Genomic DNA, 112,153 nt, shown 5'->3' with positions numbered 1-112,153 from the left:
CCAGCGCGGCCAGTACCTTGCCCAGGCCGAGCGACAGCTTGTTGCTGTCGATGTCCAGCTTGACCCGCACCTGCGCGTTGTAGGCGCGCGCGCCGACGCCGCCGATGGCAATCGACGGGGGCTCGATGATGGCCGTCTGCGCCTGGACCAGGCCGAGAATGCTGAGGTTGTTGACCGCCACGCCGCGGCCCCCGTTGGCGATGCTGATGCTGGTGGTGATCAGGTCCAGCGCGTTGACCTCGGCCTGCAGCGCCGCCGAGGCGGGGCCGTCGGGGGCGACGATGCTGCCGAACAGGCCGCTGCCGGACGCGTTGCTGCCCAGCTGCAGGTTGAGCTGGTTGATATCGAGCTTGGCGGCCAGTGCGTCCTTGAGTGCGCGCATATCCACATGGGCCACACCGCTCTGGCTGAGCACGCTGGCGGTGGCATCCAGCAACTGCCCCAGCGAGACCTTGTGCGCGGCCAGCAGGGCGTTGAAATCGCCGACGCTGATGTTGGCGTCTACTGGAATGCCCAGCGCCCTGAGCAGGCCGCCCGGGGTGATCTTGGCCTGGGCCAGGCCGTCGTAACCGAGCAGGGTGGTCTGGTCGAGGTCCACCCCGACCAGTTTCAGCACACCGCCGAGCGGCGTGTTGCCGTTCACCCGCAGCAGCTGCGAGCCCACGCTGAAGACCGCCAAGGGCGGCGCGCGCGTGGCCACGGCCTGTGCGCGTACCTGTGGCAACCCGTGGGTCTGGCCGAAGAACGGCAGCACCGGGCGTTCGGCGATGACCTTGACCGCGTTGACCGGCGCCGGGGCGGTGCCGATGAAATGGTCGGCGCTGGCGTGGGTGGGGTTCCACACGCCACAGCTGACCTGCAGCGTGCCGGGGAAACGGTTGGCGGTCAGTGCGTTGCTGCGCGCGGCGGCGTTGTCGGCCCGGTTGGCCGTGCACAGATCCAGCCGCTGTGCACCGGCCAGCGCGGACAGGTCGGCGATCTTCTGCACATCGCGCTTGGCCCAGTACAGGTAGCCGATTTCCACCAGGCCGAGCATCGTGACCAGGCCCAGCATCACCAGCATCATCGTCACCGACATGCCGCCGCGTTGGCGGCACGCCGGTGGCAGGACAGGGCAAGGCGGTCGCGACCGGTTCATGGGATCACTCTCCGTTGCCGGCACCAGTGACTTGCTTGCGTACGCTGGTGTCGAGGAATTCGGGGATCGGGTGGGTGAAGCTTTCCAGGTAGCGCGCGTAGCTGAGCGAGGCCTGGTCGCCGAGGATGTGCAGACGTGGGCCGGCGCTGGCGCCACTGGCTTGCAGCTGCAGCAGGGCGCGGGTGGTGTCGCCGATCTGCGGGCGCGAGGGCAGCATCGGGGCCAACGGCGCGCTGGCGGGCAACGGCGGCAGCACCTGACGCGATGCCGGTGGCGGCGGCGCGGCGGGGCCGGGCATCGGCGCTGCAGGCCCGGCGGTGGGCGGGGCGTCGCCGAGCATCTGCCCGGTCAGGGGCCGCTGCTGGGCCATCGCCCCGGCGCAGGCGAGCAGGGCGGCGGCGAGCAGCGTGGTGCGCACCGCGCAGGGAAGGGGCGTCATGGCGTGCTCTCGTTGGCGTGGTGGGTGGCGCCGAAGCGTTCCAGCATCGACGGGGCCAGGCGCGCATCGGCGCGCGTCGCCCGGGGTGCGCCCGTGCTCGACGGTGCGCGGCTGGCCGGGGTTTCAGCGGCAAGCAGGGCCGCTGGCGGCAGCGGGGTGGCGCGCGCGACGGGCGGCTGCCGCAGCTGCTGCGCCAGCCGTTGTACTTCCTGGCGCGCGGTGTCGGGCAGCGCGGCGCTGCGCATGATCTGCTCGGCCATGGCCGGGTCGTTGCGCAACAGCGCCCAGACCGCCAGGTTGGCATTGGCCTTGACGCTGCCCGGCGCCAGTTCGGCCGCCTTGGCCAAGGGCTCGCGTGCCGGTTCAAGCGCGCCAGCGCGCAGCCGGGCGAAACCGAGATCGCCCAGGTAGTCGGTGTTCAGCGGTTGCAGCTGCACGGCGCGGGCCAGGCTGGCCTCGGCCTGCGTGGCATCGCCGGCCCGTGCGGCGATCAGTCCCAGACCGTGCCAGGCGGCCGCGCCCTGCGGGCCGCTGGCCAGGCTGGTGTAGAGCGCACGCGCGGCGTCGGTCTGCTGGGTTTCGCGCAGCGCGTCGGCCTGCAACAGGCGCAGCGCAGGGCTGTCACCGTAACGCAGGCGGTAGGCCTCCACATGCGCCAGCGAGGCGTAGTACGCGCCTTGGCGCTGCATCTGCCCGATCAGGTCCAGGTACATGCGCTTGTCGTCCTGGGGCGGCGTGTCCAGCGGCGCCAGGCTGAGCGGGTCGGGCTTGTAGGCGTTGCGCGCGGACCCGCAGGCGGTGCACACCGCCACGGTGATGAGCAGTACGGCGCAGTGGCGGAATTGGATCGGCATGGTGGTCACCCCAGACGGTTCACGGCATTGGCCAGGGCGATGATCGCCGGGCCCGACAACACCAGCATCAGCGCTGGCAACAACGTCAGCATCATCACGATGGTCATCTTCACCGAGAGCTTGCCCACCTTTTCCTTGAGCGCGGAACGGCGCTGTTCGCGCAGGCGCACGCTGAACTGCCGCAGCGGCTCCTGCACCGCGCCGCCGTGTTCGTGTACCTGCAGCATCAGCTGCACCAGGCTGCGCAGGTCTTCGTCGCCGAAGGACTCGGCCAGGCGGCGCAGCGACTGCTGGCGGCTGCGGCCGTGCATGTAGGCGATGTTGGCCTGCTGGATTTCACGTCCCAGCACCGGGATCGCGCTGCGCAGCTTGTCGCCCAGCGTCTGCAGGCTCTGGTCCATGCTGAAGCCCACGCCCTGCAGCAGGCGCAGCAGGTCGATGAGCAGCGGCAGTTCGGCCGAAACCCGCCGGCGCAACCGCGTGGCCCAGGCGCGCAGCGCGAACTTGGGCAGCAGCACGCCGGCGCCGAGCGCGGCCCCCATCACCACCACCCGGCTCAGCCCGTCGCCGTCGTAGAACATCGCGGCCAGCAGCAGGCCGGCCAGCGCGATCAGCAGGCGCAGGGCCAGGAACGTGGCGGTGCCGACCCGCGTGTGCCACCCGGCCTGGTCGAGCAGCAGGCGGTCTTCCGGGGCCAGCAGCGCCGCTTCGATGCGGCCGCCGTTGAAGCGCTCGCCCAGCGTGGCCAGCCAGGCCCAGCCGCGCGGCGCGGCGGCCACCGGTGGTGGCGTGCCCGATTCGGCCGGCGCGCGCGGCTCGCGGCTGCGCAGCGCGCCCTGCAGGGTGGCGGCGGTGCGCTGCTGCTGGCCGCTGAGCCAGAGCCCGGCAATGCCCAGCAGGCCCACGCCCAGGGCGAGTAGCAGCAAGGCCACGATGAGCAGGGTGCTGGCGCTCATAGCGAGCGCGCCAGGCGATACAGCAGGAAGCCGCCGATCAGTTCCATCACCAGCGCCGCGCCGAGGATGCGGTGGCCCAGCGGCACCTCCAGCACCGGTGCGAAGAAGTCCGGACTGGCAATGGCCATCAGCAGGGCCGACAGCGGCGGCAGCAGGCCGAGCACCCACGCCGACATGCGTGTTTCGGAGGTGGTGGCCATCAGTTCCTGGCGGGCCTGGTCGACATCGCGCATGAAGTCGCTCATGCGCTGCAGGATCTGGTCCGAGCGTCCGCCGATGCGGATGCTGACCCCCAGCACCACGGCCAGAACGTCCAGCACGTCAAGCCGGTAGGGTTGCGCGGCCTGGCTCAGGGCGCGGTCCAGGTCGAGCCCGCTGCGGGTGCCCGACAGCGTGTCATCGAGCAGCCCACGCAGCGGCATCGGCACCTGCTGGCTGGCGGTCTGGAAGGACATCTGCAGGCTGTTGCCGAGCGCGGTCAAGCGCACCAGGTTGTCCAGGAAGTCGGGAAGCTGGCGCAGCAGGCGGCGCTGCAGGCCCAGGATGCGCCGCGAGATCCACAGCCCCAGCAGCAATGCGCACAGCCCCAGGGTGATCGGCCACATCCACGCGGTGCCGATGCGCGCCGCCGCGGCCCAGCCCAGCAGCGTCGCTCCCAGCAGCCACAGGATCGGCAGACGCCAGCCGGTGCGCAGCGCGGCGCGTTGCAGCAGCGCATCCCACGGCAGGCCACCGGCGCGGCGGGTGCCGGTGGGCAGTGCGGCCGGTGCCGCGGGACGCGCCGGCATGCCGGCCAGTTGCGGCGTGGCCGGGGTGGCGGCCAGCCGTTGTTCGGTGTGCTGCAGCGAGGCGCGCAGGCGTTCGCGCCGGGCCGCGCCCATCCACAGCTCGATGGCCACGGCCACCAGCACCAGGATCGCACTGCACAGCAGCAGCACCGTGGTCATGCTCAGTAGCCTCCGTCCAGTGCCTCGCGCAGCTGCCGCCGGAACGGTTCGAGCTTGTGCGAATGCGGATGGAAGCCGAGCCCGATCCAGCGGTCGATCTCCTTGCCGTCGGCATCGATCTGGATTTCGTGGCGGAACATTTCCTGGGTGCTGATCAGGTTGTCGCTGACCCCGGTGATTTCCGTGATGGACACCAGCACGCGGCGGCCACTGCCAAGGCGCGAGATCTGCACGATGAAGTCGATCGCGCTGGCGATCTGCCGGCGCAGGCTGTCTTCGCTGCCCTGGAAACCGGCGAAGCCGGCCAGCATCTCGATCCGGTACAGGCAGTCACGCGGCGAGTTGGCGTGGATGGTGGCCATCGAGCCGTCGTGGCCAGTGTTCATGGCCTGCAGCATTTCCAGTACTTCGGCGCCGCGCACCTCGCCCACCACGATGCGGTCCGGACGCATGCGCAGGCTGTTGCGCACCAGGTCGCGGATGCTCACCGCGCCCTGGCCGTCGGCGCCGCCGATGCGGCTTTCCAGGCGCACCACGTGCGGGTGGTTGAGCGAGAGCTCGGCGGTGTCTTCCACGGTGATGACGCGTTCGTCGGCCGGAATGTAGCTGGCCAGCGCATTGAGCAGCGAGGTCTTGCCCGAACTGGTGCCGCCGGAAACCAGGATGTTGCAGCGGCCCAGTACCAGGGCATGCAGCAGCGCCTGCATGGGGCGGTCGAAGGTGCCCATGCGCAGCAGTTCGTCGGGGGTGAACGGGTCCTTGCGGAACTTGCGGATGGATACCATGGGACCATCCACCGCCAGCGGGGAGATGATCGCGTTGAGGCGCCCGCCGTTGGGCAGGCGCGCATCCACCATCGGGTTGGACTCGTCCAGCCGGCGCCCCAGCGGTGCCAGGATCCGGCGCAGGATCCGCAGCAGGTGGCTGTCGTCGCTGAAGCGCTGTGGCGCGCGCAGCAGGCGGCCACCCTGGGACACGTGGATGTCCTTGTAGCCGTTGATCAGGATGTCTTCGATGCTGGGATCGTGCAGCAGGTCGTCGAGCGGGCCGAACCCGGTCAGCTCCTTGACCAGCGCCGCGGCCACCACCTCCATTTCCGATTCGTTGACCGGAATGCGCCACTCCTGCACGAAGATGGCGGTCTGGGTGTGCACGTAGCGCGCCACCGTGTCCGGCGCCCAGGCATCGATGTCGATGCGTTCGTCTTCGATGCTGTTGAGCAGGTGCTCATGGGCGGCGACCAGTACCTTCTGGTACTCGTCGGACTGGGCAAACGGGGTGACCACGGCATCGGCCATGGTGCCGGCGTCGGCACGGGCATGCGGCGGCGCGAACGGCATCACTTTGTCTTCCATGGGAGACCACTCAGGCGGAGGACGAGTTTTTCCCGCCAGCCACGCGGCAGGACGCCGGCGAGTGCCGGGTCCAGTCGCGCCAGCAGCGGGGTGAGGGCACGCAGGTACGGGTCGCGCGGGGCATCCTGCAGCAACAGGTGGCCGTGGTTGGCACTGGCGCGCAGGCGATTGCAGTCGGGCAGGGTGGCCAGCAGCGGCAGGCTGAAGCGCTCGGCGATCTGCTGGGGCGCCAGGCCACCGCCTTCGTCGTGCCGGTTGATCACCAGCTGCAGGCGGCCGTCGCGCACGCCCAGTGCCTCCAGCTGTTTCAAGGCCAGGTCCAGCGACACCAGCGTGCCAATGGCCTGATCGGCCACCAGCCAGATTTCATCGGCGCTGTTGAGCAGCGAGCGCGGGATCTGCCGCACGGGCGCACCACCGACGTCGCACAACACGCTTTCGAACACGCCGCGCAGGCGCTGCACCAGCACGGCCGGGTCGGCGATGGGGCCGGCTTCGCTGCCCGCCGGCTGGCCGAGCAGGGCCAGGCCACCGGGGTGGCGGGTCATGGCGGTGCGGACGAAAGTGGCATCGATGCGGGTGGCGTTGCGCAGCGCATCGTTGTAGTGGAACTGGCTGTCCAGGTTGAGATACAGCGCGGCGTCGCCGGCCGGCAGGCCGAGGTCGAGCAGCAGCAGGCTGTTGTCGGGCGGGGCCGGGTCCGCGTTCGCGGTGGGCGGGGCCACCGGATGGCCCAGCTGCTGGGCCAGCACGCCCACGTGCGCGGCCAGGGTGCTGCTGCCCACACCGGCGCGGACGCCCAGCACCAGCACCAGGCGCGCCTTGCGGGCTGTCTCGGGCGCCACGCTGCGCACGCCGGGGGTGCTGCCGGCGCGGCGCAGCACTGCGTCGATGTCGGCGGTGGATGCGTCCAAGTCGAGGATGTCGCGAATGCCGGCGCGCAGCGCCGCCACGACGCCGTCGAGTTGATCGTTGGCGGTGGAGCCGACCGCTACCAGCGGCAGGTCGGGCAGGGTGCGTTGCAGGTGGCGGGTCAGGTCGGTCGTGGCGCTGGCCTGCTCGTGCCGGAAGTCGAGCAGCACCACGCAGGCACCGGTGCGGCGGTGCACGTCCAGCGATGTGATCGACTCGCGGCTGTCCTCCCAGTGCACGCGGGTGCCGGGCGGCAGCTTGGCGCCGAGCACGTCCAGCAGGCTGCGGTCAGGCGCGACCAGTACCAGGCTCACCGGCGGCGCCATCGGTTGCAGCAGGTGGAGGGTGGCGGTAGACATGCGGGCTGGGCTCCTGGCATCGGGTCAGCGCGAGAAGCCGGGCAGCTGGTCCGACGAGGCCGGGCTGAGCAGCCACGCGCCCCAGACCGGCAGGTTGGGCTTGACCTCGCGGTCGCCCGGCAGCGGCACCACCGTGTTGCGGGCCAGCGGCTGCACCAGCCGTGGGGTGACGATGATCACCAGCTCCTTTTCCTCGCGCTTGTAGTTCAGGCTCCGGAAGAACGCGCCGATGATCGGCAGGTCGCCCAGCAGCGGAATCTTGTCGACGCTGGAGCTGACCGTGTTGCTGACCAGCCCGCCGATGATGAAGGTTTCGCCGTCGCCCAGCTCCACCGTGGTATCGGCGCGACGGGTAGTGATCGACGGGATCTGCACGCCGTTGTAGGAGATGCCCGCGGCGTAGTTCAGATCGCTGGCTTCGGGGGCCACCTTGAGCGCGATGCGGTCGGGGCCGAGCACGGTCGGGGTAACCGTCAGGCCGATGCCGAACGGCTTGAAGGTGACCGTGGTGGTGCCCAGGCCCTGCGGCTCCAGGATCGGCAGTTCGCCGCCGGCCAGGAAGCTGGCGCTCTGCCCGGACAGGGCCACCAGGGTGGGCTCGGCCAGCACGCGGGCCATGCCGTTGTTCTGCAGCAGGTCGATGTTGGCGTCCCAGCCGTGGGTGAGCGATTTGAACACCAGGCCGAACGCGGACGACAACGGATTGGTGATCACCACATTGTCCGGGCTGGTGCCCGGGTCGGTGGCCGGCGGTACGCCCGGCAGCGTGCCACCCGGGCGGGTGATGCCGTAGAAGAAGCCGTTGCTGCCGCTGAAATTCTTGTTGGCAAAGCTCATGCCGATCTGGCGCAGCACCGACTTGTTGAACTCCACCACCTTCACGTCCACCTGCACCACACCGCCGCTGGCGATGGTGGACACATCCGCGAGTTGACCCTCTTTGCCCAGGGCCATGGTCGCCGCCTTGCGGCTCTGCTCATGGTCCAACAGGCCTGCCGCACTCCCTTGCAGCAGGCCCTGGCCATCCTGCAGCGTGAGCTGCAGGTCCCCCGACGGTGGCAGCGCCCCCTGGATTGCGCTGCGCACTTCGATCTGCATCCGCTGCGGCTCGCTCTGCTGGCGCCGCCACAGCAACAACGTGGTGGTCCCTGGCGCCTTGCCCACCAGCAGCGCCTGGCGCGGTCCCCGCAGCATCACCACATCGGCGACCCCCGGATCGGCGATGGCGACCCGGTCCAGGTCGGCCGGCAACGTCCACGGGCGCTGTTCGCGCGTCTGCAGCACCACATCGGCGTTGGCCATGCCCACCACCGGGCAGATGCCCAACACCAGCAACAGCAGCAGGCGGGTCGGCCAGTGGCGGGAACGGTGCAGGCGGGCAGGGCGTTGGGTCATGGAAAGTCTCGGCATGGCTCAACGCGAGCCGCTGTGGGAGGAAACATCGCCGCGGATGATTTCGACACCGCGGTCCAGACGCGGTGCCTGGCGCGGCGCACTGGCGCGTACCGGTGCGGGCGCCCGGGCCGGGCGTGTGCTGCGGCCGGCCAGTGCGTCGCTGTCGATGCCGGCGTAGGCGTCGTTTTCGGGAGACTGCAGCGCGAGCCGCTGTTCAGGGCTCAGCTCGCGCCGTGCATCCAGCACGCCGCCGGGCTGGGCGAACAATTCCTGGTCGGGTTGGCCCACATCGGCCGGGTTGCGCAGCGCCAGGAACAGGCGACCCTGCTGTGCGCCCAACAACAGGCGGTTGGCCTCGGCGACCGGCACCGCCAGAACCGCGCTGCGCACCGGTGCGCTGGTGCTGGTGCTGCTGGTGGACGATGCGCTGCCCTGGATGTCCTGCGCGCGGGCGTCGGTGCTGGCCTCGCTGGCGGTGTCGGTGGGCGCGGCCTGGCCCGGTGCGGTGTCTGCGGCGCCGTAGCTGAGCACCCGCATCCGCGACAACAACAGGCGTGCCTGCGCCTGGCCCTCGGTGCCCATGCCCTGCGGCGCGCGCAGGTTGAGGAACACGTCGACGTAATCGCCCGGCAGGATCCGGTTGCCCGCGGCCACCAGCTCATCCACCGGCACTGCAAGGGCGCGCTCGCCCGGATTGAGCCGCAGCGCGTAGCCGCGTGCCATCAGCGCACTGTTGAGTGCGGTACCTGCGGCAATGGCGTGCACGGGCACGGCGCCGGTGGCCTCGGCGATGCTGGCGTAGCCGCCCTGCGGTGCCTGCGGCGCGCTGCCGATGCGCAGGTCGGCGGCGCTGATGGGTCGGCCCGCGGGCAGCTCGCCCGCCGCTTCCACCACCGGCCACTGTTGCGGCTGGCCAGCCACCTGCGGCGCGGCCACCACGGTGGGGGCGGCACGCCGACTGACAAGGAAGGCCACCACCGCCAGCAGCAGGGCCAGCGCGATCAGTGCCACGGCGGCAATGCGGGTCAGCTTGAGCATGCAACAGCCTCCACGGCGTCGGTGCGGCGCATCACGGTGTACCCAGGTCGAGCTGGGCCACGGCGGTGCTGCGGATGGGTTCGGTGATCAGCCAGCCATACACCCGGCCGGTCCCGGGCAGGAATGGCTTGCTGCGGTAGTCATAGCTGACCGACACCTGCATGCACTGAGCGCTGGCCAAGCCCGCGCACGGCGCAGGCGCACTGACCACGATCGGCGGCGCACCAGCGTTGCTGCAGTTGGCCTGTTGCCCGGCGAAGTTCAACAGCCATTGCATCGAGCGTTGCGCCGCCTGGCAGGCGGCCACACGGCGTTCATTGGGGCTGGCATAGCGCAGCGAGGCGCGCGCGCCTTCGGCCGATGCCAGGGAAAGGGTCTGCTGGGCGGCCATGATCATCACCCCGGTGTAGGTCAACAGCAGCAGCGGGACCACGCCGAGGATCAGCATGAACGCAAATTCGAGCGTCACCACGCCACGTTGCGGTGAGCGTTGGCGATGCAACCGTGCGTACGCGGTCATGACGATGCTCCATAGGTGCCGTAGGCAATGAAGCCCACGGTGGCAAAGGCCAGGTACGCGGCATAGGGAATGCCGGCGCGCCCCTGGCGCGATGCGTGGATCTGGCGCACGAACGGCCGTGCCTGCCACTGCGCCTGTGCACGTGCATGCAGCCATTGCATGCGCAGCGGCAGCGTTGTGCGCAGGCCGGGCGCCAGCAGTACGCAGCCCGCGTGCGCGCCGGCCAGCAGGCTGCTCACCACCCAGATCGGCAGCAGGGCCGGCATCCCCAGCAGCAGGCCCAGCACCGCGAAGTACTTCACGTCCCCGGCACCCATCCAGCCCAGCGCATAGAACGGCAGCAGGGCTGCCAGTCCCACCACCGCGCCGGCCACATGCATGCCGGGAAACGGTGCCCCGCGCACCGCCCACATCCACAGCAACCCGCCCAGGCCAGCCACGCCCACGCACAGCAACCAGCGATTGGACACGCGCCGGGCGTACAGGTCGCTGATGGCGACCTGTGCACTCAACAACACAGCCAGTACGGGCAGCAGTGACATCCGAGGGCTCCTCCATGGCGCATCGAACACGGGGTGCGGGGCACACCGTTGGCGTCGCCGCAGGCGCGGGCCTGCGGTCGTCCATTGACCGGGTGAAGCGAAGGTCAGCCGGTGCCGGGGGTGGTCGGGGCGCTGCCGCCGGCGCTGTCCACCAGCGTCTTGAGCTTGGTGAACAGCGTAGTGAACATCTCGTTGAGGCCGGTGCGCGCGGCAACCACGAGGACGCCGGCGATCACGGCGGCGAGAATGCCGTACTCGAGCGCGGTGACACCATCTTCTTCAGCGAGAAACGTGCGGATTGAGGCTTTCATGACGGTCTACTCCCTGTTCCGTTCAATCGATTGGACTGCCTGCATGTGGATGGTGCGTCCCGGCTCCGCCGGGTCCATCCCGTAATCTGCGCGATCCCTGCGCAGGGGGCGGCTGCCGAAGCAGCCGCCGGCCTACCTGGATGCGTCCAGGGCGGCCGGGTTCGGATGGCGGGGAGCAGGCGGCAACGACAGGCGCGGCGTGATCGCCTGCGCGTGCGGGGAAGAGAACAGCCACGTAGCAATGAGCGTCTGCATAGAGATCCCCCTGTCGTACATTCCCGGTTTCCGCCACGGAGCTGCCGGGTGATGCCTGCCGCAATGATCGGCGCCAACAAAGTCCTTCAATACACATAAACGGCAGGCGTAGTTCGAACTTGAGTGCCTGCACTTTCACCCGTTATTCAAGCCGGGTGTTTGACAACCATTTAATGTTTATAAAGTGAAAGGGGTGTGTTTATAGGGTGAAGCGCAGGTGATGACGGTTTTTTGACGCATTCCGCGCTCAATTGCAGGCGTTTGCGGGCGTTGCGCGCGCATGCCGATGCAATTGCTGGCGACGGGTTTACCACGCGCCCAGTTCATGCATACTTGCCGAAAATGCGCATCGATAATACGGCGGTAATCCGATCCGGTCGCGCAGATAAACTGTTCATGTAGTCGTTGTGTCTGCGCAATTGCGCGGGCCGGAAAGTTCAGACGCCATGTGGCGTTGATTGGCGGCAACAGGAAGAAGCACGGGCAGCGGCGATGGCTGCCCGCATCCAGGCCAACGGGGGCATCACTGTCATGGTTGATGGTGCAGTGGACGGCAATGCAGGCGAGCACGGCGCGCTTCGGTCGCATGACCTGGCCACGCTGAGCGCGGTGCTGCGCGTCTGCGACCTGGAAACCGTGCTGCTGGATGGCAATGGCCCACGGGCGGCACTGCACTCGCGCGTGCACGACGAAGCGTTGTTCCTTGCCGCGCACTGTGGCTTCCACTTCCGCGGCCGCTTCATGCTGCCGCAGGACTGGTGCCTGCTTGGGTTCATCCACGCCACCGACGAGGCACAGAGCTGGTGCCACGGCATTCCACTCAGTGCCGGCATGGTGGTGACCGTGCTGCCGGAAGGCATCAGCGAGTTCACCTTGAGCGCGGGCACGCGGCTGAGCCTGCTGCTGGCGCCGATGCAGCGCGTGCAGCGCAAGCTGACCGCACTGAGCCTGCGCAGCACGCTGCCGTCCGGCCAGGCGTTGTCGCTGTTCAATCCCGACGTCTCGCGCGCCGGCTCCAGCCTGGTCGAACGCTACACGGGGCTGCACGCCACGCTTGCCGACCCTGGCGCGGCACTGGCCGCAGACGCGGTCGAATCGCTGCTGCACGACCACATACAGGCCTTGCTGGGGGCGGGCAATGAAGATCGCCCGTCCAACAGCCGGGCCCGGCGCGCGCACTATCTGATCGCGCAGCGTGCGGAAAACTTCATGCGACTCAATCTGCGTCGCTATATCTACATGCATGAAATCTGTGACGCGGCCGGGGTCAGCGAGCGCGCACTTCGCTATGCGTTTGAAGACCTGTTTGGCACCTCGCCGAACCGGTACCTGTCGATGCTGCGGCTGTGCGCGGCATGCCGTGGGCTGTCCATGGCCGATTCCAGCCGCAAGTCGGTCAAGGCGGTGGCGTTGAGCTGCGGCCTGTGGGATCTGTCCCGTTTTGCCGACAATTATCGTCGGGTATTCGGTGAGCTGCCGCGCGACACCCTGATGCGTGCGCCGGCGCAGATCGGCAGCCCGGCCTGACCACGGCGGCCATCGCCGCCGCCTGCAGCCCCCCCGCAATGCACGTTTCCGGCAATCTGCCGGAATTGCGCATGCCACTGCCGGTTTTCGTTCTTGTCTTGCCGGAACGCACGCAGGTGCTGCCGGAATGAAGTGCCCCAGCGACGACGTGGCGACTGTAATGACATCCAAGTGCCAACAGGCATGGATGCAGTCCACATCGTTCGTACACGGGGGAATACCTGATGAACCGTATCTTTCGACTCGTATGGAGCCACCGGCTGAATGCCCTGGTGGTCGTCTCGGAAGTGGCCACCTCGCGTGGCAGCCTGGTGGCCGGCCCGGTGGTGGTGCACCTGAAGGTGCCGCTGTCGATGCTGTCGATGGGCCTGGCGCTGGCCCTGTGCAGCGGAACGGCGTGGGCAGGTGAGAGCCAGACCCGCAGCGATCTGGATGCGCTGACCAACAAGTACGCGCCCCTGCCGGTCAAGGTGGACGCCGAGGCCGCGCTGGCCGCGATGGTGCGCACTGGCGACAGCACGCCGGCGTTGAGCGCGGCAGCCAACGTCAACCTCAACCTGGGACTCGGCAAGCCCGCCGCCGCCGCCTCGGCGCAGGCGGCCGTGGACGTGGGGGTCAAGGTCAAGGCGGCGCTGCCGCGGCAGCTGGCGGCGCCGGAGCGCGCAACGCCGGTGGCGGCGCATGCGGGCGTGCACGCCGACGTTGGCGCGGCCGTGGTCGTCGCCGCCCCGAAACTGGCCGCCACCGTCGTGGCCGATGCCACGGTGGCGCTGGGCAGCAATGAAACGGTCAGCGAGGGCATCGACGATGCCATCACCTCCACGTTGGCCGCCGGCGTTGCCGGCGGGGTCAAGGTGGATGCGCTGGCCCATGCCGTGGTGGCGGCGGACCGCAACCAGAAGCTGGTGGATGCCAATGCCGCGGTATCGCAGACCAGTTCCCTGGCGCTGTCACCGACCGCCGCGTCCGGCGGGTTGCTGGGCGGCGTGGGCGATCTGCTCGGCGGCGTCGGCAATACGCTGGGCAACGTGGTGGGCGGCGTGAGCAACACCGTGGGCAACGTGGTCGGCGGGGTCAGCGACACGCTCGGCAACGTGGTGGGCGGCGTGGGCAGCACGGTCGGCAATGTCGTGGGCGGTGTGGTGGGCGGGGTGTTCCCGGCGCCGACGTCGCTGCCGCCCGGCCATCCCAAGGCCCCTGCGGCGCCGGACCCCGATGCCGGGCTGATCATCGGCACCGGCGGCCTGGTCGGTTCGCTGTCGACCCTGGTCGGGCCGACCGCGCAGGGTCTGCTGGGTGGGGACGGTTATGTGCGCAACGGCAAGCTGGCCGTGAGCAGTGCCAACGTGATGCAGACCTATTCGGTCACCAATGTGCTGGGCATACCGCTGGTCAACCTGACCCCGGTGGGCACCCTGCTCAACGGGCTGGGCGGCGCCACCACGGGGGGGAGCTCGCACCTGACGCTGATCGGCGGGGTCACCTCGGACAGCTACATCTACAACATCAACAACGGCAACCCGAACGGGTTGCTGGGCCTGCTGCTGCCGGACCAGGCGCCGGGTTGGTCCAACACGTGCGTGGACCTGCTAGTGGCCAGTGTGGATTGCTGGGCCGTCAACGCCGCGCAGGACTACCAGGTGCTGGTCGGTGACGGTGCGTATGCCAACGGTTCGCGCGAAGTGGTGATCGGTGCCAACGCCCGCCACGAGCTGGCCAAGGTGGATGCCAACGTGGCGTTCCCCGGCGCAGGCCAGAACGACCCGAACGATCCGACCGGCGTGCCCACCGCCGACTATGCCGCGCGCATGGGCCATTCGGTGGTGGTCGGCGACAGTGCCATGGGCACGGCCAACGGCCAGGTGCTGCTCGGTGCCGAAGCCACCTCCAGCCAGGCCAACAGCGTGGCCCTGGGCTATCGCACGGTGGCCAACCGCGGTGCGCAGGCCAGCTACAGCGCTTACGGGTTGACCACGCCGCAGGTGTCGGCCGGTGAAGTATCGGTCGGCTTTGCCGGCGGCGAGCGGCAGATCACCAACGTCGCGGCCGGCAGCGCGGCCACCGATGCGGTCAACGTGCGCCAGCTGCAGGGCGCGATCAATCAGATCGACGCGCTGGATGTGTTCGCGGTGACCTACGACGATGACGGTGCCGGCGGCGCCGATTACCGCCGCATCACCCTGGGCGGCGGCACCGGCACCACCACGCTGGCCAATCTGGCCCCGGGCGCTATCGGCGCAGCAAGCACCGAAGCGGTCAACGGCGCGCAGCTGTTCGCCAGCAACCAGGCCATCGTCGACTACTTCGGCGGGCTGACCGCCTTCGATCCGGGCACCGGCGCCTGGACCGCGCCGAGCTTTGCCATCACCACCGTTTCCAACAGCGGCGCCATCGCCCCGGGCGTGTACGACAACGCCACCGATGCCTTCTCGGCCGTGGACGGTTCGCTGGTCAACCTCAACACGCAGATCACCGACATCCGCAACGGGGTGGGCAGCCGGTTCCTGAAGATCAACTCGACCGGGCTGGACGCCGTGGCCACCGGTGCCGACAGCATTGCAGTGGGCACCGGTGCCACGGCGATGGCGGCCAATGCCATTGCCGTGGGTGCTGGCGCCATGGCCGATCGCGATGGCACGGTGTCGGTCGGAGCGGTGGGCAGCGAGCGCCAGGTGGTGAACGTGGCCGCCGGTACGCAGGCTACCGACGCGGTCAACATGGGCCAGATGCTGGCCTCCGAAGCAGGCGCGCTGCGCTATGACGAAAATCCCGACGGCAGCGTCAACTACGCCAGTGCCACGCTCGGCAACGGCACCGGCACCACCAGCCTGCGCAACCTGCGGGCCGGTGCAGTCAGTGCCATCAGCACCGAGGCCATCAACGGCGCCCAGCTGTTCGACGCCAGCCAGGCGCTGGCCACGCACCTGGGTGGCGGTGCCGCGGTCGACGCCAACGGGGTGATCACTGCGCCGACCTACACCATCAACGCGGTGTCCAGCACCGGCCAGGTGACCCCGGGCGACTACAACGACGTGGGCAGTGCCTTCGATGCGGTCAGCCAGTCGCTGGCCAACGTGGCCGACCAGACCGACGCGGTGGACAAGCTGGCGGTGAAGTACGACGTGGACGGCGCGGGCAACGCCACCGACAGCATCACCCTGACCGGCAGCGGCGTCGGCGCGGCGGTGGCGCTGACCAACCTGGCCGACGGCAGTGTGCTGGCCGGCAGCAGCGACGCGGTGACCGGCAACCAGCTGTTCCAGACCAACAATGCCCTGGTCGGCTACTTCGGCGGCACCACCAGCTTCGACCCGACCACCAACATCTGGACCGCGCCGACCTTCAGCATTTCCTCGATCGCCACCGACGGCAGCGTGCTCAGCAATGACTACAGCAACGTCACCGTGGCCTTCGCCGCGGTGGACAATTCGCTGCTCAACCTCAACACCCGCATCGACCAGATCCAGCCGGGTGCGGGCAGCCCGTTCGTGCAGGTCAATTCGACCAAGGCCGCTGCCAGTGCCACCGGCGCCGACAGCATCGCGATCGGTCCGCTGGCCTCAGCCAGCGGCAGCGGCAGCACCGCGATCGGCGATGGGGCGACCGCCAGTGCCGACAACAGCGTGGCGCTGGGCAGTGGGTCGGTGGCCAGCGTCGGCGCGCAGAGCGGCTACACCGGTGCGTTCGGCGCGGCCGGCGGCAGCAGTTCGGCCGGCGAAGTGTCGGTGGGCAGCACCGGCAGCGAACGCAAGGTCACCCATGTGGCCGACGGCTCCGAACGCTACGACGCGGTCAACGTGGGCCAGCTGCAGAATGGCGTGAACTACGCCATTGACCAGTCCAAGGCCTACACCGACACCCAGATCAACAACATCAACAACGGCACGTCGGGCATGTTCCAGGTCAACAACAGCAACAACCTGGCGGCCCCCGCAGCGACCGGGGCCAATGCGGCCGCCGGGGGTGCCGGCTCCAGCGCCGCCGGTGCCAACAGCACCGCATTGGGCAACGGGGCCAGTGCACAGGGCAGCAACACGGTGGCCCTGGGCGCCGGGTCGGTGGCCACGCGCGACAACACGGTGTCGGTGGGCAGCGCCGGCGCGGAGCGCCAGATCACCAACGTCGGCGACGGCTCTGCCGCCACCGATGCGGTGAATGTGCGCCAGCTGCAGGCATCGCAGCAAGGCACCATCCGCTACGACAGCAACGTCAACGGCACCACCAACCTCAACAGCGTCACCCTGGGCAGCACCAGCACCGGGCCGACCACCGTGCGCAACGTCGCCGCCGGCACCGCCGGTACCGACGCGGTCAACGTGGACCAGCTGCGTGCCGGCATGAACCAGACCCTGGACTGGTCCAAGGCCTATACCGACGAGCGGTTCGATTCGTTCGACCGCAACCTGCGCCGTACCGACGACCGTGCCTCGGCCGGCGTGGCCGCGGCGATGGCGGTGGCCGGGCTGCCGCAGCCGTATGAGGCCGGGCGCAGCATGGCCGCGGTGGCCGCCGGCAGCTACAACGGAGAGTCCGGCGTGGCCGTGGGCATTTCCGGGGTGTCCGAGGGCGGGCGGTGGATCTACAAGGTGGCCGGGACCACCAACAGCCGTGGCGAAGGCGGGGTGTCGGTGGGTGCCGGCATCCAGTGGTAAGCACGCCGTAGTGAACCGTTCGCAGTGATTCGTTCCCGGTGCCGGCAGCCTGCCGCACCGGGGATTCCAGCGCGGCGTCGCGCACCAGGGGGAAACCATGTCCGCATCATCGATTGCACACGACCACACGCCGTTGCTGCGCTCACTGTCGCTGGGATTGGCGGTGTTGCTGTTCAGCGCCTGCGCCAGCGGCGGCAAGCACAAGGGCGACATGCCGGAAGGCGCCACGGTCACGCCGGAGGCGGGGGAGGTGAGCTTCCCCGATCCGAAGCGGGCCACGCTGAAGGAGGGCCTGTTCGTCGACCTGGACAGCCTGCGCCTGTTCGCGCGCGGCATGACCAAGCGCCAGCTGTACACCCTGCTCGGCACGCCGCACTTCGGTGAGGGCATGTGGGGCGTGCACGAGTGGAACTACCTGTTCAACTTCCGCAGCAATCCGGACGGCGACTACTTCACCTGCCAGTTCCAGGTGCATTTCGATGCGAAGGGCGTGGCCCAGGCCGGCTACTGGAAGCCGCAGGCCTGCGCCGCGCTGCTGCAGCCGCCGCCCCCGCCTCCGCCGCCCCCGCCGCCGGCACCGATGCCCAGCGAGCCGGTGCGTCTGTCGGCCGATGCGTTGTTCGCCTTTGACAGCGCCACCCTGACCGAGGCCGGTCGCCGCAGCGTGGATGCGCTGTTGCAGCAGGTGCGCAGCGCCAGCCAGGTGCAGACCATCCAGGTGCTGGGCTACACCGACCGGATCGGCAGCGATGGCTACAACCAGGTGTTGTCGCAACGGCGCGCACAGGCCGTCCGCGATGCGCTGGTGCAGGGCGGGGTGCCGGCCGCGGCGATCGTGGCCGAAGGGCGCGGCAAGGCCGACCCGCTGGTGAGCTGCACGCAGGGCAACCGCCAGGCGGTGATTGCCTGCCTGGCGCCGAACCGTCGCGTCGAAATCTCCGGTCTCGCGCAGACGCGCTGAGCCTTGGCGTGGCGCACGGCCACGCGTCCTCCCCCGTTGGTACCCCGCGTCGATGCATCTCTCCCGCATCGACCGGGGTGTTCTTTGACCTGGCTCGTCGCCCTCGCAGGATGTCTCCCCCGTCATCGCACCGGGGCGGCGGGCCAGGTCATCCTTTACCGGTCCCGCGGCGACGCCCGTTCCTGCAGCGTCGCCGCCTGCCGTTGCGCGGCGGGTGGGTCAGGGCATCAGCACCTTGTCCACCACGTGGATCACGCCGTTGCTCTGGCGCACGTCGGCAATGGTGACGCGGGCGGTGCCACCCTTGCTGTCGGTCAACGTAATGCCCTTGCCGACCTGGCGGGCAGTGAGCGTTTCACCCTGCACGGTGGTCAGTGCGGCCTTGCCGCCACCCTGCTTGATCCGGGCCATCAGCGCGGTGCTGTCGAGGTTGCCGGCCACCACGTGGTAGGTGAGCACCTTGGTCAGGTCGGCCTTCTTCTCCGGCTTCAGCAACCCGTCGACCGTGCCCTTGGGCAGTGCGGCGAAGGCGGCGTTGGTCGGCGCGAACACGGTGAACGGGCCCGGGCCCTTGAGCGTCTCGACCAGGCCGGCGGCCTTGACCGCGGCAACCAGGGTGGTGTGGTCCTTGGAGGCAACGGCGTTGTCGATGATGTCCTTGGTGGCGTACATCGGCGCACCGCCCACCATGGGGTTGGCGGCCATGGCGTGGTCGTGGCCTGCCATCGGCGCCTGCGCGAACGCCAGCGGCGCGGCGGCGGTGGACAGGCAGGCAAGCAGAAGCAGACCGGTCAGCGAGCTTTTCATGTGCAGGGTCCCATCAGGAGCGTCCAAGTGACGCAGCAGGATCTACGCGTGAAGCAGCGTGGCGGATGCAGCGGCGGCCGGCTTTCTACGTTTGTTATCGGCCGGTGAGGGCGATCAGGCCGGGCCGCGTTCGCTGGTGATGGTGGCGCCCTCGCGCATTACCAGGGTCACCGGGGTCTTTTCGACGACGTCCAGCAGGCGCTGCCACTGCGCATCGCTCAGCGCCCCACTGGCATGCAGGATGCGGTGCACCACCAGCTTGCCGGCGGCATCGCGCGAGGAGCTCAGCTCGGCGCGGAAGGTGCCCAGATCCCACCCCTTCTTCTCCGCATACATGCGCAGGGTGATCGCGGTGCAGGCCGACAGCGATGCCAGGTACAGGTCGAACGGGGCCAAGCCTGCGCCCTGGCCACCGAGTGTGGCCGGTTCGTCGGCGATCACCTCGTGCTCGCCGCTGCGGATGTGGTGGCGGTAATTGGGGCCTTCGGAAACGATCTGGACCTGTGCCATGGGGCGGCGCCGCGCTGTGGTGGGGATGCGCGCAGCATCGCACGCGGCCGCGCGCCGCGCTCAGGGCGTGCGACGCGGGTCGCCACCGCCGGCGGCAATCCAGCCGTCCACCGCCTGCGCCACCACGGTCATCGGCATCGCGCCGTTGCCCAGTACCAGGTCGTGGAAGGCGCGGATGTCGAAACGCGTGCCCAGCGCCTGGCGTGCGCGTTCGCGCAGGGCCAGCAACTGCAGCTGGCCCATCTTGTACGACGAAGCCTGGCCCGGCTGGACCAGGTAGCGGTTGATCTCCACGCGCACGTCGCTGGCCTTCATGCCGGTCTTTTCCTGCATGTAGGTGGCGGCCTGCTCGGGCGTCCAGCGCTTGCGGTGCAGGCCGGTATCCACCACCAGCCGCACCGAGCGGAACATCTCGGCCTGCAGCCGGCCCAGGTCGCCGGCCGGGTCGTCCTTGTACACGCCGGCCTCGGCCATCAGCTGCTCGGCGTACAGCGCCCAGCCTTCGCTGAAGGCGCTGGGATTGAGGCTGCGACGCAGCAACGGCAGGTCGGTCAGGGTCTGCCCGATCGAGATCTGGAAGTGGTGGCCCGGCGAGCCCTCATGGTAGGTGAGGGTGGGGATGCTCCAGCGCGTGTTGGACTCGATGTCGCCCAGGTTGATGAAGAACGTGCCCGGCCGCGAGCCGTCCATCGCCGGTGGGTAGTAGTAGCCGCCCGGTGAGGTTTTCTGCATGTGCGCCGGCACCGGCTGCACCACCAGCTTCTGCGGCGGCAGGTGGCCGAACCAGGTGGGCAGGATCGGGTCGAGGTCGCGCAGGCGCTGTTCGATGTCGCCCAGCAGTTCCTTGCGCCCGGCATCCGTGTCGGCATACAGGTAGCGCGGGTCCTGGCGCAGCTGCTGCACGCGCGCGGCCACGCTGCCGTCGCGCAGGCCCAGCTGGTCAAGCCGCGCGTCCATCAGCGTCTCCACCCGCGCCACCTCGTCCAGCCCGACCGCATGGATCGCATCGGCGTCCAGATCGGTGCTGGTGTACCAGCGCAACGCGGCGTCGTAGTAGGCCTTGCCCTGCGGCAGCGCCCACACGCCCTTGTTGCCCAGGTGGCGCGCCTGCAGGCCCTGCACATCGGCCAGCAGGCGCTGGTAGCCCGGGTTGACCGACTGCTGCACCGCGCGCGTGGCCTGCGCGACCAACGCGGCGCGGCGTGCGGCGGAAATCGCCGGCAGTTTCTCCAGCTTGCGCTGCAGCGACTGCACCCACAGGCTGTCCTTCGGCGCGGGTTCGAGCAGCGTGCGGAACTGGTCGGCGGCGCCCTGCAGCGCCACTTCGGGCGGCACCACGCCCTGCGCGGCCTGCATGTCCACGTTGGCGCGCACCTGGTCCAGCTTGGGTCCCATCGCCTGCAGGCGGGCGATGTAGTGCGCCGCGCTGGTCTCATCGCTGACCGCATGCTGGTTGTCCATGAACTGCGGCAGGTTCACCGGCAGGCTGAACAACTGGTCCACCGCATAGGTGCTGCCGCCCACCGGCAACCACGCCGCCGACCACGGCACCGCCATCAGGTCGATCTGGGTCTGGTAGAACCAGCGCGCCAGGCCGCTGCTCAACTGCTGCTGCGCATCCAGCGGGGCGCCCTGCCACTGCGTGATCGCCGCCAGGTTGTCGGCCAGGAACCGGCGGTTGACCTCACGCCGCGCCAGCGACACATCGGTGAGCTGGTCGGAACTGTCGGCCTGGCCGTCGCCGCTGATGCCGAGCATCGTGCGCAGCTCCGGGTCGGCGTTGATCGCGGCCATGGTCTGTGCGTCGAGCAGGGCATTGAAGGACACCGGCATGGGTGCGCCGGGTACCGTCGCCGGCGGCATCGGCGCCGCAGTGGCTGCCTGCCCGTGCGTGGGCGGCGCGCTGAGCGCCAACGCCGCGCCGATGGCGAGCGACAAGAAGGCGGGCAGGGCGGAAGCGGTCGGGAAAGGCATCACGGGACATCTCCGGTGGCGGGCTGCCCGCAGGCTACGCCAGGCCAGGAGGGGCTGCACGTGCAGGTGGTCACGCGCGCTCCCTGCGCAATCCAGCAGAAAATCGTGTCACCGCAGGTGGCCGGCGTCGGTACCGCTGGCTATATGCACATGTGCAGCAGTTCTGGCGCGCGATGTCGGTGTACACGCGGCGTGAATGAAATCAGTGGGTTGGCTGGCGCAGCCACGCGCGCTGCGGGCCAACCCTCAGGCAGCAGCTGGCCCACCGATTGACGCGCTGCAACGACGCGGCAGGATGGGCGCACGCCATCCGGGGATCGGATGCGCCCACCCCCACACCGCAGGAACCTGCATGAACTCTCGCGCCTCCGTGCCGCGACGCCGTCGCCTGTCCGCTGCCATCGCGCTGGGCCTGTCGGCCGGCGTAGCGGCCATTCCCGTCCAGGCCCAGTCCGCGCCTGCGCCCGGGGTGACCCAGCTTGACCAGGTCAGCGTGCTGGGCAACCGCACCCAGGCACGCACCGTGCTGGAATCCCCGGTGCCGATCGACGTGCTGGGCGCCGATGACATCCGCAGCAGCGGCTACACCGACATCAGCCAGATCCTGCAGGCGCTGTTGCCCTCGTTCAACTTCCCGCACCCGACTACCCCCGACGGCAACACGCATATCCGCTCGGCCACGCTGCGCGGGCTGTCGCCCGACCAGACCCTGGTGCTGGTCAACGGCAAGCGCCGGCATGCCAGTGCCTGGGTCAATACCGGCGGCACGGTCGGCAAGGGGGCGGTGTCCACCGACCTCAATGCGATCCCGGTGAGTGCGATCGCGCGGGTGGAAGTGCTGCGCGACGGCGCGTCGGCGCAGTACGGCTCCGATGCCATCGCCGGGGTGATCAACATCGTGCTGCGCGACGACGCCGGGTTCGAGGGGCGGGCCAGCCATGGCAGCACCCGCGACGGTGGTGGCGATACCACCAGCATCGCGCTGGACACCGGCTTCGCCTTTCCCGACGGCGGCGGCGTGCACCTGACCTGGGACTATCGTGACCGCAAGGCGGCCGACCGCGCGTTGGCCGACACCCGCCAGCAGTACTTCGGCATCGGCCGCAACGGCGCCCCGGTGGCGCCTTCCAGCACCTACGGGTCGGGCACCGGGTTGGCGCCGATCGGTGGCGCCGCGTCCGGTGCAGTGGCCGATCCGCGGGAAGCCACGATCGACCGCGACGCACTGTGGCGCTTCGCCGATTCGGCCGACACGGTGGAAAAAACCGTGTTCGGCAACCTGCGCAAGCCGCTGGACTGGGGCAATGGTCTGGAGGTCTATGCGTTCGGTGGCTACGGCGTCAGCGACGGCAGCTCCAATGCGTCGCTGCGCCGCGCCGCGCAGCCCGAGAACGTCCGTGCGATCTACCCCGACGGGTTCCTGCCGTGGGTGGACACGCGCAGCACCAACGCCTCGCTCGGCGCCGGCGTCAAGGGCGCGGCCGGCGACTGGCAGTGGGATCTGAGCAGCGTGTACGGCCGTAACAAGCTGGTCTACCGCACCCGCAACACCCTCAACGCCACGCTCGGCGCCGACAGCCCGACGGCGTTCTACAACGGCGCCCAGGCCGCGTCGCAGTGGACCACCAATGCCGATGCCAACACCACCTTCGAGCTGGGCTGGCATGCCCCGCTGCGGCTGGCAGTGGGCGCCGAGTTCCGCCGTGACACCTACGGCATCCGTGCCGGTGAACCGGGCTCCTACGTATGGGGGCCGTACCGGGTGCTGGACGGCCCGGCCGCAGGCAGCGTGCCGACCATCGGCTCGCAGGGCTTTGCCGGCATCCAGCCCGGCGATGCCGGCAACCACCATCGGCAAAATGTGGCCGCCTACGCCGAAGCAGAGACCGACCTGAGCGACCGGCTGCTGGTGTCGCTGGCCGGGCGCTGGGAGGACTACAGCGATTTCGGCAGCACCGCCAATGGCAAGCTGGCGCTGCGCTACCAGTTGGACGGCGGGCTGGCGCTGCGCGCTTCGGCCAGCACCGGCTTCCACGCCCCGGCCCTGGCCCAGCAGTACTTCAGCTCGACCAGCAGCCGCACGCTCAACAACACCATTACCGGCGTGCCCGAGTACGTGCTGGTACGCACGGCACCGGTGGATTCGGTGGAGGCGCGTGCGCTGGGCGCGCGTGCGCTGGATCCGGAGAAGGCCACCAACCTCACCGCCGGCCTGACCTGGGGCATCGCCGGGTTGAGTGCCTCGCTGGATGTGTACCGGATCGATATCGACGACCGCATCTTCCTGTCCAGCAACTTCGTCGATGCGGCCGGCTCCAACGCCATCCGCAACTACCTGGCTGCGCTGGGCTCGCCGGGCGTCACCAGCGTGCGCTACTTCAGCAACGCCGCCGACACCCGCACCACCGGCATCGATGCGTCGGCGCGCTACCGCTGGGACCTGGCCGAGCGGGGGAGCCTGGTGGCCACGGTGGGATACAACCGCAACAAGACCGAACTGACCCGGGTGGCCAGCACGCCGGCGCAGCTCACCGCGCTGGGGGTGCGCACGCCGCTGTTCGACATCACCGAGCGCACGCGCGTGGAGAAGGGCCAGCCGCGCGACAACCTGACCGTGGCGCTGGCCTGGGACGTGGGTCGCTGGGGTTTCAACCTGGGTACGCACCGCTACGGCGTGGTCGAAGGCGTGGCCGCCACCAACCAGAGCGCGGCCAACGTCGCCGCGTTCGCGCAGGGGTCAACGCGTTTCCGCACGCTGCCCACCGAGGCCGGCAGTGCCGGCAACCTGGATGTGATCCAACGGCTGGAGGCGCGCTGGGTGACCGACCTGGACATCGCGTTCCGCGCCAGCGACGCGCTGACCGTGGTGCTGGGCGCCAACAACCTGTTCAACACCTATCCCACCCGCAACATCGCCACCACGCCGCAGGTGTCCGGTGCCGATACCTTCGGCGTGTTCCCGTACAGTGAACTGTCGCCGTTCGGTTGGAGCGGCACCTACTACTACGCCCGTGTGGAGACCCGCTTCTGATGGCTACCGTTCCTGACGAGGCCGCCGTGGATGGCAGCCGACGCCGCTGGCTGGGGGCTGGCATCGCCGGTGCAGCCGGTGCGGTGATGCTACCGGTGCTGGCACACGCGGCGGGTATTTCACCGGCACCGGCATCCACACCCGCCAGCGACGCCGTGCTGCGCCTGGACCTCAACGAAAGCAGCTATGGCCCCGCGCCGCAGGTGGGCCCGGCGATCCAGCAGGCACTGGGCCAGGCGCCACGCTATGTGGGCGCGGACCAGCTGCTGGCGCTGCAGCGGCAGATTGCCGCCCTCGAAGGTGTAACCCCTGAGCAGGTGATCGTGGGCGAGGTGCTTGAAGCGCTTGGCCAGCACCTGGCGCTGAGCCAGGGCGCGGGCGGCTTCGTGTACTCGGTGCCAGGGTATGGAGCGCTGGTGGATGCGGCCAAACCGTTCGGCGGGCGTGCCCAGGAGGTGCCACTCAATGCCGCACTGGAGAACGACCTGCCGGCCCTGCTGGCGGCGGTGGGCGCCGACACGCGCGCGCTGTTCGTGGTCAACCCACACAACCCATCGGGCACGCTCAGCCCGGGGACGGACTTCGACGGCTTCGTCACCGCCGCGCAGGCGCGCACGCTGGTGATTGTCGACGAAGCCTACCTGGACTACCGCGAGGACGCGACCACCCTGAGCGCGGTGCGACTGCTGCGGCAGGGCCAGAACGTGGTGGTGTTCCGCACCCTGGGAAAGATCCATGCGCTGGCCGGGCTGCAGATCGGCTACGCACTGGCCCCCCGCGCGCTGGCCGACGCGCTGCGTCAGCGCGGTGTGGGCGGTGCGCACGCGCAGAACCAGTTGTCGGTGGCCGCCGCCCAGGCCGCGCTGGCCGATACCGTGCACGTGGCACAGGTGCGTGCCCGCGTGGCGGCCGAACGCGCGCGCTGGCAGCAGCTGCTGGCCGGCCTGAAGCGGCGCTCAAGCGCGGCGGCCGGCAATTTCGTGTTCTTCGACAGCGGGCATCCGCATGCAGCGGTGGCCGCCGGGTTGCTGCAGCACGGGGTGCGCGTCGCACGCGTGTTCGCCCCTTACGACAGCTGGGTGCGTATCAGTATCGGCACGCCCGCCGAGAACGCCCGCGCGCAGCAGGCGTTGCGCCAGGTGCTGGCCGCTCTGGACGCGGCGCGCACCTGAGCGAAGCGTCAGCCGGTGCGCGGCGCGAAGCCGTCCGCGCTCCAGGCCTCGCTGCCCACGCCGTGATGGATCACGAACAGCCCGTCCGGATCGTAGCGATGCTTGGTTGCCAGCAGGCGCGGGTAGTGCGGGCCCCAGAAGGCCTGCTGCCAGTCGGCCTGGAAGTAGTCGCACTCGGACACGTACGTAGGCGCCTTGGGCACCAGCACCGACAGGGCGTCGTAGGCACGCCGCACCCGTAGCGCGCCCCGGCGCGCGCCGGGTTCGTCCACGCTGCCGGCACAGCCGGGATAGACCGGGCCGCCGGCAGTGCCGATCAACGCCAGCGCGAAGGCGTCCAGCAGTGCCGGGTGGGTGGCGGTGTCGGCACTGGCCGCGATCGCGTCGGCGGGTGCGCCGAACAGGCCCTTGTTGCAATGCAGGCCAACGTCCATGTGCACCGCGGCGGCACACAGCGCCGTCGCGGCGGCCACCACCTGGTCTTCGCCGAGCAGCGCCGACGGCATCCACGCCGAGGCATACCCGTGCAGGAACCAGCCGACCTGGCCCTGGTCGCCCTTCCACAGCATGTGGTGGGCGGGCGCATCGGCACGGGTGTCCTCGGCGATGATCGCCGGCGCGTGCTGGCGGAAGAAGTCCGCGTCCCAGAAGTCGCGCGCCGGCATCGCCAGCGCCTGCAGCGGTTCGCGCACGGTGTACCCCGGGTTTGCGGTGATCCAGCCCAGCAGCGGCTGCCACGTGGCTGCCGCCGCCTCGCGGCTGAGGCCCTGGAACACCATCGAGATGGACAGGGTGCGGTCACCGGCGAAGGTGATCTGCTCGCCCCAGTGGGCGTTGCACAGGCGGTCCCGGTAGAAGCGCAGTACCTGCGCCGCCAGCGCACGCCACTGTTCTTCGGTGCTGGCCTGCACCTTGAAGGAGAGTCCGCCAAATGTATCGGGCAGGGCATGGGTCTTCAGGGTCATCCGGGTGACGATGCCGAAGCTGGCCGCACAGCCCCCCTTCAATGCCCAGAACAGGTCCGGGTCGTTGTCCGCATTGACCACCCGCACCCGGCCGTCAGCGGTCACCACCTCGGCCTCCAGCAGGCTGGCTGCCGCGCTGCCGAATGCCTTGGAGAAACTGCCGAAGCCACCGCCGGTGACCAGCCCGGTCACGCCCACCGACGTGCACCCACCGCCCTGCACGTAACGCCCGCCATGGGTGGTCACGGCGTTGTAGGCGTCGATCCACATCGCCCCGGCACCCACGCTCACCGCCGGCTGCGCCACCGTGCCGGCGCGCGCGCCTTGTGGCACGAAGGCGTCGTGCAGCTGGATCTGGTTCATCGCCCGGGTCCAGACCAGCAGCGAGTCGGGCGCACACGAGGTACCGTGGTAGCTGTGGCCGCCGCCCTTGACCACCAGCCGCAGCCGATGGGTGCGGGCAAAGTTCACCGCCGCGGCCACGTCGGCGCTGCTGGTGGCGGCCACCATCTGCGCGCTCGGCACCGAACGCCATGCGCCGAAGTACCCGCTGGTCTGGGTCAGGCCCGGTTGGTCCCCGATGTAGAAGGGATTGTGGATCTGCGCCAGCGCTTCGGCACGCGTGGCTGCATCGCCCGCGAACGGCGACTGCGGCACCGACAGCCGCCCCCCGACCGCCTGCGACAGCTGGGTCCAGTCGGCCCGGCCCGGCCACCCGGCAGTGCCCGGCCGTACCCGGGGGCCGGCCAGGGGCCCGGCGGCCGCCGCCTTCAGGACCAGCGGCAGCAGGGGCAGGGCCAGGCTGGCCTTGAGGCAGTCACGTCGTTTCATCGGAGTGTTCCCTGGCGCTGAGCCGGTAGCGATGGCAGCGAGTGTGTGCCCGCCACACCCCGCCGTCATGGGGTGCGGGACGAAGGGAGGGGGCAAGGGACCAACGGTGGCCGGCTCGGGACCGGTGGGCACGGTGCTGCTGGTGATGTTCTGGTGGTGGGAGCGACGCATTTCCTTGCGCGGGGGGGCGGCGTACCGCGCCGGCCCGGGGTAGCGGCCGGCGGATTGGCCGTTGGGCATCTGGCGTATGCTGACAGCCGCAGCGCGGGGATGCGCTGCGCCGCATCAATGCACGCCCGCCCCGCCGCACCCGCGCGAGGTGCTGGCGGCCGCTCGCCCATGGAGAGTCGATGGTCTTTGCCCTGAGTGCCCTGTTGTTGATCGAACTGGTGCTGCAGTTCACCTGGAACCGGCGCTACTTCAGCTGGGGCATCCGCATCTTCAACCGGCGGATCGCGGCGCCGGCCGACTGGCGCGAGCGGCTGTCGCTGGGCAGCCTGGAATACGATGTGCCGCGCGGAAAGTACCTGCACCTGGTGTTCCGCCCGCTGCCCGATGGCAGTTATGCGTTCCGCGAGAGCTTCGCCCAGCGCTTTTACTCGCTCATGCGCGGCCGGGTGGTGGTCGACCCCGGACGGCGTGAGGTGAGGGTGGAGGGCCGCTGCAGCTGGTGGGCGCTGTGCATCTCGCTGTTGATCTTTCCGCTGATGGTGGTGCGGCCGGCGGCGGCCGCGATGCTGTTGATGCTGCCCTTCTTCCTGGTCTGCTATCTGGTCCAGAAAAAGATGTTCGGCGCCGTGGCCACCGTGATCGAGCAACAGCTGCGCGGTATGCCATCGGCCGACGCGATCCTGCGTGAACGGTTGCAGGCCCGCCGGATGCCCCAGGCTTGACCTTCCCATGGTGGGAATCCTTAGGGTGGCGGGTACCTTCTTCAGCCAACGGATCCTGCCATGTCATCCACTGCCCCCAGAGCCGGCACGCCTGCCTCCGCCACGGGCGCTGAGCGCCTCAGCCTGCCGGTAGAAGGCATGACCTGCGCTTCGTGTGTCGGGCGCGTCGAGCGTGCCCTGCAGGCGGTGCCGGGCGTGCATAGCGCAGCGGTCAACCTGGCCACCGAGCGCGCCGACGTGGGCTTTGCCGGCCCGGCTGACGCACAGGCGGTGGTGCGTGCCATCCAGGGCGCCGGTTACAGCGTGCGCGAGGAGGTCACCGAACTGTCGATCGAGGGCATGACCTGCGCTTCCTGCGTGGGCCGGGTGGAGAAGGCGTTGGCGCAGGTGCCCGGGGTGCTGGAGGCCAGCGTCAACCTGGCCACCGAGCGCGCACGGGTGCGCCATCTTTCCGGGGTGGTGACCCTCGCCAGCCTCGATGCGGCCGTCGCGAAGGCCGGCTATACCGCGCGCCGCGCCGGTGCCGCGACCGCCAGCGCAGCAGACCAGGACACCGAGCGGCGCGAGCAGGAAGCGCGCGAGTTGCGGCGCGCCTTGTGGATCGCCGCAGCCCTCACGCTGCCGGTCTTCATCCTGGAGATGGGCTCGCACCTGGTGCCGGCCATGCACCAGTGGGTGATGCACGTACTGGGCACGCAGACCAGCTGGTACATCCAGTTCGCGCTGGCCACCCTGGTCCTGTTCGGGCCGGGCATCCGCTTCTTCCGCAAGGGGGTGCCGGCGCTGCTGCGCGGGGCGCCGGACATGAACTCACTGGTGTCGGTGGGCACGGCGGCGGCCTACGGCTATTCGGTGGTGGCCACGTTCCTTCCGGGGGTGTTGCCGCCCGGCACTGCCAACGTCTACTTCGAAGCCGCCGTGGTGATCGTCACCCTGATCCTGCTCGGCCGCACGCTGGAAGCGCGCGCCAAGGGCCGCACCTCGCAGGCGATCAAACGGCTGGTGGGCCTGCAGGCCAAGACCGCGCGGGTGGAGCGCAACGGCGCTACGGTGGAGGTCCCGCTGGACGAAGTGGTGACCGGTGATGTGGTGCTGGTGCGGCCGGGCGAGAAGGTGCCGGTGGATGGCGAGGTGGTCGACGGCGCGTCGTATGTCGACGAAAGCATGATTACCGGTGAACCGGTGCCGGTCTCCAAGGAGGCAGGCGCGGCTGTCGTCGGGGGTACCCTCAACACGACCGGTGCCTTCCGCTTCCGTGTCACCCAGGTGGGCGCCAACACGGTCCTGGCGCAGATCATCCGCCTGGTGGAAGAAGCGCAGGGCTCCAAGCTGCCGATCCAGGCGCTGGTGGACAAGGTGACCATGTGGTTCGTGCCGGCCGTGATGGCGGGCGCGGCGCTGACCTTCCTGGCGTGGCTGGTGTTCGGCCCGGCCCCGGCGCTGACCTTCGCGCTGGTCAACGCGGTGGCGGTGCTGATCATCGCCTGCCCGTGTGCGATGGGGTTGGCCACGCCCACCTCGATCATGGTGGGCACCGGTCGTGCCGCCGAGCTGGGCGTGCTGTTCCGCAAGGGCGAAGCGCTGCAGGCGCTGCGCGATGTCAGCGTGGTGGCGTTGGACAAGACCGGCACGCTGACCAAGGGGCGCCCCGAGCTGACCGACCTGGTGCCGGCCGACGGCTTCAGCCATGACGAAGTCCTGGCGCTGGTGGCCGCCGTGGAAAGCCGCTCTGAGCACCCCATCGCCGAGGCGATCGTCGTGGCCGCCACGCAGCGCGGCCTCGACGTGGCAGCGCTGGAGAACTTCGAGGCGACGCCCGGGTTCGGCGTGGCCGCCACGGTGGGCGGGCGTCGGGTGGCGGTGGGAGCCGACCGCTTCATGAACCGGCTTGGCCTGGACGTGGGTGCGTTCCAGACGGCGGCGCAGCGGCTGGGCGCCGAAGGCAAGAGTCCGCTGTATGCGTCCATTGACGGGCGCCTGGCGGCCATCATCGCGGTGGCCGATCCGATCCGGGAGACTACCGCCGAGGCGATCAACGCGTTGCATGCACTGGGCCTGCGGGTGGCCATGATCACCGGCGACAACGCCGCCACGGCCGCGGCGATCGCCCGCCAGCTGGGCATCGACGAGGTGGCGGCCGAAGTGTTGCCGGACGGCAAGGTGGCCGCGCTCAAGACCTTCCGCGCCAACGGTGCGCGGGTGGCCTTCGTCGGCGACGGCATCAACGATGCGCCGGCACTGGCCGAAGCGGATGTCGGTCTGGCGATCGGTACCGGCACTGACGTGGCGATCGAAGCGGCCGACGTGGTGCTGATGTCCGGCGACCTGCGCGGCGTGATCAACGCCATCGCGCTCAGCCACGCCACCATCGGCAACATCAAGCAGAACCTGTTCTGGGCGTTTGCCTACAACGCCGTGCTGATTCCGGTGGCGGCCGGCGTGCTGTACCCACTGAACGGCACCCTGATGTCGCCGATCTTCGCCGCCGCGGCGATGGCCTTGTCGAGCATCTTCGTGCTCGGCAACGCGCTGCGCCTCAAGCGCTTCCACGCGCCGATGGCCACCGACGCGCGTGGCGCAACGGCCTGAGCACGGGCACCCGTGCGAGGCGCCGCAACGCCTGCCCCGGTCCTGCCGGGGCAGGGCGGTCGGTGAGGATTCACATCCACGGCGGCATCGGCGCGATGATAGCCCCGTGGCTGGCCCCGTAGAGCCGGGCTCTGCCCGGCTGGCGCCCCGCTGGCGCCAGGCATGCATGGACCACACCGAACGCACCCCCGCAGGGCGGCAGGTTTCCCAGGAGTACACCATGTTGAACATTGGCCAGGCGGCCGCCTTCTCCGGCGTGTCGGCGAAGATGATCCGGTACTACGAACAGATCGGCCTGATTCCGCAGGCCGCACGCAGCACAGCGGGCTACCGTACCTACAGCACGCAGGACGCGCACAGCCTGCGCTTCATCCGGCGCGCGCGTGACCTGGGGTTCCCGGTCGAACAGATCGCCGAACTGCTGACGTTATGGAACGACCGCGACCGCGCCAGCGCGGACGTCAAGGCGGTGGCGCTGGCGCACGTGGCGGGCCTGCGCACGCGCATTGCCGAACTGGAGGCGATGGCGATGACCCTGGAACACCTCGCCGCGCACTGCCACGGCAACGATCGGCCGGACTGTCCGATCATTGCCGACCTCGCCGAGCAGGCCGACGCCGCTGCCACACCGGGCACCGTGGCGCCCCATCGCGCACCGCGTTTCGGCACCGATGGGCCGGTGGCATCGCGCCGTCGTGCGGCAAAGTGAACCCTGCCTTGCCACGTGCACGACACCGCTTGACCTTGCCATGCTGTCAGGCCGGAAAGTAAGCGGACACTTTTCCCACAAGGCGTCCTGCATGTTCCGTTTCAACATTCCCACCATGACCTGCGGCGGCTGTGCCCGCTCCGTGACCAAGGCACTGATGGACGCAGACCCCAACGCGCGCATCGAGACCGATCCGGCGGCGCGCGAGGTGCGGGTGGAGAGCACCCTGAGCGAAGCGGTGTTCGTGGCGGCGCTGGCCGAGGCAGGCTTCCCGGACGCGCGCTGAGGCGACCATGCGAGGCAGACGCGTAGGGCCGCGCTTGGGTAGCATGGGCGGTCCACTCCCACGCTGCATGCCAAGGACGCCACCTCCATGCGTACTACCGACGACAAGACCGAACGCCGTGCCCAGCTCACCGCCGCCATGCAGGCAGCGGGGTGCACCGCCCCGCGCGACTGGGTGAGCAGCGAGCTGTCCGAGAACATCGCGCAGTTCGCCCGGTTCCGCGTGCTGCACGACGTCCACGTACTGGCCGACGACGTGGAGCACGTGCTGTCCGACGCCCTCTACGATCAGCCGGATCTGCAGGACACCCTGCAGACGCTGCGCGCCGCGGTGGACCCGGCTGCGCTGCACGCGCTGCTGCGGGCCTATGCCAAGGCACTGGGCAACGCGTTCGTGATGGTGCTTGATGAGGGTGGCATGAGCGACGACGCGCGGATGCCGGGGTGGCAACTGATGGAAACCGGGCCCGACGGCCCGACAGGGCGGCTGGTGCAGGGGCTGCACGAGGACTACCTGGATTTCGAGGATTTCTACCAGGCTAAGGCCGACGCGGGCACCTGATCCGTACGCCTGCACGGCGCATCCGCGCCGCGCCGTCGCCGTGCATCACATGGCGTATCACCGTCGGCTGGCAGCATCGGTGGGGTCCGGACATCCGTCCATCTGGAGACCGCCGTGAACTCGACTGCCTTGCTGGCCCGCCCATGGGCCCTCCATCCTTTCCATGCAGCGGTGCTGGGCGGCGTACTGCCGTTGTTCCTGGGCGCGCTGCTGGCCGACTACGCCTACTGGAGCAGCTACGAGATCCAATGGAGCAACTTCGCGGCCTGGCTGCTGGTGGGCGCCATGGTGATCACTACCCTGGCGCTGCTGTGCGCCCTGGTGGGCCTGGCGCGCGGCAGCCGCGCGCGCGCCTACACCGCGTTGCTGGTGCTTACCTGGGCGGTGGGCTTCTTCAATTCGCTGCATCACGCCCGTGATGCCTGGGCCATCATGCCGGGGGCGCTGGTGCTGTCGGCGATTGTCACGGTGCTGGCCCTGCTGGCCACCTGGGTCGGATTCGCCCGCCTGCGCGTGGGAGGTGCACGATGAAGCGCCCACAGACCGCCATGCTCACCGTATCGGTGCTGGCCATCGCGCTCTCGGCGTGCAGCAACAAGGCACCCGAGCTTGAACAGTACGGCGCCACCCCCGAACTGCCCGCGCCCAACCGTACCTTGATGCCGGACATGACCATCGCCAAGCCGGCCAGTTGGGGCGATCGCACGCCCACCGTGCCGACGGGCTACCGCATTTCGGCGATTGCCACCGGCCTGGCCATTCCGCGGCAGACGCTGGTGCTGCCCAACGGCGACATCCTGGTGGCGGAAGGACGCGGCGGCAGCGCCCCGAACCTGAAACCCAAGGACGTCATTGCCGGCCGCATCAAGTCCAAGGGCAACACCGCCGTGAAAAGCGGCAACCGCCTCACCTTGTTGCGTGACGCCGATGGCGACGGCGTGTACGAACTCAAGACCGTGTTTGCCGACCATCTCAATGCGCCGTATGGCCTGGCGTTGATCGGCGATGCGCTGTATGTGGCCAACCAGGACGCGCTGGTGCGCTTTGCCTACCAGCCGGGCCAGACCAAGGCCAGTGGCGCGCCCAGCAAGGTCACCGACCTGCCGGCGGCGATCAACCATCACTGGACCAAGTCGCTGGCCGCCAGTGCCGACGGGCGCTACCTGTACGTGGGCATCGGCTCCAACAGCAACATCACCGAGCGCGGCATGGCGGTGGAAATCGACCGCGCGCAGGTATGGCAGGTGGATGCACAGACCGGCGCGCACAAGGTGTATGCCACGGGCCTGCGCAATCCCACCGCGCTGACCGTGCAGCCGGGCACGGGGGTGCTGTGGGCGGTGGTCAACGAGCGCGATGAGATCGGCCCCAACCTGGTGCCGGACTACCTCACCTCGGTACGCGAAGGCGCGTTCTACGGGTGGCCTTACAGCTACTGGGGCAAGAACGTGGACGTGCGGGTGATGCCGCAGAACCCGCAGAAGGTGGCCACGGCCATCGCCCCGGATTACGCACTGGGGTCGCATGTGGCCGCGCTGGGCGTGACCTTCTCGTCAGCGGCGATGGGTCCCGCGTTCGCCGACGGGGTGTTCGTGGGTGAGCATGGCAGCTGGAACCGCAACCCGCCGGTGGGCTACAAGGTGGTGTTCGTGCCGTTCCGTGACGGGCGCCCGGCGGGCGAGCCGATCGATTTCGCCAGTGGTTTCCGCGGCGATGACGGCCGGACCCGTGGCCGTCCGGTCGGAGTCACGCTGGATCCGCGCGGGGCGGTGATCGTGGCCGATGACCTGGCCAATACGATCTGGCGCATCACACCGGTGGCGGCGCCCGCGGGCGGCTGAGGCGCGCGCCACGCGCCGGTCGGGTCGCGCTGGCATGAGCAACCCGACCGGCAGGTGCCGGTCGGGTTGACTGCGGGTTACTCGGTCCGGTCGTAGGAGAACTGGATACCGGCGGTGCCACCGGTCTCGATGAAGAGCTTCATGAAGGCCGGCACCGTGTCACTGCGATTCCAGTCGCGCTGCAGTTCGCAGAACAACTGGGTGACGCTGATCAGCTGGGCACCGGCCTGTTCGACGCGACGCAGCGCGGCGTCATGGGCGGCCAGCGAGGTGCCGCCCACCGCATCCACCACCACGTACACCTCATAGCCTTCCTTCAGCGCGTCCAGGGCCGGGAAGGTGAGGCAGGCTTCGGTCCAGAGCGCGGTCATGATCAGCTTCCTGCGGCCGGTGGCTTCAACCGCCTTGCGGAACTCCGTGTCTTCCCACGAATTGATGGTGGTGCGGTCGTAGGTCGGAATACCGTCCAGCACCTTGCGCAGCTGCGGAATGGGCGGCTTGTTCAGGCCGGTCTTGACGTTGACCGTGGAATGCACGATCGGCAGGCCGTAGGCCACGGCCGCCTGTGCGGTGCCCACGATGTTGTTGACCAGCAGCTGGCGATCCATCGAGGCGATGGAGTTCACCTGCACGGGTTGGTAGTCGATGATCACGAAGGCCGCATTCTGCGGGGTCAACAGGTGGTCGGCGATGGGATCGCGGACAGGTTCGCTTGCCATGGGGTGTCTCCTTTGGGGTCGGGGGTGGGGTGCCACGGGGCAGGGCGGTCTTCCGGGCACGTACGGCCGCGGCAACTCGCCCGCCCGTTGGCTCAGGCGCGCAGAGAATCCAGGGCTTCGCCGTTCTTCTGGACGTCCTGCGCCTTGGCGTGGCTTTCGATCAGCAGCTGGTAGTTGGGGAAGATCTGCGTATAGACCTCGGCCCACTGCGGGGCGTCGTCGCGGTGCCACGTTTTCTGCAGCTCGGAGGCCACCGCGGCGGTGTCCATCGGCACGACGCCGGCCTGCACCACGCGCGCCAGGGTGATCTCTTCGGCCATCTTGGAATAGGTGCCCGAGGCATCCACCACCGCAAACACCTGGTAGCCGTCGGCCACGGCGGCGATGCTCGGGAAGGCCATGCAGACACTGGTGATGGTGCCGGCGATGATCAGCTGCCGGCGACCGGTGGCCTTGACCGCCGCGACGAATTCGGGGTTGTCCCAGGCGTTGATTTCGCCGCGCCGCGCCACGTAGGTGGCGTGCGGTGCGTTCTGGTGGATCTCCGGGATCAGCGGGCCGTTGGGACCTTGCGGCACCGAGGCGGTGGTGATCACCGGCAGGCCGCACAGCGTGGCCATGCGCGCCAGCGCGACGGCATGCGCGCGCACACGGGAAAAGGGCATGTCGCCGATGGTCTGGAACAGCCCGCTCTGGTGATCGATCAACAGCATGGCCGCGTCTGCGGGGTTGATGATCGGCTTGCTGCCGCTGAAGTTGGCGGGAACGCTCATGGTCACTTCCGTGGGTTGGGGGAGAGAGCAGTGCGACGGGCCGCGCGTTGGCGGCGGCCGTCGAATCGGGTCACGCGGGGATCTGGCCGAACCGGCCGGTGTTGAAATCGGCCATGGCCTGCGCGATCTCGGCCGCGCTGTTCATGACGAAGGGGCCATGCCCGACGAGCGGCTCATCGATCGGCTCGCCGCCCAGCAGGAGCAGCGTGGCATCGCCGATGGCATCGACCTGGATGGACTGGCCGTGGCGTTCGAACATCGCGAACTGCGCCGGCCCGATCGCATCGCCTGCGTTGAGCCGCACCTCGCCCTTGAGCACCACCACCACCGTGGTCCAGCCCTCGATGGCCGGCAGGGTGAGGTGCGCGCCCGCGTTGAGGCGCAGGTCCCAGACGTCCATGGGGGTGTGGGTGCGGGCGGGGCCCTGGCAGCCCTCGAAGGTGCCGGCGATCACCCGCAGCTGCCCGGCCCCGTCGGCCAGCGGCACGACCGGGATCGTGCTGGCGTCCAGGCTCTGGTAGCCGGGGGCACGCTGCTTGTCCCGCGCAGGCAGGTTGACCCACAACTGCACCATGTCCAGGGTGCCGCCCCGCTGGCTGAAGGCCGGGGAATGGAACTCTTCGTGCAGTATTCCCGACGCCGCCGTCATCCACTGCACGTCGCCCGGGCCGATGGTGCCGCCGGCGCCGGTGGAGTCGCGGTGGGACACCTCCCCCTCATACACCAGGGTGACGGTCTCGAATCCCCGGTGCGGGTGCTGGCCGATGCCGCGCACGTGCGCCGAGGGGGTGAAGGTGTGGGGCCCGGCGCGGTCCAGCAGCAGGAAGGGACTCAACTGCTGGCCGTGGGTGGTGTAGGAAAACAGCGAGCGGGCAGGGAAGCCGTCGCCCACCCAATGCGGCCTGGGGGCGCTGTACACGCCAAGTATGTTCTTCACGTTCACCCTCGCTCCGGGGTCGCAGCGACTCCGATGGCGCACACCGTAGCCCCGGCGGTTTTGCCCCGGTAGACGGCAAAAATTGCCACCAGCGTCCTATCAGGTGAACGATGATCGGCATGCACCCGACAGGATCCGGGTGCAAGCTGGGTACATCACCGACAGCGGGCCGCTGTGGGTGCTTCCGCAATCCCGAGACCCGACGCCCATGCAGGACTTCAACGACCTTTTCTACTTTGCGATGGTGGTCGAGCACGGCGGGTTCGACCAGGCCGGCAGGGCGCTGAATGTGCCCAAGTCCAAGCTCAGCCGGCGTATTGCGCTGCTGGAGGCGCAACTGGGGGTGCGCCTGATCCAGCGTTCAAGCCGCCAGTTTTCCGTGACCGAGCTGGGCAGGCTGTTCCTGGATCACTGCAAGGCCATGATCGCGCAGGCCGATGCGGCGCGTGCGCTGGTCGACCTCACCCGTTCAGAGCCCTGCGGGCTGCTGCGCATCACCTGCAGCAACGACCTCCTGCAGGGCGGGGTGAGCCGCATGGTGGCGGACTACATCGCCATCAACACCAAGGTCAGCGTGTATCTGAAGGTGTACAACCGACCCATCGATATCATCGCCGAGGGGTTTGATATCGCCATCCGCGAAAGCAGCGGGCAGTTGAACGACTCCGAACTGATCCAGCGCGTGTTGGCCCGGCGCGAATGCGTACTGGTGGCCCACCCGGACCTGCTCAAGGACCGTGCGCACCCGGTCGGCCCGGCGGACGTGGCGGCCTTTGCCACCCTGGAACTGGGCAGCCCGCGCACAACCCACGAATGGTCGTTCGAGCATGCCGACGGCGCGGTGGCCACGATCCGCCACCAGCCGCGCATGGTCACCGACGATGTCGCGTGCATCTACCATGCCGCGCTGGGCGCGGCCGGCGTGGCCATCCTGCCGCGTACGATGGTGGCCGACGACCTGCAGGCGGGGCGGCTGGTGGAACTGCTGCCGGGATGGGCCGCGCCCGGCCATGTGGTGCACGCGCTGCTGCCCTCGCGCCGCCATCTGCTGCCCTCGGTGCGATCGCTCGTGGACCACCTGGTGGCGTGCTTCGAGGCGCCTGCACTACCGGCGGTATCGCCCCATGACACCGAACGCAGCGGCCAGACCGCCGTTGGTCACGATGCCGCCCGGCACATGGCCGGGAAAGCACACGCTCCCTAAGCTGGCGGCACTGGACCCTGGGTCACGATCAAAGGATGTGAGGATGGCGAGTCCCCAATCGCGCTGGATACTGCCCGGCGCCGTCATCGTCGGGATGACCGCGGCCCTGATACACCTGGGCTGGGAGTACAGCCATGGTGGCATCCAGCGCCATCACCTGCTCAATGATGCAAGCCTGCCGGCCATCTCCAACGCGTGGGGACTGCTGGTGCTGCCATTGCTTGGCGTCCTGGCGGGCTGGGAAGTGAGCCGGCGCACCCGTGCGCACGCACGCGCGTGGTGGCCTGCTGTCGCCGGCTTCCTCGGCGCGCTCGCCGCGGGCGTCGCACTCTCGGTTGCGTTTGTGACCCAGGGCGAACCTGCTGCAACGCAGGTAATGCTGGGGGTGTTGATGGCCAGTGTGCTGTTTCCCACCTACCGCGCGGAGTACCTGTTCGGATTCGTCATCGGCATGACCGCCGTGTTCGGTGCGATCCTGCCTGCGCTGGTGGCGTGCGTGCCGATGCTGATCTCGGTAGTGAGTCGGCAGGTGGTGTGGCGTCTTGCGCAGTACGCGCTGCGTCGCTCGACTGGCGCGGTTGCCGTGCGCCGCGGATGATGTAGCGCATGTTCCGCGTCATCCCCGCGCGGGAGCGCCAAAGCGCCCCGAGCGCATGACCGGCGGAAGGCAGCAAGGCCGGCGCGTCATTGCGCGCCGGCCTTGCTGCGGTCAGACCTCAGGCGTTGCCCGACGCACCCAGGTGCTTCACCAGCACGGCCGCGGTCTCCGCCGACGAGCCCGGGTTCTGCCCGGTGATCAACAGGCCATCGCTGACCACGTACGCGCCCCAGTCGGGCCCCTTGGAGTAGTGGCCGCCGGCCGCCTGGAGCATGTCTTCGACCAGGAACGGCACCACCTCGGTCAGGCCGACGCCGGCTTCCTCACTGTTGGTGAAGCCGGTAACCTTCTTGCCCGCCACAAGCGGCGAACCGTCCGCGGCCTTGACGTCGCGCAGCACGCCCGGGGCATGGCAGACCAGCGCGACCGGCTTGTTGGCGGCAATGAACGATTCGATCAAGGCGATGGAGTGGCTGTCGTTGGCCAGGTCCCACAGCGGGCCGTGGCCGCCGGGATAGAACACGGCGTCGAAGTCCTGCTGGCGGACGCTGTCCAGGCGCACGGTGCTGGCCAGTTGCGCGGTCGCGGCCGGATCGGCCTCGAAGCGACGGGTGAGGTCGGTCTGGAAGTCGGGCTCGTTGCTCTTGGGGTCCAGCGGCGGCTGGCCGCCCTTGGGCGAGGCCAGCACGATCTGCGCGCCGGCATCGGTGAAGGCGTAGTAGGGCGCGGCAAGCTCTTCCAGCCAGAAGCCGGTCTTGCGGCCGGTGTCGCCAAGCTGGTCGTGGGAGGTGAGGACGATGAGGATCTTCATGGGGTAGCTCCGGATGGGGGGGTGAGGTGAGTAGACCAGTCGTCTACGGTGTGGGCGAATGAAAAGGCACGTCGCCAGGACGTGCCTGCGGTGTCCTGGCCCGTCAGGCCGAGGGGTGAAGCGCTTGCTGGGTGGCGCGCAGCGCCGTATCGAAGGGCTGCAGGGTACGCACGATCTTGACCATGATGCTGGCGCCCAACCACAACTGGTACAGGCTCTGGGCCACCGTAGTGGGATCGCCGTGGATGCGGAGTGAGCCGTCGGCGACGCCGGCCTCGATCGCCCGCGCCAGGCGCTCGACGATGCCGGCCGTGCCGCGTTGCAACGCCGCGCGCATGCTGGCCGACAGGTCCGCCACTTCGGCGCCGAGCTTCACCGCCAGGCACTTGCCTTGGCAATCCTCGAACGACTGGGCGTCCCGCCAGGCGCGGAAATACGCCTCCAGCTGCTGCGCCTTGCTCAGGCCGGGCTGGCGGAAGGTGGCGTCCATCTCGGCCAGGTAGTCCGCGAAGTAGTCTTCCAGCAGGGCCTCGCCGAACGCTTCCTTGGAGCCGAAGTAGTGATAGAACGACCCCTTGGGCACGCCGGCGGCAGTGAGCACCTCATTCAGGCCGACCGCCGAAAAGCCCTTGCCGCCCATGATCCGCTGGCCGGTGGCCAGGATCCTGTCGCGGACGTCGTGGGGTTCAGGGGCGGTCGCTGTGCTCATGGGGCGCACTCTACGCCCGATTAGACCGGTCGTCTAGTTCTCTATTGCCGGTGGCGGCGCGGGCAGGGTGCGCAACACGGCCTTGTCCAGTTTCGCGGCGACACCGACGCTGCGGCCGGCCAGGTTGGCGACGTGGTACTGCACCGCCACGCCCAGTACCTGGGTGGCTTCGGACAGGGTCAGCCCATAGCCCTGGCGCAGCCACTGCAGCATTCCGGAGGTGGCCACGCGCAGCGCGTCGTCGCTGGAGCCGGCCTGCCCAAGGGTCATGATCTGGGTGGGCGACTCGACCCGGGGCGTGGCGATCGACTGCCGCTTCACCAGCGCCACCCGCACCTCGACATCGAGCGAGGTTTCCAGGGCCCACTGGGTGGTTTCACCATCGCCCTGCAGGGCGTGGCCATCGCCGAGATACAGGAGTGCGCCGGGTTGCTGCACCGGCAGGTAGACGGTGTTGCCTTCCACGACCGCGTTGAAATCCATGTTGCCGCCGAAGTCGGCGGTGTCGCCGGTGGAGAATGGCGGGTAGCCGAAGCCCGGTGCCACCGCCAGCCCGCCCAGCATCGGCTTCACCGGCACCTCGAACTGTTTGAGGGCGCCGCTGGCGTCCTTCGGCCGCGCCATGCCGCGCACCCGGTCCAGTTCCCAGCGCACCGGCTTGCCCAGCCCGGTGGCTTCGGCAGCGACCCGCGGGGTCTTCAGCCGGCCGACCACACCGTCCAGGCTGTCGGCATAGTCGCGGTTGAGCTTGAGCGAGGTGAGGGTGATGGCCAGGGTGTCGCCGGGCTCGGCGCCGACCACGAAGAACGGCCCCACCTGCGGGTTGCCGAACAGCGCACGGGTGACGCCGTGCTCGTCCACCCCGCCGGAATCGAGGGTCTTGGTCCGCACCGAATCGCCGGGATGGATGACCAGCACCGGGGTACGGTCGGCGCTGAAGGTGTTGGAGTAATCCACCGGCGTGAACACATGCCGTTGCGCGGCCGTGCCGGTGCGCGCGGGCACCCGCCAGGCGCTGAAGGCATGCTGCGCACGCACGGCGCGGTTGTTGGTGTCCGGCTGGTCACTCTGGCCCTGCATGCGTGCCTCGTCGATGCGGCCGTTGAAGTGGTAGACCTGGCCATCGTTGCCGGTGGCGGTGAAGCGCACGTCGCGGTCGCGCAGCGTGCCGCTGACGCGGTCGCCATCCAGGGTGCCGGTGAGCTGGGTTCCCTGCACGTCCAGCTGCAGCGTCTGGTAATTCGTGTTGCCCCACAGATCGGTCGCCACGATCCATTGTTCTGCCGCACGTGCATTGAGCGGGAGCGCGACGAGCAACAACGAAGACACTTTCAAGGCAATGGTCACGGTATGCGGCGTCACGAAGGGCCCGGCGGGCGGATGCCGCAGCCTAGCCGTCGCCGCCACGCGCCTACAGTGTCGAAGGTAATCCGGGTGCGGCACGCCGCGTTGCGCGTGCGTGCCGTGCCTGCTCAGGGAATCAGCCGCTGTGCGCGCAGCTGCGCGAACAGGGCGAAGAACGCATCGTCGCTGGGCTGGTAGTCCAGGAAGCCCAACCGGCGGCTCTTGGACATGTCGGTGATCACTTCCAGCGGGCGCCCAAGGTCGGCGTCGGTGTGCCAAGGCGAAATCAACCGGTGGATGTCGGGCTCGACCAAGCCATGCGTGGCTGCCAGTGATGACCACACCGACGCGTCATCGGCCATCTGCTGCTCCAGCGGCCGCACCTCGCCAGTCAACGGGGCAGGCTCAAGATCGAACCACGCCGCGATCCGCTCCCACATCCAGCGCCAGCGGAACACATCGCCGTTGACCACGTTGAAAGCCTGGTTGAAGGCCGCCGTGGTCTGCGTGGCCCAGAGCAGGTGCCTTGCCAGCAGCCCGGCGTCGGTCATGTCGGTCAGCCCGTTCCACTGCGCCGGCGACCCCGGGAAGTAGAACGGACGCCCCAGGTGTCGGCACAGCGTGGCGTAGACCGCCAGCGTGGTGCCCATGTTCATGGCATTGCCCACTGCCGCACCGATCACCGTATGTGGGCGGTGCACGCTCCAGCTGAAGCCATCGCGCGCGGCGGCGGCGAACACCTCGTCTTCCTGCGCGTAGTAGAAATTGTCCACGTCCAGGCGCGGCTGCTCCTCGCGGAACGGGGTCTGTGGCAGCGCGCCCTGCGCGTACGCCTCGAACGGCCCCAGGTAGTGCTTCAGGCCCGTCACCAGCGCCACGTGCCGGACCGAGCCGGCCGGGCGCAGCGCATCGAGCAGGTGCCGCACCATCGCTGCGTTGACCCGGATGTTCTCCGCCTCATTGGCCTGCCGCGACCAGGTGGTGATGAACACGTGGGTCGGCGTCAGGCCCGCCAGTGCGTCGCGCGTGGCCTGCGCGTCGCGCAGATCGGCCGCCACCGCGCCGACCCCGGCGGGCAGGGCGCCGGGCGAGCGCGCCAGGCCGTGTACTGCCCAGCCCGCCGCCTGCAGTTCCCGGATCAGTGCGCTGCCGACGATGCCGGTTGCGCCCACCACGAGTGCCGTGTTGTTCATGCTGCCGCCTTTCCATCCACTATCAGGCGCACACAGTAGGATAGGTGCGCACGCCTCGAAAGAAGGCACCAAAGGGTAACCAGGCAATGAAAACCGGCAGCGAGGAAGATCAATGGCGTGAAGACTGCGCCCCGCGGCGGGTGCTGGAGCTGTTCAGCACCAAGTGGACCTCGATGGTGCTGCACACCCTGGCGGTGCGCCACGACGGCACCGCGCGCAGCAATGCGCTGCACCGCAGCCTGCCGGACATCTCCAAAAAAATGTTCAGCCAGACCCTGCGCCAGATGGAGGCCGCCGGGCTTGTGCTGCGTACCGAATACCCCACCGTGCCGCCGTCGGTGGACTACGCGCTGACCCCGCTGGGCGTGCAGCTGGTGGAGCCGATCGAGCTGATCTACGACTGGGCGCGGCGCAACGCCGGGGCGCTGGATGCGCTGCAGCCCCGCGCCACATCACGCCGCCGGTAGTGCCACACCGTGCGTGGCAGCGCGAGGCAACCTGCCAGTTGCGCCCTGATCGCGGTATATTTCGCGCCCTCCCCACCGCCCGCCCTGAGCGTTCGTCATGAGCACGACCCGGAAACACTATAAGCACCCCGCCGAATCGGACATCGGCCACGGGACGATTTACCTCGAGGTACAGGGCGACGTGATCGTCCGCCAGGTCGAGAGCTACCGGAGCGTGCTGGTCTGGGCCGACAAGGGCGGACAGGCCGATGAGCGCTTCCCGCTCTCCGATCAACCCCTGTCCTGGCTGGACCTGGATTCGGATGACAGCATCACGGCCAGCGAATTTGAAACCGTCTGGAAGCGCGCCAAGGCCGTTTCTGGCTGAGGTCCGCGCCCACTGCGCGTAGACCTCAAATGGTCCATTCCGTGCTGCCGCTGCTGGCCACGTGCATCAACTGGTCCAGCTGCCGCAGCGCCCGGTGCAGTTCCTGCCGGCTCGACGCCGCGCCCAGTGAGATCCGCACGGCGTCATTGATCGCCACGCCCTGCGGGGTGAACGCCGATGACGGGGCGATACCCAGCCCCTGCAGCCGCGCCGCATGGGTCAGGCTGGCGTCGGTCCACTGTGCGGGCAGGCGGCACCACGCATGGACGCCGGCACAGTGCTGCAGGAACCGCGGCGACAACGTGGACTGCGCCAGATAGCGACGCTCGGCGGCTTCTTCCTGCACCAGCTTCAGCAGGGTGGCCGCCGACCCGTCCAGGATCAGCTGGGTCACCAGCGCGTTCATCAGCGGCGGCGCCATCAGGTTGACCGCGCGCAGCGCATCGAGCACGCGCTGCCGTGCCACGCCATCGGGCAGGTGCACGAAGCCGGTGTGCAGGCCCGGGCTGAGGCACTTGGACAAGGTGGAGATGTAGCAGGTGTGCTGCGGCGCCAGCAGGGCGAGCGGGGCGGGGGCATCAGCAACCAGCAGCCAGTACGGGTCGTCCTCGATCAGGCGCAGGTCCAGGCTGCGCAACACCTCGGCCAGCGCCATCCGGCGTGCTTCGGGCATGGTGCGCGCGGTCGGGTTCTGCGCGGTGGGATTGAGGTAGACCACGCGTGCACCGCTGGCTCGCGCGTGGCGGCGCAACGCGCTGGGCAGCATGCCGTGCTCGTCGCACTCCACCACCCGCAACGTGCGCTGCAGCACCCGCGCCGCGTGCAGCAGGCCGGGATACACCAGCGGTTCGCACAGGATGACGTCGCCGGCATCGGTGAGCGCCAGCAGCAGCGCCGACAGCGCGGCCTGCGCGCCTTCGGTGACTACCAGCCGGTCGCTGTCCAGCCTGCCCAGGATCGGCTTGAGCCATTGCTGGGCGGCCAGGTGGTCGGCGCGGCTACCACCACCGACGTGGTAGGTCATCAGGTTGCTGGCGTCGCTGCGGCTGAGCACGGTGGCCAGGCCACGCTGCAGCATGTCGGCCACCTGTCCGCCGCCGGGGCTGGGCGGCAGGTTCATGCTCAGGTCCACCAGCTGCGCCAGCTCCACCTGGGGCGGGGCGACGAACGTTCCCTGGGGCCCGCGTGCATCGATCAGGCCGCGCTTGCGCGCCTCGGTGAAGGCACGGGTGACGGTGGTGAGGTCCACGCCCAGCTCGCTGGCCAACACGCGCTGTGCCGGCAGGCGCTGGCCGGGCCGCAGCACGCCGGACCAGACCGCGCGTTCAAGGGCCTGCACGATGCGCAGATAGACCGGCCCGTGGCCGTCGGCGATGAGAGTGTTCCACTGCATCGGCGCATCTTACGCCCGGGTGCGCGCTGCCCTGCGACAGTGTGTCGCATCATGTATGGATCATGTCGTTGCCTAACGTACGCGGCTGCGGCGGGCACCCCCCATGCATATCGGTCATGCAGGGGGGTGTTCGCCACTTTTCATGATCCGGGCCGCCCGGCCCGGCACTGCGTTGGAAGGGCCGACCCGCATGAACCCCGCTACACACCCCGCTCGCCGCGCCGCCATGGCCGGTGCAGCCCGCGCCGGACGCTGGTTCGGACTGGCAGCGTTGCTGCCATTGCTCACCGGGTGCAAGAACCTGGAACTGTTCAATCCCATGGGCAGCATCGCCGAACAGGAGATGCAGCTGATCCTGGTATGCACCGGCCTGATGCTGCTGGTGGTGATCCCGGTGATCATCCTCACCCTGTACTTTGCCTGGCGCTACCGCGCCTCCAACACCAAGGCCACCTACGCGCCGGACTGGTCGCATTCCACCGCCATCGAGGTGGTGATCTGGACCATTCCGTGCCTGATCATCGTGGTGCTGGCCGTGTTGATCTGGAAGAGCACGCACGCGCTGGATCCCTACAAGCCGATCGCATCGGACAAGGCCCCCCTGCGCGTGGAAGTGGTGTCGTTGAACTGGAAGTGGTTGTTCATCTACCCCGACCACAACGTGGCCACGATCAACGAACTGGTGATGCCGGTGGATACGCCGGTGGCCTTCAAGCTCACCTCCGAGTCGATGATGAACGCCTTCTTCGTGCCGCAGCTGGGCAGCATGGTCTACACCATGCCGGCCATGCAGACGCGCCTGCACCTGATCGGGCATACCCCGGGCACCTACGCCGGGATGTCGTCGGCCTACAGCGGTTCGGGCTTCTCGGACATGAAGTTCCCGGCCCGCGTGGTCACCGATGCCGACTTCCAGGTCTGGCTGGACCAGGCGCGCAGCAGCAACGACCACCTCGGCGCCGCGCGCCTGGCCGCGCTGGAAGTGCCTACCCATGGCGCGCCGTTGCAGCGCTTCAGTGGCGTGGATACCGGCCTGTTCGACAGCATCGTTGCCCGTTACCACGGCATGGCCGATGACGAGATCTGCCTGCCGGGCGAAGAGCCCGGGGCAACACCCCAGACGTTGAGCCTGGCCGCGCCTGCCAGCCGTACCGCGGAGAACTGATTGTGCTTGGAAAGTTGAACCTCGAAGCAATTCCCTACCACGACCCGATCATCATGTCGGCGCTGGCAGGCTCGCTGCTGCTCGGCGCGGCGATCGTCGCGGCGATCACCTACTACAAGAAATGGGGCTACATCTGGACCGAGTGGATCACCTCGGTGGACCACAAGAAGATCGGCGTTATGTACATCCTGCTGGCCCTGGTCATGCTGGTGCGCGGCTTTGCCGATGCCCTGATGATGCGCGCCCAGCAGGCGATCGCGGCCAATGACGCGGCCGGCTACCTGCCGCCGGAACACTACGACCAGATCTTCACCGCGCATGGCGTGATCATGATCTTCTTCGTGGCAACCCCGCTCATCGTGGGCCTGATGAACCTGGTGGTGCCGCTGCAGATCGGGGCGCGCGACGTCGCCTTCCCGTTCGTCAACTCGCTCAGCTTCTGGCTGTCGGCGGTGGGCGCGGTGCTGGTGATGCTGTCGATGTTCGTGGGCGACTTCGCCGCCACCGGCTGGGTGGCCTATCCGCCGTTGTCGGGGATCGAGTACAGCCCCACGGTTGGCGTGGACTACTACATCTGGTCGCTGCAGGTCTCCGGCATCGGCACCACGCTGACCGGCCTGAACTTCATCGTCACCATCCTCAAGATGCGTGCGCCGGGCATGGACCTGATGAAGATGCCGGTGTTCACCTGGACCGCGCTGATCACCAACATCCTGATCGTGGCGATCTTCCCGGTGCTGACCGCGACCCTGGCGCTGCTGACCATGGACCGCTACTTCGGCATGCACTTCTTCACCAATGACGCCGGCGGCAACGCCATGATGTACGTCAACCTGATCTGGATCTGGGGCCACCCGGAAGTCTACGTGCTGATCCTGCCGTGCTTCGGCGCGTTCTCCGAGATCATCGCCACGTTCTCGGGCAAGCCGTTGTTCGGCTACCGCTCGATGGTGTATGCGACCTGTTCGATCGGCGTGCTGTCGTTCTTCGTCTGGCTGCACCACTTCTTCACCATGGGCTCGGGCGCCAACGTGAATGCCTTCTTCGGCATCATGACCTCGATCATCTCCATTCCCACCGGCGTGAAGCTGTTCAACTGGCTGTTCACCATGTACCGCGGCCGCATCCGCTACCACTCCTCGACGATGTGGACGATCGGCTTCATGGTGACTTTCGCGCTGGGTGGCATGACCGGCGTGATGCTGGCCATCCCGGGCGCGGACTTCGTGCTGCACAACAGCCTGTTCCTGATCGCGCACTTCCATAACGTGATCATCGGCGGCGTGGTGTTCGGCTGCCTGGCCGGCATCACCTTCTGGTTCCCGAAGGCGTTCGGCTTCACCCTCAACGAACGCTGGGGCAAGATTTCGTTCTGGTGCTGGCTGGTGGGCTTCTATCTGGCCTTCATGCCGCTGTACGTGCTCGGCTTCAAGGGCATGACCCGGCGCATGAACCACTACGCGGTGGAAGGCTGGCAGCCGTGGTTGATCGTGGCGGCCATCGGCGCGCTGGTCATTGCCGCCGGCATCGCGGCCATGTTCATCCAGTTCTACGTGAGCGTGCGCGACCGCAAGGCCAACCTGGACCTGACCGGCGACCCGTGGAATGCACGCAGCCTGGAGTGGGCCACGTCCTCGCCGCCGCCGTTCTACAACTTCGCCAAGGTGCCGGTCATCACCTCGCTGGAGCAGCATTGGGACGACAAGCAGGCCGGCAGTGCCTGGCAGCGGCTGGACCACTACGAGGACATCCACATGCCGCGCAACACCGGCGCCGGTGTGGTGATCTCGCTGTTCAGCCTGGTGCTGTGCTTCGCGCTGGTCTGGCACATGTGGGTGCTGGCGGCGATTGGCCTGGTCGGTGTGATCGCCACCTTCGTGCTGCGCTCCTACGACCGTGACGTGGACTATTACGTGCCCGCCGCCGAGGTGAAGCGCATTGAAGAGGCGCACTTCGCGCAGATGCAAGGAGCCAAAGCATGAGTGGCGATACCCTGACCGCTGCCACGCAGCACGGGCAGCTCGCGGGCGGTCATCACGACCACGCCCATGAGCACCACGACGACGGCAGCAAGACCGTCGTCGGGTTCTGGATGTACCTGATGGGCGACTGCCTGATCTTCGCGGTGCTGTTTGCCACCTTCGGGGTGCTGCTCAACGGCACCGCCGACGGTCCGTCGGGCAAGGAACTGTTCAAGCTGGGCTTCGTGCTGTCTGAAACGGTGGTGCTGCTGTTGAGCAGCTTTACCTTCGGCCTGGCGATGCTGGGTCTGCAGGCCAACAAGCGCAACCAGGTGGTGGGCTGGCTGGCCACCACCGGGCTGCTCGGCGCGGTGTTCATCGGCATGGAGCTGTATGAGTTCGCCGAGCTGATCCATGAAGGCGCCACCCCCGACGTGAGCGCCTACCTCTCGGCGTACTTCACCCTGGTGGCCACCCATGGCCTGCACGTCACCTTCGGCCTGCTGTGGCTGGCGATCATGATCCACCAGGTGCTGAAGTTCGGCCTGGATGGCATCGTCCGCCGCCGCCTGGCCTGCCTGAGCCTGTTCTGGCACTTCCTGGACCTGATCTGGATCTGTGTCTTCACCTTCGTCTACCTGCGGGAGTTCGTATGAGCCCGAGCGCTTCTGAAACCGATCACGGTGGCAGCCACGCCACCCTCAAGGGCTACATCATCGGCCTGCTGCTGTGCCTGGTGCTCACCGGCGCCTCGTTCGGCGTGGTGATGGGCGGGTGGGTGCCACAGCCGTTGCGACTGACCGCCATCGTGGTGCTGTGCGTGGTGCAGTTGGTGGCGCAGCTGGTGCTGTTCCTGCACATCGGCGCGGGCCGCAGCCAGCGCGAGAACACCGGCATCTTCCTCTGCACGGCGTTCCTGATCGCCATTGTCGTCGCCGGTTCGTTGTGGGTCATGCACAACGCCACCCAGAACATGATGCCGATGCAGGTATGAGCAGGGTCATGATCCAACGCGCGTGCCGCCTCGGCCTGGCCGCCGTGATGGGGCTGGCGGCGTCGCTGCCGGCAACCGCCGCCGGGCGCGACAGCGCGTCGGTGGTGGCCAGTGAAGCCTGGGTGCGATTGCCGCCGCCCGCCGCGGCCGTGGCAGCCGGCTACGTGGAGCTGGACAATGGCGGCGCCGCCAACCGCCTGGTGGCGGCCAGCGCGGCCGGCTTCGGCCAGGTGCAGATCCATGCGATGCGCATGGACGGCGAGGTCATGCGTATGCAGGCACTGCCCGACGGCCTGCCGCTGCCGGCAGGGAAGATCACTTCGCTGCGGCCCGGCGGCTACCACCTGATGCTGATGATGCCCAAGCGCCCGCTGCAGGAGGGCCAGCACGTGCGGGTGCGCCTGCAGTTCGCCCATGGCGACGCGCTGCCCGTGGAGTTCGTGGTGCGCGATGGCATGGGTGGGCCCGCCAGCCAACACGGAGCCAACCGGTGATGCGCGGCGCGCTGGCGGCGTTGCTGGGCGGCCTGCTGCTGGCCGGCTGCGGCAGCGCGGACGCGCCGATCATGGGCCAGGCCGCCTTGGATGCGGTGGCATTGCAGGCCAGCGATGGGCGCACCCTTTCAATCCGGGACCTGCGTGGCAAGCCGACGTTGCTGTTCTTCGGCTTCACCCACTGCCCGGAAGTGTGTCCGTTGAGCCTGCTCAAGGCGGTGCAGCTCAAGCGCCGTCTCGGGCCGCTGGGGGAGTCGCTGCAAGTGGTATTCGTGACCATCGATCCACGGCGCGATACGCCCGCCCACCTGCGCGAGTACCTGGCCGCCTTCGATCCGACGTTCATCGGGTTGAGCGGCGATGACGCCGGCACCCGTGCCATCGCCGAAAGCCTGCGGGTCAGCTACCGGCAGGTGGGCGAGGGCGATGCGGCGACCTTTGAACACACCGCGTCGTGGTTCCTGCTGGGCGCCGATGGCACGCTGCAGGACGTGCTGGGCTATGCGCTCACCGATGCGGAGATGGACGCCCGGCTGCGCGCGAAACTGACGGTGCCCGGCGCGTGAGCCGCCGGGAGTGAGCACTGCCGGAGCCACAACGCCACGCACCGATGCCGTGCTGCTGCTGGCATCGGCCGGCTGCGCACTGACGGTGCTGGACACCAATGTGGTCGGGGTGGTGCTGCCCACCATCGCGCGCGACCTGTCAGCGTCGTTCGCGGACATCGAGTGGGTGGTCAGCGCCTACGTGCTGTGCTTTGCCTCGCTGCTGCTGCCGGCCGGCACCCTGGCCGACCGTATCGGTCGGCGGCGCCTGTATCTGATCGGCCTGGTGCTGTTCGCGCTCACCTCGGTGGCCTGCGGGCTGGCAGCACAGGCGGGTGCGCTGTACCTGGCGCGTGCCGGGCAGGGTGCGGCGGCGGCGTTCATGCTGGCCCCGGCGCTGTCGCTGATCGGCCATGCCCACCAGGACCCTGCGCGACGTGCACGGGCCTGGGCGATATGGGGCGCGATCATGGGCCTGACCATGGTGCTGGCCCCGTTGATCGGCGGGGCGATTGCCACCTGGTTGGGCTGGCGGTGGGCCTTCCACATCAATCTGCCGTTGTGCCTGCTGCTGGCGGCGATGAGCGGGCGTTTCGTGCCCGAATCGCGCGACCCCGTGCGCCGTCGCATCGATGTGGCTGGCGTGGTGCTGTTTGCCGGCAGCATGCTGTCGTGGACGTGGGCACTGATCCGCGGCCCGGTGGAAGGCTGGACCAGCATCGCCGTGCTGCCGTGGCTGGTGTCCGGCGTGGTGCTGGGAGCGGCCTTCATCCGCGTTGAACAGTGCCGCGCCCAGCCGATGCTGGACCTGCGCCTGTTCCGGATACGGGCGCTGGTGGGCGCGGTGATCGCGATGTTCGCCTACGCCGCCGCGGTGCAGGTGATGGCGTCGCTGCTGCCGTTGCTGCTGCAGAACGTGCGCGGCGACAGCGTGCTGCTGGCGGGCCTGCACATGCTGCCGTTCGCGCTGGCGATGCTGCTGCTGCCGTTCCTTGGCCGGCGTCTGGGCGCGCACTGGGATTCGGGAAAGATCCTCGCGCTGGGGTTGGGCGTGGCCGTGCTCGGCAACCTGGGCATCGCGCTGTCGTTGTGGCAGCACAGCGGGCCGGGGCTGTTGGTGGCGATGGCGGTGCTGGGCAGTGGCGGCGGCCTGCTCAACGGTGAAACGCAGAAGGCGATCATGAGCGTGATTCCCCCGGACCGCGCCGGCATGGCCTCGGGCATCAGCACCACCGCGCGCTTCTCCGGCATCCTGATCGGGTTTGCGACGTTGGGGGCGGTGCTGTCCAGCCATGTGCGGGCCGCCGCCGAAGCCCGCCTGTCCGCAGCCGGCCACCCGGTCTCGCCGGCGTTGCTGGAACGGGTGGTGGTGGGCGAGTTGTCGACCTCGGCGGATGCGCTGGGTGTGCTGGCACGCGCGGCCTATGCGCAGGGCGCCGGCTACGCGTTCGTCGCCGCCGCACTGATGGCCCTGTTGGCGATGCTGGCGACGCGGTGGTTGATGCGCCTGCCGCCGCGCTGAGTGTCGCCTGCAGGACGGCAACCACTGCCCCTGCGATCAGGGTGCCACCGCGCGGAGCGCCCAGCAGGCGGCGACGAATTCAACGCGGTCGCCCTGCACGAACGGGGCAAAGGCCTGCTCCACCACCTGCAGCACCCGGGTACGCAGCGCCGCGTCGATCTGCGGATCGCGCAGCATCCCACCCACCGGCCCCAGCAACGACACGTACCGCCGCAGGTCGGCGGTGCGGATGCTGCAGGCCTGGTCCACCGCCGTCACCTCGATATCGCGCCAGCCACTGTCGGCCAGGATGTCGAGCACATGCTGACGATCGGCGAAGGCGAACTGCCCCGGGCCATCGGCCGTGCGCGGGGGCAGCGCCAGCAAGGGCGCGGCGGCGCGTTCGGCGGTGGTCATGAACGGGTTCTCGGCGGCACTGCGCCAGGCCAGCGCGTGCAACGTGCCGCCGCTGCGCGTGGCCTGACGCAGGTTGGCGAACGCCTGCACCGGGTCGTCGAAGAACATCACCCCGAAGCGCGAGACGATGCGATCCAGGCGGGCCGGCGCAAAGCGGTGCCGCTGCGCATCGCCCACCGCGAAGTCGATCTGCAGACCCGCCGCGGCGGCGCGTTCCACCGCACGGGCGATCATCGGCGCGGAGATGTCCACGCCACTGCAGTGGCCGCCTTCGCCGAGCCGGGCGGCGATGGCCAGGCACACCGCACCGGTGCCGCAGCCCACGTCCAGTACATGTGCGGGCTGGCCTGCCGGAACAGCCCCGGCAAGCTGTTCGGCCAGCGGCGCGAACATGCCGTCCAGCAGCGCTTGTGCCTCCACCCATACCTCGCCGGAGGGGCCGTTCCAGAGGGCGTGTTGAGGGGTATCGGTCATGACGGTCTCGATCTGGGCTTGCCAGCAGGGAAGGGAGCCCGCACTCTGGCACTTCAAGTGCACTTGAGGTCAAGCGATGCGTGAGCTGGATATCGCCGAGGTGGCCCGCCGCTCAGGCCTGGCCGCATCGGCACTGCGCTACTACGAAGCGAAGGGCCTGATCCGGCCGATGGGTCGGCATGGCCTGCGCCGCGTGTATGCCGATGCGGTGCTGGAGCAGTTGGCGTTGATCACGCTGGGGCGCGCAGCGGGACTGTCGCTGCAGGAGATCGGGACGATGCTGGGGGTCGAAGATGGCACCGGCATCGATCGCACGCGGCTGGCGGCCAAGGCCGATGCGCTGGACCTGCGCATCGCGCGCATGACCGTGATGCGTGACGGTTTGAGGCACGCGGCGGCGTGCCGTGCCCCCCGTCATCTGGAGTGCCCGCGCTTTCGCGCACTGATGCGGCTCAACCGGCCACCGTGTCCACCAGCAGCTTCACGTTGAGCACCAGGATGATCGCGGCGATCACCCACGCCAGCGCGATCAGCCAGCGCGGCGCCACCAGCGCGCCCATCTTTGCCCTGTCCGACACGAACCGCACCAGCGGAATCACCGCGAAGGGCAACTGCATCGACAGCAGCACCTGGCTGAGCACCAGCAGCCGCGCGGTGCCCCGTTCGCCATAGATCGCGGTGACGATCACCACCGGCACGATCGCGATGCCGCGGGTGATCAGGCGGCGTGCCCACGGGGCGATGCGCAGGCGCAGGAAACCCTCCATCACGATCTGCCCGGCCAGCGTGGCGGTCACCGTGGAATTGATGCCGGAGGCGAGTAGGGCGACCGCGAACAGGGTCGAGGCCAGCCCCACGCCGAGCATGGGCGCCAACAGTTCGTAGGCCTGCTCGATCTCCTTCACATCGGTGCGGCCGTGCGCGTGGAAGACCGCTGCGGCCAGGATCAGAATCGAAGCATTGATGAACAACGCCAGCATCAAGGCGATGGTGCTGTCGGTCACTGCCCAGCGCAGCGCGCTGCGACGGCCGGGGTCGGTGCGCGGGTAGGCGCGGGTCTGCACGATGGACGAATGCAGGTACAGGTTGTGCGGCATCACCGTGGCGCCGATGATCCCGATGGCCAGGTACAGGGCGTGCGGGTTGGTGACCACCTCGGCGCGGGGAATGAAGCCGCCGAGCACGGCCTGCAGCGGCGGCGCGGCGAAGGCGATCTGGATCGCGAAGCAGGCAAAGATCACCAGCAGCAGCGCGATCACGAACGCTTCCAGCGCACGGAACCCGCGGTTCATCAGCCACAGCACCAGCACCACGTCGATGGCGGTGATGATCGCCCCGGCCAGCAGCGGAATGCCGAACAGCAGCTTGAGTGCGATGGCCGTGCCGATCACCTCGGCCAGGTCGCAGGCGATGATCGCGATTTCGCAGAGCAGCCACAGGCCCAGGGTGACCGGGCGCGAGTAGTGGTCGCGGCAGGCCTGGGCCAGGTCGCGCCCGGTGGCGATGCCGAGCCGGGCCGACAGCCCCTGCAGCACGATGGCCATCAGGTTGGACAGCAGGATCACCGACAGCAGCAGGTAGCCGAACTGGGCGCCGCCGGCGATGTCGGTGGCCCAGTTGCCCGGGTCCATGTAGCCCACCGACACCATGTAACCCGGGCCCAGGAACGCCAACAGCCGGAACCACCAGTGCCCGCCGTGGGGGACGGCGACGCTGGCGTTCATGTCGCCAAGGCTGGGGCTGTGGCCGTCTGAAGACGGCCAGGCAGACGCGGTGTCGGGGCGGCGTTGGATGTCCACGGCCGCAATATAGCAGAGGCTATGTTAGTAAGGCTTTGCAATTTCCGGCCATGCCATGGCGGCCGCCGGCCACCCCTCAACGCGGGGGTGGGGGCAGGATGCGCATGCCGTGGGTGTGCGGCAGGCAGGCCTTCATCGCATCGATGAAGGCCCGCAGCCGGCTCGGAATCTGCCGGGCAGACGGGTACACCAAGTGCACGGGCAGCGCCGGTGCTTCCCGCTCGGGCAGCAGGCGCAGCAAGCGGCCCGTGCGCAGCTCATCGCTCACCAACCACGCCGACACCACCGCCGCGCCCAATCCGGCCAGCGCCGCCTGGCGTACCACGAACAGGTTGTCGGTGAGCAGCCGCGGCTGGATGTCGACCTGCAGCGCCGGACCCCCATCGGCCGCCAACAGGGTGACGCGCTCGCGGTAATACGTGGTCAGCGCGATCCATGGCAGCGTGCCCGGCAATGCCGGGTCGCGCACATCGGCCGCGCCGACCAGGGCCGGCGCGGCCACCGCGATACGCGGCACTTCGGCCAGCGGCACCGCGACCAGATGCGGGGCGTTCACCGCCCCCACCCGGATCGCGCAGTCGATGCCCTCGGCGATGAAGTCGGGATGGCGGTCTTCCAGCATCCACTCCAGGGTGACCTGCGGATAGCGCGCCAGGAACTGCAGCATCGGCTCCAGCAGCTGGGCCTGCCCGAAGGCGTGCGGCACCACCACGCGCAGGCGCCCGCGCGGCACGTCCACTTCGCCGCGCAGGTCGGCCTGGATCGCCTCCCAGTCGGCTACCAGCGACTGCGCATGCACGAAGCAGCGTTCGCCGTCGTCGGTGAGCGTCATGCGGTGGGTGGACCGTTTGAGCAGCTGCAGGCCGAACAGCCGCTCCAGCGCCTGCAGACGGCGGCTCACGGTGGGCTGGGTGGTGCCCAGCTGCACGGCAGCCGCCGACAGGCTGCCACTTTCAACGATGCGCACGAAGGTGCGCAGCAGGTCGATCCGGTCGGCACCGGCGGCGCTGGTTGGGATGGTCATGCGACATGCGTATAGGCGATATGTGTGCCAGCCTACTACACGGGCGGATCTTCAAGGCCGATGCTGGCGCCATCGTCTTCCTTGCTTGGAACTGCTCATGTCCAGTACGCATAGCCCTGCCGTGGCACCGGCCACGCACGCCGTTGCGCCCCGCCTGATCCTGGCCATGGCGGCCGGGGCCGGCTTCTCGGTCGCCTCGATCTACTACAGCCAGCCGATGCTCGGGGTGATCGGCCCAGACCTCGGCGCCGCGCCTGCCGCCACCGGCATGGTGCCCACGCTGACCCAACTCGGCTACGCGCTGGGGATCCTGCTGCTGGCCCCGCTGGGCGACCGCTTCGACCGGCGCCGGCTGATCCTGGCCAAGGCCGTGCTGCTGGCGTTGATGCTGGCCGGGGCCGCGCTCGCCGGCAGCCTGCCGACCCTGCTGCTGGCCAGCCTGCTGATCGGCGTGACCGCGACCATGGCCCAGGACGTGGTGCCCGCTGCGGCGAGCCTGGCACCGGCGGCCGAGCGCGGCAGCGTGGTCGGCAAGGTAATGACCGGGTTGCTGCTGGGCATCCTGCTCTCACGTGTGGCCAGCGGACTGGTCGCGCAATGGCTGGGGTGGCGCAGCATGTTCGCCCTGGCGGCGGTCTCGGTGGTGCTCATCGCCCTGGCACTGGCGCGCGCGTTGCCGCGGTTCGCGCCCACCACCACGTTGGGCTACCCGGCACTGCTGGGCTCGCTGGTGGCCTTGTGGCGCGGGCAACCGGCACTGCGCCGGGCGGTGTTCGCGCAGGGGTTGCTGGCGGTGGGGTTCAGCGCGTTCTGGTCGACGTTGGCGCTGATGCTGCACAGCCGCTACCAGGTGGGCAGCGCTGTGGCCGGCGCATTCGGCATCGCCGGCGCCGCCGGTGCGCTGGCCGCGCCGCTGGCCGGGCGCTGGGCCGACCGGCTCGGCAGCCATGCGGTGGCACGTATTGCGATCCTGGTGGCGCTGGCGGGCTTTGCGATGCTGTTGCTGGAGGCGTGGCTGCCACGTGCGGCGATCCTGCCGCTGTTGGCGGTCAGCGCGGTGGTGTTCGATCTCGGCTTCCAGTCGGCGTTGGTGTCGCACCAGACGCTGGTCTACGGCCTGGTGCCGGAGGCGCGCAGCCGGCTCAACGCGCTGCTGTTCACCGGGGTGTTCCTGGGCATGGCCAGCGGCGGTGCGCTCGGCAGCCTGGCACTCGCGCATTGGGGCTGGACCGGCGTGGCGTTGCTGGCCACCGCTGCGGCGGCGCTGAGCCTGGTAGTGCGCCGCCGCTGAGCGATGCGGCGGTCAGCCGTCGCCATCGGCCTGGGCATCGTCCAGGCTGATGATGCCGCGCTTGAGTGCCTGGGTCACCGCGTGGGTACGGTCGCGTGCGCCCAGCTTCTCCATGATGTTCTTCATGTGCGCCTTCACCGTCTGCTCGGAGATCCGCATCTGCTCGCCGATCGCCTTGTTCGAGCGCCCGGCGGCCACGTGGCCCAGTACTTCGGTTTCGCGCGGGGACAGGCTGTCTTCGACCACGTGCGCGGCGATGCTGGCCGCCAGCGTGGCGGGAATGCCGGCACGGCGACCGCCATGCACGGTGCGGATGGTGTCGATCAGCTCGTGGCGCAGCATGTCCTTGAGCAGGTAACCGCTGGCGCCCGCCTGCAGGGCGCGCACTGCCCGCACGTCGCCACGGTAGGTGGTGAGCACGATGATGCGTGCGCGCGGGTCGTGGCGGCGGATCCGGGTGATGGCCTCCACGCCGTCCACACGTGGCAGCTGCAGGTCCATCAGCACCACGTCCGGGCGCAGGGCCAGGTACTGGGCAACCGCTTCTTCGCCATCGGCCGCTTCGCCCACCAGCCGCATGTCGGCCTGCATGCCAAGCAGTGCCGCCAGGCCATCGCGCAGCAGGGGGTGGTCATCAACAACGAGCACGCCGATGGGGGCGGGCGACAGGGTCATGCGGACTCTCCGGTGAAACGGGGCCAACGCCAGCGGCGCGGCGAACGGCGGTAGATGCGGTGGCGCGGCAGGAACAGTTCCACTTCGGTACCCAGCCCCGGGCGTGACCACAGGCGCAGGCGCGCGCCCAGGCGTTCGGCACGTTCGCGCATGCCCACCAGTCCCCAATGGCCTTCGGCCATCGATTCGGGCAGGCCGCGTCCATCGTCGCGTACATGCAGGCGCAACCCACGCAAGCCGTAGCCCAGTTCGATCTCGATGGCGCCGGCGTGCGCATGCTGCAGGGCATTCAACAGCGCCTCGCGGCCGATCAGATACACCTCTTCGGCCGCTGCGCGGCGCAACGGTAGCGGCGTGCCTTCCACGTTGAGGCGCAGCGCCGGGCTGCTGGCATCGCTGGCGCGCTCGCCGTACACCTGCACCAGCGCCGCACCGAGGTCCTGGTAGCCGTCACTGTCGTCGCGCAGCGCGCTGACCCGGTCGCGGCCTTCGGCCAGTGCGGTTTCTGCCTGCTGCATGGCCGCTTCCAATGCGGCCCTGACCGGCGGCGGGGTGTGGCTGGCCTGGCTGACCGCATGCAGGCGCAGGATCAAGCCCTGGGTGCCCTGCAGCAACGTGTCGTGCAGTTCACGCGCGATGCGCTCGCGTTCGGCGTGACGCTCCTGCAGCCGCGCACGTACCAGCTGGGTCAGGCGGCGGCTGCGCAGGCGCATGGACAGCAGGATCAGGGCCAGCAGCAGCACCACGCAGGCGGCGTCGAACCACAGTGTCTGGTACCACATCGGCGCGATGCGGAAACTGCGGGTCGCCGCTACCGGGCTCCACACCATGTCCTGGTTGGCGGCCACCACCTCGAACCGATAGCGACCCGGCGGCAGGTTGGTATAGAACGCACGGGTCAGTGTGCCGGCATCCTGCCAATGCTCGTCCAGCCCGATCAGCCGGTAGCGGTAGCGGGTGCGTTCGGGGCGGCTCAACGCCAGTGCCAGGTAGTCGATCTGCAGCTGGGCGGTGCCCGCGGGCAGTACCATGTCGTCGCGCAGTGGCTGCTGCGTCTGCCCATGGGAGACGTCGCCGATACGCGGCTGCAGCGCGGGCCCGGCGCGCTGTGCCATGCCGGTGTCGATCCACGCCAGGCCCTGGTTGGTGGACAACCAGAGCAGGCCATCGGCCGCCAGCATCGCGCTGGGCATCGGGGTGGTCTGCACGGCGATGCCGGGCATGCCGTCGCCACGGTCGAACAGCCGCGGTTCCACCGGCCTGCCGTGCAGCACCGACTGCTCCAGGGTCGATGCGTCGATCCGCAGCAGGCCGCGGCTGCCGTTGAACCAGTAGTAGGCGGTGCGGTCGCGAACGATGCCGGTGATGCCTTCCAGCAGGCCGGGGGTGTCGGTCTGTGCCGCATGGAAGCGATCGTCGTCGCCGAGCAGCGCCAGCCCGTTCTCGCCGGCCACCCAGATCCGCGTGCCGATCATGGCGGTGGCGGTGATCGGCCCCACCTGCAGGCCGTCGGCACGGGTGTAATGCCGCCACGCGTGCTGGCGGCGTACGCGCAGCTCGCCGTCGGGATAGCCCATCAACACGGCGCCGGCCGGGCCGGCCGCCAGGGTGGTGCAGGCGTGCCCGGGCAGCGCCGGGTCGCTGTCCCAACGGCCGCGAAGATAGTGCATCACGCGCTGGTCGCCGAAGCAGAACCAGGCTTCGTCGCGACCCAGTGGCAGCACTGCGCGCAGTTCGCGTGGCGCGGGCAGCCCGGGCGGGTGCAGTTCGTGCGACTGGCCATCGCGCATCAGCAGCAGCGCCTCCCAATCGACCACCCACAGGGGCTGGTCGCTGGCGAGCGCGGCGCGGTGCAGGTCGGCCGACGGCGCCTGCAGCAGCGTGCGGCGTAATGCCATCGGGCGCAGGTCGGCGCCGTAGGCGAACACCTGTCCGTCGGGTGCGTGGTACAGCGTGCGCAGCGGATCGGCCGGGCCCGGCAGTGTCAGGCTGCGGACCTGATGGGCGCGGAACCGGTTGAGGCCCAGGTTGGTGCCGACCCACAAGGTGCCTTCACGATCGGCCAGCACCGGCACCGCCGTGGTCGACGCCAGCCCCTGGGCAGCATCGAAGCGCTCGACCGGGGCGGCGGCCGACGCGCTGACATCCAGGCGGAAGATGCCGCCGCTGTCCACCAGGCTGCCCCACAGGCTGCCATCGGCGGCGAACCGGATGCGTTTGGCCAGCAACGCGGGCCGACGCAGTGCCTCGCGTTCCGCGGCGGGCAGCAGTCCGCGGGCATCGGCCACCGGCATGAGCCCGCGCTGGCGATCGGCCAGCCACACCTGGCCGTTGTCGCGCAGGGCCAGCGATGAGAACGGCGCAACCGGCAGCGCCAGCGGCTCGAAGCGCGCGCCGTTCGCCGGCAGTCGCCACAACCGCTGCGCAGCAATCACCCACAACGTCCCGGCCCGATCGCGCAACAGCCACTGGGCCGGTACATCGCCGATGCCCATTGCGGCGGTGGGTACCTGCCAGCGTTCACCGTCGAACCAGCGCAGCCCACCATCGGCGGCGGCCCACAACCGGCCGCTGCCATCGCGCTCGATCCGCGGCACCAGCCCGGGCGGCAGGCCCTGTGCCTGGGCGTAGTGGGTGAGACCGTGGCGGTCGAGCCGGCTGATCCCCGCGTTGTAGTAGGCAATCCAGAGCGTGCCGTCTGGATCCAGCGCCAGCGTGGTCATGTTCGAGGACGGGAACGTGCTGCCGTTGGGCGGCGCAGGGCGTTCGAACTGGCGCCCATCGAACCGGTACAGCCCGGTGCCGGTGGCCAGCAGCAGGCTGCCGTCGGCGGGCTGGACGATATCCCACACATCCCCGGGCGCGCCCTGGCCCACCACCCAGGCGGTGTGTTCGTACGCCGACAGCGGTGCCGCCAGCGCCGGCCATGCGGCCAGCAGCAGGCACAGCAGTAGCCAGCCGGCGGCCACGCGGCGGTGCGCGCGGGCAGGGGCGGGGACGGAAACGGCATCGGGCATGCCACATTCTCTCAGGGATGGGGGCAGCAGCTGCTTACTCTTTCGGGGCAGGCGCCGCGCCCGACAGTGCGGTACCCCTGCCGGGCCCGTTCTGGACCGCCCGCATGCAACGACTGTTCGTGATGTTCCCCGACCGTGCGCCCGGCGTCGGTCTGGTGCTGCTGCGGCTCGGCCTGTGCGCGGCCGTGCTTACGCTGCCAATGGCGCCGACAGGCTGGCTGCAGCTGGCGCCGCTGGTGGCGGCGTGCCTGCTGCTGGTGGGCGTGTGGACCCCGCTGGCAGCGGTTACGCTGCTGCTGATGATGGGCCTACACGCGGCATCGCACTGGGCCTGGCTGCCGCTGCCGGTCGCGTTGCTGCTGCTGGGCCCCGGCGCCTATTCGCTGGATGCACGTCGTTTCGGTCGACGCGTGCTGCGGCAGTCGCCCGGCGGCGGCAACGGGCGTGATCACCCGAAAGAGTAATCGCCGCTCCCTCCGATGGAGGGTAGGGCCATACGCATGTCGCGGCGACCATGGCACACCCCGTCGTGGAGCCCGCTGATGGCCGCTTCGTCCCCCCCGACGCCGCCCACGCCTGTCGCCTTGCCGCCCACCCAGGTGGCGGCGCTGCGGCGTGCCTTGGCCTACATCGATGCCAACCTGCAGCAACCGGTGCTGGTCGAACAGATGGCCGCCGCGGCCTGCGTCAGCCGTTTCCACCTGGCACGCCTGTTTCGTGCCGGTACCGGGATGAGCCCGACCGCGTACCTGCGCCAGCGCCGCATCGAACATGCCCAGCAGCTGCTGCACGCCGGCGGGCTGAAGGTCAGCCAGATCGCCAGCAGCCTGTGCTTCTTCGACCAGAGCCATTTCGTGCGCAGCTTTCGCGCCGTGACCGGCTGTACGCCCCGTCATTTCGCCCGGCGCAGCCTGCGCCCGGGTGCCTGAATCCCCTCGATCCCAAGGAATGCCCATGAACAAGGCCACCGCCGTCGCCGGCACCTCGCTGCTGTCGCCCACCGATCACGCCCTGGTGCTGATCGACTTCCAGTCGCAGATGGCATTTGCCACCCACACCATCGACATCTCCGCGCTGCGCAACAATGCCGCGCTGATCGCCAAGGGCGCGGCCGGCTTCAACGTGCCGGTGGTGCTCACCACGGTTGCCGAGAAGTCGTTCTCCGGTCCGATGTTCCCGGAGCTGCCCGCGATCTTCCCGGGCCAGACGGTGTTCGACCGTACCTCGATGAACACCTGGGAAGACCAGCCGGTGATCGACGAGATCAACCGCATCGGCAAGCGCCGTCTGGTGCTCGCCGGCCTGTGGACCAGCGTGTGCATCGTCGGCCCGGCGTTGTCGGCGATCGACCAGGGCTTCGAGGTCTACGTGGTGACCGATGCGTGCGGCGACGTCAGCGTGGAAGCACACGAGCGCGCCGTGACCCGCATGGTGCAGGCCGGTGCGGTGCCGATCACGGCGGTGCAGTACCTGCTGGAACTGCAGCGCGACTGGGCACGCAGCGCAACCTACGACCTCACCACCGGCATCGCCCGTGACCATGCCGGCGGCTATGGCATCGGCATCCAGTACGCCAAGACGATGTTCGGCGCGCAGGAAGGCGGCCACTGAGCATGGCCGGCGCCACCGGGCTGGACCTGGCGCTGTTGCTGCTGCGCATGGCGGCGGGCGGGTTCCTGCTGCCGCATGCGCTGGGCAAGCTGTTCGGCTGGTTCGGTGGCCCCGGCCTGGCCGGGTTCGCCGACGAGCTGCGCGGCTTCGGCCTGCCGGCGCCGCGGCCGATGCCGCTGCTGCTGGCGGCCGTGCAGGTGCTGTGCGGGCTGGCGGTGCTGCTGGGGTGGCAGGCCCGGCCCGGCGCGGTGATCGCGGCGGTGTTCCTGCTGTCCACTGCGCTGTTGGCGCTGCCCCATGGCTGGTTCTGGATGCGCGGCGGTGCCGAGTACTCCCTGTTCTGGACGCTGACGCTGCTGGCCATCGCCCTGGCCGGTCCTGGCGCGTTTGCACTGCAGCCGTCGCTGGCAGGGGCAGCGTGGCCATGACCGCCGATCCGCACCATCCCGGTCGCCGCGACCTGCTTCTGGGCGTCGGCGCAGGCCTGGCGCTCGCTGCAGGCGCCCGCACCTTTGCCTCATCCCCGGAGAAACGCATGTCTACGCTGCTCATCCGCAATGCCCGCATCACCACCCTTGACCCACGCTGCCCGCAGGCCGACGCGCTCGCGGTGGTGGACGGGCGCATCGCCGCCGTCGGCACCGAAGCGCAGGTGCGTGCCGGACTGGACGTGGGCACCGTCATCGATGCCGGCGGCCGTCGCGTGGTGCCTGGCTTGAATGACAGCCATACCCATCTGATCCGCGGTGGCCTCAACTACAACCTGGAACTGCGCTGGGACGGGCTGCGCTCGCTCAGCGATGCGATGGCGATGCTGAAGGCGCAGGTGGACAACACGCCGGCCCCGCAATGGGTGCGTGTGGTGGGCGGGTTCACCGCCGAGCAGTTCGTGGAAAAGCGGCTGCCCACCCTGGCCGAGCTCAACGCCATCGCCCCGGACACGCCGGTCTTCCTGCTGCACCTGTACGACCGGGCGCTGCTCAACGGCGCCGCGCTGCGGGCCTGTGGCTATGACCGCAACACGCCGGACCCGCCGGGCGGCCAGATCGCGCGCGACAGCCTGGGCAATCCCACCGGCCTGCTGCTGGCCAAGCCCAACGCGCTGATCCTGTACGCCACGCTGGCCAAGGGGCCGCGCCTGCCGATGGAGTACCAGGCCAATTCCACGCGGCATTTCATGCACGAATTGAACCGGTTGGGCATCACCTCGGTGATCGACGCCGGGGGTGGCTTCCAGAACTATCCGGAGGACTACCAGGTCATCGAGCAGCTGCACCGCGACGGCGAGCTCACCGTGCGCATCGCCTACAACCTGTTCACCCAGAACAAGGGCAAGGAGAAGCAGGACTTCCAGCACTGGAGCGAGATCGTCGCCCCGCGCCAGGGCGATGACCTGCTGCGTCACAACGGTGCCGGCGAGATGCTGGTGTTCTCCGCAGCCGACTTCGAGCTGTTCAACGAGCCGCGCCCGGAACTGCCGCCCGGCATGGAGCCGGAGCTGGAAGAGGTGGTGCGGCTGCTGGTTGAGAAGCGGTGGCCGTTCCGCATCCATGCCACCTACGACGAAAGCATCGATCGCATCCTGGATGTGTACGAGCAGGTCAACCGCGAGATTCCGTTCGACGGCCTGCACTGGTTCATCGACCACGCCGAGACCATCACCCCGCGCAACATCGACCGCATCCGCGCGCTCGGCGGCGGACTGGCCATCCAGCACCGCATGGCCTACCAGGGTGAGGCGTTCGTGCAGCGCTATGGCAGCGAAGCGGCACGCCACACCCCGCCGGTGCGGCGCATGCTGCAGGCCGGCGTGCCGGTGGGCGCAGGCACCGACGCCACCCGCGTGGCGAGCTACAACCCGTGGGTGGCGCTGTCGTGGCTGGTCACCGGGCGCACCGTGGGCGGGTTGGCGCTGTATGGCGAGGAAAACCTGCTGGAGCGCGAGGAAGCGCTGCGGCTGTGGACGCAGGGCAGCGCGTGGTTCTCGGGCGACGAAGCCCACAAGGGCACGCTGGGAGTAGGGCAGTTGGCCGACTTCTGCGTGCTGTCCTCGGACTTCTTCGCGGTGGACGATGCCGCCATTGCCGACATCACCAGCCTGCTGACCGTGGTGGGCGGGCGGGTGGTGTACGGCGACGGCGACTTTGCGCCGCTGGCCCCGGTACTGCCGCCGGCCATGCCCGATTGGTCGCCGGTCAACCGCTTTGGCGGCTACCACGTAGGCGGCGCGGCCACCGGGCTCACCGCGCACGCGCATGCCCACGGCGCAGGCGGCTGCCGCACCCATGGCGCGCACGGCCATGCCGCCGCACACGCCGTACCCACCGACGCGCCAAATGCGTTCTGGGGTGCACTGGGATGTTCGTGCTTCGCCTTCTGACCCTGGGCCTGGCCGCTGCGTCGCCGGCGCTGGCCTGCGAGGCGGACGGCCGCGGCCAGTGCATGGCGCTGGACGGCGGTGGCGCGCTGCAGATGGATGCCTCGCTGCGTCTGCGCAGCATGTATTACGACCCGACCCGCTTCGGCGTGCAGGGCGGGCAGGAGGACGGTTACGGGCTGCTGCGGGTGCTGGCGTCGATCCGCGCCCAACGCGACGGCTGGCAGGCCGTGGCGCAACTGGGCGTGCATGCCGAGCAGGGACGCCGCGGGGGTGCCGGTGGCACCGATCGGGGTGCGCTGGATGTGCAGCAGGGCTACGTGCACTGGCAGGGCGAACACGTTGGCTGGCAGCTGGGCCGCCAGGAGGCCGGCTACGGAAGCTCGCGGCTGCTGTCGGTGCGCGACGGGCCGAACATCCGGCTGGCGTTCGACGGCGTGCGCGGCCGCTGGCGCGCGCCGCGCTGGCAGCTGGACCTGATGGCGCTGCGCCCGGTCGACAACCGGCCCGGTGCATTCGATGACCGCAGCGACCACGGCCAGTACCTGCTGGGCGGGTATGCAACGCTGCAGGGACGCAGCGCGGGCAACGGTCTGGACCTGTACCTGCTGGGCTATGGTCGCGACGATGCCCGCTTTGCCGGTGCCCAGGGCGACGAGCGGCGCACGACGCTTGGGGCACGCTGGTTCGCCCGGCAGCCACGCTGGGATGCCAACGTCGAACTGGTGGGGCAACGCGGCACCCTGTCCGGGGCGCAGGGTGACCTGGCCATCCGCGCGTGGACGCTTGCCAGCGATACCGGCGTGCGCTGGTCCCAACGGACCTGGCAACCGCGCCTGGGCGTGAAAGTGGACATCGCCAGTGGCGACCGCACGCCCGGTGACGGCCGCCTGCAGACGTTCAATGCGCTGTATCCCAAGGCGGCGTACTTCAGCGAGGCCAGCCTGCTGGCACCGGCCAACCTGATGGACGTGCAGCCGACCCTGACCCTGACCCCGCATCCGGCGATCACCACCGAATTCGGCTGGCAGCTGGCGTGGAAGCATCGCCGCGCCGATGCGATCTACACCACCCCCGCGCCGCTGGCCGCGCTGCCGGGCACTGCCGGCACGCCGCGCCGGATCGGGCAGCAGTTCAAGTGGGAAACCACGTGGCGGGCAAGCCCGCAGTGGCAATGGCAGGCGCAGTTGGCCTGGTTCGAGGCCGGTCCCGGCCTGCGCGCGGCCGGTGGCCGCGACACTTTGTTTGCATCGATGGTAGGAGCGTGGCAATGGTAAGCAACAACGAGGGCGCCGCACCCGGCGCATGGTCGCCGCTGAAGATCGGCCTGTTCCGCGCGATGTGGCTGGCCATCCTGGGCAGCAACGTGGGCACCTGGATCAATGACGTGGCTGCCGCCTGGGTGATGGCCGAGCGCACCGGGTCGCCGTTGATGGTGGCGCTGGTGCAGTCGGCGACCACGGTGCCGGTGGTGCTGCTGGCGCTGGTGGCCGGCACCCTGGCCGACATCGTCGACCGACGCCGTTACCTGCTGTTCACCCAGGGCTGGATGCTGCTGGTGGCGGCCACGCTGGCCACGTTGACGGGGCTGTCGATGCTGACCCCCGGGTTGCTGGTGGCGCTGACCTTCGCGATGGGCTGCGGCGCGGCGATGGCGATGCCGGCGCAGGCGGCGATCGTGTCCGAGCTGGTGCCACGGCCGATGCTGGCTTCGGCGGTGGCGTTGAATTCGATCGGGATCAACATTGCGCGCTCGCTGGGCCCGGCCATTGGCGGGTTGATCGTGGCGCAGTTGGGGCCAAGCTGGGCGTTTGGTCTGAACGCGCTGAGCTTTGCCGCAATGCTGATCGTATTGACCCGCTGGACGCCGGACGCAGCGGCCTCCACGCTGCCGCCGGAAGGCTTCGGTGCGGGACTGCGCGCGGGCCTGCGTTATGCACTGCGCGCCGGCCGCCTGCAGGCGGTGCTGGTGAAGTCGGCCGGGTTCTTCTTCTTCGCCAGTGCGGTGACCGCGCTGCTGCCGCTGGTGGTGCGTGGGGAGATGCACGGCGGCGCGGGCCTCTACGGGATCCTGCTGGGCTGTATCGGCATCGGTGCGGTGACCGGCGCGCTGGTGCTGCCGACGCTGCGTGCGCGCATGGACCGCGACCTGTTGGTACTGCTGGCCACGCTGGCCTGCGCGCTGAGCCTGTTCGGGCTGGCCTGGCTGCGGCACATGGCGCTGTTGCCGGTGGCGATGCTGATCAATGGCTTTGCCTGGATCACGGTACTGTCCTCGCTGCAGATCGCCGCGCAGACCGCGGTGCCGCCGTGGGTGCGGGCACGTGCGCTTTCGCTGTACATCATGGTGTTCTCGCTGGGCATGGCGGCCGGCGGCCTGAGCTGGGGCAGCATTGCCCAGCGCACGTCGATCCCGCTGGCGTTGACGATCGCCTCGGTTGGCGCGGTAATCGCCGGGCTGCTGGTGTGGCGGGTGCGCATCGCGGGCAGCGAGGAGTTGGACCTGCGTCCGGCCGGCTATTGGCCAGCGCCCGAGCTGGCGGTGCCGGTGTCGCATGATCGCGGTCCGGTGCTGGTCACGGTGGAGTACCGCATCGCCGATGCCGACCGCGCGGCGTTCCACGTGTTGATGGGGGAGCTGGGTCGCACCCGGCGCCGCGACGGCGCGGTGCTGTGGGGCGTGGCTGAGGACGTGGCTACGCCGGGCATTCACCTGGAGTATTTCGTGACCAGCTCCTGGGTGGAACATCTGCGCCAGCATGAGCGCGTGACCGCTGAAGACCGCGATCACCAGCAGAAGGTGCGGGCGCTGCACCGCGGCGAGCACGCGCCGATCGTCAGGCATTTTGTGGGGGGTCATGGCGCGCTGCCGCCGTTGAAGCACTCCCACGAACTGGGCTGACGGGCGGATACAAAAATAGGTTCTTCCCACCTCTGAGGGGAGAGCCTTGTTGCAAGGGCCGTCACAGAGTGCGCACGACGGTACGCGGGTGCTCTGGTGTGCGGGCGCCGCGGCTGGCGTCTCCGATCGGGCCGGTCGCGAGCGTGAGGGCCCCGTAGCACCCGGTAGGCCCCTGGTGCAAATGTCCCCCGGCCGCGTGGCGGCCTCCTCCTTTATTTTGCCCAGGAGCCTACCGGCCGCTACGGGGCTCAGCTTGCGGTAAGCAGGGGAAGCCAGGCTTTTCTGGCGCTGTCGGCGGGTCGGGCGCTGGGCCCCCATGCCCTTGGAGGCGAAATAAAGGAGGAGGTGGCGGCCGCAGGCCGACGCCGGGGGACATTCGCCGGAAAGGGCATGGGGGCCCAGCGCCCGACCCGCCGACGGCTGCGCGTGGGTTGCGTCATGGCACGGTTCTGCTTGCCCCGCCTATGGGAGAAGAAAAAAGGCGCCGGGCAGAACCCGGCGCCCCGCGTGGCGATCGCGGCGTTGGGTCAGGCCTTGGCGAAGGCCAGCAGGTCCTGGTTGAACTGATCGGCGTGGGTCACGGTCAGGCCATGCGGCGCGCCCGGGTACACCTTCAACGTGGCATTGGCCACGATCTTCGCCGACAGCCGGCCCGACGCATCGATCGGCACGATCTGGTCGTCATCGCCATGCACCACCAACGTCGGCACGTCGATCTTCTTCAGATCCTGCGTGTAGTCCACCTCGGAGAACTCGCGGATACAGTCGTACTGCCCCTTGTGACCGCCCTGCATGCCCTGCAGCCAGAATGCGTCGCGCATGCCCTGGCTGACCTTGTGGCCGTCACGGTTGGCGCCGAAGAACGGCGTGGTCAGGTCCTGGTAGAACTGCGAGCGGTCGGCCGCCACCCCGGCGCGGATGCCGTCGAACACACTCATCGGCAGCCCGCCCGGGTTGGTGGCGCTCACCACCATCTGCGGCGGCACCGCACCCACCAGCACGGCCTTGGCCACGCGCTTGCTGCCGTGGCGGCCGATGTAATGGGCGATCTCGCCGCCGCCGGTGGAGTGGCCCACCAGAATGACCTCTTTCAGGTCCAGCGCCTCGATCAGCGAGGCCAGGTCGTCGGCGTAGGTGTCCATGGTGTTGCCGTCCCAGGTCTGGGTGGAGCGGCCATGACTGCGGCGGTCATGCGCGATCACGCGGTAACCGTGCTGGCCCATGAACAGCATCTGCGGGTCCCAGGCGTCGCTGCTGAGCGGCCAGCCATGGGCGAACACGACCGGCTGGCCCTGGCCCCAGTCCTTGTAGAAGATGCGGGTGCCGTCTTTGACGGTGTGATAGCTGCTCATCTGGGTATCTCCGGTGGGGTGGGGGTAGGGGTGGGAAACAGCAGGCCCCGCGGCAAACGCCTGGCCTGGCAACGCAGGCAGCATCAACGCTGCCGACACGGCCATGCCGGTGGCCAGGAACTGCCGCCGGGTGGGATCGCCAGGGCGATCGGGAAGAAATGACGACATCGGATCGGTCCAGTGGGGGCCGCGGCGAAACGCCGGGCGGCGCCAGTAAAGCGCTGTCGCACCCCCTCGCGATTGCACCGGTGTGCCCGATCATCGGGGCCATGCCACCGCCTTAACCGGTAACCGCGTATCGTCAGCGCTCTTTGAGTTGGAGTGGATGCATGCGTTGGATCGTGTTGTTGGCCGCATTGGCCATGCCGGTGGTGTCGTGGTTCTCGCAATCCGGCGCATTCGGCCCGACCAATGGCGCGATTTCCGACCGCTATCCGACCCTGTTGGTCGCTGCGGGCTACGCGTTCGCGATCTGGGGCGTGATCTTCCTGTGGGACGTGGTCTTCGGGCTGTGGCAGCTGCGCCGGCGCCGCCCGGACCTGCCCGGCGTGCGTGGCTGGTCGGCGGCGGGCTTCGCGCTGACGGCCGCGTGGATGCCGGTGTTTTCCAACCAGTGGTTCCTGCCCGCGCTGGCGATCATCTGGGCTGCGCTGGTGTGCCTGTTGATGGCCGCCGTGCGCGCTGCCCCCACCGATGCCACCGGCGGCCAGCGCGCCTGGGCGGCGTATCCGCTGGCGCTGCATGCCGGCTGGCTGACGATGGCCGCCTTCCTCAACACCGCCCAGGTGATCGTGGCCTACCAGTGGCTGCCCACCGCCGACATGTTCGGCTGGAGCGTGGTGCTGCTGGCCCTTGCCACGGTGCTGGCCTGGGCGATGAACCAGCGCCTGCGCGGGCATTTCGCGTACCCGGCGGCCGTGGTCTGGGCGCTGGTGGGTGTGTACGTGAAGCAGTCGGGCTGGCGCCTGCCCGGTGCCGATACCGTGTCGGTGCTGGCGCTGGCGGTTGCCGCGCTGCTGGTGCTGCAGACGTTGCTGCTGCGCACGCGGGCGTGGCGCCATCCGACCGTGCCGGTCGTGGCCGCGCACCGCCACCGACGTTGAGGTCACGCGTCTCCGGGCACCGTGTGTGCCCGTGCAAGGCCGGGCGCTGCCCGGCAATCCCCCATTGAACTGGCAACAGGAGACTTCCATGCGCGCTGCATTGCATGACACCTTTGGCGATCCCACCATCGTGCTGCACGGGGGTGACGTACCCACCCCGCAGCCGGGCGCGGGCGAGGTGCGTATCCGCACCGTGCTGGCCCCCATCCACAACCATGACCTGTGGACCGTACGCGGCAAGTACGGCTACAAGCCCACGCTGCCGGCGGTTGGTGGCAGTGAAGCAACCGGCGTGATCGACGCGCTGGGCGAGGGCGTTGAAGGCCTGGCGGTGGGTCAGCGGGTGAGCGCCGCGTCGGTGCATGGCACCTGGGCCGAGCACTTCATCGCACCGGCGAAGATGGTCATTCCGATGCCGGATGCGATCGACGATGAAACCGCGGCGCAGCTGATCGCGATGCCGCTGAGCGCGCTGATGCTGCTGGAGTTCCTGCAGGTCCACGAGGGTCAGTGGATCCTGCAGAACGCCGCCAATGGCGCGGTCGGCAAGGCGCTGGCGATGCTGTCCAAGGCGCGCGGCGTGCACTGCGTGAACCTGGTGCGGCGCGATGCCGGCGTGGCGGAAATGGAGGCGCTGGGCATCGACAACACGATTTCCACCGCCCAGTCGGATTGGATGGCGCAGGTGCAGACGCGGCTGGCCGGCGGCTCGATCGCTGCGGCGGTCGACTCGGTGGGCGGGCGTGCCAGCAGCGAGCTGATGACGTTGCTGGGGGATGGCGGCACGCTGGTGTCGTTCGGCTCGATGACCGGCGAACCGATGCAGCTCAACTCGGGCGACGTGATCTTCAAGCAGGCCACGGTGAAGGGGTTCTGGGGCAGCAAGGTGAGCCAGGCGATGGCCCCGGACGACAAGCGCCGGCTGGTGGGTGAGCTGCTGCAGCTGGCTGCACGCGGTGGGCTGAGCCTGCCGGTGGATGGTGTGTTCGGACTGGACGAGGTGGCGGCTGCTGCCGCTGCGAGTCTGGAACCGGGCCGCAACGGCAAGGTGCTGCTGCGCCCGTGAGGGCCGGCTGGGTAGAGCCGACCGTTGGTCGGCTGTTCCGGGTCGGGCACCGCGACAGCCGACCAACGGTCGGCTCTACCGGGCTGCGCGTAACGCTTCTATTACTACGCGCATCGCGCTGGAGGATTGGCGGCGGCTGGGGTAGTAGGCGTAATAACCGTCGAACACGTCGCACCAGTCGTCCATGACGCGGCGCAGGCGACCCGCCTGGACGTGTTCCAGCACCATGTCTTCGGGCAGGTAGGCCAGGCCGGCGCCGGCCAGGGTCGCGCGCAACATGGCGCTGCTGCCGTTGAACGTCCATTGCCCGTCCACGCGCACGTTGGCCTCTTGGCCGTCTTTCTGCAGGTCCCACACCATCAGTCCGCCGTGGGTAGGCAGGCGCAGCCCGATGCAGTTGTGCGCGGCCAGATCCGCCGGTGCTTGGGGCGCGACGTGATGGACGAAATAGGCCGGGCTGGCCACGATCGCCATGCGCTGCGGGCCGCTGATCGGCACGGCGATCATGTCGTTGGCCACGCGTCCGCCCAGGCGGATGCCGATGTCGTATCGCTGCGCCACGATGTCGGCCAGGCCGTAGTCGACGGTGAGCTCCACGCGCAGGTCGGGGTAGGCCGGCAGTATCGCGCTCAGGCGGGGCCAGACAATGCTGTTGGCCGCGTGTTCGGCGGTGGTGATGCGGATGGTGCCGGCAGGATGGTCGCGGTAGTCGCTGATCGCCACCAGCTCGGCCTCGATCTCCTGCATGCGCGGGGCCACGGTGTCGTACAGGCGTTCACCGGCCTCGGTCATCGACACGCTGCGGGTGGTGCGGGTGAGCAGGCGCACCCCGAGGCGCTCCTCCAGGCCCCGCACGGTGTGGCTCAGCGCGGACTGCGAGACGCCGAGCTGCGCGGCGGCGCGGGTGAAGCTGCGCTCGCGGGCCACGGCGACGAAGACCTGCAGGTCGTTGAAATTCTCGCGGGCCATCGGCGGCGTCCGGCACGCATGTGATTCATGCCTGGCCATGATGAGTCCGGGCCACTGGTGAGCACAAGGCGCCAAGCGTTGATGATTGATGAGTGATGTTCATCGCTGCATGCGCGCTGCGGCAGGCAGTGGCCAGGTTGGCAGGGACTACAGTGGGACGGTCCGTTTTCCACGTCGAGGAGTTCCGCATGAACCTGTTGAGCAGCACGCTGCTGTCGATGGTGGCCGCCACCGCACCGGCCGACCCGGCCCCGATCCAGATTGCCCGGGCCGGCAGCACCCCATCGGCGGCCGGCCCGGCCGACTATTTCACCGGGACGGTGCGCATCGATGCGCCGTTCCAGCGCGCCGCACCGGCCCGCGTGGGCGGCGCCACCGTGACCTTCGAGCCCGGCGCGCGCACGGCCTGGCACACCCATCCGCTCGGCCAGACCCTGATCGTGACCGCCGGGGTGGGTAGCGTCCAGGAGTGGGGCAAGCCGGTGCAGGAGATCCGCCCCGGCGACATTGTCTGGATCGCGCCGGGGGTGAAGCACTGGCACGGCGCCAAGGCGACGGTGGCCATGACCCATATCGCCATCGCCGAAGCGGTCGATGGCTCGCCTGTGACCTGGCTGGAGCAGGTCACCGTGGCCCAGTACAACGGCAGGTGACATCGCGCGCCACGGGCGTTAATGTAACTGCACCAGTTACATGAAAAAAGGTGCGCCCCGATGGATGCCTACGCCGACCCCGATGCCGTGGCCCGCTACGCAGAACGCCCACCCCGGCTGGTGCCGGGGTTCGCCGATCTGCAGCGGATGTGCACGCAGATGCTGGCCGAATCCGCGCCGACCGATGCACGCGTGCTGGTGTTGGGCGCCGGCGGCGGCCTGGAGCTGCGCACCTTCGCGCAGGCGCAGCCGCACTGGCGTTTCGACGGTGTGGATCCGTCGGACGCGATGTTGGAGCTGGCAACCCGCACTCTGGGCGCACACGCCCACCGTGCCCAGCTGCATCACGGGTACATCGACATAGCGCCTGACGGGCCGTTCGATGCCGCCGCCTGCCTGCTCACCCTGCATTTCGTGCCGCTGCACGAACGCGTGCCGACCCTGGCGGCGCTGCATCGGCGGTTGCGCGCGGGCGCGCCGCTGGTGGTGGCGCACATGAGCTTCGACCAGCACGACGGCGCGCGTGCGCGCTGGCTGCAACGCTACGCCGACTTTGCGATGTCCTCCGGGATCACGCCGGAGCAGGCCGAGCACGGTCGCGCCGCCGTCGCCGAGCACGTGCATATCCTGTCGCCGGCGCAGGACGAGGCGCTGCTGCGCGAGGCCGGTTTCAGCCGCGTCGAGAGCTTCTACCAGGGCCTGGGATTCCGCGGCTGGCTCGCGCTGGCGTAAGCGCCACGGCATGGTCACGCCGCGGTGGCTACGCTGGGTGCTGGTACGTATCAGGAGAACAGCATGGCCCAGGTTTTCATCATCGGCGCCGCCGGCAAGGTCGGCCGCCACCTGGTCGAACAACTGGCCACGCGCGGCCACCGCGCGGTGGCGCTGCATCGTCGCCCGGAGCAGGCGGACGCGTTGGCCGCACTGGGCGGCACACCGATGCAGGGCGATCTGACCCACACCGATGCGCAGGCGCTGGCGGCACAGATGGCCGGCAGCGAGGTGGTGGTGTTCAGTGCAGGGGCGGGCGGGGCAGGCATCGAACTGACCAACGCCATCGACGGTGCCGGGCTGGAGCTGGCCGTGCAGGCCGCCCGGCACGCCGGCATCAAACGCTTCCTGCTGGTCTCGGCATTTCCCGAGGCCGGGCGAAGCAAGGCGATGGGCGATGGCTTCGAGAACTACATGGCGGTCAAGAAGCGCGCCGATGTGTACCTGGCCGCCAGCGACCTGGATTGGGTGATCCTGCGCCCCGGTACGCTCACCGATGCGGCCGGCCGTGGATGCGTGCAGGTCGGGCTGGCCATTGCCTACGGCGAGGTGCCGCGTGCGGATGTTGCCGCGACGCTGGTGGCGTTGGTCGAACGCCCGCAGCTCAAGCACCGCATCATCGAACTCACCGAAGGTGACCAACCCATCGACGTGGCGCTGCAGCAGCTGCTCGCCTGATGTGGCACAGGCGGCCCGGGCGGCAATGGTAAAATCGGCGTCCCGATCCACTGCACAGACGAGTACGCCATGACCGACGCCCGCTTCCATCCCATCGGCACCCCTGGCCAGCCCTGGGGCGCGGCGGAAAAGGCGCAGTGGCGTGTCCTGCAGCAGCCGCAGCGTCGCTATGCCAACGACGTGGTGCCGGCGGTGGACGCCTTGCGCGCGGACTTCGACGTGGAGCAGTACGGCACGCTGGACTACGCCCCGGACGCGTACCCGTTGTTTGCCGTACGCAGCCGCAACTGGAACCCGGCGCTTCCCAGCGTGCTGGTGACCGGCGGCGTGCACGGCTACGAAACCAGTGGCGTGCAGGGCGCGCTGCAGTTCCTGGCCACGCGTGCCAAGGACTATGCCGGTCGCGCGAACGTGCTGGTGGCGCCGTGTGTGAGCCCCTGGGGCTACGAGCGCGTGCAGCGCTGGAACGCCGATGCGATCGACCCGAACCGCTCGTTCGTGGCCAACAGCCCGGCGCAGGAATCGGCGGCGCTGATGGCGCTGGTGGAACCGCTGCGCGCCGGCATGGTGATGCACATTGACCTGCATGAAACCACCGACAGCGACGAAACCGAGTTCCGTCCCGCGCTTGCCGCGCGCGATGGCAAGCCGTTCGAACCGGGCCTGATTCCCGATGGCTTCTACCTGGTGGACGACAGCGAGAATCCGCAGCCCGCGTTCCAGACGGCGGTGAACGCAGCGGTGGAGCAGGTGACCCACATCGCCCCGGCCGATGACAAAGGCGAGATCATCGGCTCGCCGGTGGTGGCCCCGGGCGTGATCGAGTACCCGCTGAAGAAGCTGGGCTTGTGCGCCAGCATCACCGGCGCGACCTACACCACCACCACCGAGGTCTACCCGGACAGCCCGCGCGCCACCCCGCAGCAATGCAACGATGCGCAGGTAGCCGCGATCTGCGCCGCCATCGACTACGCACTCGCCCACAGGTAGTGCCGGCCGCTGGCCGGCTCCAGGCGATCCCAACCAGCGCCCCGTAGCGCCGGGCTCTGCCCGGCAAGCGTGGAGCCCGGCGCAAAGTGCAGCGGGGCAGAGCCCCGCTCTACGCGGGATGCGTTGAAGAATGGCCACGTAGCGCCGGGCTCTGCCCGGCTGCCTTTCAGCGCAAAGCGCGGCGGGGCAGAGCCCCGCTCTACGGGGTGCGGTGCAGGAATTCGTCGAGCAGCCACAGCGCGGCCGGGCCCAGTATCTCGCCCTTGCGCCACACCGCGTCGCACGCCACCAGCTTCGGCCAGCCGGGCAGGGCCAGTTCCACCAGCTGCCCGCGCCCGTATCGCGCTACCAGGGTGCGCGGCAGTTCGGCCCAACCGAAGCCGTCTTCGGCCATCTCCAGCACCATCAGGTAATCCGACGCCGACCAGCTGCGCCCACGCGCCGGGCCGCTGCGCTGATCGTCACCGCTCAGGCAGATCCGGCGATGGCCCGCCAGGTGGGATTCGTCCGCGGCATCTATCTGCGCCAGCGGATGCTGCCGCGCCACGAACACCGCCATTTCCGCGCGCAGCGGCAGCGCACGGACAGTCAGGTCGGACGGGTAGTGCGCCTGCTGCGGCACAAGTCCCAGATGCGCGCGACCCCGCTGCACGACATCGAGCACATCGCTGCCTTCGGCATCCAGCCATTCCAGTTCAATGTCCGGAAAGCGCTGTTCGAAACGCTGCAGAAGGTGGTGGTCGGGGTTGAGCTGGTAGATGTCGGAAAACACCACGGTCAGCCGCGGCTCCACCGCGTCGCCCAGGCGGATGCTCAGCTGTTCCAGGCGTTCGGCGGCGGCAAGAATCTCCTGCACGTGGCCGAGCACCTTGCGCCCGTCGTCGGTGAGCACCGGGTAACGGCCGCGGCGATCGAACAGGGTGAGGCCCAGATCGGCCTCCAGCGTGGCAACCGCCGTGCTGATGGTCGATTGGGTCTTCTTCAGTCGGCGAGCCGCGGCGGAGAAGGAGCCGAGCGCGGCCGCTTCAACGAAGGCGTGCAAGGATTCCGGGCCGTAGCGCATGGATGTATCGCCTTTGTCGATGGATTCCATCTTTGGTGTGATGGAAACGTCGATGATAATGAAGGCATCGGCGGAGTGCGAGTGTCGCGAGTGCCCGTACCGACCAACGGTCGGTACCTACGCCCGCCGGATCACCCTCAAGGAGTTTCCCATGCACACACACGTGCATTCCCAACCCCGTGCCCGTGGCGGCCTGATCGCCTGGGCCTGCCTGACTGTGGCGATCGTCGCCGAAGTGGTCGGCACCTCGTTCATGGCCGATGCCGCCCGTCATGGCGGCTATCTGGGCTATGTCGTGATGGCCGTGGCCCTGGCCATTTCGTACTACTTCCTGGCGCTGTCGGTGCGCGCCATCGCGGTCGGGGTCGCCTACGCGGTGTGGGAAGGCCTCGGCCTGACCCTGCTCACGCTGGTCGGCATTTTCGTGTTCAAGGACAGCCTGTCCGTGCAGCAGATGATCGGCCTGGTGATGGCGGCGGTCGGCATCGTCTGCGTCACGCTCGGCGAGGAGCACACGGCATGAATCTCACCGCCTTCCTGTTTGTGGTCTGCTCGGCCCTGATCGACATCGCGGCCAACATGATGGTCGCCAAATCCGATGGGTTCCGTAAGCCGGCCTGGGGGGTTGCCGCGATCGTGCTGGTCTGGCTCGCCTTCGCGCTTCTCGGCCAAGCGGTCAAGACCCTGGATCTGGCCACCGCCTATGCGATGTGGGGCGCGATCGGAGTGATCGGCACTGCCGTCTGCGGGCGGGTGCTGTTCGGCAACCGCCTGCGTCCGATCGGCTGGATCGGCATCGCGCTGGTCACCGGTGCGGTGGTGGTGCTGTCCAGCCACTGACCCCGGTCAGCGGAACAGGTGATTCAATACCGCCCCGGAGGCCGCATCGGCGAAGCCGTCGAAGCGGCCTTCGTCCCTGAGCAGCTGCGAGGCGCGCATCATCCCACCCCAGGCGGTACGCGCCATCGCGCCGCCCACGCTGACCCGGCGCACGCCCATGGCGGCGATGTCCTGCAGGGTGAACGGCACGGCGCTGCCCACCAGCAGGTTCACCGGTTTGGGGGCCACGGCGGCAACCACCGCCTCGATCTGCGCGCGGGTGCTGATGCCCGGCGCGTACAGGCAGTCGGCGCCGGCCGCGGCGTAGGCGCGCAGCCGGGCAATGGCATCATCCAGGTCCGGGCGGCCGACAAAGAAGTTCTCGGCCCGGCCAATCAGCAGCACGTCCTCGCCACTGCGGTCGATGGCGGCCCGTGCGGCGCGCACCCGCGCCACTGCCTCGTCGAGCGGTCGCAGTGGCGCGTCGGCGTCGCCACGGGCGTCTTCAATGGACAGGCCGGCCACGCCGGTGGCGATGGCCTGTTCCACGGCGTGCTCGACTGCGGTGGGATCCGCGCCGAAGCCATCGCCGAAATCGGCATTCACCGGCAGCGGCGTGGCAGCGGCCAGGTCACGCAGGTGGGCCAGCGTCTCATCCAGTGAGAGCTGGCCGTCCGGCTTGCCCTGGCTCCATGCCACGCCGGAACTGGTGCTGGCCAGCGCGGCAAACCCCAGCCCATGCAGGTAGCGCGCACTGCCCACGTCCCACGGGTTGGGCAACACGAAACAGCCGTCCGCATGCAGGGCGCGGAAGGCGGCGCGGCGTGGGCGGGGATCGAAGGGCAGGGTGGTCATGGCGCGGACCCGGTAGGCAGTACCACGATGGTACCGCCCACGTTGCGCCGGTCGTGCTGCAGGCGCGACTCAGGCCCGCACCCAGCGTGCCGCCACGCCAATGCCGGCCAGTGCAACGGCCACCAGGCAGAAGGCGAACACCAGGCTGCTGGCCTGTGCCACGAACCCGATGAACGCCGGGCCGGCCAGCACGCCGGCGTAGCCCAGCGTGGTGATCGCCGGAATCGCCAGGCTCTCCGGCATCGCCTTCTGGTTGCCGGCCATCGAGAACAACGCCGGCACTATGTTGGCGCAACCCAGGCCGATCAGTGCGTAGCCCAGCAGCGCCAGCGGCAGCAGCGTGGCGAAGGTGACCAGTGCGAAACCGCCGGCCGCCACCAGGCTGCCAAGCAGGATCGCCCGGTGCCGCCCCAGCGCGGCCACCACACCGTCACCGACCAGACGGGTCACCGTCATGGCGATGGCAAAGGTCATGAAGCCCAGGCCAGCATGCGACGGAGGTACGTGCTGGACCTCGTGCAGGAACACCGCGCTCCAGTCCAGCATGGCGCCCTCGGCCAGGAAGGCCACGAAACACAGCACGCCGATGCCCAGCACCACCCCATGTGGCACCGCAAATACCGGCGCGCCGGTGGGCGCCTTGTCGCGCCGCCAGTACGGCAGCGACAGGGCCAGCAGCGCAGCCATCACCGCTGCCGCCAGCAGGCACACCAGCCACGGCGGCAGGTGCAGTGCCAACAGGGCGGTCACCGCCGCCGCGCCGACCGCGCCACCGATGCTGTAGAAGGCGTGGAAGCCGGACATCATCGGCCGCCCGCTGTCACGCTCGACCATGACTGCCTGGATGTTCATCGTGCAGTCGCATGCGCCCACCCCGGCGCCGAACACGAACAGGGCCAGGCCCAGCGTCCAGGGCGAGGGGGCGATGGCCAGCAGGGGCAGGCTGGCGATCACCAGCAGCAGCGTGCCGATCATCACCGCGCGGCACCCGTGGCGGGCGGCGAAGATACCGGCCAGCGGCATCGCCAGCAGGGAACCGGCACCCAGGCACAGCAGCACCAGGCCCAGCGAGCCCTCATCCAGCCCGGTGCGGGTCTTGGCGAAGGGCACCAGCGGCGCCCAGGCGGCGGTGGCGAAGCCGGGCAGGAAGAAGGCGGCGCGGGTGGCGTGTTGTTCGACGCGGGTACCGGCCAGGGATGCGTGGGTCAGCGTGGACATATCGGGCTCACTCCGCATCGGCGTGGTGAATGTCGACGCCGCGGCGCGCGAACGCCTCGGCCTGCGCCGGCGGGGCATCGGCCTCCAGCACCAGCACGTCGATCCGTTCGACCGTGCCGATCCGGTGCGATGCCTGCGCGCCCAGCTTTTCGTTGCTGGCCACCACCACGCAGCGGCTGCTGGCGGCGAGCATCGCCCGCTTCAGCGCGGCCTCCTCGCCATCCACGGCCCACAGCCCGGCCTCGGCATCCACCGCGCAGGTGCCGATGAAGCACACGTCCACGCGCAACGCGGCGATGGCTTCCAGCGCCTGCGCGCCGACGGCCGCGCCGATCCGCGGATCCAGGCGGCCACCGATCAGCGTGACCTCGAACCCGCTGCGCGCCATCAGCAGCAGCGCGATGTCCGGAGCATTGGTGATCACCCGCAGGCCCTGGGTGTCGGGCAGGCAGGCGGCGATGGCACTGTTGGTGGAGCCGGCATCCAGCAGCACCTGCTCACCCGGGCGCACATGCAGGGCCGCTGCGCGTGCGAGCGCCTGCTTCTGTTCGCGCTGCAGGGCATGGCGGTCGGCCAGTGGCGGAAATTCCGGGGCCGCCGGCAGCGCGCCGCCATACACCTTGCGGCACAGGCCCTGGCTGGCCAGATCGCGCAGGTCGCGGCGGATCGAGTCTTCGGAGACGCCCATCTGCAGCGCAAGTTGGGCGGAGAACACGCGCCCCTGTTCGCGCAGCAGGTGCAGGATGGTCTGTTGGCGTTCGCCGGGAAGGGCTTCTGGATGCATGGCGGGATGCTCTGGCGTTCGGGAAAAAACCGGAGCAACCATGCATGAACACGCAGAGGATCACCCCAATAAGAGGGGTGAATATACACTACCGTGCACATAGGGTGCAGAAGCATGCACATCTGGCGGCGTGATTGTGCACGGTGTTGGCGGTGGCTTCAGTCCGCCCGCAGCAGCTCCGGCTGGATCACCCCGGCCACCCAGTCCATGAACGCGGTGACCCGATGGGGCAGGTGGCGGCGTTGCGCGTACAACAGCGTCACCGGCATCGGTTCGGCGGCCAGCTGGGGCAGCACTTCCACCAGGGTGCCGGCGGCCAGTGCCTGGCGCACCCCCAGCCGCGGCACCTGGATCATGCCCAGCCCGGCCAGGGCGGCCGCGTTGTACCCCTCGCCACTGTTGACGGTGATCGCGCCGCGCATCGGCAGGCTGCGATATCCGCCCTCGTCATCGGGGTACTCAAAGCCGGGCGAACGCTGGCCCAGCGTGCCCACGTAGTGGATCAAGGCATGCGCGTGCAGGTCGGACAGCGTACGCGGCGTGCCGCGCGTTGCCAGGTAGACCGGGCTGGCGCAGTTGACGATCTGCATGGCGCCCAGCGGGCGTGCCACCAGCGTGTTGTCGTCCAGACTGCCCACCCGCAGCACGCAGTCGAAGCCTTCGCGCACCAGATCCACGCGGCGATCGGTGCCGCTCAGCTCCATCTCCAGCCCCGGGTGCCGCGCAAGAAAGCCGGGCAGGTGCGGGATCACCAGTTGCCGGGCCAGGCCGCTGGACATGTCCACCCGCAGCCGGCCCTTGAGCTGGCTGGTGTCGCGGCGAAACATGCCCTGCAGCTCTTCCATGTCGTCCAGCAGGTCGCGGGCGCGCTGCTGGAACTGCAGGCCGTCGGCGCTCAGCCGCACCCGGCGGGTGGTCCGGTGCAGCAGCTGCACGCCCACCTCCGCCTCCAACCGCTGCACGGCCAGCGACACGCTGGCCTTGGGCAGGCCCAGGCTGTCGGCAGCGCCGGTGAACGAGCCCAGTTCGGCGACGCGCAGGAAGCTGCGTAGTTGGTCCAGACGATCCATGGATTGTTCGTCATTGGTGAACAGTCAAATCAGGATCGCGCGGTTTATGCGCTCACGCAAGATCAATAGTCTGTGCCCACACCCTACCGCTGGAGAAACGACATGAGCAGCTCCCCCCGTATCGTCCTGGTCACTGGCGGCAGCCGCGGGCTGGGCCGCAACGCCGCGCTCGCGCTGGCCGCCGATGGCGCCGATATCGTGATCACCTACCGCAGCCAGGCCGACGCCGCCCGGCAGGTGGTCGCCCAGATCGAAGCGCTCGGCCGCCGTGCCACGGCCTTGCCGCTGGATGTCGCCGACAGCGGCAGCTTCGCCGCGTTCGCCGACCAGCTGCGCGACACCCTGCAGGGGTGGGGCGCCACGCAGTTGCAGGGCCTGCTCAACAACGCCGGCGAAGGCTTGTACGCGAGCATCGCCGAGACCACGCACGAACAGTTCGACCACGCCGTGGCGGTACATCTGAAGGGGCCGTACTTCCTCACCCAGGCGCTGCTGCCGCTGATCGCCGATGGCGGGCGCATCCTCAACGTGTCCAGCGGGCTGGCGCGCTTCTCGCTGCCGGGCAGTTCGGCCTACGCGATGATGAAGGGCGGCATCGAAGTGTTCACCCGGTACCTGGCCAAGGAACTGGGCGTGCGCGGGATCAGCGCCAACACGCTGGCACCGGGCGCGATCGCCACCGATTTCGGCGGCGGCCGCGTGCGCGACGACGAACATGTCAACGGGATGGTGGCCTCGATCACTGCGCTGGGACGTGCCGGCCAGCCCGACGACATCGGACCGGTGGCGGCGGCACTGTTGTCGCCGTCCACGGCGTGGATCAATGCGCAGCGGGTGGAGGCGTCGGGCGGTATGTTCGTCTGAGTGACAGGGCGTGCGCGAACGTGCGCACGCCTTTTGCAGGGTCAACGGCTGCAAACGGGTCGCATTCGCAGTTCGCGGCTATCATGGCGCTCCTGATGCCTGCGTGCCGAGCCTGATTTGAACGCCACTCCACCGATGACCCCCATGGGTCGTGTCTTCGCCACCGTTGCCTTCATCGAAGCGCTCACCTGGGCCGGCCTGCTGGTCGGCATGTACTTCAAGTACCACGCGGCCGATCCCACCCCGATCGGCGTGCGCGTGTTCGGACCGGTGCACGGGTTCGCCTTCATGGCCTACGTGGTCGTGACGGTGCTGGCCGCGGTGCGGCTGCGCTGGCCGTGGTGGGCGGCAGGGCTGGCGCTGCTGGCTGCGGTTCCGCCGCTGGTGACGTTGCCGTTGGAGTGGTGGTTCAAGCGGCGGGGGCTGCTGGGCCGTCGGGTGGGGTGATTGCGGGGGCTGGCTCCGTTTTTGGGTCATGCGCGCAATGTGCGTGCCACGGCTATCGGCGGTCGTTTGGGAACCGACCCTACCGGAGAGATGCTTGAACCCGGTGGCTGGTAGGGTCGAACCTTGGTCGACTGCCCGTGGTGCTTCACCATTCGGTGGCGACATGACGTTCGAACGCAGACCGGTTTTTGTTGTGCGGTTCGGTTGCGTGATTGCAGGCGCGGCTTCGTTCCGGGGTCATGCGTGCAACGCGCGTGGTACGGTTATCGGCGGTCGTTTGGGAACCGACCCTACCGGAGAGATGCTTGAACCCGGTGGCTGGTAGGGTCGAACCTTGGTCGACTGCACGTAACGGCTCACCGTTCGGTGGCGACATGGCCATCGAACGTAGACTGGTTTTTGTAATGCGGTTCGGTTGCGTGATTGCAGGCGCTGGCTCCTTTCCTGGGTCATGCGTGCAATGTACGCGGCAGCGTTATCGGCGGTCGTTTGGGAACCGACCCTACCAAGGGGTTACGTTGCCATGGCGGCCGCGAGGGCGTCGCCTATCTGCTTCGGCGATTGGTAACCGGGCAGCCGCGCCACTTCGTGTCCGTCACGGACCAGCAGCAGGGTGGGTGTCTGGCGCAGGCCCAAACTGCGGAAGAACACTTCGCCGATGGTCTCCAGGTGGACCTTGAGCAGCACGATGCCGGCGGCGCGCGGTGAATCGGCGATGCTGGTCAGCGACATGTCCAGCATGCGGCAGCCAGGGCAGTTGTCCTTGTGGAAATCCACCAGCACGGTGGGATGGTCGCGAAGGGCGGTGTGGTAGGCGTCAGGCGTGGCGGCGTGCAGGATCTGCATGGGTAGCGGTCTCGATGCGGGCCAACACGGTGTCGGTCCACTGGTGGATGGCGTGGGTATCGGCCTGCCCGTGCGGCATCTGCTCGATTTCCAGCACCGGGTGCGGCGAACCGAAGAAGCGGGCCAGGCGATGCGCGGCGCCGCAGTAGTACTCCGGGCCCCATTGCGTTTCGCCGGTGCCGAACACGGCCACGCCAAGGCCGGGCGGCAGCCCGGCGGTGTCGCGCAGCGTGGCCACGAAGGCTTTCATCTCCGCCGGGGTGCGGCCGGCGTTGTCGGTCCAGCAGCCCAGCAGCAGCGCATCGCGTGGCTGTGCCAGCACGGCAGCGGTATCGCCGTCCACGTCCAGCAGCTGCAGCGGGTGGCCCAGGGCCTGGCAGCGTGCCGCGACCAGCCGCGCCACCTCGTGCGTGTTGCCGCTCAGCGATGCATAGGCAAGCAGGATGCGCATGGGCGGTTCACAGGTCGTCGAAGCCGTTGTCCGAATTGGTCTTCTTGTAACTGGCGTTGCGCATCTCGAAGAAGTCGGTCTTGGTCTCGGTGAAATTGTCGGCGTAGGCCTTGATCCACGGCATCACGTTGACGTTGGTGTCGCTGTACAGCTTCTCGATACCGAGCATGCCGGCCATCTTGTTGGCGCGGTACTTCACGTAACGGATCATCTCGTCCACGTCGATGCCATCGATACCGTCCAGCACCTCGCCGGTCCAGCGCGTTTCCAGCGCGATGGCATGCTCGAATGCATCGTGCACGTAAGCGGTGAGCTGGTCGCCCTGAAGCTGCTGGTTCTCGCCGATGATGGCGCGGATCAGTTCGCTGATGAACTTGGTGTGGGCCAGTTCGTCGCGGTTGATGAAGCTGATGATCTTGCCGGTGCCGGTCATGCGGTTCTGGCGGACCAGGTTGTAGAAAAACGCGAAGCCGGAATAGAAGTTGATGCCTTCCAGGATCGAGGACTGGATCAGCGACCGGATCAGGGTCTCGGCGGTCTTCTCGCGCATGAAGTCGTCGTAGGACTGCATGATCGGCTGGTTGCGCGCCAGAATGGTGGGATGCGTGCGGGCGATTTCGAACACGCGGTTCTGGTCGGCCAGCCCGGCGATGGAGGCCAGTACGTAGCTGTAGCTCTCGTTGTGGATCACCTCCTGCTGGCCGATGATCGCGGCGTTGGCGTGCGCGGCCGGGTCGGTGATGTACTCGGCCACGTTGTAGATGAAGCGGGTCTGCGGGGAATCGAGCGTGGCCAGCAGGCCGATGATCGAATCGTAGGCGTTCTTTTCGCGCGCATTGAGCTCGCCGTAGCCGCGCGCGTCGCCCTTCATGTCCACTTCGTCGGGGATCCAGAAGTTGGTCGACAGCTCCTTGTAGGCCCGGTAGAAGGACGGGTAGGGGATGTCATTCCAGTTCAGGATGCCGCTGGTGCGGCCGTTGATGATGCCGGTGGAGCGGTTGGGGTGGCGCGGTTCGAGGATCTTGATGCGTTCCAGCGGTGTTGCCATGGGGGTGTCCTGGTTGTCGGTTACGTGCGTTTGCCTGGTTGCCGGCCAGCGGCCGGCACTACCGCTGACGACCTGCGGTCGTCAACCACCGCACCATTCGCATTCGTCGATGTCGATGTCGTTGGAGCGCACGTAGTAGGTGGTTTTCAGGCCTTCGCGCCACGCGCTCATGTGCAGGGCGAGCAGGGTGCTGGCGCGGATGGTGCTGGGCACGTACAGGTTGAAGCTGATCGACTGGTCCACGTGGCGCTGGCGGCGCGCGTTCTGGCGGATGCTGGCGAACTGGTCCAGCCGGTAGGCGCCTTTTTCGTAGTACGGGTAGGTGTCCAGCGACAGCCCGGGCGCGGCTACGGGGCGGCGGAAGTCCTTCTTTTCCTCGTAGTAGAACGCCCCGTACACCGGGTCGATGGAGGCGCTGGAGCCGGCGATCTGCGCGGTGCTCATGTTCGGCGCTACCGCCAGCAGCCAGCCGTTGCGCAGCCCGTGCACGCTGACCTGCGCGGCCAGTTCCTGCCAGGCCGGGCTGTTGTAGTGGCGCGCGCGGAAGTACTCGCCGGTCTGCCAGTCGCTGCCCACGAAGGTGCTGTAGCGGCCCTTTTCCTCGGCCAGGCGCATGCTGGCCTGGATGGCCAGGTAGTTGATGCGCTCGTACAGGCTGTCGGCATAGTCTTCGGCCTGGGTGTCGTTCCAGTCGATCTGTTTCAGCGCCAGCAGGTGGTGCCAGCCGAAGGTGCCCAGCCCGATCGCGCGGTACTTGCGGTTGGTGATGGTGGCCTGCGGCACCGGGAGCTGGTTGAGGTCGATCACGTTGTCGAGCATGCGCACCTGGATCGGCACCAGCCGCTCCAGCACATCGCTGGACAGCAGGTCCGGCGCCGCGGTGACTGCACGCCCCAGGTTGATCGAGGACAGGTTGCACACCACGAAATCGCCGGCCTGGCGGGTGGTGACGATCTGGTCGCCACTGATCATCTCCTGCATCAGCCGGGTCGGGCTCATGTTCTGCAGGATCTCGGTGCACAGGTTGCTGGAATACACCCTGCCGGCGTGCTTGTTCGGGTTCATCCGGTTCACTTCGTCCCGGTAGAACATGAAGGGATTGCCGGTCTCCAGCTGGCTGACCATGATCCGCTTGAACAGGTCGATGGCCTTGATCGTGCGGCGGCTGATGCGTTCGTCGGCCACCACCTCGGCGTAGCGGTCGCGGAAGCTGCCCTGGCCGCGTTGTTCGTCGTGGAAATCCTGCAGGTACCAGCCCTTGATCCGCTTCACCTCGTGCGGGTCGAACAGGTACCAGTCACCGCGCCGCTCCACCGCCTCCATGAACAGGTCGGGCAGGCACACCGAGGTGAACACATCGTGCGCGCGCAGGCGCTGGTCGCCATTGTTCAGGCGCAGGTCCAGGAAGCTTTCGATGTCGCGGTGCCACACATCCAGGTACACCGCGATGGCGCCCTTGCGCTGGCCAAGCTGGTCCACGCTGACGGCAGTGTTGTTGAGCTGCTTGATCCACGGCACCACGCCGCCGGACGAATTGGCCACGCCGCGGATCGCCGACCCGGCCGAGCGCACGTAGCCCAGGTACGCGCCCACACCGCCCCCGTGCTTGGACACGCGGGCCACGTCGGTGTTGGAGTCGTAGATGCCCTGCAGGCTGTCGTCCACGGTGTCGATGAAGCACGACGACAGCTGCCCGCCGGTCTTGCCGGCATTGGCCAGGGTGGGCGTGGCCACGGTCATGTACAGGTTGGACAGGGCCCAGTAGGCCTCGCGCACCAGGCGCATGCGCCGCGCGCGGGTGCGGTCGCCACTGAGGTGTTCGTTCTGCATCAGGTACAGCGCGATGGTGAGCCAGCGCTCCTGCGGCAGTTCGTACACCGCCCGCGACTGGTCGGTGGCCAGATAGCGGGTGGCCAGCAGGTACAGGCCGTTGTAGGCGAACAGGAGGTCGCGCTCGGGGTCGATCATCGCCCCGGCCTCCTCCAGTTCTTCCTTGGAATACGCCTTCAGGATGTCGATCGAGTAGACGTTGCGATCGGCCAGGCTTTCCTGCAGCCCCACGTACGAGCCGTATTTGACGCTGGCGTCGTAGAAGCGGTTCTTGCTGGCGCGCTTGTACAGACGGCGCAGGTACAGCCGCGCGGCGAAGTGCTCCCAGTCCGGCGCCACCAGGTCGATACGCGATTCGGCTTCGCGGATCAGCAGGTCCACCAGTTCGTCGGCGCTCAGCCGTTCGCGCCGATGCACCAGCGCCAGCACGGCGCGTTGGTAATCGGCCAGGTCCAGCTGCGGAAACTCGGCGTGCACGGCCTGGATCGAGCGCAGCAGGCGGGCCTGCTCGAACGGCATGCGCCGGTTGCCGCCTTCCTTGCTGATCCACAGGCCATCGCCACTGCTGGCAACGGTGGATTCCAGTGCGGCGGCGTGGGTAAGGGTGCTGTCTTCGGTGATCATTGTCAGTCCATGCGGTACGCAGGAGTCGCGTCGCGATGCGGGCATCGCGACGAACGGGCGGGCGTCATGGAGGCAGGGGGATCATCCCCGGAAGGGTCCGGGTAATACGCTCGCTTCCAGGCGCTGTTCGGGCGGTCATGCCGGGCGGCCGGGGTGGCCTGCAGGGGCATGACGGGGAACCGGGCCTGGCGGAAGCGGGGAGCCGATGAACACAACATAGTGTGGGTCTGCCTCATCGTCAACATCATATGTTGGGTTGAGGCGGTCACCAGCGTGACCAAACGCCGCAGCCGATCGCTCCCCGGTAGAGCCGACCGTTGGTCGGCTGCGTCGGTGTGCGGCGTGTTGCCGCCGTGTGTTTATCTACGATCAGGCGAAGGGCAGCCGACCAACGGTCGGCTCTACCAGTAACCCAGCACCTTCCACCACGCACCGCCAACCACGGCGAACACCACCAGCTCGAACACGCACATCACGAATCCGACGCGCCACCACGTCCCCAGGCTGACGTAGCCGCTGCCGAAGATGATCGGCGAGGTGCCGGTGGCGTAATGGGTGAGCGTCATCATGATGGCCGAGCCGGCGGTCATCATCAGCATGAAGGGCACCACGTACTCGGCCGGAATCAGCAGGGCGCCCACGCCGAGGAAGGCCAGCAGCATCGCGCTGATGTGCGCGGTGGTACTGGCGAACAGGTAGTGCGAGAACACGAACGCCAGCACCAACACTGCCGCGATGGCTTCCCAGCCCATGCCGCTGGCGACGATGGCGCCCTTCATGCCCTCGGAGAACCAGCCGATGACGCCGAGCTTGTTGAGCTGTTCGGCCATCATCACCAGTGCGCCAAACCACACCAGCGTGTCCCACGCACTCTTTTCCGACAGCACGTCGTCCCAGTCGATGGTGCCGGTGATGATCAGTACGAACAGGCCCAGGAAGGCGACCACGGTGGGATCCAGCGTCCACGTCGGCCCGAACAGCATGGCCGGCACGTTCGCCCACAGCACCAGCAGCAGGCCGAAGGTGCCCATCATCACCTTCTCCTTCGGCGCCAGCGGGCCCATCCGTGCCAGTTCGGCGCGCGCGTAGTCCACCGCGTTCGGCGTGGCCTTCAGTTGCGGTGGCGACAACAGGTAGATCACCAGCGGCATCAGCAGCAGGCAGACCAGCCCCGGCACCAGCATGCACAGCGCCCAGGTGGTCCAGGTCAGGTGGAACTGCTGGCCGGTCGCCTTGGCCACGTAGTCCACCACCAGCGGGTTGGGCGCGGTGGCGGTGAGGAACATCGCCGAGGTGATCGGGTTGGCGTGGTAGTTCACCAAGGCCAGGTAGGTGCCCACCTTGGCTTCGGTGCCCTTGGCCGGGTCCGAATCGAACGCGTTGGCGATCGAGCGCATCACCGGGTGAACGATGCCGCCGCCGCGGGCGGTGTTGCTGGGCGTGAACGGCGCCAGCACCAATTCGCACACCGCCAGGCCATAGCCAACGCCCAGCGTGCGCTTGCCGAGCAGGGCGATGAACATCAGCCCGATGCGGCTGCCCAACCCGGTCTTCTTCAGCCCGCGCGAGATCAGGATCGCCACCACGATCAGCCAGATCAGCGGGCTGGCAAAACTGCTGAGGGCGTCGGTGATGGCGCCCTTGGACGAGGTCGAGGTGACCTGCGACAGCGACACGATGACGATCGCCATCATCGCCATCACCCCGATCGGCATCACCTTGAGGATGATCGCCACGATGGTGGTCAGGAAGATGGCCACCAGCCCCCAGGCCTTGGGCGTGAGCCCGGCCGGGCAGGGCAGCAGCAACAGGGTGACCAGCACCGCCGTGGCGATCAGGGCCGGCACCAGCCGGAACGGCACCGCCCCGTTGAAGTAGCGGAACAGGTCCTGCAGTCGCTTGAGCATCGCGGAGTCCTTGCGGCGGGTGCGGGATTACTTGAAGGGCAGCGAGCGCAGCTGCTGCAGGCGCTGCAGCGCCAGTTCGGCATGTACCTTGGCGTTGTCGGGGTCGGTCAGCTCGGTGGCCATCGGCGATGCGGCCGCCTCACGCGCGGCACGGGCGCGGGCATCGTCCAGGTTCTCGCTGCGCAGGCCCAGGTCGGCCAGCACGATCACCTTGCCCGGCTGCACTTCCACATGCCCGCCCGATACATACACATGCAGCGGCGGCTCCGCCCCGACCGGAAATACCGACACCATGCCCTCGCGCAAGGTCGCCAGCAGCGGCGCATGCTGCGCCAACACGCCGAAACGCCCTTCGCTGCCCGGCAGGCTGATCTCGCGCACGTCGCCGCTCCAGATCTCGCCGGTCAGGCTGATGATCTGCACCGGCAGGCCGTGCGCGATGTCGGCGACGATGCCGGGAAGGGCTGGTGCGGGAGGAAGTGACGCCATTGCAAAGGCCGCGGTGGGAGTGGACCCAGCTTAGTCGGGTCGGTGTGTGCACGGGTTGATCGACATCAATGACCCGCGTGCAGGGGTCCGTGCGCCATGTCCATCGCGCGCGGATGAATGCCACGCCACCGCGACCGGGAATCTGCGAATGCGACCTGTTATCATTTGACGGGATAGCCACGGCGATCCTCGCATCGTCGAAGCCGATCGATCCGACGCGCCGCCTTGCAGCGTTGCGCGCCCTATTCCCTGATTGGCAGTGGTGTTCCATGCATGAGCGTTCGGTAGTACCCGGCTTGCCGGCCTTGGTGTTCGCAGCCTTGACCGGCACCATGGCGATGATGGCCTTCGTGGCGGTGGTGGGGCCGGTGGTGCGCCTGCTGGGCCTGGCCGAGTGGCATGCCGGCCTGTCGGTCACCGCTGCCGGGGTGCTCTGGATGCTGTCCGCGCGCCGCTGGGGCAGCCTCAGCGACCGCATCGGGCGCAAGCGCGTGCTGCTGATCGCACTGGCGGCCTACGTGCTGATCTACGTGGCGATGGCAATCTTCGTCGATGCTGCGTTGGCGCGCCCGCCGGCGCTGTGGGTGTCGGTGCTGGTGCTGGTGGGCACGCGGGCGTTGGTGGGGCTGTTCTATGCCGCCGTGCCGCCCACCGCTGCCGCGCTGGTAGCCGACGGTGCCGCGCCGGGGCAACGCGCCGCGGCCATGGCCAAGCTCGGCACCGCCAACGCGCTGGGCATGGTGGTCGGGCCGGCCGCCGCCGGGTGGATCGCCTTCCACCAGTTGTCGCTCACCCTCTACATCGCGGCGTTCCTGCCGTTGCTGTCGCTGGCCGCCATTGCCTGGCGCCTGCCGCCGGACGCGCCGCTGCGCACGGCCACCCCGGGGCCGCGCGCGCGGCTGGGCTGGACCGATGCACGGCTGCGCCTGCCGATCCTGGCGGTGTTTGCCGCCATGGTGTCGGTGACCATCGCGCAGGTCACCGTGGGCTTCTTCGCGATCGACCGCCTGCACCTGTCGCCGGCCGACGGCGCGCGTGCGGCCGGCCTGGCGCTCACCGCGGTGGGTGTCGGGCTGATTCTGGCGCAGGTACTGGTGATGAAACTGGTCGGCGTGCCGCCGCGGCGCTGGATCGCCCTGGGCGCCCTGGTGTCGGGCATTGGGTTCGCCTCGGTGGCGCTGGTGGACGCACGCTGGGAACTGCTGCTGGCCTACGCGGTGGCGGCGTTCGGGATGGGCTTCGTGTTTCCGTCGTTCCAGGCGTTGGCGGCCGATTCGGTGCAGGCGCATGAGCAGGGCGCTGCCGCAGGCACCGTGGCCTCGGTGCAGGGCCTGGGCATGGTGATCGGGCCGATGCTCGGCACACTGCTGTACCAGTGGCGGCCCAGCGCGCCCTATCTGTTGGTGGGCGTGCTGCTGCTGGTGTTGTCGGTGGCCGCGGCACGCCACCGCGCCGGAGCGCCGGCATGAACGACAGCGCGCAGGCACGCACGGTGCGCGACGATGACAGTGCCGTGGTGGGCGATGCCGCCGTGACCACGCCGTTTCTGCTGCGTGCGCCGTTGCGCTCGCTGCACACGCAGGGGTGCCGAGCGCGGCTGCCGGCCGGTGGCACCGCCACCCTGGCCGCGCGCGTAGCGGCCTTTTTCGCTACGCCGCGCGCCGGCCTGCCGCTGCTGGTTGGCGCGCTGCCGTTCGATCCTGACGGTGACGATGCGCTGCACCAGCCGCAGGCACTCTCGACCGCGGCGCTGCCATCCGCGCCGCCGGCAGCGACCTTCAACGGTCGCCTCGCCGCAGAACCCAGTGCCGCGCAGTACGCAGACGCGGTGGGCGCGGCGTTGCATGACCTGCAGCAGCCGGCACCGGCGCTGCACAAGGTGGTGCTGGCCCGCAGCCTGCTGCTGGACGGCGCGCAGGACGTCGATCCGCACGCCCTGGCCGCGCGCCTGGGCCACGACCCCAGCGTGGCCACCTATCTGGTGACGCTGCCTGGCGGAACGCAGGAACCCCCGGCGTGGCTGGTGGGCGCAACCCCCGAACTGCTGGTGTCGCGTCGCGGTGCGCGGGTGCTGTCGCATCCACTGGCCGGTTCGGCCCGACGCCATCCCGACCCGGCCGAAGATGCACGGGTGGCGCAGGCGCTGCTGGCCTCGGCCAAGGACCACGACGAACACCGCCATGTGGTGGAGGCCATCGTGGCGGCACTGGCGCCGTGGTGCAGCCATATCGAGGCCGAGCCGCGGCCCTCGCTGCATGCCACCGCCACCATGTGGCACCTGGGCACGCGGATCGAGGCCACGCTGGCCGACGCGCGCACGCCGGTTGCCGCGCTGGTGGCCGCGCTGCATCCCACCCCGGCCGTGTGCGGTACGCCGCGCGCGCTTGCGCTGCGCACCATTCGCCAGCTGGAACCGGTGCCGCGCGGCTTCTATGCCGGCGCGGTTGGCTGGACCGATGCCGACGGCGATGGCGACTGGTACGTGGCGATCCGCTGCGCCCGCGTGCAGGGCCCGCAGGTGCGCGTGTACGCCGGCGCGGGCATTGTTGCCGGCTCACAGCCCGCGCTGGAAGTGGCCGAAACAGACGCCAAATTCGGCGCCGTGTTGAACGCCCTGGGCGTCGATGCGCTGCCTTCCATACGCGTTAACGGAGTTGGTTCCTGATGAACGAGAGTGCTTCCCCCGCGCTGGTGCCGCTACGCCAGAGCTGGCCGCCGGCCCTGGTGGCGCGCTATCGCGCTGCCGGCTACTGGCGTGGCGAAACCCTGCCGGGCGTGCTGCGCGAGCGGGCCACGCGGTTTGCCAATGACATCGCCGTGGTCGGCGGCGAGGTGCGGCTGAGCTACGCGGCGCTCTGGCAGGAGGCCGGCCGGATCGGTGCGGGGTTGCTGGCGCGCGGTCTGGTGCCGGGCGACCGGGTGGTAGTGCAGCTGGGCAATACGCCGGCATTCGTGACGGTGGTCTGCGGGCTGTTCCGGGCCGGATTGATTCCGGTGTACGCACTGCCGGCGCATCGCATCACCGAGGTGCGCCATGTGCTGGACAAGGCGCAGGCGCGCGGGTACATCGCGGCGGACAGGCAGGACGGCTTCGATTACCGCGTGCTGGCGCGCGAACTGCAGGCACTGCTGCCAGCGCTGCAGCACGTGCTGATCGTCGGCGACGCCGCCGAGTTCGGCGCGGTGGACAGCCTGCAGGGCGACGCGGCGCTGTTGCCGCCCGATCCGGACCCGCAGTCGGTGGCGTTCCTGCAGTTGTCGGGCGGCAGCACGGGCTTGTCCAAACTGATTCCGCGCACCCACGACGATTACATCTATTCGTTCCGCGCCAGCAACGAGATCTGCGGCATCACGCGCGACAGCGTGTACATGGTCGCGCTGCCCGCCGCGCACAACTTCCCGATGAGCTCGCCCGGTTTCCTGGGCGCGCTGTATGCCGGCGCGCGCGTGGTGATGAGCCCGGGCCCCGGGCCTGACGCGGCCTTTCCGCTGATCGCGCGCGAGCGCGTGACCTGCGTGGGGCTGGTGCCGCCGCTGGCCTTGCTGTGGGCGCAGGCCGCGGCCACCACCGCGCACGACCTGGGCAGCCTGCAGGTGCTGCAGGTGGGAGGCGCCAAGCTGGTGCCGGAAGCGGCGCGCCGGGTGATCGACAGCCTGGGCTGCCGTCTGCAGCAGGTGTTCGGCATGGCCGAAGGCCTGGTCAACTACACCCGCCTGCACGATCCGCTGGACGTGGTGGTGGGTACCCAGGGCCGGCCGATCTCGCCCGACGACGAGGTGCTGGTGGTGGACGACCACGGCCACCCGGTCGCGGAAGGCGGCATCGGCCACCTGCTCACGCGGGGCCCGTACACCATTCGCGCGTACCACAACGACCCGGCCGCCAACGCGCGTTCGTTCACCGAGGATGGCTACTACCGCACCGGCGACATGGTGCAGCAGTTGCCCGGTGGCTACCTGGTAGTGCAGGGCAGGGCCGGCGACCATATCAACCGGGCCGGCGAGAAGATCTCCGCCGAGGAGATCGAAGACCATCTGCTGGCCCATGCCGAGGTGTTCGATGCCGCGGTGGTCTCGATGCCCGATGCCTTCCTGGGGGAACGCAGCTGTGCGTTCGTCATTGCGCACGGCACCCCGCCCACTGCCGCCAGCCTCAAGGCCTGGGTACGCGGGCGTGGCCTGGCCGCGTTCAAAGTGCCCGACCAGGTGGTGTTCGTGGAGGCCTTCGGCACCACGGCGGTGGGCAAGATCAGCCGCCGCGAACTGCGCGCGCAGCTGCGCGAACGTTACCTTGAACAGACAGGAGAACCGCGCTGATGGCGCTGCCGAAGATTGCCCCGTATCCGTTGCCGCTGGCCGGTGAACTGCCGCCGCCGCGCGGCCCCTGGGTGCCGCGCACCGAGCGCATGGCGCTGCTGGTGCATGACATGCAGCAGTATTTCCTGGCCGCGTTTGCCGCCGACGCCGCGCCGCTTGCGCCGGCGGTGGCCAATATCGCCCGCCTGCTGGCGCACTGCCGTGCGCGCGACATCCCGGTGTTCTACACCGCCCAGCGTGGCAACCAGGACCGCCGTGACCGCGGCCTGCAGGCCGACCTGTGGGGTCCGGGCATGAGCGCCACCGCCGAGCACGAAACCATCCTTGCCGCACTGGCACCGGCCCCCGGCGATCATGTGCTGGTCAAGCACCGCTACAGCGCGTTCCAGCGCAGCAACCTGGACACGATGCTGCGCGCCCGTGGCCGCGATCAGCTGCTGGTGACCGGCGTGTATGCGCACATCGGCTGCGCGGCGACCGTGACCGAGGCCTTCCAGCGCGACATCGAGGCGTTCATCGCCGCCGATGCAGTGGCCGACTTCTCGCGCGCCGACCATGACCTGGCCCTGCACCTGATCGCGCGCACCTGTGGCGTGCCCCTGACCACCGACCAGCTGTTGAAGGCCCTGGCATGAACACCCCCGCACACGACCTCCCGCTTGACCTGGCGCGCATGCGTGCCGACGTGGCTGGCATGCTGGGCGAAGCGCCCCAGACCATCGGCGACGACGACAACCTGATCGACCTGGGCCTGGACTCGATGCGGGTGCTGGGCCTGGTACTGGCGTGGGGCAACACCGGGATCGCACTGGAGTTCAGCCACCTGGCCGAGCACGCCACGCTGGCCGGCTGGTGGGGCGTGGTGCAGCGGCTGCAGGGCAGCGCTGCGCGCGCATGAAGGCAGGGCAGGGCGCGGACGCAACCGGAGCGCAGGCACAGCCGCGCCCCCAAGGCTTGAGCGAAGCGCAGACCGGGCTGTGGTATGCGCAGCGACTGGCGGCGGCACCGGCCGCGTTCAACACCGCGCATGCGCTGTGGATCGACGGTGCGCTGGACGTCACGCGCTTTGCGGCCGCCGCCAACGCCGCCGCGCATGAAGCCGAGGCGCTCGCACTGCGTATTGCCGACGGTGCCGACGGTGTACCGCAGCAATGGCACGTGCCCGCGCATGTGCCACTGCTGGAGGTGGTGGACCTGTCCGCGCTGCCGGACCCGGTGGCCGCCGCACGCACCGCCATGGACCAGGACCGCCTGCACGCGGTGGATCCGGCGCGCGACCGGCTCGCGCAGCAGCGTTTGTTCGTGCTGGGTGGCGCGCGGCATCTCTGGTACCTGCGCGTGCATCACCTGGCCACCGACGGCTACGGCATGGCGCTGTTCACCGAGCGGGTCTGCGCGTTGTATGCGGACGCGGATGCCGAGGCGGCAGCGCTTGCCCCGTTGGCCCCGGTGCTGGCCGATGATCGGGACTACCGCCACGGCGAACGCCGCGCCGCTGATGCGGCCTACTGGCAGCAGTACATGGCCGGCGCCCCGGCGGCGGAAGGACTGGCGGGCGCCAGTGCCCCGGCGGCCGCCGATGCCCTGCGCCACGTCTGCGACCTGCCTGCGGCGCTGCGCCGCCGGCTGCTGGCGGTGGCCACGCAGATCGCCCAGCCCTGGCCGGACCTGCTGACCACGCTGGGCGCCGCGTACTGCCGCCGCTTCAGTGCGCTCGACGAAGTGGTGCTGGGCATCCCGTTCATGGGCCGGCTCGGCAATGCGTCCGCGCGTGTTCCGGCGATGGTGATGAACGTGTTGCCCCTGCGCGTGGCCGCCCGCGACGCCAGTCTGGCCGAGACCGTGCAGGCCACCGCGCGCGACCTGCTGCGTGCCCGCCGCCACGGCCGCTACCGCGGCGAACAGCTGCGCCGCGACCTGGGCCTGGTTGGCAGCCAGCACCGTCTGCACGGTCCGATGATCAACGTGCAGCCGTTCTACCGGGCGCTGCCGCTGGCGGGCGTGCAGGTGCGGCTGGACGTGCTGGGCACCGGCCCGGTGGACGACATCACCTTCGGTTTCCGTGGTGATGGCACGCACCACCTCGACCTGGAGATCGAAGCGAATCCTGCCGTGTACGCGCCCGCCGAGGTGGAGGCGCATGCCGCGCGGCTGCTGCACTTCATCGACGCCGCGCTGGACGTGCACGACCGTGGCTTGCGCATGGACGACATCGCGCTGGCCACGCCGGCCGAAGCGCAGCGCTACCTGTTCGAGGTCAATGCCACGGCCATGCCGCTGCCCGACGTGTCACTGGTGGCGCTGCTGTTGGACGGCATGCATGCCAACCCCGACGCCACCGCGCTGGAGTTCGACGGGCAGCGCCTCACCCATGCCCAGCTGGAACAGCGCAGCCGGGCAGTGGCGCTGCAGTTGCAGGCGATGGGCGTGGGCCGCGAATCCCGCGTGGTGGTGGCGTTGCCGCGCTCGCTGCAACTGGTGGTGGGGCTGGTGGCCATCCTGCGCGCCGGTGCGGCCTACCTGCCGGTGGACCTGGCCCATCCGGACCAGCGACTCGCCCGCATCCTGGCCTCGGCCCAGCCCAGCTGCGTGCTGGCCGACGACACGGCGGCGGCGCGGTTTGCCGGCTATCGCGTGCTGGCACCGACGCAGTGGAGCGCAGGCGATGTGCGCGAACTGCCCGACACCGTGCAGCCGCAGGACGCCGCCTACGTCATCTACACCTCCGGCTCCACCGGCGAGCCCAAGGGCGTGCTCGTGGAGCATCGCGCCATCGTCAACCGGTTGCAGTGGATGAGCAGCCATTACGGCATCGGCGCCGATGCGCGGATCCTGCAGAAGACGCCGGCCACCTTCGATGTCTCGGTCTGGGAATTCTTCCTGCCGCTGCTGTGCGGGGCCACGCTGGTGATCGCGGCGCCCGACCTGCACCGTGACCCGGTGGCGCTGGCCGAACTCATCCGCCGCGCCCGGATCAGCATCGTGCATTTCGTTCCGTCGATGCTGGATGCGTTCCTGGCCGTGCCTTCGGCGCGCGGCCTGCAGCTACGCCAAGTATTCACCAGCGGCGAAGCACTGGAACCGGCATTGCGCGATCGCTTCCATGCCACCGTCGATGCCGAACTGCACAATCTTTATGGTCCCACCGAAGCGGCCGTCGATGTGAGTTGGTGGCCGGCGGACCGCGACGACCGCAGCAGGCCGGTGCCGATCGGCTACCCGGTCTGGAACACCCGCCTGTACGTGCTGGACGCGCGCATGCGGGCGGTGCCGCCGGGCGTGCCCGGTGACCTGTACCTGGGCGGCGTGCAGCTGGCCCGGGGCTACGTGGGTCGCGACGACCTGACCGCCGAGCGCTTCCTCGCCGACCCGCACCTGCCCGGTGAGCGGATCTATCGCAGCGGTGACGTGGCGCGCTGGCGCGTCGACGGTGCCGTGGAGTATCTCGGGCGCAGCGACCACCAGGTGAAACTTCGCGGGCTGCGCATCGAGTTGGGCGAGATTGATGCCGCGCTACGCCTGCAGCCGGGTGTGGAACGCGCTGAAACGCTGCTGCGCGAAGACCGGCCCGGCGAGCGGCGGTTGGTTTCCTATGTCTCTGGCGTGGCGCTGGACCCGGTGGCGCTGCGCGCCGGCCTGGCCGCGCGCGTGCCGGACTACATGGTCCCCGCCGCGCTGATGGTGGTGGCGCAGTGGCCGGTGACGGCAAACGGCAAGCTGGACCGCGCCGCGTTGCCCGTGCCGACGCTGGCCGCGGTGCCGGGCCGCGCGCCCAGCACGGACAGCGAGCGCCAGCTGGCCGCGTTGTTTGCGCAGGCGTTGAGCCTGGATGACGCGCCCGCCGCCGATGCGGACTTCTTCAGCCTGGGCGGTGATTCGCTGTCGGCGGTGCACCTGCTGCTGGCGATCCAGCAACACTGGCAGCGTGATCCGGGCCTGGGCGCGGTGTTCGCCCACCCCAGCGTGGCGGCACTGGCCCGCGTGCTGGACGCGCCGGAACACGGCACCGACCACGGCCTGTCGCCGCTGATCGGGCTGGCGCGCGGTGAGCCGGGCAGGGCACCGCTGTTCGTGGTCCATCCCGCTGGCGGCATCGCCTGGAACTACCGCGACCTGGCCCGTGCGCTGCAGCCGGCACGCGACGTCCATGGTCTGCAGTCGCCCGCACTGGATGCCGCGCAGCCGCTGCCCGACAGCATCGATGCCCTGGCCGCGGACTATGTGGCGCGGGTGGTGGCACTGCAGCCGAACGGGCCCGTGCACCTGCTGGGCTGGTCGGTGGGCGGCATCATCGCCCAGGCCATGGCCGTGCACCTGCAGGCGCTGGGTCGCAGCGTCGGCGAGCTGGTGCTGCTGGATGCCTATCCCAGCGAATGCTGGCGGGCCGAACCCGAGCCGGACCCGATCGCGGCGCTGCGTGCGCTGCTGGCCATCGCCGGGCATGACCCCGACGCCCACCCCGAACTGGACAGCCGCGCGCGCATCATGGCGTTCCTGCGCCGTGGCGACAGCGCGCTGGGCAACCTGCCCGAACCGGTGCTGGACGGCGTGGTCCGCGCGGTCACCGGCACCAACCGGTTGATCCGCGCGCACCACCACGCACCGTACCGCGGCGTGCTCAGCCACGTGCGTGCCGGTCGCGACCACGCCGCGCGCCCGTATCTGCAGGCATCCCTCTGGGCGCCGTACGCGGCAACGATCGAGGCAATCGAGCTCCCGTTCGTGCATGCCGAGCTGACCGGCCGTGATGCTGTCGCACAGATCGCCCCTTGGCTGTCGGCGCGGCTGCAGCGCAGCGACGCCCTCGATATCCGTTCGTCCCCACAGGAACAGCCTTCATGAAACTCACTGGATTCGATGGCACGCTGGCCGTGGTCACCGGCGCTGCCGGCGGCATTGGCGCGGCGCTGGTGCAGCAGCTGCTGGACAGCGGATGCGTGGTGGTCGCCACCGACCTGGCTGCGCCCGCGCTGCAGGCGCACCCGAACCTGCATGCCAGGGCGCTGGACGTCAGCGATGCCGGTGCAGTGGATGCGCTGGTCGGCTGGGCCGAGACCACGCTGGGGCCGGTGGGCTTCGGCATCAGCGTGGCCGGCGTGCTGCAGGTGGGTACGGTCGATCAGATCGACGACGCGCAATGGCGTCGCGTGTTCGCGGTCAACGCCGACGGCGTGTTCCATCTGTCGCGCGCCCTGGCGCGGGTGATGACCCCGCGCGGCAAGGGGGCCATCGTCACCGTCAGCTCCAATGCCGCAGGCGTGCCGCGGCATGGCATGGCTGCCTACGCCGCATCGAAAGCGGCCGCCACCATGTTCACGCGGTGCCTCGGGCTGGAACTGGCTCCCCACGGCATCCGCTGCAACATCGTCGCCCCGGGCTCGACCCTGACCCCGATGCAGACCGGCATGTGGGAGGACGCCGACGGCGCGCAGCGGGTGATCGAGGGCAACCCGGCAATCTACAAGGCCGGCATTCCGCTGCGCAAGCTGGCCCGCCCCGACGACATCGCCCAGGCGGTGATGTTCCTGTTGTCCGACCAGGCCGGCCATATCGCGATGAGCGATCTGTATGTGGACGGTGGTGCCACGTTGCGTGGTTGAAGGCGCCGGGTTATGCCCGATTGTTGGTCACGCGCGTCTCCGGATGCTCTGCAGCCGACCAACGGTCGGCTCTACCGGGCCGGGGTCGAGCGATATGCCGGGGTGGCCCGATATGTCCGATATGCCCGGGGGCGTGCGACGTCCCGACGGTCGCACGACATCGCGGTGGCGCGACACCACGTAGAGCCGGGCTCTGCCCGGCTGCTCTTCGGATCTGCAGCCGACCAACGGTCGGCTCTACCGGAGCTCTGCAGCCGACCAACGGTCGGCTCTACCTGTCAGCTCTTCAGCCATCGGCTGCACGCCGCGCCGGCATCGGCGCCCGGTGCGGCCTTGGCGCAGGATTCGCCCATGCGCGCCTGCAAGCGGACCAGCGTTTGCGCGCCGTGGTGCGCACGCCCCCACGCCTGCAGCGTGGTCGCCAGGCGCTCGAAGCGCTGCCGGGTGCGCTGGTGGTAGCCCGCCGGTTGCGCGTCGAGTTCGGCAATCACTTGGGCCGTTGCCTGCTCGATGGCTTTCCCATCGTCCGGCGTCAGCCGCACCAGGCCTTCCACGTACAACACGCCCCATTGCACCCGCGTGGCCGGTCCCTGCGCACCTTCGTAGGCCTTGCGCAGCCAGTCCACCGCAGCCGTCTTGTCGCCGCGCGCCTCGGCCAGTTCGGCCAGCTCGGGCATGTAGTAGTACGGCGTCTGGCTGCGGTCCAGTTCCGCACGCAACAGCGTCTCGGCCGCGGCATCATCGCCGGCCTCGCGCAGCACATACACCGCGCTGCTGATGGTGGCCTGGCGTTCGTGCGACGTCTTTGCCGCGGCATCGGCCGCAGCCACGCGCTCATGCGCCTTCTCCTGCAGCGCCGGCGGCACCGGGGTGTCCCGATGCTGCTGCTTGAACAACGTCAATTCGGTGATCACGCTGGACAGGCGCGCATCGGCGGCGTTGTCCTGGCTGGCATCGGCGCGCTCCAGCGCCGCCAGCAACTGGGTGCCCAGCTGCTGGGCCTCCACCGGCGTGGCAGCGGCCCGTGCCACCAGCGCGGGGCCTTGGTAGCCCAGCAGATCGCGGTTGGCACGCACTTCGGCCGGCGCGGCCAGGACCGTGGTCAGCAAAGTGCGGGTGGCCTCACGTTCCGCAGCGTCGGGTGCAGGTGCGTCCTTGCCGGCACTGCCGGCGCCCAGCGCGAGCAACCCGAAACGACGCTGCAGGGCCGGGTCCGGCGCGGACGCGGCCAGCTGCCGCAACAGCGCCACCGGATCGCGCTGACCCGCCAGGCGGCTGGCGTCCACCTCCCAGCCGTAATCGCCCAGCACCCGCCAGTCGTCTTCGGACACGCGCTGCGGCGACACCACCGCCACCCGCAGCACGTCGGCCACGGCCGTGCGCCGGTTCACCGCCAGGCGCAGCGCCCGGGTCAGCTCGGCGCTGTCGTTGCCGCCGGCCAGCCGGGTGATTTCGTGGCGTTGCGGGTCCAGCACGATCAGCGTGGGATAACCGCGCACGCCGAACTGCTCGCCCAGTGCCTGCGCACCTTCCGAGTCGCCATCCAGGTACACCGGCACGTACTGCCGGGTGAGCGCGATGAACGCCGGGTCACGGAACAGGGTGGCCTTGAGCTTGTTGCACGGCGGGCACCACACCGCGCCCCAGTACAGCAGCACCGGCTTGCCGCTCTGCTGCGCATCGGCGAAGGCGTCTTCGACATCGCCGTGCCGCCACGCGATCTCCTCGGCAACCGGCGCGGCCTGCGCACTGGCCACCGGGCTGGCGGACGGAGCCTGCTGGCAGGCGGCAAGCGCGGTGCATAGGGCAAGCAGGGTGAAGGGCAGGGCAGCACGCATGGTCAGCATCCACGGCAGGGAGAGGTGCCGCAGCAGCGGCCATGGCGCATTCTAGGAAGGGACGGTGCCCGCATCGCATCGGCCCTGATGCCGATTACTCATCTGTCCAGTCGCGCGGGTGATGACGGCCGCCGCGCGGGGCCGGGCGGGCCTCAGCCGATGCCCAGGCGGTCGTACAAACGCACCAGGTCCACCAGCGTGCGCGCCTGCATCTTGCGCATCACGTTGGCGCGGCGCACCTTCACCGTGATTTCGCTGACCCCCAGCTCGGCGGCGATCTGCTTGTTGAGCCGGCCGCGCACCACGCCGCCGACCACGTCGCGCTCGCCATCGTTGAGCGAGGCCCAACGTTGCCGCAGCACGTCCACGGCGGCGTCATCGCGGCGCCGCTCACGGTCGCGCTCGATGCCCAGGTGGATCGCGTCCAGCAGCTCCTGGTCACGGAACGGCTTGGTCAGGAACTCGATGGCGCCTTCCTTCATGGCCGCCACGCCCATGGCGATGTCGCCGTGGCCGGTGATGAACACCACCGGCAGGTGCAGGCCGTGGCTGGCCATCTGCCGGTGGAACTCCAGCCCACTCTGGCCCGGCATGCGCACGTCCAGCACCAGGCAGGCCGGCGCGTCCGCGCGCGGATGCTGCAGGAACGCGGCCACCGAGTCGAAGGCACGCACCTGCATGCCCATCGAGGCCAACAGATCTTCGAGTGCGGCCCGTACCGAATGATCGTCGTCCACCACGTACACGATGGGCGCGGGCGCACCTTCAGGCGGCGTCGACCTAACCATGCGGACCGCCGCCATCGATGGGCAGTTCGAACACGAAGCAGGCGCCCCCGTCGGCCACCGGCTCGGCGCGGATCTGGCCATCGTGGGCCTCCAGGATGCTGCGGCTCAGGCTCAAGCCCAGGCCCAGGCCACCGGACTTGGTGGTCCAGAAGGCGTCGAACACTCGCTCCGGGGCGTCCAGCGGCAGCCCGCTGCCGTGGTCGCGCACGCTCATGGCCACCCGCGTCGGGCTGGCACGCCAGCTGCGCAGCACCAGCCGCCGGCTGCCTGCCGGCACCTCGGCCATCGCATCGACCGCGTTGAGAATCAGGTTGCCGATCACCTGCTGCACCTGCACGCGGTCGCCGAACACCGGCGGCAGCGCGTCGTCCAGCTGGGTACTGAGCGTGACCGCATGCTGTTCCAGTTCGCTGTGCGACAGCGCCAGCATTTCCAGCAGTGCCTGGTTGAGGTCGAAGCCCTGCCGTTCCGGCACCGCGCCACGGGTCAACCCGCGCACGCGGGCAATCACGTCGCTGGCGCGGTGCGCATCGGCCAGGATCCGCGCGAGTGTCTGCCGCGCCTTGTCCACGTTGGGCGGGTCCTGGGCCAGCCAGCGCTGGCTGGCTTCGGCGCTGCTGGCGATCGCCGCCAGCGGCTGGTTCACTTCATGCGCGATGGAGGTGGTGAGCTCGCCCACGGTGGAGGCGCGGGCCACCCGCAGCAGGCGGGCCTGTGCGTCCTGCACGGCGGCCTTGGCGACTTCCATCTTCAGCGCAAGCCAAGTCGTGATGCCGATCACCAGCATGCCGATCGCCGAATTCACCAGGCCGATGCGGTAGGTGCCGAAGCGGGTCAGGAAGAAACTGAGCCCGGTCAGGCCGATGCACAGGGCGGCCAACCGCACCAGCCCCCGACCCGACAGCACGCGCGAGGCGGCCAGGATCACCGCCGCGTAGAAGCAGGCGGCCGCCACCGCATAGTCGGTGAGCGTGTCGGCGGCGAAGATCGCGGCCATCACCACGCCCAGCACGAGCAGGGCAACGGTACGGCGCGACGAGGAAGACAGCATCGGGACGGCTCCGTGGAAAACGTGGACAAACGCCGCGTGGTTCGACGCGGTCGAGCATAGCATCGGGGCCGTGGCCGGCCGGTGTCAGTCCTCCAGCGTGGCATTCCAGAACGCCTGCAGCACGCCCGGCACGGCCATCAGCGTGGCCAGCACCGCATCCAGTTCGGCGGCATCCACGGCTGTCGCGTACAGCACCGCTTCGATCTCCACGTCGCGGTCGCCGAACGGGCGCGGATCGACCGCGCGCACCGGGTAGTGCGCCTGTTCCAGCAGCACCAGCAGCCGGTCCAGGACGTCGGCCTGGTGCTCGCGTTGGCACACCACCGTGACCGCGTACGTGGCCTCGCTGAAGGACGCCTCCACCGGCTGGCGCTGGATGCGGTTGACCACCGGCCGCAGCAGCGTATTGGCGGCCAGCACGAACAGCGCGGCCAGCAGCGCTTCGGGCAACAGCTTGACGCCGGCGCAGGCGCCGACTGCCGCCGAGCCCCACAGCGTCGCCGCGGTGTTCAGCCCGGACACCTGCGCACCGTCCTTCATGATCGCGCCGGCGCCCAGGAAGCCCACCCCGGAGATGACGTACGCCACCACATGCAGCGGCGAGGGCGGACCGCCGTACAGGTCGTGGAAGCGCACGGCCAGGTCCACGAACACCGCCGCGCCCACCGCCACCAGTGTGTTGGTCCGCAGGCCGGCGGTGCGCTGGCGCAGCTGACGCTCCAGGCCGATCGCCGCGCCGAGCACGAAGGCCGTGCCCAGGCTGATCAGGGTGCTGATCGTGGCCCCGGCGTTGAACGCCGGCAGGTGCGGGTTGAGGTCCATCACTGCCACCCGTAACGGCGGATGTAGACCTTCTTGAGCAGCGTGGTCAGCACCGCATAGCCGAACAGGATCGCCACCAGGAACGGCCAGTAGCCGGGCGGCAGCGCCTGCAGCTTGAAGTAGCCGGCCAACGGGCTCATTGGCAGCAGCACGCCGATGGCCATGATCAACCCGGTCATCAGCAGCAGCGGCGGGGCGGCGATGCTCTGCACGAACGGCACCTTGGGCGTGCGGATCATGTGCACGATCAAGGTCTGGGTGAGCAGGCCCACCACGAACCAGCCGGACTGGAACAGGCTCTGGTCAGCCGCCGTGCGCGCATCGAACACGTACCACATCAGGGCAAAGCAGCTCAGGTCGAAGATCGAACTGATCGGGCCGAAGAACACCATGAAGCGCCCGATGTCGGCCGGGTTCCACTTCAACGGCTTGCGCACCAGCTCCTCATCGACGTTGTCGAACGGAATGGCGATCTGCGAGATGTCATACAGCAGGTTCTGCACCAGCAGCTGCAGCGGCAGCATCGGCAGGAACGGCAGGAACGCCGAGGCCACCAGCACCGAGAACACGTTGCCGAAGTTGGAGCTGGCGGTCATGCGGATGTACTTGAGCATGTTGCTGAAGGTGCGCCGGCCCTGCACGACGCCTTCCTCGAGCACCATCAGGTTCTTCTCGAGCAGGATGATGTCGGCCGCTTCCTTGGCGATGTCCACCGCGCTGTCCACGCTGATGCCGATGTCGGCCGCCCGCAGTGCCGGGGCATCGTTGATGCCGTCACCCAGGAACCCCACCACCTTGCCCTGTGCACGCAGGGCACGTACCAGGCGTTCCTTGTGCAGGGGCGTGAGCCGGGCAAACACGCGATGCCGGCCCAGCGCGTCGGCCACCGCGGCTTCGTCCATGCGGTCGATCTGCGGCCCGGTCACGATGCCGTCGGCGTGCAGTCCCACCTGGGCACACACCCGCGCGGTGACCAGTTCGTTGTCGCCGGTGAACACCTTCACCTCCACGCCCAGCCCGGCCAGCGCCTGCAGCGCCTGCGCGGTCGATTCCTTCGGCGGATCGAGGAACGCCACGTAGCCGAGCAGGGTGAGGTCCTGCTCATCGGCCTGCGCGTACACCTCGCGCGTGGCGGGGACTTCCTTCATGGCCACCGCGACCACGCGCAGGCCCTGTTCGTTGAGCTCCTCGGTGGTCTGGCGCACCCGTGCCAGCCGCTGTGCATCCAGCGGCAGGTCCTGGCCGTTTTCGCGCACGCGGCTGCACACGGCCAGCATCTCTTCCACCGCGCCCTTGCACACCAGCTCATGGTGGTCGTCGCGCTCGGACACCACCACCGACATGCGGCGGCGTTCGAAGTCGAACGGAATCTCGTCCACCTTGCGGTAGTCCTGGGCCAGGCGAAGCTCGGTCTGCAGTTCCACATGCTCCAGCACGGCGCGGTCGAGCAGGTTGGTCAGCCCGGTCTGGAAATGGCTGTTGAGGTAGGCAAATGCCAGCACATCCTGCGAGTCGTTACCGTACACATCGGTGTGCCGCTCCAGCGCAATGCGGTCCTGGGTGAGCGTGCCGGTCTTGTCGGTGCACAGCACGTCCATCGCGCCGAAGTTCTGGATCGCATCCAGGCGCTTGACGATCACCTTGCGCCGCGACAGCAGTACCGCGCCCTTGGCCAGGGTGGAGGTGACGATCATCGGCAGCATTTCCGGGGTAAGCCCGACCGCCACCGACAACGCGAACAGGAAGGCTTCGGTCCAGTCGCCCTTGGTCACGCCGTTGACCAGCAGCACGAACGGCACCATCACCAGGGCGAACCGGATCAACAGCCAGCTGACACTGTTGACCCCGGCCTGGAAGGCAGTGGGCGCACGTTCGGTGGCGGTGCTGCGCTGGGCAATGGTGCCGAAGCAGGTGCGGTTGCCGGTGGCCAGCACCACGGCGGTGGCCGAGCCGGACACCACGTTGGTGCCCATGAACAGCAGGTTGGGCTGCTCGAGCAGGTTGGGCTGGTCCGGGTCGGGGGCGGCGAACTTCTCCACCGGCAGCGATTCGCCGGTCATCGCCGCCTGCGCCACGAACAGGTCCTTGGCGTTCAGCACGCGGCAGTCGGCGGGGATCATGTCGCCGGCCGACAGCACGATGTGGTCGCCAGGCACCAGCGCCCGGATCGGCAGCGAGCGCTGCTGCGCGGGCCGCGGCGTGCCCGGGTCAGCGCCGGTGTCCTGCCCGATTGCAGCATCGCGGCCAGGACGGCGCAGCACGCGGGCGTTGTTGCCCACCAGCGCCTTGAGCCGTTCCGCCGCACGGTTGGAACGCCCTTCCTGGATGAACCGGATCAGCGTGGACAACACCACCATGGTGCCGATCACCACCGTGGCCTTGACGTCTTCGGTCAGCCAGGACACCACCGCCAACAGGGTCAGCAGCAGGTTGAACGGATTGCGGTAGCACTGCCACAGGTGACGCCACCACGGCAGCGGCTTTTCGTGATCGATCTCATTGGGGCCTACGCGGGCCAACCGGGCATCGGCCTCATCGCTGGCCAGGCCATCGGGGTGCGACGCTACCGCCGCCAACGCGGCCGCCACCGGCACCTGTGCCAGCCGCCGCAACGCATCGCTGAAATCGGTCGGTACCGCGCCGGCCGCACCGCGCCCCATGCCGGCGTCGGGCAGGGCGCGGCGACGGAACAGGCTGGCGGCACGGCGGCTGCGCAGGAAGGCATCGAACCATGCATTGAGCAGGGTCATGGGGAACTCCTTGAAAGACAGGCGACACCGCGCAGGGCGGCACGGGTCGGGATGCAGGGCTGCGCGCGGCCCGTCAGGACGTGGCCGCGCGGGGATCAGGCGTGCTGGACGCTGGCGATGGGAAACGACCAGCGCGGGCGCGCCGGGTGCGGGCTGCCGCGCGAACACAGCGGCAGCAGCGCGCTGCGCAGGGCGGCGGGCAGGTGGCGCAGCACGTGCAGGCGTTCGGAGATCGGCAGCAGGCTCAGGGCGTCGGCGATGACGCGCTCGGAGCCCAGGGCCAGGGCGCGCGCGAACAGCGGGGCGCCGTGCTGCAGCAGCTGGCTGCGCAGGCCGGCCACGTCGCGATCAAGGATCAGGCGACGCAGGGTGATGTAGAGAATCTTGTAGTGCATCGGAAGGCCTCCGGGCAGGCAGCGCCCGCCGGCCACCCGGCACTCAGAGGTGCGGACGCCGCCGGCCGGACGCCGGGGTGGAACAGGGCAGGGGCGAAAGCAGGGGCGCGCGGCACCCGGCAGGATCGGGGTCGGGATCCATGGGAATGTCCGGTAGTGGAAGGGCGATGCCGGCGTGACGCAGTGCGCCTGGCCGGTGCGCGTATTGTCCGCGCCGGTTGCGCGCCCGCCTAGATGCCCGTGGGGTAGCGGCGATATACCTTGGTATATCCGGGCCGGCGCAGTGCGCGCCGTGCCGGTGGCGCGATCAGGCCTTCGGGGTGCGGGCGCGGCGCGGCTTGGGGATACGGCCCACGTCACGCGCAGGCGTGGCCGTGCGCGGTTGCAGCTGTTCCAGCCAGGCCAGGTTGTCCAGGTACATCAGGAAGTGCTGCAGGTAGCCCGGCGACAGTTCACTCATCAAGGTGAGCGAGCGGTGCACCAGCACCGCCGAGTTCAACGGGCCGCCATCGCCGGGGCCCTGCGCCAGCGAGATGCGCTTCTGGCTTTCATTGCGCACCGTGGCCCACAGATCACGGAATTCGCTGATGGCCGGCAGCGCGGGGAATGCCGGGGCCGGGGCGGTGTCGAGGGGGGCATCACGCGGCACCGGCGGTGCCTGCGTATGTGCATGCGCGGCCAGCGTTGCCAGCAGGCCCGACAGCGGACTGGCGCGTTCGGCACCCGGGGCTGGCGCGCCCCGCCCGCGACGCGGCGCGCGCGCGGTCTGTTCGGCAATGCGCGCCGCATACGCTGCCACCATCGTGGCCAGTCGCGCATCCAGCAGCTTTCGCACCGCGCCCTGCTGTGCCTGCGCACGCGACTGCAAGGCCTCGATCACCGCAAAGCCCAGCGGGTCGTGGCGGTCCAGCTGCTGCTGGCGCCACGCGTCGAGCTGCGCACTCACCAGCATCGGCTTAGGCTTAGGGGACATCGGCGGCGGACGTGGCTTTCGGTCGCGGAATGGGCGCCATTTCAACGCGGCGATTGCGTGCGCGCCCGGCTTCTTCGGCGTTGGAGTCCACCGGTTGCTCGGCACCAAAAGCGGCGGCAAACACCGCCGAGGCGGGCACGCCTTCGGCAATCAGGGCGCGGGTGACGGTGAGCGCGCGCTCGGCCGACAGCGCCCAGTTGTCGGCGAACTGGCGGTTGCCTTCGCGCACCTGGCGATCATCGGTGAAGCCGCTGACCATCAGGATCTCTTCGCGCGAGGACAAGTACTCGGCCAACGGGCCGGCCAGGCTCTTGAGCAGCTCGCGGCCTTCCGGCTGCAACTGGTCGGAATTCAAGGCGAACAGCACGCTGCCGCGGATGCCGATGCGGCCATCCACGATCGTCACCCGCCCGGCCGCCAGCGGCACGGCCAGCGCCTGCTCCAAGGTCTTGCGACGCTGGGCTTCGGCCTGGCGCTGCTTGACCTCGTGGTCCAGCCGGTTGGACAGCTCCAGCTGCAGCGCCACTACGCCGACCAGGATCAACACGAAGGCGCCCAGCAGCACCGACATCAGGTCACCGAAGGCAGCCCAGATCGGTGCGCCGGATTCGCCGTCGACCTCGATCTCGTCGCTCATGCGGTGGCGGCCCCGGCCGGGTCGGCGCTGCGGCGCGCGCCCAGCTGCTGCAGTTCTTCGATGATCTGCTTCTGCGACAGCACGCTCAGGTCGATGACCTCGCGCGCCTGGGCCACGTAATAGGCCAGCTGTTCATCGCTGCGCGCCAGCGACGCGTCCAGCGCGCCACTGATCTGCTCGAGGCGGTCGCCCAGCCCGCTGCTGGCGCTGCCGAACACCTGCATGGCACCGCCGAACGCGTCGGCCAGTGCCGCCACTTCCACCGCGCTGCCGGTGACCTGCGCGGCAACGTCGCCCAGCTTGCCGGTTTCGGTGGCGAGGTGGTCGGTGAAGCGCGTGCCCACCCGGTCGAGCAGGTCGGCCGAGGTGGTCACCAGTGCGTCAACGGCGGTGCGCTGCTCGGTGGAAGCATGGTTGACCGCATCCAGCAGCGTTTCCAGCGTGGCCAGCAGGCGGCTGCGTTCTTCCAGCATGGCGGTGTCGCGGACCATGCTGTCAGACAGCTTCTGGCGCAGCTCGGCCACCACGTCGGCGGCGGCCTTCGGCGCTTCGGAGGCGACCTGCACCAGCCGCGAGATCTCGGCGATGGTGTCGCTGGCGTGGGCCTGGGTCTGGGTGGTGATCTCCTGCGCGGTCCGCGACAGGGTCTCGCAGATGTCCTGCTGGCGGCGCGCGACCTGTTCGCCGGTCTGCGTCCATTGCTGGGCCAGGGAGGTGGACAGTGTGGCGAACGCCTCGCTCCATGCAGCCAGGCGCTGCCCATCGCGCGCTTCCAGGGCGTCCTGCAGGGTGGCGTGCGCCTGCTGCATCGTGTCGGCGAGCGTGCGGGCGTGCGTATCGAAACTGCCGGCCACGGCGGTCAGTGCCTGCTCGTTGCGCGCGGCGCTGCTGGCGTGGGTGGCGGCCTGCTGCGCCAAGGCATCGCGCCATGCGTCGGCGTGGTTGCGGGTGCTGGCATCCAGGCGATCGGACAGTGCCTCAAGCAGGGCGCCGGCACGTGCGTCGTGGGTCTGGGTGAAGCCCTGCAGCGTGCTGTCCAGCCCGCCGATCAGCGCGGCATGGGCCTGCTGCTGGCTCTGCTGGCTGCTGTTCCACCGCTCGGCGGTGGCGTCCAGGCGGCTGGCCAGGGCGTCGGCCAGGCTGCCGGCCTGCTGCTGGTGCTGGTCGGTGAAGCGCGCCAATGCGTCGCGCAGTTCCACCACCAGTGTTTCGTTGCTGCGCTGCTGTGCGGCCTGCGCGGTGGTCCAGTTGCCGGCGCTGGTATCCAGGCGCTGCGCGACCCCGTCCAGCAGGCGCAGGGCGTGCTGGTCATGGCTGTCGCTGAACTGCTGCAAGGTCTGGCGCAGGTCGGCGGTGAGCGCCTGATGGGTCTGCTGCTGCGCCTCCTGCGCGGTGGCCCAGTGGTCCACGTTGGCCGCCAGGCGCGACGACAGCGCATCCAGCAGGCCGAGCGCGCGTTGGTCGTGCTGCGCGGTGAGGTGCTCCAGCGCTGCACGCAGGTCGGTGGTCAGCGCCAGGTTGGTCTGCTGGTGGGCGGCGATCGCGCTGTTCCAGCTGTCCGCGCTGGCCGCGCGGCTGGCCTCGAAGCCGGCATTGAGACCGTCCAGCTGGCGCTGCACGGCCTGCCCGACATCGCGCTGCAGGGCGGTCGTTTCGGTGGCGATGCCGCGCAGGGTGCTGTCCATGATCGGCTGCAGCGCCTCGCCCACGGCGCGAGCGCTGGCGGCGATGCTGTCTTTCAGCGCCAGCTCGACCGCACTCGCCAACCGGGCGTGTTCGGCGTCGGCCTTGGCATGGAAGCTCTCCTGGCTGGACAGCAGCTGCTGGTTGGCCTGCAGGCTCTGCTGCTCGATCGCAGCGGTCATCGCCTGCAGGCGGTCGACCAGCGCCGGCATCAGCGCGGCCTGCGCCTGCGCAAGGCGGAACGCCTCGCTGCGCTGCCACGCCTGGGAATGCGGGTGCAGGTCGGTGGCCACGCGTGCATCAAGCACCTGCACGGTCTGCAGGCGCTCGCGGCGGCACAGCGCCGACAGCAGCCCGAGCATCGCCGAGGTCGCCACGCCGGCGATGGAGGTGCCAAAGGCCACGGCCAGGCCTTCCACCGGCGCCCCGAGCGAGCCGCGGATGGCCTGCAGGTCGGTGGCGCTTTCCAGCGCCAGCCCGGTGCCCCGCAGCGTGGCCATCATGCCCAGCAGGGTGCCAAGCATGCCCAGCAGCACCAGCAGCCCCACCAGGTAGGGCGTCAGCACCGGGGCGGGCAGGGCAACGCGCTCGCCGTCCACGCGCAGGCGCACCGCATTGCGCAGGCTCGCCGGCACGCGCTGCAACCAGGCGCCCAGATCCTGCTCGGCCGCCGACACATCGGCCAGGGCCTGGCCCAGCCCCGCGGTGGCCTGGCGATAGCGGAACAGCTCGAGGCCGCCGGCGGTGTAGCAGGCCGCGATCATGAGGGCGACTGAGAAACCTACCGGGTTCGACCCCAGGTACCCCACGCCGATCCAGCACGCGGCAAACAGACCTGCAAGGAAAACGACGAGATAAAGACTAGTTCTGAACATGACGTCCCAGTTATCGGGGGCGAAGCGCTGCAAGCAGGCCTTCGATGGGGTGAAAACGAACATCCAGTTCGGCCAGCAACACGCTCTGCATCGCGTGGTTGAACCGCTGCCGCCAGCCGTCGTCGGCCGGCACCGCGTCGGCGTCGGTAGGCTCGCCTTCGACCGGGGGTGGCAGCGCCGCGTTGCGCAGCCGCTCGAAGTGCTGGGCGAGCAGCGTCGGCACCGTGGCCAGCAAGGCCTGCTCGCGCGGGCTCAAGGTGTGCTCCATCACCGCATCCACCTCGGCCAGCCGCCCCAGTTCGGGGCCGGCCAGGCTGAGCATGTCGCGCAGGCGCCCACGCAGCCGCCCGGTGTTGGCCTGCATCGAGCGCTGCAGGGCAACGACGCGCTGGCGGATCGCCGCCGCATCGTCGCTGGCGCCCGGTTTCGGCGGGTCAGGTTGCTGAACAATGGCCGCTTCCAGTACCGCACGTACCCGCGCGCATTCGGCCGCCTCGGCGGCATCGAACGCGACCGCCTCGGCAGGCGGGGGCGGCACCCGGCCGTCCAGCGCCCGCGACAGCGCCACCGCACGGTTCCAGTCGACCCACTGGCTCAGGCGGTCGGACAGGTCCGGGCTGGTCGGCGTTGCCTGGCCGTCGGCCAATCCGGCCAACAGACGGATGAACGCGGGGCCGGGCAGGGGCGGGCGGTGCTGCGTTTTCGCCATTGTTCCGGTTAAAACGCTGAATTTTACACCGGAAAGACAACGCGGCTGTCTGAACGAGGCCGCCGGGTTAGTCGGCGCCACCCTCCGCCTTGCCTGCGTCGGCGTCGTCCGGCGCAAGGTAGCGGAAGGTCCATTGCCGCGGCTGGCGCTGCCAGCGCTGGTGGCGCAGCCGCAGGGCGGCGATCGGCGCCGCCGTGGCGATCTCCAGGCGGTGGGGCTGGCGCATGCGTTCCCAGTGCAGCGGCGACTGCGCCGGGTCGCCCGGGTGGGCATCGGCCAGTGCCAGCGCGCCTTGCACATCGACCATCGCCGCCGGCATCTCACGGCCCTGCGCATCCAGCGGTACCGCGGTGGTCCAGTAGCCCCCGGTACCTTCGCGCCAGGGCAGCGGCTGCTGCACGGTCACCCGGGTGGGCGAGGTCCACTGCACCTGCGCGTTCGGGTTGCGCCGCGAGGGGGTACCCGGGGCCAGTGTTTCCACCTCGGTGCCCAGGTAAGTGTCCACATCGACATCCAGGCGGATCCGGCGGATGGCGTCCACCTGGCTGCCGCGCGTGTTCAGCGGCAGCCGGAACGGGAACGCGATGTCCTTTTCGTCCGCATGGAAGTTGCCCACCAATACCCAGGGATCCTGTACCGGTTGCGCGGCGAGGTTCGACAGGCGTTTGCCCTTGGCATCGAAGAAGTGCACGGCACGCGGGGTGGCCGCGGCGATGGCAGGCGCGG

103 protein-coding genes (2 of these 103 only partly in view) are annotated in these 112,153 nt (G+C 69.2%); 49 read left to right on the top strand and 54 right to left on the bottom strand.

What is annotated here, in order from left to right; translation table 11 throughout:
• From AC6CHL_RS02620 to AC6CHL_RS02560, 13 genes are all read right to left on the bottom strand, one after another.
• A protein-coding gene (locus AC6CHL_RS02620; RefSeq protein ID WP_498293216.1) for a TadG family pilus assembly protein crosses the window boundary here: on the bottom strand, positions 1–1,078 show its 5' portion. The gene continues 1,040 nt to the left of window position 1, outside the view; only the first 1,078 of its 2,118 coding nucleotides appear in the window; its start codon is at positions 1,076–1,078; its stop codon lies beyond the left edge, outside the window.
• Positions 1,079–1,142: 64 nt separating this feature from the next.
• Entirely contained in the window at positions 1,143–1,577 is a 435-nt protein-coding gene (locus AC6CHL_RS02615) for a DUF3613 domain-containing protein (RefSeq protein WP_498293214.1), read from the bottom strand.
• Positions 1,574–2,431: a tetratricopeptide repeat protein gene (locus AC6CHL_RS02610; protein ID WP_498293212.1), complete on the bottom strand. Its 858-nt coding sequence runs from the start codon at positions 2,429–2,431 to the stop codon at positions 1,574–1,576. The genes AC6CHL_RS02615 and AC6CHL_RS02610 overlap by 4 nt, the downstream gene beginning before the upstream one ends.
• Before the next feature lie 5 nt (positions 2,432–2,436).
• Entirely contained in the window at positions 2,437–3,387 is a 951-nt protein-coding gene (locus AC6CHL_RS02605) for a type II secretion system F family protein (RefSeq protein WP_463601095.1), read from the bottom strand.
• The gene (locus AC6CHL_RS02600) at positions 3,384–4,334 is read right to left on the bottom strand and encodes a type II secretion system F family protein (protein WP_498293210.1); all 951 of its coding nucleotides are present in this window, start codon (positions 4,332–4,334) and stop codon (positions 3,384–3,386) included. The genes AC6CHL_RS02605 and AC6CHL_RS02600 overlap by 4 nt, the downstream gene beginning before the upstream one ends.
• Positions 4,335–4,336: 2 nt before the next feature.
• On the bottom strand, positions 4,337–5,689 hold the full coding sequence (locus AC6CHL_RS02595; RefSeq protein ID WP_038688078.1) for a TadA family conjugal transfer-associated ATPase: 1,353 nt from the start codon (positions 5,687–5,689) through the stop codon (positions 4,337–4,339).
• Positions 5,674–6,960 carry a fimbrial protein gene (locus AC6CHL_RS02590; RefSeq protein WP_038688080.1) on the bottom strand — a complete coding sequence of 429 codons (1,287 nt, stop codon included), beginning with the start codon at positions 6,958–6,960 and terminating at the stop codon, positions 5,674–5,676. The genes AC6CHL_RS02595 and AC6CHL_RS02590 overlap by 16 nt, the downstream gene beginning before the upstream one ends.
• A 24-nt stretch (positions 6,961–6,984) precedes the next feature.
• A complete protein-coding gene (locus AC6CHL_RS02585; RefSeq protein ID WP_081797205.1) occupies positions 6,985–8,355 on the bottom strand; it encodes a type II and III secretion system protein family protein in 1,371 nt (456 codons plus the stop codon).
• Positions 8,356–8,373: 18 nt separating this feature from the next.
• Positions 8,374–9,393 carry a Flp pilus assembly protein CpaB gene (gene cpaB, locus AC6CHL_RS02580; protein ID WP_038688084.1) on the bottom strand — a complete coding sequence of 340 codons (1,020 nt, stop codon included), beginning with the start codon at positions 9,391–9,393 and terminating at the stop codon, positions 8,374–8,376.
• 31 nt (positions 9,394–9,424) lie between these two features.
• The gene (locus AC6CHL_RS02575; protein ID WP_498293207.1) at positions 9,425–9,913 is read right to left on the bottom strand and encodes a TadE/TadG family type IV pilus assembly protein; all 489 of its coding nucleotides are present in this window, start codon (positions 9,911–9,913) and stop codon (positions 9,425–9,427) included.
• Positions 9,910–10,455, bottom strand: a complete 546-nt coding sequence (locus AC6CHL_RS02570) for an A24 family peptidase (protein WP_498293205.1) — start codon at positions 10,453–10,455, stop codon at positions 9,910–9,912. The genes AC6CHL_RS02575 and AC6CHL_RS02570 overlap by 4 nt, the downstream gene beginning before the upstream one ends.
• A gap of 104 nt (positions 10,456–10,559) precedes the next feature.
• Positions 10,560–10,766: a Flp family type IVb pilin gene (locus AC6CHL_RS02565; protein WP_038688089.1), complete on the bottom strand. Its 207-nt coding sequence runs from the start codon at positions 10,764–10,766 to the stop codon at positions 10,560–10,562.
• A 432-nt stretch (positions 10,767–11,198) separates the two neighbouring features.
• Positions 11,199–11,591 carry a hypothetical protein gene (locus AC6CHL_RS02560; RefSeq protein WP_498293203.1) on the bottom strand — a complete coding sequence of 131 codons (393 nt, stop codon included), beginning with the start codon at positions 11,589–11,591 and terminating at the stop codon, positions 11,199–11,201.
• On the opposite strand from AC6CHL_RS02560, the gene AC6CHL_RS02555 reads away from it, so the two are divergent.
• The 3 genes from AC6CHL_RS02555 (at position 11,553) to AC6CHL_RS02545 (ending at position 18,161) form a co-directional block, all read left to right on the top strand.
• Positions 11,553–12,548, top strand: a complete 996-nt coding sequence (locus AC6CHL_RS02555) for an AraC family transcriptional regulator (protein ID WP_038692157.1) — start codon at positions 11,553–11,555, stop codon at positions 12,546–12,548. The two genes, AC6CHL_RS02560 and AC6CHL_RS02555, sit on opposite strands and share 39 nt — an antisense overlap.
• A 224-nt stretch (positions 12,549–12,772) precedes the next feature.
• Complete coding sequence (locus AC6CHL_RS02550; protein WP_498293201.1) at positions 12,773–17,200, top strand: YadA-like family protein; 4,428 nt, start codon at positions 12,773–12,775, stop codon at positions 17,198–17,200.
• A 97-nt stretch (positions 17,201–17,297) separates the two neighbouring features.
• Entirely contained in the window at positions 17,298–18,161 is an 864-nt protein-coding gene (locus AC6CHL_RS02545) for an outer membrane protein assembly factor BamE (RefSeq protein WP_498293199.1), read from the top strand.
• 219 nt (positions 18,162–18,380) lie between these two features.
• Here the strand turns inward: AC6CHL_RS02545 and AC6CHL_RS02540 are convergent, their stop codons facing one another.
• From AC6CHL_RS02540 to AC6CHL_RS02530, 3 genes are all read right to left on the bottom strand, one after another.
• Positions 18,381–18,968, bottom strand: a complete 588-nt coding sequence (locus tag AC6CHL_RS02540; protein ID WP_038688093.1) for a fasciclin domain-containing protein — start codon at positions 18,966–18,968, stop codon at positions 18,381–18,383.
• A 114-nt stretch (positions 18,969–19,082) separates the two neighbouring features.
• Complete coding sequence (locus tag AC6CHL_RS02535; protein WP_498293197.1) at positions 19,083–19,478, bottom strand: OsmC family protein; 396 nt, start codon at positions 19,476–19,478, stop codon at positions 19,083–19,085.
• A gap of 60 nt (positions 19,479–19,538) precedes the next feature.
• The gene (locus tag AC6CHL_RS02530; protein WP_498293195.1) at positions 19,539–21,452 is read right to left on the bottom strand and encodes a DUF885 domain-containing protein; all 1,914 of its coding nucleotides are present in this window, start codon (positions 21,450–21,452) and stop codon (positions 19,539–19,541) included.
• Between the two features lie 352 nt (positions 21,453–21,804).
• On the opposite strand from AC6CHL_RS02530, the gene AC6CHL_RS02525 reads away from it, so the two are divergent.
• Positions 21,805–24,483, top strand: coding sequence for a TonB-dependent receptor plug domain-containing protein (locus AC6CHL_RS02525; RefSeq protein ID WP_498293193.1), 2,679 nt, complete (start codon positions 21,805–21,807; stop codon positions 24,481–24,483).
• Positions 24,483–25,655 carry a pyridoxal phosphate-dependent aminotransferase gene (locus AC6CHL_RS02520; RefSeq protein WP_463601070.1) on the top strand — a complete coding sequence of 391 codons (1,173 nt, stop codon included), beginning with the start codon at positions 24,483–24,485 and terminating at the stop codon, positions 25,653–25,655. Before AC6CHL_RS02525 ends, AC6CHL_RS02520 begins: the two co-directional genes overlap by 1 nt.
• 8 nt (positions 25,656–25,663) lie before the next feature.
• Here the strand turns inward: AC6CHL_RS02520 and AC6CHL_RS02515 are convergent, their stop codons facing one another.
• The gene (locus AC6CHL_RS02515) at positions 25,664–27,451 is read right to left on the bottom strand and encodes an FAD-binding oxidoreductase (protein ID WP_498293191.1); all 1,788 of its coding nucleotides are present in this window, start codon (positions 27,449–27,451) and stop codon (positions 25,664–25,666) included.
• Between the two features lie 350 nt (positions 27,452–27,801).
• On the opposite strand from AC6CHL_RS02515, the gene AC6CHL_RS02510 reads away from it, so the two are divergent.
• The 7 genes from AC6CHL_RS02510 to AC6CHL_RS02480 all read left to right on the top strand — a co-directional run bounded on the left by AC6CHL_RS02510 (position 27,802) and on the right by AC6CHL_RS02480 (position 34,330).
• Positions 27,802–28,344: a hypothetical protein gene (locus tag AC6CHL_RS02510; RefSeq protein ID WP_498293189.1), complete on the top strand. Its 543-nt coding sequence runs from the start codon at positions 27,802–27,804 to the stop codon at positions 28,342–28,344.
• A gap of 60 nt (positions 28,345–28,404) precedes the next feature.
• Positions 28,405–30,933, top strand: coding sequence for a heavy metal translocating P-type ATPase (locus AC6CHL_RS02505; protein ID WP_498293187.1), 2,529 nt, complete (start codon positions 28,405–28,407; stop codon positions 30,931–30,933).
• 223 nt (positions 30,934–31,156) lie between these two features.
• On the top strand, positions 31,157–31,642 hold the full coding sequence (gene cueR, locus AC6CHL_RS02500) for a Cu(I)-responsive transcriptional regulator (protein ID WP_038692163.1): 486 nt from the start codon (positions 31,157–31,159) through the stop codon (positions 31,640–31,642).
• Between the two features lie 91 nt (positions 31,643–31,733).
• Positions 31,734–31,928, top strand: coding sequence for a heavy-metal-associated domain-containing protein (locus tag AC6CHL_RS02495; protein WP_313422663.1), 195 nt, complete (start codon positions 31,734–31,736; stop codon positions 31,926–31,928).
• A gap of 87 nt (positions 31,929–32,015) precedes the next feature.
• The gene (locus AC6CHL_RS02490; protein ID WP_498293185.1) at positions 32,016–32,489 is read left to right on the top strand and encodes a hypothetical protein; all 474 of its coding nucleotides are present in this window, start codon (positions 32,016–32,018) and stop codon (positions 32,487–32,489) included.
• A gap of 114 nt (positions 32,490–32,603) precedes the next feature.
• Positions 32,604–33,020: a DUF2231 domain-containing protein gene (locus AC6CHL_RS02485; RefSeq protein ID WP_320491048.1), complete on the top strand. Its 417-nt coding sequence runs from the start codon at positions 32,604–32,606 to the stop codon at positions 33,018–33,020.
• On the top strand, positions 33,017–34,330 hold the full coding sequence (locus tag AC6CHL_RS02480; RefSeq protein ID WP_498293183.1) for a PQQ-dependent sugar dehydrogenase: 1,314 nt from the start codon (positions 33,017–33,019) through the stop codon (positions 34,328–34,330). Before AC6CHL_RS02485 ends, AC6CHL_RS02480 begins: the two co-directional genes overlap by 4 nt.
• A 77-nt stretch (positions 34,331–34,407) precedes the next feature.
• Here AC6CHL_RS02480 and AC6CHL_RS02475 read toward each other — a convergent pair whose 3' ends face one another.
• From AC6CHL_RS02475 to AC6CHL_RS02465, 3 genes are all read right to left on the bottom strand, one after another.
• Complete coding sequence (locus AC6CHL_RS02475) at positions 34,408–35,049, bottom strand: hydrolase (protein WP_141057936.1); 642 nt, start codon at positions 35,047–35,049, stop codon at positions 34,408–34,410.
• A gap of 92 nt (positions 35,050–35,141) precedes the next feature.
• On the bottom strand, positions 35,142–35,822 hold the full coding sequence (locus AC6CHL_RS02470) for a hydrolase (RefSeq protein ID WP_498293181.1): 681 nt from the start codon (positions 35,820–35,822) through the stop codon (positions 35,142–35,144).
• 70 nt (positions 35,823–35,892) lie between these two features.
• Entirely contained in the window at positions 35,893–36,759 is an 867-nt protein-coding gene (locus AC6CHL_RS02465; protein ID WP_447593911.1) for a pirin family protein, read from the bottom strand.
• A 208-nt stretch (positions 36,760–36,967) separates the two neighbouring features.
• On the opposite strand from AC6CHL_RS02465, the gene AC6CHL_RS02460 reads away from it, so the two are divergent.
• Together AC6CHL_RS02460 and AC6CHL_RS02455 are read left to right on the top strand one after the other, a co-directional pair.
• Positions 36,968–37,963, top strand: coding sequence for a LysR substrate-binding domain-containing protein (locus tag AC6CHL_RS02460; protein ID WP_498293178.1), 996 nt, complete (start codon positions 36,968–36,970; stop codon positions 37,961–37,963).
• Between the two features lie 94 nt (positions 37,964–38,057).
• A complete protein-coding gene (locus AC6CHL_RS02455) occupies positions 38,058–38,561 on the top strand; it encodes a hypothetical protein (RefSeq protein ID WP_498293176.1) in 504 nt (167 codons plus the stop codon).
• Positions 38,562–38,679: 118 nt separating this feature from the next.
• Here AC6CHL_RS02455 and AC6CHL_RS02450 read toward each other — a convergent pair whose 3' ends face one another.
• The 4 genes from AC6CHL_RS02450 to AC6CHL_RS02435 form a co-directional block, all read right to left on the bottom strand.
• Positions 38,680–39,372, bottom strand: a complete 693-nt coding sequence (locus AC6CHL_RS02450; RefSeq protein WP_448133776.1) for a type 1 glutamine amidotransferase domain-containing protein — start codon at positions 39,370–39,372, stop codon at positions 38,680–38,682.
• A 103-nt stretch (positions 39,373–39,475) separates the two neighbouring features.
• A complete protein-coding gene (locus AC6CHL_RS02445; protein ID WP_141057942.1) occupies positions 39,476–40,081 on the bottom strand; it encodes a TetR/AcrR family transcriptional regulator in 606 nt (201 codons plus the stop codon).
• A 33-nt stretch (positions 40,082–40,114) separates the two neighbouring features.
• Positions 40,115–41,350 carry an acetamidase/formamidase family protein gene (locus AC6CHL_RS02440; RefSeq protein ID WP_498293174.1) on the bottom strand — a complete coding sequence of 412 codons (1,236 nt, stop codon included), beginning with the start codon at positions 41,348–41,350 and terminating at the stop codon, positions 40,115–40,117.
• Between the two features lie 203 nt (positions 41,351–41,553).
• Positions 41,554–42,618, bottom strand: coding sequence for an SDR family oxidoreductase (locus AC6CHL_RS02435; protein ID WP_498293172.1), 1,065 nt, complete (start codon positions 42,616–42,618; stop codon positions 41,554–41,556).
• Positions 42,619–42,704: 86 nt separating this feature from the next.
• Here AC6CHL_RS02435 and AC6CHL_RS02430 point away from each other — a divergent pair, with 86 nt between their 5' ends.
• A complete protein-coding gene (locus AC6CHL_RS02430) occupies positions 42,705–43,085 on the top strand; it encodes a winged helix-turn-helix transcriptional regulator (protein ID WP_038688119.1) in 381 nt (126 codons plus the stop codon).
• Between the two features lie 97 nt (positions 43,086–43,182).
• A complete protein-coding gene (locus AC6CHL_RS02425) occupies positions 43,183–43,452 on the top strand; it encodes a hypothetical protein (RefSeq protein WP_038688121.1) in 270 nt (89 codons plus the stop codon).
• Between the two features lie 25 nt (positions 43,453–43,477).
• Here AC6CHL_RS02425 and AC6CHL_RS02420 read toward each other — a convergent pair whose 3' ends face one another.
• Positions 43,478–44,845, bottom strand: coding sequence for an aminotransferase-like domain-containing protein (locus AC6CHL_RS02420; RefSeq protein ID WP_498293170.1), 1,368 nt, complete (start codon positions 44,843–44,845; stop codon positions 43,478–43,480).
• A 190-nt stretch (positions 44,846–45,035) separates the two neighbouring features.
• Between AC6CHL_RS02420 and cyoA the strand changes: the two genes are divergently transcribed.
• From cyoA to AC6CHL_RS02385, 7 genes are read left to right on the top strand one after another with little or no spacing between them, the layout of a single operon-like run.
• On the top strand, positions 45,036–46,010 hold the full coding sequence (gene cyoA / locus AC6CHL_RS02415; RefSeq protein ID WP_244880213.1) for a ubiquinol oxidase subunit II: 975 nt from the start codon (positions 45,036–45,038) through the stop codon (positions 46,008–46,010).
• Positions 46,011–46,012: 2 nt separating this feature from the next.
• A complete protein-coding gene (gene cyoB / locus AC6CHL_RS02410) occupies positions 46,013–47,992 on the top strand; it encodes a cytochrome o ubiquinol oxidase subunit I (RefSeq protein WP_463601052.1) in 1,980 nt (659 codons plus the stop codon).
• Positions 47,989–48,627, top strand: a complete 639-nt coding sequence (cyoC, locus tag AC6CHL_RS02405) for a cytochrome o ubiquinol oxidase subunit III (RefSeq protein WP_038688126.1) — start codon at positions 47,989–47,991, stop codon at positions 48,625–48,627. The genes cyoB and cyoC overlap by 4 nt, the downstream gene beginning before the upstream one ends.
• The gene (gene cyoD / locus AC6CHL_RS02400; RefSeq protein ID WP_137189588.1) at positions 48,624–48,965 is read left to right on the top strand and encodes a cytochrome o ubiquinol oxidase subunit IV; all 342 of its coding nucleotides are present in this window, start codon (positions 48,624–48,626) and stop codon (positions 48,963–48,965) included. The genes cyoC and cyoD overlap by 4 nt, the downstream gene beginning before the upstream one ends.
• 8 nt (positions 48,966–48,973) lie before the next feature.
• The gene (locus AC6CHL_RS02395; RefSeq protein ID WP_447593894.1) at positions 48,974–49,459 is read left to right on the top strand and encodes a copper chaperone PCu(A)C; all 486 of its coding nucleotides are present in this window, start codon (positions 48,974–48,976) and stop codon (positions 49,457–49,459) included.
• A complete protein-coding gene (locus AC6CHL_RS02390) occupies positions 49,459–50,025 on the top strand; it encodes an SCO family protein (RefSeq protein WP_447593892.1) in 567 nt (188 codons plus the stop codon). The genes AC6CHL_RS02395 and AC6CHL_RS02390 overlap by 1 nt, the downstream gene beginning before the upstream one ends.
• Before the next feature lie 10 nt (positions 50,026–50,035).
• Positions 50,036–51,526 carry an MFS transporter gene (locus AC6CHL_RS02385; protein WP_498293168.1) on the top strand — a complete coding sequence of 497 codons (1,491 nt, stop codon included), beginning with the start codon at positions 50,036–50,038 and terminating at the stop codon, positions 51,524–51,526.
• Between the two features lie 36 nt (positions 51,527–51,562).
• Here AC6CHL_RS02385 and AC6CHL_RS02380 read toward each other — a convergent pair whose 3' ends face one another.
• Positions 51,563–52,396 (bottom strand): class I SAM-dependent methyltransferase, encoded by an 834-nt coding sequence (locus AC6CHL_RS02380; protein ID WP_498293166.1) that lies wholly within the window; start codon positions 52,394–52,396, stop codon positions 51,563–51,565.
• A gap of 76 nt (positions 52,397–52,472) precedes the next feature.
• Between AC6CHL_RS02380 and AC6CHL_RS02375 the strand changes: the two genes are divergently transcribed.
• Positions 52,473–52,886, top strand: coding sequence for a helix-turn-helix domain-containing protein (locus AC6CHL_RS02375; RefSeq protein WP_498293164.1), 414 nt, complete (start codon positions 52,473–52,475; stop codon positions 52,884–52,886).
• On the opposite strand, the gene AC6CHL_RS02370 is transcribed toward AC6CHL_RS02375, so the two are convergent.
• Together AC6CHL_RS02370 and AC6CHL_RS02365 are read right to left on the bottom strand one after the other, a co-directional pair.
• On the bottom strand, positions 52,849–54,120 hold the full coding sequence (locus tag AC6CHL_RS02370) for an Nramp family divalent metal transporter (protein WP_498293162.1): 1,272 nt from the start codon (positions 54,118–54,120) through the stop codon (positions 52,849–52,851). The two genes, AC6CHL_RS02375 and AC6CHL_RS02370, sit on opposite strands and share 38 nt — an antisense overlap.
• A 151-nt stretch (positions 54,121–54,271) precedes the next feature.
• A complete protein-coding gene (locus AC6CHL_RS02365) occupies positions 54,272–55,219 on the bottom strand; it encodes a LysR family transcriptional regulator (protein ID WP_498293161.1) in 948 nt (315 codons plus the stop codon).
• A 166-nt stretch (positions 55,220–55,385) separates the two neighbouring features.
• Between AC6CHL_RS02365 and AC6CHL_RS02360 the strand changes: the two genes are divergently transcribed.
• A complete protein-coding gene (locus AC6CHL_RS02360) occupies positions 55,386–56,510 on the top strand; it encodes an MFS transporter (protein WP_498293497.1) in 1,125 nt (374 codons plus the stop codon).
• Between the two features lie 12 nt (positions 56,511–56,522).
• Here the strand turns inward: AC6CHL_RS02360 and AC6CHL_RS02355 are convergent, their stop codons facing one another.
• Positions 56,523–57,185, bottom strand: a complete 663-nt coding sequence (locus tag AC6CHL_RS02355) for a response regulator (protein WP_448133757.1) — start codon at positions 57,183–57,185, stop codon at positions 56,523–56,525.
• Positions 57,182–60,202, bottom strand: coding sequence for a sensor histidine kinase (locus tag AC6CHL_RS02350; RefSeq protein WP_498293159.1), 3,021 nt, complete (start codon positions 60,200–60,202; stop codon positions 57,182–57,184). Before AC6CHL_RS02350 ends, AC6CHL_RS02355 begins: the two co-directional genes overlap by 4 nt.
• A 104-nt stretch (positions 60,203–60,306) precedes the next feature.
• Here AC6CHL_RS02350 and AC6CHL_RS02345 point away from each other — a divergent pair, with 104 nt between their 5' ends.
• The 7 genes from AC6CHL_RS02345 (at position 60,307) to AC6CHL_RS02315 (ending at position 67,092) form a co-directional block, all read left to right on the top strand.
• The gene (locus tag AC6CHL_RS02345) at positions 60,307–60,666 is read left to right on the top strand and encodes a hypothetical protein (protein WP_498293157.1); all 360 of its coding nucleotides are present in this window, start codon (positions 60,307–60,309) and stop codon (positions 60,664–60,666) included.
• Positions 60,667–60,744: 78 nt separating this feature from the next.
• Complete coding sequence (locus tag AC6CHL_RS02340) at positions 60,745–61,131, top strand: helix-turn-helix domain-containing protein (protein ID WP_137189578.1); 387 nt, start codon at positions 60,745–60,747, stop codon at positions 61,129–61,131.
• Between the two features lie 25 nt (positions 61,132–61,156).
• On the top strand, positions 61,157–61,813 hold the full coding sequence (locus AC6CHL_RS02335) for a hydrolase (RefSeq protein ID WP_141057960.1): 657 nt from the start codon (positions 61,157–61,159) through the stop codon (positions 61,811–61,813).
• 2 nt (positions 61,814–61,815) lie between these two features.
• Complete coding sequence (locus tag AC6CHL_RS02330) at positions 61,816–62,241, top strand: DoxX family protein (protein ID WP_498293155.1); 426 nt, start codon at positions 61,816–61,818, stop codon at positions 62,239–62,241.
• A gap of 107 nt (positions 62,242–62,348) precedes the next feature.
• Positions 62,349–64,193 carry an amidohydrolase gene (locus tag AC6CHL_RS02325; protein ID WP_498293153.1) on the top strand — a complete coding sequence of 615 codons (1,845 nt, stop codon included), beginning with the start codon at positions 62,349–62,351 and terminating at the stop codon, positions 64,191–64,193.
• On the top strand, positions 64,172–65,467 hold the full coding sequence (locus AC6CHL_RS02320) for an alginate export family protein (RefSeq protein ID WP_498293151.1): 1,296 nt from the start codon (positions 64,172–64,174) through the stop codon (positions 65,465–65,467). Before AC6CHL_RS02325 ends, AC6CHL_RS02320 begins: the two co-directional genes overlap by 22 nt.
• A complete protein-coding gene (locus AC6CHL_RS02315) occupies positions 65,461–67,092 on the top strand; it encodes an MFS transporter (protein WP_038688151.1) in 1,632 nt (543 codons plus the stop codon). Before AC6CHL_RS02320 ends, AC6CHL_RS02315 begins: the two co-directional genes overlap by 7 nt.
• A gap of 527 nt (positions 67,093–67,619) precedes the next feature.
• Here AC6CHL_RS02315 and AC6CHL_RS02310 read toward each other — a convergent pair.
• Positions 67,620–68,444, bottom strand: a complete 825-nt coding sequence (locus AC6CHL_RS02310) for an alpha/beta fold hydrolase (RefSeq protein WP_498293149.1) — start codon at positions 68,442–68,444, stop codon at positions 67,620–67,622.
• A 329-nt stretch (positions 68,445–68,773) separates the two neighbouring features.
• On the opposite strand from AC6CHL_RS02310, the gene AC6CHL_RS02305 reads away from it, so the two are divergent.
• Both AC6CHL_RS02305 and AC6CHL_RS02300 read left to right on the top strand, forming a co-directional pair.
• Positions 68,774–69,547, top strand: a complete 774-nt coding sequence (locus tag AC6CHL_RS02305; protein WP_498293147.1) for a TspO-related membrane protein — start codon at positions 68,774–68,776, stop codon at positions 69,545–69,547.
• 88 nt (positions 69,548–69,635) lie between these two features.
• Positions 69,636–70,613, top strand: a complete 978-nt coding sequence (locus AC6CHL_RS02300) for a zinc-binding dehydrogenase (RefSeq protein ID WP_038688156.1) — start codon at positions 69,636–69,638, stop codon at positions 70,611–70,613.
• Between the two features lie 75 nt (positions 70,614–70,688).
• Here AC6CHL_RS02300 and AC6CHL_RS02295 read toward each other — a convergent pair whose 3' ends face one another.
• The gene (locus AC6CHL_RS02295) at positions 70,689–71,582 is read right to left on the bottom strand and encodes a LysR family transcriptional regulator (RefSeq protein WP_038688158.1); all 894 of its coding nucleotides are present in this window, start codon (positions 71,580–71,582) and stop codon (positions 70,689–70,691) included.
• A gap of 188 nt (positions 71,583–71,770) precedes the next feature.
• On the opposite strand from AC6CHL_RS02295, the gene AC6CHL_RS02290 reads away from it, so the two are divergent.
• The 4 genes from AC6CHL_RS02290 (at position 71,771) to AC6CHL_RS02275 (ending at position 74,674) form a co-directional block, all read left to right on the top strand.
• Positions 71,771–72,235, top strand: coding sequence for a (R)-mandelonitrile lyase (locus tag AC6CHL_RS02290; protein WP_498293145.1), 465 nt, complete (start codon positions 71,771–71,773; stop codon positions 72,233–72,235).
• Between the two features lie 60 nt (positions 72,236–72,295).
• The gene (locus AC6CHL_RS02285; protein ID WP_498293143.1) at positions 72,296–72,967 is read left to right on the top strand and encodes a class I SAM-dependent methyltransferase; all 672 of its coding nucleotides are present in this window, start codon (positions 72,296–72,298) and stop codon (positions 72,965–72,967) included.
• A gap of 63 nt (positions 72,968–73,030) precedes the next feature.
• On the top strand, positions 73,031–73,684 hold the full coding sequence (locus tag AC6CHL_RS02280; RefSeq protein ID WP_498293141.1) for an SDR family oxidoreductase: 654 nt from the start codon (positions 73,031–73,033) through the stop codon (positions 73,682–73,684).
• 69 nt (positions 73,685–73,753) lie between these two features.
• A complete protein-coding gene (locus AC6CHL_RS02275) occupies positions 73,754–74,674 on the top strand; it encodes a M14 family metallopeptidase (protein ID WP_498293139.1) in 921 nt (306 codons plus the stop codon).
• A 199-nt stretch (positions 74,675–74,873) separates the two neighbouring features.
• On the opposite strand, the gene AC6CHL_RS02270 is transcribed toward AC6CHL_RS02275, so the two are convergent.
• Positions 74,874–75,737, bottom strand: coding sequence for a LysR family transcriptional regulator (locus AC6CHL_RS02270; RefSeq protein WP_498293137.1), 864 nt, complete (start codon positions 75,735–75,737; stop codon positions 74,874–74,876).
• Between the two features lie 151 nt (positions 75,738–75,888).
• Between AC6CHL_RS02270 and AC6CHL_RS02265 the strand changes: the two genes are divergently transcribed.
• Both AC6CHL_RS02265 and AC6CHL_RS02260 read left to right on the top strand, forming a co-directional pair.
• Entirely contained in the window at positions 75,889–76,260 is a 372-nt protein-coding gene (locus AC6CHL_RS02265) for a DMT family transporter (protein ID WP_038688167.1), read from the top strand.
• Complete coding sequence (locus AC6CHL_RS02260; protein WP_498293136.1) at positions 76,257–76,577, top strand: DMT family transporter; 321 nt, start codon at positions 76,257–76,259, stop codon at positions 76,575–76,577. Before AC6CHL_RS02265 ends, AC6CHL_RS02260 begins: the two co-directional genes overlap by 4 nt.
• A gap of 6 nt (positions 76,578–76,583) precedes the next feature.
• Here AC6CHL_RS02260 and AC6CHL_RS02255 read toward each other — a convergent pair whose 3' ends face one another.
• From AC6CHL_RS02255 to AC6CHL_RS02240, 4 genes are all read right to left on the bottom strand, one after another.
• Positions 76,584–77,411: an isocitrate lyase/PEP mutase family protein gene (locus AC6CHL_RS02255; protein WP_038688170.1), complete on the bottom strand. Its 828-nt coding sequence runs from the start codon at positions 77,409–77,411 to the stop codon at positions 76,584–76,586.
• A gap of 69 nt (positions 77,412–77,480) precedes the next feature.
• Positions 77,481–78,629, bottom strand: a complete 1,149-nt coding sequence (locus tag AC6CHL_RS02250; protein ID WP_498293135.1) for an MFS transporter — start codon at positions 78,627–78,629, stop codon at positions 77,481–77,483.
• Positions 78,630–78,636: 7 nt separating this feature from the next.
• Positions 78,637–79,413 (bottom strand): DeoR/GlpR family DNA-binding transcription regulator, encoded by a 777-nt coding sequence (locus AC6CHL_RS02245; RefSeq protein WP_498293133.1) that lies wholly within the window; start codon positions 79,411–79,413, stop codon positions 78,637–78,639.
• 158 nt (positions 79,414–79,571) lie between these two features.
• On the bottom strand, positions 79,572–80,483 hold the full coding sequence (locus AC6CHL_RS02240; protein WP_498293131.1) for a LysR family transcriptional regulator: 912 nt from the start codon (positions 80,481–80,483) through the stop codon (positions 79,572–79,574).
• A gap of 102 nt (positions 80,484–80,585) precedes the next feature.
• On the opposite strand from AC6CHL_RS02240, the gene AC6CHL_RS02235 reads away from it, so the two are divergent.
• Both AC6CHL_RS02235 and AC6CHL_RS02230 read left to right on the top strand, forming a co-directional pair.
• Positions 80,586–81,347, top strand: coding sequence for an SDR family NAD(P)-dependent oxidoreductase (locus tag AC6CHL_RS02235; protein WP_498293130.1), 762 nt, complete (start codon positions 80,586–80,588; stop codon positions 81,345–81,347).
• 135 nt (positions 81,348–81,482) lie between these two features.
• Complete coding sequence (locus AC6CHL_RS02230; RefSeq protein WP_137190060.1) at positions 81,483–81,794, top strand: DUF3817 domain-containing protein; 312 nt, start codon at positions 81,483–81,485, stop codon at positions 81,792–81,794.
• A 513-nt stretch (positions 81,795–82,307) separates the two neighbouring features.
• On the opposite strand, the gene AC6CHL_RS02225 is transcribed toward AC6CHL_RS02230, so the two are convergent.
• From AC6CHL_RS02225 to atpC, 6 genes are all read right to left on the bottom strand, one after another.
• The gene (locus tag AC6CHL_RS02225) at positions 82,308–82,640 is read right to left on the bottom strand and encodes a thioredoxin family protein (protein WP_498293129.1); all 333 of its coding nucleotides are present in this window, start codon (positions 82,638–82,640) and stop codon (positions 82,308–82,310) included.
• Positions 82,612–83,091: a flavodoxin gene (locus tag AC6CHL_RS02220; protein ID WP_498293128.1), complete on the bottom strand. Its 480-nt coding sequence runs from the start codon at positions 83,089–83,091 to the stop codon at positions 82,612–82,614. The genes AC6CHL_RS02225 and AC6CHL_RS02220 overlap by 29 nt, the downstream gene beginning before the upstream one ends.
• Before the next feature lie 7 nt (positions 83,092–83,098).
• A complete protein-coding gene (locus tag AC6CHL_RS02215) occupies positions 83,099–84,139 on the bottom strand; it encodes a ribonucleotide-diphosphate reductase subunit beta (protein WP_038688187.1) in 1,041 nt (346 codons plus the stop codon).
• A gap of 81 nt (positions 84,140–84,220) precedes the next feature.
• Positions 84,221–86,593, bottom strand: a complete 2,373-nt coding sequence (locus AC6CHL_RS02210; RefSeq protein ID WP_498293127.1) for a ribonucleoside-diphosphate reductase subunit alpha — start codon at positions 86,591–86,593, stop codon at positions 84,221–84,223.
• Positions 86,594–86,994: 401 nt separating this feature from the next.
• Positions 86,995–88,500 (bottom strand): DASS family sodium-coupled anion symporter, encoded by a 1,506-nt coding sequence (locus AC6CHL_RS02205; RefSeq protein ID WP_498293125.1) that lies wholly within the window; start codon positions 88,498–88,500, stop codon positions 86,995–86,997.
• 27 nt (positions 88,501–88,527) lie between these two features.
• Positions 88,528–88,989, bottom strand: a complete 462-nt coding sequence (gene atpC / locus AC6CHL_RS02200; RefSeq protein WP_498293124.1) for an ATP synthase F1 subunit epsilon — start codon at positions 88,987–88,989, stop codon at positions 88,528–88,530.
• Positions 88,990–89,258: 269 nt separating this feature from the next.
• On the opposite strand from atpC, the gene AC6CHL_RS02195 reads away from it, so the two are divergent.
• The 7 genes from AC6CHL_RS02195 to AC6CHL_RS02165 are packed head-to-tail and all read left to right on the top strand — an operon-like array spanning position 89,259 to position 98,906.
• A complete protein-coding gene (locus tag AC6CHL_RS02195; protein WP_498293123.1) occupies positions 89,259–90,458 on the top strand; it encodes an MFS transporter in 1,200 nt (399 codons plus the stop codon).
• Positions 90,455–91,654 carry an isochorismate synthase gene (locus AC6CHL_RS02190; protein WP_498293121.1) on the top strand — a complete coding sequence of 400 codons (1,200 nt, stop codon included), beginning with the start codon at positions 90,455–90,457 and terminating at the stop codon, positions 91,652–91,654. Before AC6CHL_RS02195 ends, AC6CHL_RS02190 begins: the two co-directional genes overlap by 4 nt.
• Positions 91,654–93,306 (top strand): (2,3-dihydroxybenzoyl)adenylate synthase, encoded by a 1,653-nt coding sequence (locus AC6CHL_RS02185; RefSeq protein WP_498293120.1) that lies wholly within the window; start codon positions 91,654–91,656, stop codon positions 93,304–93,306. The genes AC6CHL_RS02190 and AC6CHL_RS02185 overlap by 1 nt, the downstream gene beginning before the upstream one ends.
• On the top strand, positions 93,306–93,941 hold the full coding sequence (locus AC6CHL_RS02180) for an isochorismatase family protein (protein WP_141057985.1): 636 nt from the start codon (positions 93,306–93,308) through the stop codon (positions 93,939–93,941). Before AC6CHL_RS02185 ends, AC6CHL_RS02180 begins: the two co-directional genes overlap by 1 nt.
• Entirely contained in the window at positions 93,938–94,204 is a 267-nt protein-coding gene (locus tag AC6CHL_RS02175; RefSeq protein WP_498293119.1) for a phosphopantetheine-binding protein, read from the top strand. The genes AC6CHL_RS02180 and AC6CHL_RS02175 overlap by 4 nt, the downstream gene beginning before the upstream one ends.
• Entirely contained in the window at positions 94,201–98,148 is a 3,948-nt protein-coding gene (locus AC6CHL_RS02170) for an amino acid adenylation domain-containing protein (RefSeq protein WP_498293117.1), read from the top strand. Before AC6CHL_RS02175 ends, AC6CHL_RS02170 begins: the two co-directional genes overlap by 4 nt.
• Positions 98,145–98,906 carry a 2,3-dihydro-2,3-dihydroxybenzoate dehydrogenase gene (locus tag AC6CHL_RS02165; RefSeq protein WP_498293116.1) on the top strand — a complete coding sequence of 254 codons (762 nt, stop codon included), beginning with the start codon at positions 98,145–98,147 and terminating at the stop codon, positions 98,904–98,906. The genes AC6CHL_RS02170 and AC6CHL_RS02165 overlap by 4 nt, the downstream gene beginning before the upstream one ends.
• A 278-nt stretch (positions 98,907–99,184) precedes the next feature.
• On the opposite strand, the gene AC6CHL_RS02160 is transcribed toward AC6CHL_RS02165, so the two are convergent.
• The 11 genes from AC6CHL_RS02160 to AC6CHL_RS02110 all read right to left on the bottom strand — a co-directional run.
• Positions 99,185–100,753 carry a thioredoxin family protein gene (locus AC6CHL_RS02160; protein ID WP_498293114.1) on the bottom strand — a complete coding sequence of 523 codons (1,569 nt, stop codon included), beginning with the start codon at positions 100,751–100,753 and terminating at the stop codon, positions 99,185–99,187.
• Between the two features lie 143 nt (positions 100,754–100,896).
• Positions 100,897–101,532 (bottom strand): response regulator transcription factor, encoded by a 636-nt coding sequence (locus AC6CHL_RS02155; RefSeq protein WP_447593838.1) that lies wholly within the window; start codon positions 101,530–101,532, stop codon positions 100,897–100,899.
• Positions 101,525–102,583 carry a sensor histidine kinase gene (locus AC6CHL_RS02150; RefSeq protein WP_498293112.1) on the bottom strand — a complete coding sequence of 353 codons (1,059 nt, stop codon included), beginning with the start codon at positions 102,581–102,583 and terminating at the stop codon, positions 101,525–101,527. The genes AC6CHL_RS02155 and AC6CHL_RS02150 overlap by 8 nt, the downstream gene beginning before the upstream one ends.
• Before the next feature lie 84 nt (positions 102,584–102,667).
• Positions 102,668–103,405: an MgtC/SapB family protein gene (locus AC6CHL_RS02145; RefSeq protein WP_498293110.1), complete on the bottom strand. Its 738-nt coding sequence runs from the start codon at positions 103,403–103,405 to the stop codon at positions 102,668–102,670.
• Positions 103,405–106,155 carry a magnesium-translocating P-type ATPase gene (gene mgtA / locus AC6CHL_RS02140; RefSeq protein WP_498293109.1) on the bottom strand — a complete coding sequence of 917 codons (2,751 nt, stop codon included), beginning with the start codon at positions 106,153–106,155 and terminating at the stop codon, positions 103,405–103,407. Before mgtA ends, AC6CHL_RS02145 begins: the two co-directional genes overlap by 1 nt.
• A 95-nt stretch (positions 106,156–106,250) precedes the next feature.
• Positions 106,251–106,550 carry a hypothetical protein gene (locus AC6CHL_RS02135; protein WP_463601026.1) on the bottom strand — a complete coding sequence of 100 codons (300 nt, stop codon included), beginning with the start codon at positions 106,548–106,550 and terminating at the stop codon, positions 106,251–106,253.
• A gap of 307 nt (positions 106,551–106,857) precedes the next feature.
• Positions 106,858–107,523, bottom strand: coding sequence for a DUF2894 domain-containing protein (locus AC6CHL_RS02130; protein ID WP_498293107.1), 666 nt, complete (start codon positions 107,521–107,523; stop codon positions 106,858–106,860).
• Positions 107,513–108,160 (bottom strand): OmpA family protein, encoded by a 648-nt coding sequence (locus AC6CHL_RS02125; protein WP_463601024.1) that lies wholly within the window; start codon positions 108,158–108,160, stop codon positions 107,513–107,515. The genes AC6CHL_RS02130 and AC6CHL_RS02125 overlap by 11 nt, the downstream gene beginning before the upstream one ends.
• On the bottom strand, positions 108,157–110,718 hold the full coding sequence (locus AC6CHL_RS02120; protein WP_498293105.1) for a DUF802 domain-containing protein: 2,562 nt from the start codon (positions 110,716–110,718) through the stop codon (positions 108,157–108,159). The genes AC6CHL_RS02125 and AC6CHL_RS02120 overlap by 4 nt, the downstream gene beginning before the upstream one ends.
• 10 nt (positions 110,719–110,728) lie before the next feature.
• Positions 110,729–111,427 (bottom strand): DUF3348 domain-containing protein, encoded by a 699-nt coding sequence (locus AC6CHL_RS02115; RefSeq protein ID WP_448133722.1) that lies wholly within the window; start codon positions 111,425–111,427, stop codon positions 110,729–110,731.
• A 67-nt stretch (positions 111,428–111,494) separates the two neighbouring features.
• Positions 111,495–112,153 carry the 3' end of a hypothetical protein gene (locus AC6CHL_RS02110; RefSeq protein ID WP_498293104.1) on the bottom strand. 1,009 nt of this gene lie beyond the right edge of the window, so only the last 659 of its 1,668 coding nucleotides appear in the window; its start codon lies off the right edge, out of view; it ends in the stop codon at positions 111,495–111,497.

It is taken from the genome of Stenotrophomonas sp. GQ19, assembly GCF_059758695.1.
Note: the sequence above shows the minus strand (reverse complement) of the source record. Positions and strands in the feature narration are given on the sequence as shown.

Bases quoted from the DNA above. Each gene is read 5' to 3' on its own strand.
- AC6CHL_RS02300 (WP_038688156.1), top strand. From the start codon at position 69,636: ATGCGCGCTGCATTGCATGACACCTTTGGCGATCCCACCATCGTGCTG.
- AC6CHL_RS02475 (WP_141057936.1), bottom strand. From the start codon at position 35,049: ATGGCAAGCGAACCTGTCCGCGATCCCATCGCCGACCACCTGTTGACC.
- AC6CHL_RS02280 (WP_498293141.1), top strand. From the start codon at position 73,031: ATGGCCCAGGTTTTCATCATCGGCGCCGCCGGCAAGGTCGGCCGCCAC.
- AC6CHL_RS02305 (WP_498293147.1), top strand. From the start codon at position 68,774: ATGCGTTGGATCGTGTTGTTGGCCGCATTGGCCATGCCGGTGGTGTCG.
- AC6CHL_RS02445 (WP_141057942.1), bottom strand. From the start codon at position 40,081: ATGAGCACAGCGACCGCCCCTGAACCCCACGACGTCCGCGACAGGATC.
- AC6CHL_RS02225 (WP_498293129.1), bottom strand. From the start codon at position 82,640: ATGCAGATCCTGCACGCCGCCACGCCTGACGCCTACCACACCGCCCTT.
- AC6CHL_RS02570 (WP_498293205.1), bottom strand. From the start codon at position 10,455: ATGTCACTGCTGCCCGTACTGGCTGTGTTGTTGAGTGCACAGGTCGCC.
- AC6CHL_RS02170 (WP_498293117.1), top strand. From the start codon at position 94,201: ATGAAGGCAGGGCAGGGCGCGGACGCAACCGGAGCGCAGGCACAGCCG.
- AC6CHL_RS02585 (WP_081797205.1), bottom strand. From the start codon at position 8,355: ATGACCCAACGCCCTGCCCGCCTGCACCGTTCCCGCCACTGGCCGACC.
- AC6CHL_RS02135 (WP_463601026.1), bottom strand. From the start codon at position 106,550: ATGCACTACAAGATTCTCTACATCACCCTGCGTCGCCTGATCCTTGAT.
- AC6CHL_RS02455 (WP_498293176.1), top strand. From the start codon at position 38,058: ATGACCGCGGCCCTGATACACCTGGGCTGGGAGTACAGCCATGGTGGC.
- AC6CHL_RS02335 (WP_141057960.1), top strand. From the start codon at position 61,157: ATGAACAAGGCCACCGCCGTCGCCGGCACCTCGCTGCTGTCGCCCACC.
- cpaB (WP_038688084.1), bottom strand. From the start codon at position 9,393: ATGCTCAAGCTGACCCGCATTGCCGCCGTGGCACTGATCGCGCTGGCC.
- AC6CHL_RS02285 (WP_498293143.1), top strand. From the start codon at position 72,296: ATGGATGCCTACGCCGACCCCGATGCCGTGGCCCGCTACGCAGAACGC.
- AC6CHL_RS02360 (WP_498293497.1), top strand. From the start codon at position 55,386: ATGGCGGCCGGGGCCGGCTTCTCGGTCGCCTCGATCTACTACAGCCAG.
- AC6CHL_RS02610 (WP_498293212.1), bottom strand. From the start codon at position 2,431: ATGCCGATCCAATTCCGCCACTGCGCCGTACTGCTCATCACCGTGGCG.
- AC6CHL_RS02190 (WP_498293121.1), top strand. From the start codon at position 90,455: ATGAACGACAGCGCGCAGGCACGCACGGTGCGCGACGATGACAGTGCC.
- AC6CHL_RS02275 (WP_498293139.1), top strand. From the start codon at position 73,754: ATGACCGACGCCCGCTTCCATCCCATCGGCACCCCTGGCCAGCCCTGG.
- AC6CHL_RS02240 (WP_498293131.1), bottom strand. From the start codon at position 80,483: ATGGATCGTCTGGACCAACTACGCAGCTTCCTGCGCGTCGCCGAACTG.
- AC6CHL_RS02530 (WP_498293195.1), bottom strand. From the start codon at position 21,452: ATGCCTTTCCCGACCGCTTCCGCCCTGCCCGCCTTCTTGTCGCTCGCC.
- AC6CHL_RS02460 (WP_498293178.1), top strand. From the start codon at position 36,968: ATGCAGGACTTCAACGACCTTTTCTACTTTGCGATGGTGGTCGAGCAC.
- AC6CHL_RS02185 (WP_498293120.1), top strand. From the start codon at position 91,654: ATGAACGAGAGTGCTTCCCCCGCGCTGGTGCCGCTACGCCAGAGCTGG.
- AC6CHL_RS02520 (WP_463601070.1), top strand. From the start codon at position 24,483: ATGGCTACCGTTCCTGACGAGGCCGCCGTGGATGGCAGCCGACGCCGC.
- mgtA (WP_498293109.1), bottom strand. From the start codon at position 106,155: ATGACCCTGCTCAATGCATGGTTCGATGCCTTCCTGCGCAGCCGCCGT.
- cyoA (WP_244880213.1), top strand. From the start codon at position 45,036: ATGAACCCCGCTACACACCCCGCTCGCCGCGCCGCCATGGCCGGTGCA.
- AC6CHL_RS02255 (WP_038688170.1), bottom strand. From the start codon at position 77,411: ATGACCACCCTGCCCTTCGATCCCCGCCCACGCCGCGCCGCCTTCCGC.
- AC6CHL_RS02165 (WP_498293116.1), top strand. From the start codon at position 98,145: ATGAAACTCACTGGATTCGATGGCACGCTGGCCGTGGTCACCGGCGCT.
- AC6CHL_RS02345 (WP_498293157.1), top strand. From the start codon at position 60,307: ATGCAACGACTGTTCGTGATGTTCCCCGACCGTGCGCCCGGCGTCGGT.
- AC6CHL_RS02245 (WP_498293133.1), bottom strand. From the start codon at position 79,413: ATGCATCCAGAAGCCCTTCCCGGCGAACGCCAACAGACCATCCTGCAC.
- AC6CHL_RS02120 (WP_498293105.1), bottom strand. From the start codon at position 110,718: ATGTTCAGAACTAGTCTTTATCTCGTCGTTTTCCTTGCAGGTCTGTTT.
- AC6CHL_RS02390 (WP_447593892.1), top strand. From the start codon at position 49,459: ATGCGCGGCGCGCTGGCGGCGTTGCTGGGCGGCCTGCTGCTGGCCGGC.
- AC6CHL_RS02220 (WP_498293128.1), bottom strand. From the start codon at position 83,091: ATGCGCATCCTGCTTGCCTATGCATCGCTGAGCGGCAACACGCACGAG.
- AC6CHL_RS02355 (WP_448133757.1), bottom strand. From the start codon at position 57,185: ATGACCCTGTCGCCCGCCCCCATCGGCGTGCTCGTTGTTGATGACCAC.
- AC6CHL_RS02160 (WP_498293114.1), bottom strand. From the start codon at position 100,753: ATGCTGACCATGCGTGCTGCCCTGCCCTTCACCCTGCTTGCCCTATGC.
- AC6CHL_RS02470 (WP_498293181.1), bottom strand. From the start codon at position 35,822: ATGAGCGTTCCCGCCAACTTCAGCGGCAGCAAGCCGATCATCAACCCC.
- AC6CHL_RS02490 (WP_498293185.1), top strand. From the start codon at position 32,016: ATGCGTACTACCGACGACAAGACCGAACGCCGTGCCCAGCTCACCGCC.
- AC6CHL_RS02270 (WP_498293137.1), bottom strand. From the start codon at position 75,737: ATGCGCTACGGCCCGGAATCCTTGCACGCCTTCGTTGAAGCGGCCGCG.
- AC6CHL_RS02175 (WP_498293119.1), top strand. From the start codon at position 93,938: ATGAACACCCCCGCACACGACCTCCCGCTTGACCTGGCGCGCATGCGT.
- AC6CHL_RS02535 (WP_498293197.1), bottom strand. From the start codon at position 19,478: ATGGCACAGGTCCAGATCGTTTCCGAAGGCCCCAATTACCGCCACCAC.
- AC6CHL_RS02290 (WP_498293145.1), top strand. From the start codon at position 71,771: ATGAACCTGTTGAGCAGCACGCTGCTGTCGATGGTGGCCGCCACCGCA.
- AC6CHL_RS02295 (WP_038688158.1), bottom strand. From the start codon at position 71,582: ATGGCCCGCGAGAATTTCAACGACCTGCAGGTCTTCGTCGCCGTGGCC.
- AC6CHL_RS02130 (WP_498293107.1), bottom strand. From the start codon at position 107,523: ATGTCCCCTAAGCCTAAGCCGATGCTGGTGAGTGCGCAGCTCGACGCG.
- AC6CHL_RS02430 (WP_038688119.1), top strand. From the start codon at position 42,705: ATGAAAACCGGCAGCGAGGAAGATCAATGGCGTGAAGACTGCGCCCCG.
- AC6CHL_RS02235 (WP_498293130.1), top strand. From the start codon at position 80,586: ATGAGCAGCTCCCCCCGTATCGTCCTGGTCACTGGCGGCAGCCGCGGG.
- AC6CHL_RS02370 (WP_498293162.1), bottom strand. From the start codon at position 54,120: ATGAACGCCAGCGTCGCCGTCCCCCACGGCGGGCACTGGTGGTTCCGG.
- AC6CHL_RS02180 (WP_141057985.1), top strand. From the start codon at position 93,306: ATGGCGCTGCCGAAGATTGCCCCGTATCCGTTGCCGCTGGCCGGTGAA.
- atpC (WP_498293124.1), bottom strand. From the start codon at position 88,989: ATGGCGTCACTTCCTCCCGCACCAGCCCTTCCCGGCATCGTCGCCGAC.
- AC6CHL_RS02505 (WP_498293187.1), top strand. From the start codon at position 28,405: ATGTCATCCACTGCCCCCAGAGCCGGCACGCCTGCCTCCGCCACGGGC.
- AC6CHL_RS02260 (WP_498293136.1), top strand. From the start codon at position 76,257: ATGAATCTCACCGCCTTCCTGTTTGTGGTCTGCTCGGCCCTGATCGAC.
- AC6CHL_RS02265 (WP_038688167.1), top strand. From the start codon at position 75,889: ATGCACACACACGTGCATTCCCAACCCCGTGCCCGTGGCGGCCTGATC.
- AC6CHL_RS02380 (WP_498293166.1), bottom strand. From the start codon at position 52,396: ATGACCGATACCCCTCAACACGCCCTCTGGAACGGCCCCTCCGGCGAG.
- cyoD (WP_137189588.1), top strand. From the start codon at position 48,624: ATGAGCCCGAGCGCTTCTGAAACCGATCACGGTGGCAGCCACGCCACC.
- AC6CHL_RS02310 (WP_498293149.1), bottom strand. From the start codon at position 68,444: ATGAGCAGCTATCACACCGTCAAAGACGGCACCCGCATCTTCTACAAG.
- AC6CHL_RS02250 (WP_498293135.1), bottom strand. From the start codon at position 78,629: ATGTCCACGCTGACCCACGCATCCCTGGCCGGTACCCGCGTCGAACAA.
- AC6CHL_RS02480 (WP_498293183.1), top strand. From the start codon at position 33,017: ATGAAGCGCCCACAGACCGCCATGCTCACCGTATCGGTGCTGGCCATC.
- AC6CHL_RS02435 (WP_498293172.1), bottom strand. From the start codon at position 42,618: ATGAACAACACGGCACTCGTGGTGGGCGCAACCGGCATCGTCGGCAGC.
- AC6CHL_RS02495 (WP_313422663.1), top strand. From the start codon at position 31,734: ATGTTCCGTTTCAACATTCCCACCATGACCTGCGGCGGCTGTGCCCGC.
- AC6CHL_RS02365 (WP_498293161.1), bottom strand. From the start codon at position 55,219: ATGACCATCCCAACCAGCGCCGCCGGTGCCGACCGGATCGACCTGCTG.
- AC6CHL_RS02605 (WP_463601095.1), bottom strand. From the start codon at position 3,387: ATGAGCGCCAGCACCCTGCTCATCGTGGCCTTGCTGCTACTCGCCCTG.
- AC6CHL_RS02395 (WP_447593894.1), top strand. From the start codon at position 48,974: ATGATCCAACGCGCGTGCCGCCTCGGCCTGGCCGCCGTGATGGGGCTG.
- AC6CHL_RS02615 (WP_498293214.1), bottom strand. From the start codon at position 1,577: ATGACGCCCCTTCCCTGCGCGGTGCGCACCACGCTGCTCGCCGCCGCC.
- AC6CHL_RS02155 (WP_447593838.1), bottom strand. From the start codon at position 101,532: ATGGTTAGGTCGACGCCGCCTGAAGGTGCGCCCGCGCCCATCGTGTAC.
- AC6CHL_RS02375 (WP_498293164.1), top strand. From the start codon at position 52,473: ATGCGTGAGCTGGATATCGCCGAGGTGGCCCGCCGCTCAGGCCTGGCC.
- cyoC (WP_038688126.1), top strand. From the start codon at position 47,989: ATGAGTGGCGATACCCTGACCGCTGCCACGCAGCACGGGCAGCTCGCG.
- AC6CHL_RS02320 (WP_498293151.1), top strand. From the start codon at position 64,172: ATGTTCGTGCTTCGCCTTCTGACCCTGGGCCTGGCCGCTGCGTCGCCG.
- AC6CHL_RS02540 (WP_038688093.1), bottom strand. From the start codon at position 18,968: ATGAAAAGCTCGCTGACCGGTCTGCTTCTGCTTGCCTGCCTGTCCACC.
- AC6CHL_RS02230 (WP_137190060.1), top strand. From the start codon at position 81,483: ATGACCCCCATGGGTCGTGTCTTCGCCACCGTTGCCTTCATCGAAGCG.
- AC6CHL_RS02215 (WP_038688187.1), bottom strand. From the start codon at position 84,139: ATGGCAACACCGCTGGAACGCATCAAGATCCTCGAACCGCGCCACCCC.
- AC6CHL_RS02590 (WP_038688080.1), bottom strand. From the start codon at position 6,960: ATGTCTACCGCCACCCTCCACCTGCTGCAACCGATGGCGCCGCCGGTG.
- AC6CHL_RS02340 (WP_137189578.1), top strand. From the start codon at position 60,745: ATGGCCGCTTCGTCCCCCCCGACGCCGCCCACGCCTGTCGCCTTGCCG.
- AC6CHL_RS02545 (WP_498293199.1), top strand. From the start codon at position 17,298: ATGTCCGCATCATCGATTGCACACGACCACACGCCGTTGCTGCGCTCA.
- AC6CHL_RS02550 (WP_498293201.1), top strand. From the start codon at position 12,773: ATGAACCGTATCTTTCGACTCGTATGGAGCCACCGGCTGAATGCCCTG.
- AC6CHL_RS02425 (WP_038688121.1), top strand. From the start codon at position 43,183: ATGAGCACGACCCGGAAACACTATAAGCACCCCGCCGAATCGGACATC.
- AC6CHL_RS02515 (WP_498293191.1), bottom strand. From the start codon at position 27,451: ATGAAACGACGTGACTGCCTCAAGGCCAGCCTGGCCCTGCCCCTGCTG.
- AC6CHL_RS02325 (WP_498293153.1), top strand. From the start codon at position 62,349: ATGTCTACGCTGCTCATCCGCAATGCCCGCATCACCACCCTTGACCCA.
- AC6CHL_RS02600 (WP_498293210.1), bottom strand. From the start codon at position 4,334: ATGACCACGGTGCTGCTGCTGTGCAGTGCGATCCTGGTGCTGGTGGCC.
- AC6CHL_RS02125 (WP_463601024.1), bottom strand. From the start codon at position 108,160: ATGAGCGACGAGATCGAGGTCGACGGCGAATCCGGCGCACCGATCTGG.
- AC6CHL_RS02595 (WP_038688078.1), bottom strand. From the start codon at position 5,689: ATGGAAGACAAAGTGATGCCGTTCGCGCCGCCGCATGCCCGTGCCGAC.
- AC6CHL_RS02575 (WP_498293207.1), bottom strand. From the start codon at position 9,913: ATGACCGCGTACGCACGGTTGCATCGCCAACGCTCACCGCAACGTGGC.
- AC6CHL_RS02150 (WP_498293112.1), bottom strand. From the start codon at position 102,583: ATGCTGTCTTCCTCGTCGCGCCGTACCGTTGCCCTGCTCGTGCTGGGC.
- AC6CHL_RS02315 (WP_038688151.1), top strand. From the start codon at position 65,461: ATGGTAAGCAACAACGAGGGCGCCGCACCCGGCGCATGGTCGCCGCTG.
- AC6CHL_RS02510 (WP_498293189.1), top strand. From the start codon at position 27,802: ATGGTCTTTGCCCTGAGTGCCCTGTTGTTGATCGAACTGGTGCTGCAG.
- AC6CHL_RS02525 (WP_498293193.1), top strand. From the start codon at position 21,805: ATGAACTCTCGCGCCTCCGTGCCGCGACGCCGTCGCCTGTCCGCTGCC.
- AC6CHL_RS02350 (WP_498293159.1), bottom strand. From the start codon at position 60,202: ATGCCCGATGCCGTTTCCGTCCCCGCCCCTGCCCGCGCGCACCGCCGC.
- AC6CHL_RS02555 (WP_038692157.1), top strand. From the start codon at position 11,553: ATGGTTGATGGTGCAGTGGACGGCAATGCAGGCGAGCACGGCGCGCTT.
- AC6CHL_RS02420 (WP_498293170.1), bottom strand. From the start codon at position 44,845: ATGCAGTGGAACACTCTCATCGCCGACGGCCACGGGCCGGTCTATCTG.
- AC6CHL_RS02450 (WP_448133776.1), bottom strand. From the start codon at position 39,372: ATGAAGATCCTCATCGTCCTCACCTCCCACGACCAGCTTGGCGACACC.
- AC6CHL_RS02210 (WP_498293127.1), bottom strand. From the start codon at position 86,593: ATGATCACCGAAGACAGCACCCTTACCCACGCCGCCGCACTGGAATCC.
- AC6CHL_RS02330 (WP_498293155.1), top strand. From the start codon at position 61,816: ATGGCCGGCGCCACCGGGCTGGACCTGGCGCTGTTGCTGCTGCGCATG.
- AC6CHL_RS02195 (WP_498293123.1), top strand. From the start codon at position 89,259: ATGCATGAGCGTTCGGTAGTACCCGGCTTGCCGGCCTTGGTGTTCGCA.
- AC6CHL_RS02145 (WP_498293110.1), bottom strand. From the start codon at position 103,405: ATGGACCTCAACCCGCACCTGCCGGCGTTCAACGCCGGGGCCACGATC.
- AC6CHL_RS02115 (WP_448133722.1), bottom strand. From the start codon at position 111,427: ATGGCGAAAACGCAGCACCGCCCGCCCCTGCCCGGCCCCGCGTTCATC.
- AC6CHL_RS02565 (WP_038688089.1), bottom strand. From the start codon at position 10,766: ATGAAAGCCTCAATCCGCACGTTTCTCGCTGAAGAAGATGGTGTCACC.
- AC6CHL_RS02205 (WP_498293125.1), bottom strand. From the start codon at position 88,500: ATGCTCAAGCGACTGCAGGACCTGTTCCGCTACTTCAACGGGGCGGTG.